This is a genomic window from Acinetobacter sp. YH16042, from assembly GCF_013417245.1.
Taxonomy (GTDB): domain Bacteria; phylum Pseudomonadota; class Gammaproteobacteria; order Pseudomonadales; family Moraxellaceae; genus Acinetobacter; species Acinetobacter amyesii.
This window is the reverse complement of record NZ_VPEJ01000001.1, coordinates 57672-173014: the sequence shown is the minus strand read 5'-3', so window position 1 is coordinate 173014 and position 115343 is coordinate 57672. Positions and strand designations below refer to the sequence as shown.

The 115343-nt window shown below is 41.9% G+C and carries 107 protein-coding genes, 6 tRNA genes and 1 riboswitch (2 of these 114 cut by a window edge); of the genes, 45 read left to right on the top strand and 68 right to left on the bottom strand.

The genetic code is table 11. From position 1 onward, the window contains the following. Positions 1–269 carry the end of a DMT family transporter gene (locus tag FTV37_RS00825; RefSeq protein ID WP_180062832.1) on the top strand. Its footprint begins 601 nt before the window's first position, so only the last 269 of its 870 coding nucleotides appear in the window; its start codon lies beyond the left edge, outside the window; it ends in the stop codon at positions 267–269. Positions 270–758: 489 nt separating this feature from the next. Here FTV37_RS00825 and FTV37_RS00820 read toward each other — a convergent pair whose 3' ends face one another. The 3 genes from FTV37_RS00820 to truB form a co-directional block, all read right to left on the bottom strand. Continuing rightward, complete coding sequence (locus FTV37_RS00820; RefSeq protein WP_168378156.1) at positions 759–1220, bottom strand: hemerythrin domain-containing protein; 462 nt, start codon at positions 1218–1220, stop codon at positions 759–761. Positions 1221–1345: 125 nt separating this feature from the next. Beyond that, positions 1346–2119: a TSUP family transporter gene (locus FTV37_RS00815; protein ID WP_180062831.1), complete on the bottom strand. Its 774-nt coding sequence runs from the start codon at positions 2117–2119 to the stop codon at positions 1346–1348. A 26-nt stretch (positions 2120–2145) separates the two neighbouring features. Further along, positions 2146–3054 carry a tRNA pseudouridine(55) synthase TruB gene (gene truB, locus FTV37_RS00810; RefSeq protein ID WP_180062885.1) on the bottom strand — a complete coding sequence of 303 codons (909 nt, stop codon included), beginning with the start codon at positions 3052–3054 and terminating at the stop codon, positions 2146–2148. A 153-nt stretch (positions 3055–3207) separates the two neighbouring features. Between truB and FTV37_RS00805 the strand changes: the two genes are divergently transcribed. The 4 genes from FTV37_RS00805 (at position 3208) to FTV37_RS00790 (ending at position 7805) form a co-directional block, all read left to right on the top strand. Further along, positions 3208–4236 carry a lipase secretion chaperone gene (locus tag FTV37_RS00805; RefSeq protein WP_180062830.1) on the top strand — a complete coding sequence of 343 codons (1029 nt, stop codon included), beginning with the start codon at positions 3208–3210 and terminating at the stop codon, positions 4234–4236. Between the two features lie 78 nt (positions 4237–4314). Next, complete coding sequence (locus FTV37_RS00800) at positions 4315–5259, top strand: triacylglycerol lipase (RefSeq protein WP_257224178.1); 945 nt, start codon at positions 4315–4317, stop codon at positions 5257–5259. Positions 5260–5626: 367 nt separating this feature from the next. Further along, entirely contained in the window at positions 5627–6637 is a 1011-nt protein-coding gene (locus tag FTV37_RS00795) for a triacylglycerol lipase (RefSeq protein ID WP_180039415.1), read from the top strand. 202 nt (positions 6638–6839) lie between these two features. Next, positions 6840–7805 (top strand): triacylglycerol lipase, encoded by a 966-nt coding sequence (locus tag FTV37_RS00790; RefSeq protein WP_180062828.1) that lies wholly within the window; start codon positions 6840–6842, stop codon positions 7803–7805. Between the two features lie 61 nt (positions 7806–7866). Here the strand turns inward: FTV37_RS00790 and rplS are convergent, their stop codons facing one another. From rplS to ispH, 12 genes are all read right to left on the bottom strand, one after another. Then, entirely contained in the window at positions 7867–8238 is a 372-nt protein-coding gene (rplS, locus tag FTV37_RS00785; RefSeq protein WP_078189351.1) for a 50S ribosomal protein L19, read from the bottom strand. Between the two features lie 138 nt (positions 8239–8376). After that, positions 8377–9117, bottom strand: coding sequence for a tRNA (guanosine(37)-N1)-methyltransferase TrmD (trmD, locus tag FTV37_RS00780; RefSeq protein WP_180062827.1), 741 nt, complete (start codon positions 9115–9117; stop codon positions 8377–8379). Between the two features lie 42 nt (positions 9118–9159). Next, positions 9160–9708, bottom strand: a complete 549-nt coding sequence (gene rimM / locus FTV37_RS00775) for a ribosome maturation factor RimM (RefSeq protein WP_078189353.1) — start codon at positions 9706–9708, stop codon at positions 9160–9162. A gap of 17 nt (positions 9709–9725) precedes the next feature. Continuing rightward, a complete protein-coding gene (gene rpsP / locus FTV37_RS00770) occupies positions 9726–9983 on the bottom strand; it encodes a 30S ribosomal protein S16 (RefSeq protein ID WP_078189354.1) in 258 nt (85 codons plus the stop codon). A 144-nt stretch (positions 9984–10127) separates the two neighbouring features. Continuing rightward, on the bottom strand, positions 10128–10583 hold the full coding sequence (locus FTV37_RS00765; RefSeq protein ID WP_180062884.1) for a type IV pilin protein: 456 nt from the start codon (positions 10581–10583) through the stop codon (positions 10128–10130). A 5-nt stretch (positions 10584–10588) separates the two neighbouring features. Then, complete coding sequence (locus FTV37_RS00760; RefSeq protein WP_180062826.1) at positions 10589–11044, bottom strand: type IV pilin protein; 456 nt, start codon at positions 11042–11044, stop codon at positions 10589–10591. Positions 11045–11054: 10 nt separating this feature from the next. Beyond that, the gene (locus FTV37_RS00755) at positions 11055–14555 is read right to left on the bottom strand and encodes a PilC/PilY family type IV pilus protein (protein ID WP_180062825.1); all 3501 of its coding nucleotides are present in this window, start codon (positions 14553–14555) and stop codon (positions 11055–11057) included. Between the two features lie 15 nt (positions 14556–14570). Continuing rightward, the gene (locus FTV37_RS00750) at positions 14571–15335 is read right to left on the bottom strand and encodes a pilus assembly protein PilX (RefSeq protein ID WP_180062824.1); all 765 of its coding nucleotides are present in this window, start codon (positions 15333–15335) and stop codon (positions 14571–14573) included. Continuing rightward, on the bottom strand, positions 15332–16357 hold the full coding sequence (locus tag FTV37_RS00745; RefSeq protein ID WP_180062823.1) for a PilW family protein: 1026 nt from the start codon (positions 16355–16357) through the stop codon (positions 15332–15334). The genes FTV37_RS00750 and FTV37_RS00745 overlap by 4 nt, the downstream gene beginning before the upstream one ends. After that, positions 16358–16867, bottom strand: coding sequence for a type IV pilus modification protein PilV (gene pilV, locus FTV37_RS00740; protein WP_180062822.1), 510 nt, complete (start codon positions 16865–16867; stop codon positions 16358–16360). Beyond that, entirely contained in the window at positions 16861–17307 is a 447-nt protein-coding gene (locus FTV37_RS00735) for a Tfp pilus assembly protein FimT/FimU (RefSeq protein WP_180062821.1), read from the bottom strand. The genes pilV and FTV37_RS00735 overlap by 7 nt, the downstream gene beginning before the upstream one ends. A gap of 164 nt (positions 17308–17471) precedes the next feature. Next, positions 17472–18422, bottom strand: coding sequence for a 4-hydroxy-3-methylbut-2-enyl diphosphate reductase (ispH, locus tag FTV37_RS00730; RefSeq protein ID WP_180062820.1), 951 nt, complete (start codon positions 18420–18422; stop codon positions 17472–17474). A gap of 133 nt (positions 18423–18555) precedes the next feature. On the opposite strand from ispH, the gene gmk reads away from it, so the two are divergent. The 6 genes from gmk to bfr all read left to right on the top strand — a co-directional run bounded on the left by gmk (position 18556) and on the right by bfr (position 23430). Next, the gene (gene gmk, locus FTV37_RS00725) at positions 18556–19179 is read left to right on the top strand and encodes a guanylate kinase (RefSeq protein ID WP_078192517.1); all 624 of its coding nucleotides are present in this window, start codon (positions 18556–18558) and stop codon (positions 19177–19179) included. 76 nt (positions 19180–19255) lie between these two features. Then, entirely contained in the window at positions 19256–19537 is a 282-nt protein-coding gene (gene rpoZ / locus FTV37_RS00720) for a DNA-directed RNA polymerase subunit omega (RefSeq protein WP_067762989.1), read from the top strand. Between the two features lie 218 nt (positions 19538–19755). Then, complete coding sequence (locus FTV37_RS00715) at positions 19756–21861, top strand: bifunctional (p)ppGpp synthetase/guanosine-3',5'-bis(diphosphate) 3'-pyrophosphohydrolase (RefSeq protein WP_180062819.1); 2106 nt, start codon at positions 19756–19758, stop codon at positions 21859–21861. Between the two features lie 52 nt (positions 21862–21913). Beyond that, positions 21914–22297, top strand: a complete 384-nt coding sequence (locus tag FTV37_RS00710; RefSeq protein ID WP_078189365.1) for a RidA family protein — start codon at positions 21914–21916, stop codon at positions 22295–22297. A gap of 217 nt (positions 22298–22514) precedes the next feature. Then, positions 22515–22709 (top strand): bacterioferritin-associated ferredoxin, encoded by a 195-nt coding sequence (locus FTV37_RS00705; protein ID WP_078192519.1) that lies wholly within the window; start codon positions 22515–22517, stop codon positions 22707–22709. A gap of 256 nt (positions 22710–22965) precedes the next feature. Then, a complete protein-coding gene (gene bfr / locus FTV37_RS00700; protein ID WP_180062818.1) occupies positions 22966–23430 on the top strand; it encodes a bacterioferritin in 465 nt (154 codons plus the stop codon). A 48-nt stretch (positions 23431–23478) separates the two neighbouring features. On the opposite strand, the gene tfpZ is transcribed toward bfr, so the two are convergent. The 18 genes from tfpZ to FTV37_RS00615 all read right to left on the bottom strand — a co-directional run bounded on the left by tfpZ (position 23479) and on the right by FTV37_RS00615 (position 43064). Next, entirely contained in the window at positions 23479–24216 is a 738-nt protein-coding gene (tfpZ, locus tag FTV37_RS00695) for a TfpX/TfpZ family type IV pilin accessory protein (RefSeq protein ID WP_373683545.1), read from the bottom strand. 44 nt (positions 24217–24260) lie between these two features. Next, positions 24261–24395 (bottom strand): hypothetical protein, encoded by a 135-nt coding sequence (locus tag FTV37_RS18125; RefSeq protein ID WP_373683551.1) that lies wholly within the window; start codon positions 24393–24395, stop codon positions 24261–24263. Between the two features lie 34 nt (positions 24396–24429). Next, complete coding sequence (locus FTV37_RS00690) at positions 24430–24681, bottom strand: prepilin-type N-terminal cleavage/methylation domain-containing protein (RefSeq protein WP_180062816.1); 252 nt, start codon at positions 24679–24681, stop codon at positions 24430–24432. Positions 24682–24749: 68 nt separating this feature from the next. Beyond that, positions 24750–25232 carry a pilin gene (locus tag FTV37_RS00685; RefSeq protein ID WP_180062815.1) on the bottom strand — a complete coding sequence of 161 codons (483 nt, stop codon included), beginning with the start codon at positions 25230–25232 and terminating at the stop codon, positions 24750–24752. Between the two features lie 204 nt (positions 25233–25436). Beyond that, on the bottom strand, positions 25437–25997 hold the full coding sequence (locus FTV37_RS00680; protein WP_180062814.1) for a TPM domain-containing protein: 561 nt from the start codon (positions 25995–25997) through the stop codon (positions 25437–25439). Beyond that, positions 25991–27058, bottom strand: a complete 1068-nt coding sequence (locus tag FTV37_RS00675) for a TPM domain-containing protein (protein WP_180062813.1) — start codon at positions 27056–27058, stop codon at positions 25991–25993. Before FTV37_RS00675 ends, FTV37_RS00680 begins: the two co-directional genes overlap by 7 nt. Positions 27059–27087: 29 nt before the next feature. After that, a complete protein-coding gene (locus tag FTV37_RS00670) occupies positions 27088–27678 on the bottom strand; it encodes a LemA family protein (protein ID WP_078189372.1) in 591 nt (196 codons plus the stop codon). Positions 27679–27839: 161 nt separating this feature from the next. Further along, positions 27840–28724, bottom strand: a complete 885-nt coding sequence (locus tag FTV37_RS00665) for a metal-dependent hydrolase (protein ID WP_180062812.1) — start codon at positions 28722–28724, stop codon at positions 27840–27842. A 240-nt stretch (positions 28725–28964) separates the two neighbouring features. Further along, a complete protein-coding gene (locus FTV37_RS00660; RefSeq protein WP_180024289.1) occupies positions 28965–30386 on the bottom strand; it encodes an FAD-dependent oxidoreductase in 1422 nt (473 codons plus the stop codon). 69 nt (positions 30387–30455) lie between these two features. Beyond that, on the bottom strand, positions 30456–34931 hold the full coding sequence (gltB, locus tag FTV37_RS00655) for a glutamate synthase large subunit (protein ID WP_180062883.1): 4476 nt from the start codon (positions 34929–34931) through the stop codon (positions 30456–30458). A gap of 446 nt (positions 34932–35377) precedes the next feature. After that, positions 35378–36217, bottom strand: coding sequence for a hypothetical protein (locus FTV37_RS00650; RefSeq protein WP_168378178.1), 840 nt, complete (start codon positions 36215–36217; stop codon positions 35378–35380). 7 nt (positions 36218–36224) lie between these two features. Further along, entirely contained in the window at positions 36225–37307 is a 1083-nt protein-coding gene (gene aroB / locus FTV37_RS00645) for a 3-dehydroquinate synthase (RefSeq protein ID WP_180062811.1), read from the bottom strand. Positions 37308–37321: 14 nt separating this feature from the next. Then, the gene (aroK, locus tag FTV37_RS00640; protein WP_078189378.1) at positions 37322–37867 is read right to left on the bottom strand and encodes a shikimate kinase AroK; all 546 of its coding nucleotides are present in this window, start codon (positions 37865–37867) and stop codon (positions 37322–37324) included. Positions 37868–37903: 36 nt separating this feature from the next. Continuing rightward, positions 37904–40015 carry a type IV pilus secretin PilQ gene (gene pilQ, locus FTV37_RS00635; RefSeq protein WP_180062882.1) on the bottom strand — a complete coding sequence of 704 codons (2112 nt, stop codon included), beginning with the start codon at positions 40013–40015 and terminating at the stop codon, positions 37904–37906. Positions 40016–40076: 61 nt separating this feature from the next. Then, on the bottom strand, positions 40077–40604 hold the full coding sequence (locus tag FTV37_RS00630; RefSeq protein ID WP_078192530.1) for a pilus assembly protein PilP: 528 nt from the start codon (positions 40602–40604) through the stop codon (positions 40077–40079). Continuing rightward, positions 40601–41323 (bottom strand): type 4a pilus biogenesis protein PilO, encoded by a 723-nt coding sequence (locus tag FTV37_RS00625; RefSeq protein WP_168378181.1) that lies wholly within the window; start codon positions 41321–41323, stop codon positions 40601–40603. The genes FTV37_RS00630 and FTV37_RS00625 overlap by 4 nt, the downstream gene beginning before the upstream one ends. Beyond that, positions 41320–42006, bottom strand: a complete 687-nt coding sequence (locus FTV37_RS00620; protein ID WP_168378182.1) for a PilN domain-containing protein — start codon at positions 42004–42006, stop codon at positions 41320–41322. Before FTV37_RS00620 ends, FTV37_RS00625 begins: the two co-directional genes overlap by 4 nt. Beyond that, complete coding sequence (locus FTV37_RS00615) at positions 42006–43064, bottom strand: pilus assembly protein PilM (protein WP_078189383.1); 1059 nt, start codon at positions 43062–43064, stop codon at positions 42006–42008. Before FTV37_RS00615 ends, FTV37_RS00620 begins: the two co-directional genes overlap by 1 nt. A 165-nt stretch (positions 43065–43229) precedes the next feature. On the opposite strand from FTV37_RS00615, the gene ponA reads away from it, so the two are divergent. Further along, the gene (gene ponA, locus FTV37_RS00610) at positions 43230–45770 is read left to right on the top strand and encodes a penicillin-binding protein PBP1a (protein ID WP_180062810.1); all 2541 of its coding nucleotides are present in this window, start codon (positions 43230–43232) and stop codon (positions 45768–45770) included. A gap of 53 nt (positions 45771–45823) precedes the next feature. Here the strand turns inward: ponA and FTV37_RS00605 are convergent, their stop codons facing one another. The 9 genes from FTV37_RS00605 to FTV37_RS00565 form a co-directional block, all read right to left on the bottom strand. Next, a complete protein-coding gene (locus FTV37_RS00605; protein WP_180062881.1) occupies positions 45824–46627 on the bottom strand; it encodes a putative RNA methyltransferase in 804 nt (267 codons plus the stop codon). 76 nt (positions 46628–46703) lie between these two features. After that, positions 46704–47822 (bottom strand): phospho-N-acetylmuramoyl-pentapeptide-transferase, encoded by a 1119-nt coding sequence (gene mraY / locus FTV37_RS00600; protein ID WP_078189386.1) that lies wholly within the window; start codon positions 47820–47822, stop codon positions 46704–46706. Next, positions 47822–49231, bottom strand: coding sequence for a UDP-N-acetylmuramoyl-tripeptide--D-alanyl-D-alanine ligase (gene murF / locus FTV37_RS00595; RefSeq protein ID WP_180062809.1), 1410 nt, complete (start codon positions 49229–49231; stop codon positions 47822–47824). The genes mraY and murF overlap by 1 nt, the downstream gene beginning before the upstream one ends. Before the next feature lie 9 nt (positions 49232–49240). Further along, the gene (locus tag FTV37_RS00590) at positions 49241–50737 is read right to left on the bottom strand and encodes a UDP-N-acetylmuramoyl-L-alanyl-D-glutamate--2,6-diaminopimelate ligase (RefSeq protein ID WP_180062808.1); all 1497 of its coding nucleotides are present in this window, start codon (positions 50735–50737) and stop codon (positions 49241–49243) included. Between the two features lie 10 nt (positions 50738–50747). Next, positions 50748–52574, bottom strand: coding sequence for a penicillin-binding protein PBP3 (ftsI, locus tag FTV37_RS00585; RefSeq protein WP_180026113.1), 1827 nt, complete (start codon positions 52572–52574; stop codon positions 50748–50750). Between the two features lie 12 nt (positions 52575–52586). Further along, positions 52587–52919 (bottom strand): cell division protein FtsL, encoded by a 333-nt coding sequence (ftsL, locus tag FTV37_RS00580; protein ID WP_078189390.1) that lies wholly within the window; start codon positions 52917–52919, stop codon positions 52587–52589. A 10-nt stretch (positions 52920–52929) separates the two neighbouring features. Then, positions 52930–53841, bottom strand: coding sequence for a 16S rRNA (cytosine(1402)-N(4))-methyltransferase RsmH (rsmH, locus tag FTV37_RS00575; RefSeq protein WP_180008673.1), 912 nt, complete (start codon positions 53839–53841; stop codon positions 52930–52932). A 185-nt stretch (positions 53842–54026) separates the two neighbouring features. Continuing rightward, positions 54027–55043 (bottom strand): sulfate ABC transporter substrate-binding protein, encoded by a 1017-nt coding sequence (locus tag FTV37_RS00570; protein WP_180062807.1) that lies wholly within the window; start codon positions 55041–55043, stop codon positions 54027–54029. A 250-nt stretch (positions 55044–55293) separates the two neighbouring features. Further along, the gene (locus tag FTV37_RS00565) at positions 55294–56301 is read right to left on the bottom strand and encodes a sulfate ABC transporter substrate-binding protein (RefSeq protein ID WP_180062806.1); all 1008 of its coding nucleotides are present in this window, start codon (positions 56299–56301) and stop codon (positions 55294–55296) included. 381 nt (positions 56302–56682) lie between these two features. On the opposite strand from FTV37_RS00565, the gene FTV37_RS00560 reads away from it, so the two are divergent. From FTV37_RS00560 to FTV37_RS00545, 4 genes are all read left to right on the top strand, one after another. Continuing rightward, on the top strand, positions 56683–56976 hold the full coding sequence (locus FTV37_RS00560; RefSeq protein ID WP_180062805.1) for a hypothetical protein: 294 nt from the start codon (positions 56683–56685) through the stop codon (positions 56974–56976). A 169-nt stretch (positions 56977–57145) separates the two neighbouring features. Further along, the gene (gene gltX, locus FTV37_RS00555; protein WP_180062804.1) at positions 57146–58654 is read left to right on the top strand and encodes a glutamate--tRNA ligase; all 1509 of its coding nucleotides are present in this window, start codon (positions 57146–57148) and stop codon (positions 58652–58654) included. A 91-nt stretch (positions 58655–58745) separates the two neighbouring features. Then, positions 58746–58821 (top strand) — tRNA-Glu (locus FTV37_RS00550). A gap of 154 nt (positions 58822–58975) precedes the next feature. Then, positions 58976–59317 carry a hypothetical protein gene (locus tag FTV37_RS00545; protein ID WP_078189395.1) on the top strand — a complete coding sequence of 114 codons (342 nt, stop codon included), beginning with the start codon at positions 58976–58978 and terminating at the stop codon, positions 59315–59317. A 25-nt stretch (positions 59318–59342) separates the two neighbouring features. On the opposite strand, the gene FTV37_RS00540 is transcribed toward FTV37_RS00545, so the two are convergent. After that, entirely contained in the window at positions 59343–60314 is a 972-nt protein-coding gene (locus FTV37_RS00540; protein ID WP_180062803.1) for a cation diffusion facilitator family transporter, read from the bottom strand. 354 nt (positions 60315–60668) lie between these two features. Here FTV37_RS00540 and FTV37_RS00535 point away from each other — a divergent pair, with 354 nt between their 5' ends. After that, a complete protein-coding gene (locus FTV37_RS00535) occupies positions 60669–61079 on the top strand; it encodes an SEL1-like repeat protein (protein ID WP_078189397.1) in 411 nt (136 codons plus the stop codon). Positions 61080–61142: 63 nt separating this feature from the next. Here FTV37_RS00535 and ettA read toward each other — a convergent pair whose 3' ends face one another. Next, positions 61143–62804, bottom strand: a complete 1662-nt coding sequence (ettA, locus tag FTV37_RS00530; RefSeq protein WP_078189398.1) for an energy-dependent translational throttle protein EttA — start codon at positions 62802–62804, stop codon at positions 61143–61145. A gap of 319 nt (positions 62805–63123) precedes the next feature. Here ettA and FTV37_RS00525 point away from each other — a divergent pair, with 319 nt between their 5' ends. The 12 genes from FTV37_RS00525 (at position 63124) to FTV37_RS00470 (ending at position 77503) form a co-directional block, all read left to right on the top strand. Beyond that, on the top strand, positions 63124–64401 hold the full coding sequence (locus FTV37_RS00525) for an O-acetylhomoserine aminocarboxypropyltransferase/cysteine synthase family protein (protein WP_180062802.1): 1278 nt from the start codon (positions 63124–63126) through the stop codon (positions 64399–64401). A gap of 401 nt (positions 64402–64802) precedes the next feature. Then, positions 64803–65690 (top strand): SDR family NAD(P)-dependent oxidoreductase, encoded by an 888-nt coding sequence (locus FTV37_RS00520; protein WP_180062801.1) that lies wholly within the window; start codon positions 64803–64805, stop codon positions 65688–65690. Between the two features lie 102 nt (positions 65691–65792). Continuing rightward, positions 65793–67094 carry an NAD(P)/FAD-dependent oxidoreductase gene (locus FTV37_RS00515; protein WP_180062800.1) on the top strand — a complete coding sequence of 434 codons (1302 nt, stop codon included), beginning with the start codon at positions 65793–65795 and terminating at the stop codon, positions 67092–67094. Between the two features lie 96 nt (positions 67095–67190). Beyond that, positions 67191–67973 carry a bifunctional phosphoribosyl-AMP cyclohydrolase/phosphoribosyl-ATP diphosphatase HisIE gene (gene hisIE / locus FTV37_RS00510; RefSeq protein ID WP_180026546.1) on the top strand — a complete coding sequence of 261 codons (783 nt, stop codon included), beginning with the start codon at positions 67191–67193 and terminating at the stop codon, positions 67971–67973. 9 nt (positions 67974–67982) lie between these two features. After that, positions 67983–69485, top strand: a complete 1503-nt coding sequence (locus FTV37_RS00505) for a UvrD-helicase domain-containing protein (RefSeq protein WP_111884125.1) — start codon at positions 67983–67985, stop codon at positions 69483–69485. 46 nt (positions 69486–69531) lie between these two features. After that, entirely contained in the window at positions 69532–70935 is a 1404-nt protein-coding gene (locus FTV37_RS00500; protein WP_180062799.1) for an AAA family ATPase, read from the top strand. A gap of 343 nt (positions 70936–71278) precedes the next feature. Then, positions 71279–74119 (top strand): monovalent cation/H+ antiporter subunit A, encoded by a 2841-nt coding sequence (locus tag FTV37_RS00495; protein WP_180062880.1) that lies wholly within the window; start codon positions 71279–71281, stop codon positions 74117–74119. A 1-nt stretch (position 74120) separates the two neighbouring features. Continuing rightward, complete coding sequence (locus tag FTV37_RS00490; RefSeq protein WP_078189407.1) at positions 74121–74486, top strand: Na+/H+ antiporter subunit C; 366 nt, start codon at positions 74121–74123, stop codon at positions 74484–74486. Continuing rightward, complete coding sequence (locus tag FTV37_RS00485) at positions 74486–76294, top strand: monovalent cation/H+ antiporter subunit D (RefSeq protein WP_180062798.1); 1809 nt, start codon at positions 74486–74488, stop codon at positions 76292–76294. The genes FTV37_RS00490 and FTV37_RS00485 overlap by 1 nt, the downstream gene beginning before the upstream one ends. A gap of 1 nt (position 76295) precedes the next feature. Then, on the top strand, positions 76296–76817 hold the full coding sequence (locus tag FTV37_RS00480; RefSeq protein WP_180012108.1) for a Na+/H+ antiporter subunit E: 522 nt from the start codon (positions 76296–76298) through the stop codon (positions 76815–76817). Further along, positions 76814–77089, top strand: a complete 276-nt coding sequence (locus tag FTV37_RS00475) for a monovalent cation/H+ antiporter subunit F (protein ID WP_078189410.1) — start codon at positions 76814–76816, stop codon at positions 77087–77089. The genes FTV37_RS00480 and FTV37_RS00475 overlap by 4 nt, the downstream gene beginning before the upstream one ends. 12 nt (positions 77090–77101) lie before the next feature. Continuing rightward, positions 77102–77503: a Na+/H+ antiporter subunit G gene (locus tag FTV37_RS00470; RefSeq protein ID WP_168378199.1), complete on the top strand. Its 402-nt coding sequence runs from the start codon at positions 77102–77104 to the stop codon at positions 77501–77503. 18 nt (positions 77504–77521) lie between these two features. On the opposite strand, the gene FTV37_RS00465 is transcribed toward FTV37_RS00470, so the two are convergent. From FTV37_RS00465 to tpiA, 12 genes are all read right to left on the bottom strand, one after another. Then, positions 77522–78358, bottom strand: a complete 837-nt coding sequence (locus FTV37_RS00465; RefSeq protein ID WP_180062797.1) for a M48 family metallopeptidase — start codon at positions 78356–78358, stop codon at positions 77522–77524. 167 nt (positions 78359–78525) lie between these two features. Continuing rightward, a complete protein-coding gene (locus FTV37_RS00460) occupies positions 78526–78933 on the bottom strand; it encodes a ribosome-binding factor A (protein ID WP_078189413.1) in 408 nt (135 codons plus the stop codon). Further along, a complete protein-coding gene (infB, locus tag FTV37_RS00455) occupies positions 78933–81626 on the bottom strand; it encodes a translation initiation factor IF-2 (protein WP_180004671.1) in 2694 nt (897 codons plus the stop codon). Before infB ends, FTV37_RS00460 begins: the two co-directional genes overlap by 1 nt. Positions 81627–81636: 10 nt before the next feature. Continuing rightward, complete coding sequence (nusA, locus tag FTV37_RS00450) at positions 81637–83121, bottom strand: transcription termination factor NusA (RefSeq protein WP_078192558.1); 1485 nt, start codon at positions 83119–83121, stop codon at positions 81637–81639. 35 nt (positions 83122–83156) lie between these two features. Further along, positions 83157–83681, bottom strand: coding sequence for a ribosome maturation factor RimP (gene rimP / locus FTV37_RS00445; protein WP_078189416.1), 525 nt, complete (start codon positions 83679–83681; stop codon positions 83157–83159). A gap of 216 nt (positions 83682–83897) precedes the next feature. Continuing rightward, a tRNA-Met gene (locus FTV37_RS00440) sits at positions 83898–83974 on the bottom strand. 90 nt (positions 83975–84064) lie between these two features. Continuing rightward, positions 84065–84141, bottom strand: a tRNA-Met gene (locus tag FTV37_RS00435). Positions 84142–84199: 58 nt separating this feature from the next. Continuing rightward, a tRNA-Met gene (locus FTV37_RS00430) sits at positions 84200–84276 on the bottom strand. A gap of 73 nt (positions 84277–84349) precedes the next feature. Next, positions 84350–84426, bottom strand: a tRNA-Met gene (locus tag FTV37_RS00425). A gap of 48 nt (positions 84427–84474) precedes the next feature. Further along, positions 84475–84559: transfer RNA gene (locus FTV37_RS00420), tRNA-Leu, on the bottom strand. A 52-nt stretch (positions 84560–84611) separates the two neighbouring features. Beyond that, complete coding sequence (secG, locus tag FTV37_RS00415) at positions 84612–84941, bottom strand: preprotein translocase subunit SecG (protein ID WP_180062796.1); 330 nt, start codon at positions 84939–84941, stop codon at positions 84612–84614. 13 nt (positions 84942–84954) lie between these two features. Then, entirely contained in the window at positions 84955–85746 is a 792-nt protein-coding gene (gene tpiA, locus FTV37_RS00410) for a triose-phosphate isomerase (RefSeq protein ID WP_180062795.1), read from the bottom strand. 275 nt (positions 85747–86021) lie between these two features. On the opposite strand from tpiA, the gene pilB reads away from it, so the two are divergent. From pilB to coaE, 4 genes are read left to right on the top strand one after another with little or no spacing between them, the layout of a single operon-like run. Then, on the top strand, positions 86022–87731 hold the full coding sequence (gene pilB / locus FTV37_RS00405) for a type IV-A pilus assembly ATPase PilB (protein WP_180004674.1): 1710 nt from the start codon (positions 86022–86024) through the stop codon (positions 87729–87731). Positions 87732–87763: 32 nt separating this feature from the next. Beyond that, entirely contained in the window at positions 87764–88990 is a 1227-nt protein-coding gene (locus FTV37_RS00400) for a type II secretion system F family protein (RefSeq protein ID WP_180062794.1), read from the top strand. Next, positions 88990–89850 carry an A24 family peptidase gene (locus FTV37_RS00395; RefSeq protein ID WP_180062793.1) on the top strand — a complete coding sequence of 287 codons (861 nt, stop codon included), beginning with the start codon at positions 88990–88992 and terminating at the stop codon, positions 89848–89850. The genes FTV37_RS00400 and FTV37_RS00395 overlap by 1 nt, the downstream gene beginning before the upstream one ends. 9 nt (positions 89851–89859) lie before the next feature. Next, positions 89860–90462 (top strand): dephospho-CoA kinase, encoded by a 603-nt coding sequence (gene coaE / locus FTV37_RS00390; RefSeq protein ID WP_180062792.1) that lies wholly within the window; start codon positions 89860–89862, stop codon positions 90460–90462. Between the two features lie 14 nt (positions 90463–90476). On the opposite strand, the gene FTV37_RS00385 is transcribed toward coaE, so the two are convergent. The 3 genes from FTV37_RS00385 to FTV37_RS00375 all read right to left on the bottom strand — a co-directional run bounded on the left by FTV37_RS00385 (position 90477) and on the right by FTV37_RS00375 (position 92664). Then, positions 90477–91397, bottom strand: a complete 921-nt coding sequence (locus FTV37_RS00385; protein ID WP_373683550.1) for a DMT family transporter — start codon at positions 91395–91397, stop codon at positions 90477–90479. A gap of 8 nt (positions 91398–91405) precedes the next feature. Continuing rightward, entirely contained in the window at positions 91406–92164 is a 759-nt protein-coding gene (gene rlmB / locus FTV37_RS00380) for a 23S rRNA (guanosine(2251)-2'-O)-methyltransferase RlmB (protein ID WP_180062790.1), read from the bottom strand. A 176-nt stretch (positions 92165–92340) separates the two neighbouring features. Further along, on the bottom strand, positions 92341–92664 hold the full coding sequence (locus FTV37_RS00375; RefSeq protein WP_067763086.1) for a pyrimidine/purine nucleoside phosphorylase: 324 nt from the start codon (positions 92662–92664) through the stop codon (positions 92341–92343). Between the two features lie 601 nt (positions 92665–93265). Between FTV37_RS00375 and recN the strand changes: the two genes are divergently transcribed. Then, positions 93266–94927, top strand: coding sequence for a DNA repair protein RecN (gene recN, locus FTV37_RS00370; RefSeq protein WP_180062789.1), 1662 nt, complete (start codon positions 93266–93268; stop codon positions 94925–94927). 62 nt (positions 94928–94989) lie between these two features. Here recN and FTV37_RS00365 read toward each other — a convergent pair whose 3' ends face one another. Continuing rightward, positions 94990–95715 carry a hypothetical protein gene (locus tag FTV37_RS00365; RefSeq protein WP_180062788.1) on the bottom strand — a complete coding sequence of 242 codons (726 nt, stop codon included), beginning with the start codon at positions 95713–95715 and terminating at the stop codon, positions 94990–94992. 308 nt (positions 95716–96023) lie between these two features. Here FTV37_RS00365 and FTV37_RS00360 point away from each other — a divergent pair, with 308 nt between their 5' ends. Together FTV37_RS00360 and ruvX are read left to right on the top strand one after the other, a co-directional pair. Next, positions 96024–96578: a YqgE/AlgH family protein gene (locus FTV37_RS00360; RefSeq protein ID WP_078189425.1), complete on the top strand. Its 555-nt coding sequence runs from the start codon at positions 96024–96026 to the stop codon at positions 96576–96578. Further along, positions 96571–97014, top strand: a complete 444-nt coding sequence (gene ruvX, locus FTV37_RS00355; RefSeq protein ID WP_078192570.1) for a Holliday junction resolvase RuvX — start codon at positions 96571–96573, stop codon at positions 97012–97014. The genes FTV37_RS00360 and ruvX overlap by 8 nt, the downstream gene beginning before the upstream one ends. A gap of 105 nt (positions 97015–97119) precedes the next feature. Here the strand turns inward: ruvX and FTV37_RS00350 are convergent, their stop codons facing one another. From FTV37_RS00350 to FTV37_RS00340, 3 genes are read right to left on the bottom strand one after another with little or no spacing between them, the layout of a single operon-like run. Continuing rightward, positions 97120–98124 (bottom strand): HlyD family secretion protein, encoded by a 1005-nt coding sequence (locus FTV37_RS00350; protein ID WP_180062787.1) that lies wholly within the window; start codon positions 98122–98124, stop codon positions 97120–97122. Positions 98125–98157: 33 nt separating this feature from the next. Further along, entirely contained in the window at positions 98158–98364 is a 207-nt protein-coding gene (locus FTV37_RS00345) for a DUF1656 domain-containing protein (protein WP_180036125.1), read from the bottom strand. Continuing rightward, positions 98357–100456 carry an FUSC family protein gene (locus tag FTV37_RS00340; protein ID WP_180062786.1) on the bottom strand — a complete coding sequence of 700 codons (2100 nt, stop codon included), beginning with the start codon at positions 100454–100456 and terminating at the stop codon, positions 98357–98359. Before FTV37_RS00340 ends, FTV37_RS00345 begins: the two co-directional genes overlap by 8 nt. A 463-nt stretch (positions 100457–100919) precedes the next feature. Between FTV37_RS00340 and FTV37_RS00335 the strand changes: the two genes are divergently transcribed. After that, on the top strand, positions 100920–101696 hold the full coding sequence (locus FTV37_RS00335) for an IclR family transcriptional regulator (protein WP_180062785.1): 777 nt from the start codon (positions 100920–100922) through the stop codon (positions 101694–101696). A 230-nt stretch (positions 101697–101926) separates the two neighbouring features. Here the strand turns inward: FTV37_RS00335 and FTV37_RS00330 are convergent, their stop codons facing one another. Next, complete coding sequence (locus FTV37_RS00330; RefSeq protein ID WP_180062784.1) at positions 101927–102553, bottom strand: alpha-ketoglutarate-dependent dioxygenase AlkB; 627 nt, start codon at positions 102551–102553, stop codon at positions 101927–101929. 171 nt (positions 102554–102724) lie between these two features. Here FTV37_RS00330 and FTV37_RS00325 point away from each other — a divergent pair, with 171 nt between their 5' ends. Beyond that, positions 102725–104521, top strand: a complete 1797-nt coding sequence (locus tag FTV37_RS00325; protein WP_180062783.1) for an ABC transporter ATP-binding protein — start codon at positions 102725–102727, stop codon at positions 104519–104521. Between the two features lie 58 nt (positions 104522–104579). Here FTV37_RS00325 and phoU read toward each other — a convergent pair whose 3' ends face one another. Then, positions 104580–105296: a phosphate signaling complex protein PhoU gene (gene phoU / locus FTV37_RS00320; protein WP_078189433.1), complete on the bottom strand. Its 717-nt coding sequence runs from the start codon at positions 105294–105296 to the stop codon at positions 104580–104582. A gap of 83 nt (positions 105297–105379) precedes the next feature. Next, positions 105380–106735 (bottom strand): TolC family outer membrane protein, encoded by a 1356-nt coding sequence (locus FTV37_RS00315; RefSeq protein ID WP_180062782.1) that lies wholly within the window; start codon positions 106733–106735, stop codon positions 105380–105382. A gap of 314 nt (positions 106736–107049) precedes the next feature. Between FTV37_RS00315 and FTV37_RS00310 the strand changes: the two genes are divergently transcribed. The 7 genes from FTV37_RS00310 (at position 107050) to FTV37_RS00280 (ending at position 113793) form a co-directional block, all read left to right on the top strand. After that, the gene (locus FTV37_RS00310; protein WP_180062879.1) at positions 107050–108036 is read left to right on the top strand and encodes a hypothetical protein; all 987 of its coding nucleotides are present in this window, start codon (positions 107050–107052) and stop codon (positions 108034–108036) included. Positions 108037–108138: 102 nt separating this feature from the next. Further along, a riboswitch (TPP riboswitch) is annotated at positions 108139–108265 on the top strand. Between the two features lie 116 nt (positions 108266–108381). Beyond that, positions 108382–110277, top strand: a complete 1896-nt coding sequence (thiC, locus tag FTV37_RS00305) for a phosphomethylpyrimidine synthase ThiC (RefSeq protein ID WP_180004687.1) — start codon at positions 108382–108384, stop codon at positions 110275–110277. Between the two features lie 76 nt (positions 110278–110353). Next, the gene (locus FTV37_RS00300; RefSeq protein ID WP_111884865.1) at positions 110354–110974 is read left to right on the top strand and encodes an NUDIX domain-containing protein; all 621 of its coding nucleotides are present in this window, start codon (positions 110354–110356) and stop codon (positions 110972–110974) included. Between the two features lie 10 nt (positions 110975–110984). After that, complete coding sequence (gene cpdA, locus FTV37_RS00295; protein ID WP_180062781.1) at positions 110985–111788, top strand: 3',5'-cyclic-AMP phosphodiesterase; 804 nt, start codon at positions 110985–110987, stop codon at positions 111786–111788. A gap of 209 nt (positions 111789–111997) precedes the next feature. Then, complete coding sequence (gene dksA / locus FTV37_RS00290; RefSeq protein ID WP_078189438.1) at positions 111998–112525, top strand: RNA polymerase-binding protein DksA; 528 nt, start codon at positions 111998–112000, stop codon at positions 112523–112525. 4 nt (positions 112526–112529) lie between these two features. Then, a complete protein-coding gene (gene gluQRS / locus FTV37_RS00285; protein WP_373683544.1) occupies positions 112530–113447 on the top strand; it encodes a tRNA glutamyl-Q(34) synthetase GluQRS in 918 nt (305 codons plus the stop codon). An 85-nt stretch (positions 113448–113532) separates the two neighbouring features. Next, positions 113533–113793 (top strand): zinc-ribbon domain-containing protein, encoded by a 261-nt coding sequence (locus FTV37_RS00280; RefSeq protein ID WP_078189439.1) that lies wholly within the window; start codon positions 113533–113535, stop codon positions 113791–113793. Here FTV37_RS00280 and ftsW read toward each other — a convergent pair. Beyond that, complete coding sequence (gene ftsW / locus FTV37_RS00275) at positions 113782–114978, bottom strand: putative lipid II flippase FtsW (RefSeq protein ID WP_180062779.1); 1197 nt, start codon at positions 114976–114978, stop codon at positions 113782–113784. The two genes, FTV37_RS00280 and ftsW, sit on opposite strands and share 12 nt — an antisense overlap. Before the next feature lie 21 nt (positions 114979–114999). Further along, positions 115000–115343 carry the end of a UDP-N-acetylmuramoyl-L-alanine--D-glutamate ligase gene (gene murD, locus FTV37_RS00270; protein WP_180062778.1) on the bottom strand. It continues 1003 nt past the right edge of the window, so 344 of the gene's 1347 nt are visible here — the last part of the coding sequence; its start codon lies beyond the right edge, outside the window; the stop codon is at positions 115000–115002.

Genomic DNA, 115343 nt, shown 5'->3' with positions numbered 1-115343 from the left:
TATTGGATACACAATATTGGCCTAAAGCCTTGTTGATTGCGATTTTAGCTACAGCCATACCTTATGCCCTTGACCTCAAAGCATTGAAGATTCTAAGCAAGCTGAGTTATGGCACACTGTCGAGTATCTCACCTGCTTTGGCAGCTATTACGGGTATGGTTTTATTGGGAGAACGTATCGGAATGTGGCAATGGATCGCACTGGTGTGCATCATGCTCGCCTCAGTCGGGGTGACGATGCGTTCTTCAAAAGTGGAAACTACCAACTAAATTTCTAAGTAAATGATGTTACGTACGTAAAAATAATTTCGCATTTTAAAATGCTTTTTTAAGTCTATTAGACGGAGTCATACATCTAGGGTTTAAATAAAAGGATTAGCCTTCGGCTGGATGTACTCTTACGAAACATTGTTTCTCATTCGGCAAAATGAGAAGCGTGCTTCGCAAGGAAACCATCTTGCGGTGCAATGCACCTCACCAACAAAACTCGTTCACTAGCGTCTACTTATTCAAAATATCGCAAAAACTTTTTTAATTAAAAGTAGTCCTGTCTCAAACACTTGCGGATGACGTTACCGCGTATCGTTCTTTTATTTGAATCAAATTACGCTTCTGATGTTACTGCGTAACATCAGTAAGTAAAAAATATTTAAATTAAAAAAATGGCGGGATTGCCGCCATTTTCAATACCTTGTCTAAGCGCTCCTACATCTCAGCTTTTAAATACAAGGCTCGAAAAGTCTAGCTTCTATACAGGACTTAACCAGTCAGGCTGTCTTTATCTGCTTTTTTATATTTTTTATACTCGGCTAAGTATTGTTTAGCCAAAGCTTCTTTTTGCTTATCATCCAATATTTTACCGGCTTGTTGAAAGAAACCGTGTTCCTCTTCCTGTAAATGATGATGCACTGTTTCTGAAAGTTTTTTGGCAATGGCCAGCCAGCCCGGATTGCTAAATTCAGTCTCAGTCAACTGCTCTAAAAGTTCGTCCATTTCATGATGTTCAGCCAAGGCATGACGGGTAATATTCAGCCCCGAATCGGTCATCATTAAAGGAATATAAAAATATCGGTCTTCTCCGACAGCATGTGCAAATAATTCATTTTTAAGTCGGTCAAACAAGTCTCGACGTTCTGGACTATCGCCAGAAGTTTGGACTAATTGTTCTGCAAGCGCTCTTTGTTGTTCATGACTTTGACGTAAAGCTTCAAAAATATTCATTCTGATGATGCCCTCTGATGCTTAGCGATAGCTGAGTATTTTTTTAATTCAGCAAAATAAAGTGCTTCATTTTTATACTAAACATATCCGCATCAGAATACAGCGCAGCTCTGTTAAGTTTTGTTTTAAGCTTGTCCCGTAAAGGTTTGATAACCCAACCGTACAATCAAAATACTCACCAAAATCAAAAATAGAATTCGAATAAAACCACTGCCGTATTTAATCGCCGCACGTACACCAACGATCGAGCCTAAAATATTTGCTATAGCCATCATCAAGCCTATAGCAAATAACACATGGCCAGTGGGCGCAAAAAAACTCAGTGCAGCCAAATTGGTGGTTAAGTTGGCCACTTTAGACAAGACAGAGGCATGCAAAAAGTCTGCTTGTAGATAACGAATAAAAAAGAAGATAAAGAAACTGCCCGTGCCAGGCCCAAAGATACCGTCATAAAAACCAATTACCAGACTACCAATAGCGGCAAGACCGAGAATTTTAGGGGTCAGTTCTTGGCGTACATGCATCTGACCAAATTGTTTTTTGGCAAAGGTATAGATCGCAATCACGATCAACATGACCAAAACAAAAGGACGTAAGACTTCTTTAGGAATCATTGATACACAGGCTGCTCCCACAAAGGAGGCAACAAATGCACAGCTTGCAATGACCGCAAGTAATTTCCAACGGAGTTTGACTTGGCGTAAAAAAGAATAGGACGCCGAAGCCGTACCAAAAATCGAAGACAACTTATTGGTGCCAAACACCGTCGCCGGAGATAAGTGCGGCATGGCATTCATAATGGCTGGAATTTGAATTAATCCTCCGCCCCCCACTGCTGCATCAATTGCACCGGCAAAAAATGCAAAAAATAGCAGGCTTAAGATGATTTCAATTTCCATAATTTGGCTTCAGTGGCTGTTGATGACTATTCAAGATTTAATACACGTTTTGGTACTAAGCGCTTACGATCGGTAATTTCCGCTAGACCTAAGCAACGTTCCCCATCAAATACCAAAACCTGCGCTTCCGCAGCATGCTCAATATTACTTTCCATTCCACGACTAAAATATTCAGCTCGACCTTCCGGCGCTTGCACTTTGCAGAAATGATCGACAGGTGAATACACCGGCAGCAATAATGCTTCACGCTCAGCTTCGGACAGACTCTCTAAATATTCAATGGTAAAGCTTGGGTTAAGATCAAAATGACCTGTTTGAATACGGTGTAGATAGGTTAAATGTCCAAAAGTACCCAATGCTTTGGCAATATCTTCGCCTAATACACGAATATACGTGCCTTTGGAACAGGTGATGTCGAGTGTAATACTATTCTCATTAAATGATAATAACTCGATGGCATAAATCGAAATTGGACGTGCTTCACGCTCAATTTCTATGCCTTTACGCGCCAACTCGTACAGCGGGCGACCTTCTTTTTTCAGCGCAGAATACATCGGTGGAATTTGTTGGATATCTCCCACGAACTGTGCCAGTACCTGCTGAATAGATGCCTCGGTCAAAACAGGTACAGCTTGTTCCATCAATACCTCACCTTCCACATCACCCGTCGTGGTGCTGTGTCCTAAAAAGACGGTGGTTTGATAACGCTTGGTCGAGTCGAGCAAGAAATGTGAAAACTTCGTCGCTTCACCCAAACAAATTGGCAATAAACCTGAAGCCAGCGGATCAAGCGCACCAGTATGCCCTGCTTTTTGTGCACGAAACAACCAACGCACCTTCTGTAAGGCTGCATTCGAGCTAATGCCCAAAGGCTTATTTAATAAAAATACACCATGTACTGGACGACGCTGAATCTTAGGAGAAGCTTTTTTCATGACTAAAATAGGGCAAAAAGAGAACTGCGCCATGGTATCAATCCATGCTAAGCGTTTACAACTTTTCTATGTTTTTATCATTCTTTTATGTCATATTGAGTTCGCATTTAGAACTCTAAAACAATTAAAAACGGAATAAAGGTGCATTGGGATATGCAAAAAAATAAACTTTGGCTCATCATTGCCTTGGTCGTTATCGCTGTTGCTGCATTTATATTTTGGCTGGCGCCAAAAGCATCACAAAATGATCCTTCAGATCAATCGATTCAACAACAAAATACACCTTTAGCTCAGGGCGAAAGCTCTACAGCACAAGCTACAAGCGGTTCTTCACTGCTCAGTCCAAGTCAACAAGACACGGAAGTTAACTGTCAAATCAGTATGGATGGTTCAAACCGTCTGATCGTGAACGAACAAACGCGGAATTGTTTTGAATATTTCATCACTCAATATGGTGAAAAGTCGATCGATCAAATCAAAAAGGATTTTAAAGCCTACATTGCACAAGGTCATAAAGAACCGGCGCTGTCCCAAATTTATGATTTGTGGGATCGCTATATGAAATATCGTGAACAATTAGGTCATTTACAGCCACCAAGTGACGACAAAGAATCTCCACAATATTATCGCTCGATCTACAGCAGCACACAGAATTTAAGAAAACAGTTCTTTTCTGATTATGAAATTGAAGGTTTATTTGGCAAGGAAAATACCTATCACGAATACACGCTGAAACGCATGGAAGTGGTGAATGACAAAAAACTGTCTGAGTCTGAAAAAGCCAAAAAACTAAAAGCCCTGTTTGATGAACTCCCAGAAGACTGGAAAGAAAATCTGGAACAAATCAATAAACTTGAAGATTTACGTAAGCTCACAGCAGACATTAAAGCCCGTGGTGGTTCAAGCGAAGAAATCCATCAAATGCGGTTAAATTTAGTGGGTCCAGAAGCCACTCAACGCCTTGAAAATCTAGACAGCCAGCGCAGCTCTTGGAAATCTAGCGTGAATCAATATCTCACAGAGCGTGACAGCATTGTGAAAAGCAATATGAGTGACAGCGCTAAACAACAAGCAGTGCAGCAACTCCGTAATCAACATTTTAAATCGAAGGAAGATCAGCTCCGCGTCAGTACCTTTGAATCTGTGCATGATCAAGGTGGAAAATTACCTTTCGCAGAATAACTGCAAACAACAATTTAAAAACAACCTCAATTTCAGGATGAAATGATGAAAAAACCACAAGCTCTTTTATGCGCAATTATGGCTGTATCAGCAGCGATCGCCAGCACACAATCCCAAGCTGCAGCAGGACTCCAACATATCACCGCCAACAGCTCGGCAAACTATGCCAAGACCAAATATCCGATTGTGTTTACCCATGGTATGTTCGGGTTTACTCGCATTGGTTTTGACAGCTTTGGCATGGATTATTTTTATCAAATTTTGCCAGATTTAGCTCGTAATGGGGCCAATACCTTTGCTGCCCAAGTTTCTCCGCTAGAGTCGACAGAAGTCCGTGGTGAGCAATTGCTCTCTCAAGTCGAGGAAGTTCTTGCTCTGACCGGCCAACCCAAAGTGAACCTCATTGGTCATTCACATGGTGGACCGACAACTCGCTATATTGCAGCGATCAAACCTGAGTATGTAGCTTCGGTAACTGGGATTGCAGGCACTTATCGCGGCTCTCTAGTCGCAGATAAAATTCAAGCCAACAAAACCATAGACTCAATCTTTGGCATACTTGGAGATCAACTTTTAGCACCTATTATTACTTGGGCTGAGGGCAACTCTAGTCTACCTAACAGTGTTGATGCATCACTTACCGCGATCAGTGAAAAAGGTTCGGCTGAATTTAATGCAAAATTTCCAACCGCAGCACTAGCAGCGAACTGTAATCAATCGGGTGCCAAAGTCGACAATGGCGTGTATTACTACTCATGGACTGGTACAGCGCAAACCACGAATGTATTAGATGTATTAGATACGGTCATTAGTCAGCTTGCCCCTTTGGCCTATGGAAATCGTGACAATGACGGTTTGGTTGGACGCTGTAGTACTCACATCGGACAAGTAATCCGTGACGACTACAATCACAACCACTTAGATGAAGTGAATATGGTCTTTGGTCTACGCAGCCTATTTTCACCTGACCCAGTTGCGCTCTACCGCCAACATGCCAATCGTTTAAAATTACAGGGTCTGTAACCTCAAAAGTTGGTTCCCTTTCAGCACTGAAAAGGATGCCTTTAAGCGTCCTTTTTTGTTTACAATGTTTTTATTTGTACGTATTAAACAAATTAATTCAATAAGTTATTCAATAATAACAACTAAAATAAATAGCAAAAATAAAAGACGAATGTATATAAATATACTTGTCACCTCAACGCCGCCCATGTCCTAAAATGACATGGAATTTCAAACCGAGCATGAAAAAATGGCAAGGCATCTTTGTCTATTCAAACTCTCTAAAATCAAAGATATGGCCTGGCCAGTCACAAAGATGTTGCTTAAAAACAGAGAGTATTTTCATGATTAAAAAGTAATAAAAACAACATCAGATCAAGGAACATTTATGCGATCTTTAGTAAACACGGCCAAGATGGCCTCTGTAGCTGCAGTTGCAGGCTTAGCGATGAGTATATCGGCAAGCACTCAAGCTGCGCCTAGCGTCCTCCAGGTGAAGGAAACGGCAAAATCGGACTACGCAAAAACCAAATATCCAATTTTAATGGTGCATGGTTGGCTCGGTTGGTCACGTATCGGCACCGACACCATCGGACTGGATTATTGGTACCAAATCTTGCCAGATATGGCACGAAATGGCTCAACCGTATTCGCAGCGCAATTATCTCCTGCAAATACCACAACACATCGTGGCGAGCAGTTAATTGCACAAGTTGAAGATGTTTTGGCTATTACAGGGAAACCAAAACTTAACTTAATTGGTCACTCTCATGGTGGTCCAACTGTATTGTATGTTGCTCAAACAAAACCACAGTACATTGCGTCTATTACAGGTGTTGCAGGTACCTATCACGGCTCTAAAGTAGCGGATGATATTCAAGGCAACTCACTTTCTCGTACTGCCTTCAATATTTTAGGTGATTATATTGTCGGCCCACTGATTGCTTTAGGTCAGGCAAAACCTGAGCTTGAAATTGATTTCGATGCTTCTATGAAATCATTATCACAAACAGGCTCTGCTGCATTTAACAGTACGGTTGCAAAATCTGCTGTAGCTGACGGTGTTTTGGCATCTTCAGAAAATTGCAGTAAGAACTTAAAGCAAGTCGACAGCAAAGGCATTCAATACTATTCATGGACCGGTGTTGCGCAAACCACAAATCTACTTGATATCGACACGATCCTAATGCAACTCGGGCCATTGTCTTATGGCAATAAAGACAATGACGGTATGGTTGCACGTTGTAGTGCTTATATCGGTAAAGTCATTAACGATAGCTACAAACTTAACCATACCGATTTAGCCAATATGATGTTTGGCTTAACAGGGCTATTTGCACAAGATCCTGTGGCGCTGTACCGTCAACATGCAAACCGTTTAAAACTGCAAGGACTTTAATTCTTATCGTTGAAATTTAAATGCAATAAGAGGGCTTCGGCCCTCTTATTTACTTTAATCGATCTGATAAATCATGCTCTTTTATTTTGTTACATTTAGCGGCGCAGTTAATCTTTTTCAATTTGCAACAGGTGATCTTTATTGCTTTATTAGAAGTGACAATAAATATTGTCATAAAACAATAATACATTGAGGATCGCTCATGAAATACGGACCATTTTTAGCAGGTTTAATTGCAGCTACGTTCATCGGTAATGTATCTGCCTCGCAAGCAACCCAAGTCACCGCCAAAACTAGTTCTAGCTATGCAAAGACCAAATATCCAATCGTATTTAACCATGGTATGGGTGGTTTTATTACCGTTGGTACGGACTCATTTGGACTCGACTATTGGTATCAAATCCTTCCTGATCTTGCCCGAAATGGTGCAAATGTTTGGGCAACTCGCGTATCGCCTTTTAACTCTACCGAAGTGCGTGGCGAACAGCTTCTACAACAAGTTCTTGAAATCCAAGCACTCACAGGTGCGGATAAGGTGAATTTGATTGGACACAGCCATGGTGGGCCAACAATTCGTTATGTTGCCGGTGTGCGCCCAGATGTGGTGGCTTCATTAACCAGTGTTGCAGGACCTCATCAAGGCTCCCCTGTAGCAGACTTAATTTTAAAAGCTGAAGGCACCGCTGTCGAAGCACCCTTAGTCGGAGCTGTGAATTTTGTCTCTAAAGCCATTGTTTGGGCGCAAGGTCTAGATCCAACGACTTATCCTCATGACGCATTGGCAGGTGGTTCAAGTTTAACGCTAGCGGGTTCTGCAAAGTATAACGCCGCATTCCCTCTGGGCTTGCCTAAATCCAATTGTGCTGATGGCAATAGCGTGGAAAAAGGCATTTACAACTATTCATTTACAGGCGTTGGCCAAATCACCAATATTTTAGATTTAGACTCAGCACTAAAAGTGACCGCATTACTGATCGATGGCGGAAAAGACAATGATGGCCTCGTATCACGCTGTAGTGCCAAATTTGGTAAAACCATTCGTGATAACTACAACTGGAACCATTTAGATGAAGTCAACCAAGTGCTTGGTCTCAAAGCGTTGTTCGCACCAGATCCTGTCGACGTTTATCGTCAACATGCCAATCGTTTAAAACTTCAAGGTTTATAATTTTCTTTCTCGCATAAAAAATGCGCCAAAAGGCGCATTTTTTACAGCGTTGTAAAACAAATTATTTTGCTTTACGAGCTGGTAATTTTTCACGAATACGTGCAGCTTTACCAGACAATTCACGTAGGTAGTAAAGTTTAGCACGACGAACGTCACCTCGACGTTTCACTTCGATACCAGCAACGATTGGTGAGTGAGTTTGGAATACACGCTCAACACCGAAACCGCTAGAAATTTTACGTACTGTGAACGCAGAGTTCAAACCACGATTTTTCTTAGCAATTACAACACCTTCAAATGCCTGAAGACGTTCACGCTCACCTTCTTTTACTTTAACTTGAACAACTACTGTGTCACCAGGAGCAAAAGCAGGGATGTCTTGTTTCAACTGTGCATTTTCAACAGCTTGTACTAAAGGATGTTTACCGCTCATGGGGTATCTCCGATTATGCGAGTTAGAAGAGGTCTAATCATCGCTGGGGCTAGAGGCTAAAGCGCATAGACCCGATTGACTTTCCCTTTATGCTTGACCGCTTCAATGCATAAAGAGCCTAATATAAGATTTAAAAAATTAAACCTTGGAATCTTTTAGCCATTTCTTTTGCTGCTTGGTCAATTCAACTTTTTCAACCAACTCAGGTCGGCGTTCTAAAGTGCGTTGATATCGCTGCAAAAACCGCCATTTCTCAATATTGGCATGATGTCCCGATTTTAATATTTCAGGAACATCTAAACCTTCAAAATGGTCTGGCTTGGTATATTGTGGGCAATCTAAAAGACCATCCACAAATGAGTCTTGCACATGTGATTGCTCATCAGACATTACACCCGGAAGTCTCCGAATCACACTATCTAATAGAACCATCGCAGGGAGTTCACCACCAGATAAAACGTAATCGCCTATTGACCATTCCTGATCAACATATTGTTGGATCAAACGCTCATCTACACCTTCATAACGACCACACAATACAATCAATCCATCATATTTGACGAAATCTTGTACCGCAGGTTCATTTAAAGTCTTTCCTTGCGGCGACATATACACCACAGGGACATGAACAGCACCCGCTTGCTTGGCAAGCTCTTTGGCACGATGAATTGCTTTCGCTAATGGCTCAGCCATCATCACCATACCTGGACCACCACCAAATGGACGTTCATCCACTCTTTTGTAGTTGCCCTCAGCAAATTCGCGTGGATTGATACAATGAACTTGCACAATGTCACGTTTTGCTGCGCGCCCGCTAATACCGTAGGCTGTAATCGCTTCAAACATTTCAGGAAAAAGCGTAATGACTGCAAAAAACATCGCAGACTCCTCTATTTTCCTGCTGCGTCAATCCTTAAAGGATTAATAATCTACGCCCCAATTTACGTAGATACGACCAGCTTCGAGATCAACACGCTGTACCACATCTTTATGCCATGGAATCATTCGCTCTTCGCTATCGACGCTGTCAGCAGTAGCGCGAACTACCATCACGTCGTTAGCACCTGTTTCAAACAATTCGTGGATTTGACCGAGGTTGACTTCTTGTTCATCTTCTCCAAGACCTAACACTGTTAAGCCCTTCAAATCTGACCAGTAGTACTCGTCCACGCCTGCTTGAGGCAGTTGCGATTTAGAGATCCAGATATTTGCGCCAACCAAGTTATCTGCCGCGGTACGATCACTCACACCTTTTAGCGAAACAACCAAGCCTTTGCCATGTGGTTTCCAACGTTTTACATCTACTGTTTGCCAACCTGCTTTGGTCTCAATGTACCAAGGGAGGTAGTCAAAAATATTGCTCATAGGTTCTGTATTGGAATAGACCCAGAGCCACCCATTTAATCCATATGCTGAACGTAGCTGTCCAATCTGAATACGATCTTCGGGAACATTCTGTGTTGGTGTCATGGGTAACCTACTACTAATTAAGCAGTAGCTGCAGCTTTCTTAGCTTCAGCAGCTAAAGAAGCAACACGTTCTGAAGGTTGAGCACCTTGTGAAACCCAGTGAGCAAAACGGTCAGCATCTAAACGAAGTTTTTCAGCTTTACCTTGAGCTGTAGGGTTGAAGAAACCGATACGTTCGATGAAACGACCGTCACGTGCATTACGGCTATCAGTCACAATGATTTGATAGAACGGACGTTTTTTAGCACCACCGCGTGCAAGACGAATAACAACCATGATAGAACCTTATAGTTTTTACGGATTATCCCTGTACCGACCATCGATACATTTCAAACCCCTTTCATAGAGGGCAATATTTTACGTGAAATTTGCCCTGAATGAAAGATCAAAAAGTGTTTATCCACAATTTTGAATTTGAGGTTATTGGTTATACCATGTTGAAGTATCAGAAAGATCAGCAATAGTACACGTTCGGCCTTTGGACCAAAATTTTTGACTTCGGTGATTTAAGCAAATAGAGCCATCATTTTGTTGAGATGCTGCTGCGACCGGCGTTGCAATCAATGTCCAAGTTGTAGGTGTAACATTGGTTAATTGAATGGTATACAAAGCCGAACCTTGACTTGGAATATTTCCAGAATGCTGTAAATCATTTAACGTCATCGGTACTTCAACATTATTTATCAATGGGGCGTAAGAAAAATTCGCAATTTTAAAGCGCTGAATTCGGTTTGCTAGATCAAGCATTTCAGACTGTGCTTCAGCTCTTTTTGTTTTTCTCACGTACTCTTGATAGGAAGGAAAAGCAATAGCAGCAAGTATACCTAAAATTGCAACCACAATCATAAGCTCAATAAGCGTGAAGCCTTTTATCATACGATTCACCATTCTTCACGCCCCGTATTTTCTGTGCCACATGAAATAGATGCTGAATCAATAAGATTAGCTGTTTTATTTTTACACCGTACACCAGTACTTGACATTAAAAAATTGTAATTCTTTGGATCTGTAGCCAACGCTGTAATTAACCACGTCTGACCACCAACACTTGGTACTACTGTAAAATTATATTTTATAGCAGCCCCCGTTGCACCTCTAGGCTGCACATTCATACCAGTTGGTATTACAAAACCTTGATAATTGAAATTTCTAGATTTATGCCGATCTAATGCCATTGCGATTTGTTGTATTTGATCTTGAGCTTGCGTTGCCTGAGACCGACGAATGTACTCTTGATAAGATGGAATTGCGATTGCGGCAAAAATTGCCACAATCACCACCACCACCATCAACTCGATTAACGTGAAGCCTGCTTGAAAAAAGTTTTTTCTTTTCATATCTCACCCACTATGATGCTTTACGCGCGAGCTTTTCATACCAACGCTGTGGGATAAGGCACACTTCTGTCGCTTCACCATTACCAAAACCACCAGTCACGGTTAAGGCAATTCGACCACTTGTATTAATACAATAATTAGTGGCACTTGTTTTACCAGTCGCGTTTGGTGGGCAGGATTCGCCTTGGCATTCTACAGGCGGACAATTTTCACCAACACATTCTTCACCACCAGTACCCCCACCATCTGTACCACCAACGGTTACTGTATGAATACCCACACCAATAACACTACGCGAAGGTTCTAATTGAGAAGCACACTGGCCAAAAGGCATACAGAATGCTGTCAACATACTTTCACCTTTTACACCAGCACCACAATCACCAGAAATACCAGGTTTACTCGCATCAAATGTTGATACATAAAGCTTATAGTTCATTGCTAATGGAGTACCAAAAACTTTTTCACTTTGTTTTTTATAGTTACTACAATTTGTCAGCTTACCATCCACACCAACCGTACAATTCTGGAATTTGTAGAACCACCCTCCAGTTCCTGTATAAGGGGCAACTAAGTTGATATTAGCAAAACGATTTGCATCTGTAATTTCACCTAGATTTGATTTTTGAAGATTTACTGTATTTAAACCCGTTGTTCTATTGAATAAGTCACGACGTGCCACATCTTTATCATAAATGTTATAAATTGCATCGTAATCATAACCTGCTTCAGTAGAAGAAAAATCCTTCATTGGTGTACTACGATTACCGCTTCCCTGTGAAATTACAGCAAAGGTCGTACCATTTTGATTATATAAAGAGAATCCTGGCATATCATAAAATCTAGGACTTTTAGCACCAGCATTTAAACTTAAAAGCTTAACAGGTGTTTTTGGAACAGCACCTTTTATCTTTTGCTTATTATCAAAATCCACTCTAAATAATTGACCACCCAAATCTCCAAAATATAAATGATCGATTAAATCATCACCATCACGATCTACAGTACGTATCTCACTTACCACACTATATTTCAAATCAGAATGCTTCGTTGCTATGACACCTGTGTTGGTATCTGCTGCGGATGTAGTAGCAACATTATCACTTGCCCACCAAAGTAGATCACCGTTATCTGCGTCAAACATATAAACGCCAGCACCTTTTGATTTCGTAGGATTATATGTGTCATTTTCATATCCAGCATATAAACCTTTCACCCCACCTGTACGCGCATCTCCATCATCACCACCAGCATCATACCCACCACCAACTAACATGACTCGTTTACGTTCACCGCCCCAGTTTATCCAACCAATCGATGGTTTAGACCAACTTTGCCCCATATATTGAAGCTGGCTAAACGTTGTAGATTTTGTTCCGCTATATACTTTTTGAGTTGCAGGATCAATATGAAATTTAAGTTCAGGACTATTAATATTACTTAAGTCTAATGCGTAATAACTGCGCCCCCCCATTCGCAAACCACCATATGCCATTTGCATACCTTTCTGGCTGGTAGTACGACCATTTCCTACAACCAAACTTCCAAAACTATCTACCACATATTGTGTATAAAGGCTCCATGCTCCATCAATACCATAGTAAAGTTTTTGCATTCCACCATTGGTAACACTGGATAAACGGAAAGCATCTTTTTGATTCTCAACCATTTCATTTGGCACAAAAGCAAACTTTTCTACACCTGTGTCTGCATCAACCACATGTAGTAAGCCTTGCGTGGTCCCAAATAATACGTAGTCCTCACGACCGGTTGACTCCATAACTTTTTTAGTCTTGTTATATTCCAACTTACCTTTATTCGTTACCAGAACTGGATAAGAATGCATCACTGCACCCATTTGGCGTAAAGGTTGCTGTGTAATTAAATTATCCACTGTCGTTGGTGGATTTGCTACATCTAAGTTATATCCTAGTAATGTAAGCAAGTAGCCACGATTTGGATCATTTTTATATGTTGCATCTGTAACATCAGTTAGCTTAACTTGACGCAATGAACTAGTACCACCAAAGGTACTACCAACAAATTTACGATTTGTTAATAGCTTTCTTTCTGTATTTTTTTGGACATCTGCTCCAAGCAACATTTGTGACCATGCACCACCACGTGCAGCAAACTTCTTACTGCCCACTGTATTTTCATCACTATTTTCTACAGCCGTATTAACGCTTTTTGCCCAATAATCATAAACTGCAGAGGTAATATTTCCGTTAGCATCATAAGTAGGTTCTTTAATACGGCCATCGGTTTCAAATACAGTTGCCGAATTCTTGCCTTTTAGAATGCCATTATCGCCAACTAAATATTTTTTCAAATTACCCAGCCATAATTGGTAATTTGTATTTGGTGTTGGCTGGAAAGTTTGATAATAAGCATTATTTTGTAATTCAGCTGGATTCAATGCATCTCGTGGGATGGTCGGAGAACCTGTTGTTACAGAAGGAATATCTTTAGATAAACTACTGATAAAGTCATTCACACTTTCTACAATATCAGCAGACTCATTACCTGAATACCACCCTCCTTCCCCCATAATCCCCCAATATGCTGCTTCTTGTACATTCGTTAAATTTGTCTTTTTAGTTCCATTAGTATTTACGAATGGGGCTAAATTTTCAGCTTGTGATTTATTAACATCATATTTTGGAATATTATTAAAACTATTACCAAAACCCACCACAGCTGTCTTAAATTTTAGCTGTTTTGCATTTTTAGTTGGATCCAATAAAGCTGAATTCAATTTACCTATACAATCCCAGCCTGGAGATGTTCCCGTACAAGAGGGAAAAGTTGTTTTCCCAATTGCAGCTCTAGACAAATCTGCAGTTGTACCCTTATTAGGTTCACCATCTGTTAAGACATAGATACCCTGTCCACTACATTTTTTTACTTCATCTGTTTGAGTCAATGAATACGGTGATAGATACTTATTACCATCCTTTGTCAAACTATCCGATTCACTCCAACCTCCATTATTAATATCTTTAGTGGATGTCCCCATTAAATATGAAATGGTCGTCGCATATGATCGCCCTGTAGGTGTATTTGAATTAGCGGACAATCCATTTATCTTCTGCCACAAAATTTGTCGTTGCGTTTTCCCCCCTACAACAGCATCTAACCTTCTTGCAGGGACTAAAACCGCACCTGACTCTGTATTGCTAGGTGATCCTAAAGTTGATAAACCAATAATTTTATCATCACCCAATTTATCAATTGTTGCAGTACCATTTAAAAGGTTATCCATGGCCGTTTTTAATCGAGCTATTCGGGTTATTCCTGTACCATCATAAGAACCACTCCCAGTCATACTCCCTGATACATCTAGCATAAACATCAATGTAATATCACCAGACTTTGCATCTTGATAAATATCAATGTCACTTGCCTGCACCACACTAGATGTAATTAATAATGTAGACATTGCCGCTATACTTGCTGTTAATACTTTATAACGACATGAACTAAGAAAATTTTTGTTGGGATTTTTCATTTCATTACTCCAAATCTATACAAAGTCTTGAACAATCACATATTCAGTCACATGTGATGTATATGGAACATTTAAATCAGCAAGACACTCTGTCACTGTTTTACGTGAAATTGCATTTAGTGCCACTGAAGTATCTTCAGGTACAGTTGCTTCACTCATATGATTTCTAAAACAATTATTAATATCTGCTGTTGATGCATTAGTCAGTGTTGGCATAACCGAGATCGCAAACACTTTGACAGGTTTAGTACTATCAAATTTAACTGTTTTATCATCCGTACCAAATTGCGCACCGAAAAATGGATCATTTTCAGAAATACTTGTAAATTTTACAGCTACTTGCGTCATAACCACTTTACGACCACTGGTAAAAAAGTTAGTCGTACTTTCATCAGCATTACAGTATCCATCTACACCAAATTCATTATTTGTTGGGGCTGCTTCACCAGGCTTCCAATAAATTAAACTGGCACGATTAATATCAAAAAAACTTGGCTCTGCTCCGCGATAGCAAAAGACCATTTCCTTTTCCTTATCTGTAGCACCACTGATATATCCAAACATACCACTCGAGCTTAATGCTTGAATGATATTGTCTTCACGCTCAACATTAAAAAAAGCTGAGTCCGAGTTTTGAAGCAAAAGCTGTTGAGCTTGACTGTTTGTTGCAATATTTAAGCTCACTAAACTTTGGCGAACAGCCAAAGTTCCCAGGACAATAATTGCAAGTAAAAGAAATAAGACAACAATTAAAGTTGCACCACGCTGTTTATTTATCATTGTCCTCTCTCCCCGAAAGTGTTACGCAACGATACTGTCTGCGTGACAACTTGTCTTGCATATTTAGGAGCACCAGCTGCAGGTGTCGTTACGGTTACATCTTGATCTAAAACACGAAAGACTTGATCATCTTTAAAATCAGCACCACCACCCACTGTCTGATTTGAGCGCACCAATACCCCTAGTTGTACAGCTAAAATTCTAGGACGTGGATTCATAGCCATGTATGTTGCTGCATCGACATAACGATGATTGTTACCTGACTGAATCGAATATAAAACTCTAAATTGATCTGCTCTTTTTATAATAATTTCACCTGCTCCACCCAAACCTTCAATTTCAGTTGGTGAGCCCTCTAAGGGATAGTGGCCCGCATCACATGCCAATGCCAAAGGTGAATTAGGTTCACTTGTACTATTATTCGTATCTGCTCTTAAAAAATAACGCTGCACTACAACATGTCGACCTTCCGTACGAGTAAATTCAAGTTCATTCCCCTCACAATCGGATCCACCATACCAAACATCATCTGTTTCAGTTGCCGTATCTTTGTGATCTAAAACATATTGAGGCACAAATTGAATTGTAAGCTGATCACTAGCTCCCCCTTGTACGTTAGAAACCCCTGTCCACTGTGGAGCCGTTCCAACTGAAAGACCACGGCTTCTGCTTAAAAGCGTTTGATTTACAGAATTGCCGTCTAAACTTATCGGTAAATTTGCTTGTTTTACACCACTTACCTCAACAGAATTTGAAGATGAACGAAAAACCACTCCACCATAAGTTGTCAAATCGTTGATGCTAGATTGAACCGTATTTAAGTTCCCTAACCGAATATCTTTCACAATATAATTCAGCCCAAAATTAGCATCATCCTGTAAACTAGCCTGTCCTTGCTGTAATGCTTGGCTACGCGAACTTGTTAGAAATAGCATTGTGGCTGCTGCCACGATTACTAAACCTAGAGCTAATGCAATCATCAATTCAATTAAGGTAAAGCCTGCTTGTTTAATTGGGTTCATTTAGTAAACCTCCATAATCAAACATGTTGATTCCTGTTCATAGCTAGCCCCTGTTGTACAGTTCCCCGCTTCAGCACCATCAGTAGCAGAAGTATCTCCCCACGCAACATAAATACATCTACGGCTATCCGTATTTCCTTGGCATGGTAAGTAATTTACAGACATTCCAATAACTCTTGCTTTTGTTGCAATCTGAGCAACATCAAAATCAGCCAAATCAGTACTAGAACAATTCGCATTAAAGCAATTTGTTGGGAAAACTCGCTGAGTATTTGCTGTATTCAGCTGAAAAGCATAAACCTCTTCAGCACCACGATTTACTCGCATTCTTTCAGCCAAATCACGTGCTAAATTGATTGCTTGTATTCGCGAACCACTTTCAGCCGTCGCCTCAATAGCACGGTATTGCAAAGCAATAAAACCCATCACCCCTATTGCAAGGATCAAAAGGGCTACCAAAACCTCAATCAAACCAACACCTTGTTGATTATTATTTTTAATCATTAGCATGTACCCTCAACAACTTGTTGAATCGTCCCCATTTTTGAAACACTAATTGTTTGAGACTTACCACCAGCTACAGAACACAAAATAAAGCTAGTATCTGTTGTTGCACCAACCACTCCACCACTTAGTCCATATGTAATACTTGTTTCACTTGCGGACGTTAAATGTGTTTTACCATGAGGCATCCAATTCACTACTGTGGCAGTATCTATAGGCAATGCATCTGTTTCTTCTAAATTTAAATTGACATCTATACTTCTACGTTCCAAGACTGCCTTTGCCCGCGTTTGATTTAACACTCCAATAAGTTCATTTGTGCTTTTCTTTAAATTTTGGCGAACAATCATATCTCCAAACGAAGGCGCAGCCAAAGTCGCGATAATCGCTATTACAGCAATCGTCACCATCAACTCAATTAACGTAAATCCTTTATTTTTCTGCATACTCCCCCCAAGGCGCGCCAAACTTTACCCTATTAAAAATAATATCTAATTAAATTACAAAACAAACACAAATCAGGATAAAAGGCATAAAAAAACAGATAATTGCCAAAAAGCAATTATCTGTCAATTCTTAAAAAAATTCAGAATGTTAAGTCATTAACACTTTATGCCTGTGTTACAGGAATACGTAACTCTTTTGGCAAACTAAATGTAATATTTTCTTCACGACCATCCAATTCTTGCGGAGATTTAGCCCCCCAATCTTGTAGTCGCTGAATTACCTGTTTAATTAAAATTTCAGGTGCAGATGCTCCTGCAGTTACACCAATTTTAGTCTGTTCATTAAACCAGTCTTGCTGCAACTGATCTGCATTGTCTACCAAATACGCATGCTTACCCATCCGTTCAGCCAATTCACGTAATCGATTCGAGTTCGAAGAGTTCGGCGAACCCACAACCAATACAACATCACATTGCTCAGCCAGATCACGTACGGCATCTTGGCGGTTTTGAGTGGCATAACAAATATCATCTTTACGCGGCCCCTGAATTTCAGGGAACTTCTGACGTAAGGCATCAATGACTTTTGCTGTGTCATCTATAGAAAGCGTTGTCTGAGTTACAAACGCTACTTTTTCAGGATGCACCACTTTTAGCTCTGCAACATCTTGTTCATCTTCAACCAAATAAATCAAACCACCATTTTTGGTGTCATATTGGCCCATCGTCCCTTCAACTTCTGGGTGACCTTCATGACCAATCAAAATCGCTTCCACACCTTCACGTGCATACTTGGTCACTTCTATATGCACCTTGGTCACCAAAGGGCACGTCGCATCAAAAACTTTTAGCCCACGGCGTTCAGCTTCTTGTTGTACCGCTTTAGATACACCATGCGCACTGAAAATCACGATATTGTCATCTGGCACTTCATCCAGTTCATCCACAAATATCGCACCGCGTTGACGCAAGTCGTCCACCACAAATTTATTGTGTACCACTTCGTGACGTACATAAATGGGTGGGTTAAAGCATTCCAGTGCACGGTTCACAATCGCGATGGCGCGATCAACACCTGCACAGAAACCGCGTGGATTAGCTAAAACAATTTCCATAGAATCCTCAATGCCCACTCAATTTTACGGGTATCACTTGAAATAAATGTAAACAATAGACGTCTAACTATTTTGTTTGGCGCGCGTCTGCTCTAAAATAGAGAAGATATTTTATCATATCAGGAAAAATATCATGTCGGGTCTCTTGTTTGTCGTTTCTGCTGCTTCGGGAACGGGCAAAACATCCCTCGTTAAAGCCCTGCTTGAACGTGTAAACAATTTACATGTCTCTGTTTCTCATACCACTCGTGGTCAGCGTCCTGGCGAATTAGACGGCGTACATTACCATTTTGCTAAAAAAGAAGATTTTCTATCTTTGGTAAATGAAGGCGGCTTCATTGAGTATGCAGAAGTATTTGGTAATTATTACGGTACTGCACAGCGCACAGTAAAAGAACAATTGGCCAAAGGTCATGACGTTTTACTTGAAATTGACTGGCAAGGTGCTGAACAGGTTCGTAAACTTTTTCCTGAATCTAGACAAATTTTTATTCTTCCTCCGAGTCAGTTCGATTTACGTCAACGTTTATCCAATCGTGGTACAGACTCTGTTGAAGTGATTGAACATCGTCTCAGCTGTGCCGTAGAAGATATGCAGCAATACGTTAATTTTGACTATATCATTATTAATGATGACTTTAATAAAGCACTGCATGACTTAGAGTCCGTTATTATTGCCAATCGTCTTGTTTTAAAACAACAAGCTATGCGCCATGAAAAACTGATTGAGAAATTAATCACCCCTACGGAACAGTGATTAAAACTTGAGTCTATAGACAAAGCACCTTATACTGCACAGTCTGTTAAAAATTTATATTCAAACGAGAATTCTTATGGCACGCGTAACCGTTGAAGATTGTTTAGACCATGTAGACAACCGCTTTGAGCTTGTACTAGTGGCAAGCAAACGCGCGCGTCAATTGGCACGTCAAGGTATCGAACCTACTGTTGAGTGGGACAATGACAAACCAACCGTTGTTGCTCTTCGTGAAATCGCAGCGGGTCACGTTTCTAAAGACATTTTGAAACAACGTGAACAAGACTACCAAACTTCAAGTTTAGACCTTGCACTTTCTGCAAATAACCTAAACTTAGACGGTTTTTCTTTCCAATAAGATAAACCTGACCTTAAAAGCCTAGTTTTTAACTAGGCTTTTTTTATGGATTCTCTTTAATATTTTACTCAGAACAGTTATAACATAAGCTTAAGACGTGCAAAGCAAGCAAAAAAGATTTTCATTTTTTTAAACTAAAAAATTGACAAGTCATGCGATATGCATTTCATTAAAGTATTAACCGTTTCATTTGTAAATCAGTAGTAAAAGGGTGTTCTATGCCAGGCCCAATGGTCAGCCAAGCCAAGCAACAGTTAAATGTGATTATCGACGCTTACCTTTCAGTAAGTGATGTCGAACGCGTGCTTGAAGCTTGCGACTATGCGGATATTGCCCATGATGGCATTACCCGTAAAAGTGGCGAACCCTACATCCTTCACCCAATTGCGGTGAGCTGTATTTTGGCGCATATGCGTCTTGATGCGGAAACTTTAATGGCCGCTTTACTGCATGATGTCATCGAAGATACCGAATTTACCAAACAAGATATTACTGAAAAATTTGGTCTGACGGTTGCTGAACTCGTCGACGGTGTCACCAAACTCAGCCATTCTAGTGATAAAGAATATAATAAAGCCGCATCCTTCCGTAAAATTCTGCAAGCCACCCTACAAGACCCACGTGTCATTATTATTAAACTGGCGGATCGTTATCACAATATGACCACACTAGGTGCTTTACGCCCCGATAAGCGTGCTCGTATTGCCCAAGAAACCTTTGAAATTTTTGTGCCTATGGCACGTCTTGTCGGTATGAATGAAATGGCCGACAACCTTGAACATTTGTGTTATCAAAATCTCGACTTAGATATGTATAACAATGTTCAAGAAGCTTTATTACAAACCAAACCGAAACGCTGCGAATACCAAACTAAGTGGGAAAACAACCTCACTACCCTACTTGAACAGCACCATATTTCAGGTCGAATTAAAAAGAAAAATAATAATATTGAATTACTTCGCCACTTTGTAAAAAACGATATCGATCTGCAAGAGCTCACCCATAGTCATGCCTTTGAAATTATTTTACAAAGTATCGCAGACTGTGACCGACTTGCAGACATCCTCAAAGAAAGCTTTAAAGTTCTTAATTACGCCGATCATATCCGTCGTCCACTCCCTGGTGGCAACCAATCACTGATGATGCGCTTAAAAGGTGAAAAGACCATTTTATCGCTAACCATCCAAACGGAGCTGATGCGTAAAGCGGCACGCTTTGGTGTGGTTCTCGGTGAAAATGCACCGCAAGCTTGTCGCTCAGCGATCCAAGCCTCCATGCAAAATTTAAATGTATTAGTTGATGGTGCATGTGCCAAGACCACATTTAGTGAATTACTCGATTATCTACATCAAGAGAAAATTTGGGTTTATACCCCACATGGTCATTTGCATGAACTCCCTCAGGGTGCCACAGCGGTTGATTTCGCTTATTCAGCAAGCTTATTTTTGGGCAACCATGCCGTTGGTGCGAAAATTGATGGGGAAACCAAGCCCCTTTCAACACCATTACTGAGTGGTCAAGTGATTGAAATTATCACTGATGTTCTTGCAACACCAAACCCTGACTGGCTCAGCTTTATTAATACCCAAAAAGCCCGCCGCGCATTACAAAATATCCTACGTGACCAAGACCAAGATGAACAACGTTTAGTTGGTCAGCAAGCTTTAAATCGCGCATTAAAACTCTTTAACCGTTCTGTAAGTGATTTGACATTAGGGGATTGGGAAAATGTGCTGAATTGGCGTCATTTAAATGATAAAGAACAATTATTTGAACAGATTGCCGTGGGTGATTTACTGCCTCAATTGGTTGCCAATCATTTATATGCTCAAGATACTATTCAGACTTCAAATTCTGCACGCTTGATCTTGGGCACAGATGGTGTCGACGTTAAATATGCGCACTGCTGTAACCCGGTTTTAGGTGATCCAATACAAGGGCATTTATCACGTCGTGGTTTGATTGTGCACCGTTCACGTTGTCATAATTTATTGCATGAACAGCATTTACATCCTGAAAATATCATGCCTTTACACTGGACAACAGAAGACAGTGAAGACATTAGTTTTACAGCCTATTTATGCTTAAACATGCTGTTAAATGATGAGCAAATTTCAGAACTGATCTATCTATGCCGTAAAGAGAAAGTGGGTGTAGAAACTGTCCGCTCACATGAAGAAAAAACCTATGTGAATATCGTTGTACATAACCGTAAACAAATTGCCGAAATTATCCGTAATTTAAGAATGCATTTTGGCTTCCCACGCATCAGTCGTTTGGCACAACCTGTTGCCATTGCTGAGCCTGCGAAAGTTGCCAGCTAACCTGACACCATATGTATATGTGACGTGTCTGTGATGATAATAGGAGAAATAGATGTCCCGCCAGGTAATCCATACTGAAAATGCACCCGCTGCAATTGGTACTTACTCACAAGCCATTTTAGTGGGCGACACTTTGTATTTATCAGGTCAAATTGGCTTAGATCCATATAGCATGGAGCTGGTAGAAGGCATTGAAGCTCAAATTCGCCGTGTATTCGACAACTTAAAAGCGGTATGTGAAGCTGCAGGTGGTACGCTAGCCGATATCGCCAAGCTGAATATTTTCCTCACTGACCTTTCTAACTTCCAATTGGTCAACCAAATTATGGGCGAATACTTTGCTCAACCCTACCCTGCACGTGCAGCACTCGGCGTAGCAAGTCTACCAAAAGGTGCTTTGGTTGAAATGGATGGCGTGGTGATTATTAATCAATAAGTTAGTAAACACCGCTTAAGCCCATCACTGAATATCAAATTCTAAAAGAATAGAAGTCTCATACGGAAATCTGAGCATTACTCAGATTTCCGCTTAAATGACATTTTTTATTCAAAAACTCAATCAGCATAAAAGTATTTTTAGATGATTTTTATTGACAAACGATAATAATTATCAATAATATTACTTATCCCATTTATTCACTTGGTTTGATTTCATGTACGTTTGTTTGTGCCGTGGTATTACTGATCAAGACATTAAAGATGCAATTGCCAATGGTGCAGAAAGCTATCGTGAAGTTCGCGATATGCTTGATTTAGGCACCTGTTGTGGTCGCTGTGCTCCTGAAGCACGTATGATCATCAGTGATGAAGTTGCGCAAATTGCAGCCCGTATCGCAATTGCTGCTTAAACCAAGTTTTTAAGTTTCATCAACAATCATAATTATAAAACCAATGGTCTTCGACCATTACTCCTCCCCCGCTTCTGACTCTAAGCGGGTTTTTATTTATTAAAACCTGAAAATTAGTGCCTTGTTTTGATTGTGATTTTCATTTGCTGTTCTATAAAACACTCGCTAAATTACACTTTGTTGTTTAAGATATTTCTATTCTAATATCGAATTTATATTGCTTAATTCGAGCTTTATTGCAGTTAAGGAGTCAGACATGAAAGGCAATCGTGATGTAATTAATCAGTTAAATCAGGTGCTTTATCATCATTTAACTGCAATTAACCAATATTTTCTTCATTCACGCATGTTTAACGATTGGGGCATTGAGCAACTCGGTTCTGCAGAATATAAAGAATCAATTCGTCAAATGAAGCATGCTGATAAAATTATTGAGCGAATTTTGTTTTTAGAAGGTTTACCAAATTTACAGCACCTCGGTAAACTCTATATCGGTCAGCATACCGTTGAAGTCTTAAATTGTGATGTACGTAAAGTCAAAGAGAACATTGAAGCCATTCAAACTGCAGTTAAACTAGCAGAAGAACAGTTAGATTATGTCACTCGAGATCTGGCTCAAGAAATCTTAGAAAAAGAAGAAGAATGGCTGGACTGGACCACAACCCAGTTGGACCTTGTTGAGACTGTGGGTATAGAAAATTATATTCAAAGTCAGATTTAAAATTATAAAAAAACCCGCAGATGCGGGTTTTTTATTATTCACAAATCACTACCAAGGGCGAAGGTCAACGATTTTTATCACTTCACCTGTTTGTTTATTGACTAGCACAGTCATATCTACAGCATTGGCTTTTAAAGGGACATATCCGGTCGCTTGAGGATATTTCACCAATATCTTTCGCACCTGTTCATGATCATTAAATTGTTCTAAATTATTAAGGCTTTTTGCACGTTTTTTTATTTGTGGTAAGGCTTTTGTAAAATCCACATAACGTTCTGGCTTTTGAGCAATTGATATTCCACCTAAGGCTTCAGCAAACATATCGTTTTCACGTTGTAATTTGTCTTGAGCGAATTCAACAGCTACATATTGAGGTCTTAAAAATGAAGTTTTTTGAAATTGAATTTTCGCTTGATCTAGATGCTCGGTAATAAGTTCATTTTTACGCACTAATTCAAAACGATCAACATTATAGGCGATCCATACGGGTCTACCTTGTTCAATACTATATACCCCATAACATAAAGCCGCGATTTGAATCAAAATAATGACACTTAGGTCAAATTTAAGTGTTTTTTTGCCTTCCTTGTAGACCAATAAGCCTAAAACTGGTCCTAAAATCACGTCGATGACCAACAGCATTAAAAAGATATGGGTCACACCAACTGCTGTGGCAAGTGGCGATGGATACCAAATAAAAAAGACCAATCCAATCACTAGCAAAGCCAAACTAATGGAAATGATTAGATGAGATAAAAAAAACTTTGTTCGTTTTGTTTTTGCCACTTTTGATACCTCAATTTCACTACACATCTAAAATCTGCATTATATTAATGGCAATTTAAAGGTAAGTAACGAATATTTATTATTGAGCTACTACATGACCATTCTATTTGTTTGGTTGTACTATTCAGACTTGGTGTAAAAACTAGCGTACCCGTAGCACTCGGTAAATTTGTCGTGATTGTAATGACGCCTGTGTGATCTTCTATGATTAAATTACTTAATATATTTATGTGAGTTGTTTGAAAATTGATAGCCTATATTTGAGGCAGTTACTACAGTTAAATCTTTTTCACTTATCGTTGCTTCTGTAACAGCAAGCTGGGCAATTCTTGCCGCACCAATCACTTCTAGCATTTTTTTAGTCATATGTCTATTATATTGAACCAATGCAAATAGAATAAGAATGCCAATAATTGCAACAACAATCAGAATTTCAATTAAAGCAAACTCTTTGATTTTATGCATATTATAATCTCTTATATTAATAATTAAATAAAAAAAGCAGCCGAAGCTGCTTTTTCTAATATTAAAGATTAACGGCAGTTAGAAGGAGCAAGTTTTGCTTCTAAAGTACCTGCAACAGCTGGAGCTGCTGCACCAACAGCACCACAAGCCCAGTTGATTTGAGTTGCTGGCGGAGTGTAAGCTGCTGTTGAAGCTGGTAATGCTACTGGTGCTGCTGCAGTACCAGTATATGGACGTAAAATAATTGTACCATCATCCTGAACTGGAGCAGCATAAGTGATGGTAATCTGCCCATTAGCATTATCAATCTCTACTGACTTTACATCTTTAGTAGCTGTTGGCGTTGAATAGCCTAAATCATATTGAGCTGCACTTGCAGCATTCTCAACAACTGTGGTCTTTGCACCAGCAGCCAAAGCAATACCTTCTGTTACCTTTGCACGCTTGGTATAGTCTTGATACGCAGGAATTGCCACTGCAGCCAAAATACCAATGATCGCTACAACGATCATCAATTCGATTAAGGTAAAACCTTTTTGAACTGATTTCATAACATTCTCCACAAATGTTTTTTAATTTAATTATTTAATAAAGCTATGTAGCTTGTTTTATAAATAGCACAGAGCGTGCCAAGATTTATTATAGTTAAAATAACAGAAAAAACAGCACTTTAAAAAAATATTTTTATTTTTTGTAATCATTACGTCTCTTTTTGTGTTTAAAAGTGACGATTTGTGTCACTTTATCACCGTTTTTTAGCGCAGAATTATTGGTGCATTTGCGATTTCATTAGCTCTATCTACAGACTTACCTGCATAAAAGTGATCCATCACTTCGCCAATCTCTTTTACACCTACTGTCAAAGCTATTCGGTATTTTTTATTTTGCATGCTTTGGATAATTCGCGCGCAAATAGCCTGCCACACTTGGGCATTGGTTGCCTGTCTCATCCCACGATCAATGACAATTTCAACTTGACGTTCACACAAGTTTAAATAAAGCAAAACACCACTATTAAATTCCGTATCCCACACACCCAGTTCAGCAAAAAGCTGTTCAGCACGTGCGCGGGTATTTTGGTAATAGGCTTGGTTCGAAGGGATATGCCCTTCGATCACCACCTGTATTTCACCTACATGTCCATGTTCAGCTTCTGTCACCGCTTGCGCAATGGCCTGCTGATCTTGCTTATTAAAAAAGCGGTTTGCTGCAGGCATATAAAAGAAGTGCTTCAACCAACGTTTAAAACTTGGTTGTTGTATTTCCTGTGTTTTAGGACAGGTGACAATTTCTGTTGTTTCTGTTTTCGTTACCATGAACCTGATGCTCCCCCACCGCCAAAACCACCACCGCCTCCGCTATAGCCTCCACCACCAAAGCCCCCACCTCCACTACGGCCTCCACCGCCCCCACCACCGGCAAGGAACATTTGAAAAATGGTTTGAGCAATGGCAGTGATGAGTAGAAAGAAAATTGCCCCACCCATCAACAGACTAGTGAGGAGACCTGCTCCGTTGACCAAACCAGCAACGGTACCTGCAACAGCAGCAGTTGACGCACTTAAGCGCTTACCCACAATAAAGGATGCAAAAATACCAATCACCAAAATGATGAGAACCGTTGTAAACGTTTTCTCTTTGGCTTGTTGCTCGTGTAAGGCTTGTTCCTGACGTTCTTTCAGCTCTTGGGCTGCTTGAGCTGCAACTTCAGGGTCTTGATTTAAAATTTGGGTTATTTCCGTTAAGCCAGCATCAATGCCTTGAGCATATTGGGCTTCCTTAAAATGAGGTGTAATTTGATTTCGAATTATGCGACTAACGATGATATCGGGCATGATTCCTTCTAACCCATAACCCGTTAATATTTGTATGCGACGATCATTCACAGCAATCGCCATGAATATCCCATTGTCACGTTTTGCTGAACCGAGTTGCCATTTTTCTGCAACACGCATGGCGTAATCAAAAATATCTTCTTGACCTGTGGTTGGCACAATCACGACGCCAATTTGTGCCTTGCCTTGTTCGTGTAACTGTAAAATTTTCTGGCTAATGGCTTGCTTTTCAGCAGCAGAAAGTAAGTTTGCCTCATCAACTACAGGTTCATTGAGCGTCGGCAAGCCACGAATCGACTCGCCATCTGCCATATCATTGGCGATATTCGGCTGCTGAATTTTGATTTCAGGCTGCGCTGTTGTATCTTTTTGCGTAGCTGACTGTTGATCTTTTAATATTTTACCGACAACAACTGTTTCAGCATCTACATCTGTAGCGGTGGCAGTTTCTGCATGTGTGAAACCCACCACACACAATAAGCATGCTAAAACCATGCGCTGCAACCACAACAAACCTGTATGTTTTAGCTCAAAATCCACCATCAGCCCACCTCACAATGCAGTGATGCCAATTAATTAAAATCAACTTTCGGTGCAGTTTGTGCACTTTGCTCTGCGCTAAAGTTAGGCTTTGTATCCATACCAATGACTTTAGCCGTCATCACTTGCGGGAACTGGCGTGCATAGCCATTAAAGTCTTGTACCGTAGTAATGTAGCGATTACGTGCGACAGCGATCCTGTTTTCAGTGCCTTCAAGCTGTACCTGTAAATCACGGAATTGCTCATTGGCTTTTAAGTCTGGATAATTTTCCGAGACTGCAATTAAACGAGAAAGTGCGCTGGTCATCTGCGCTTGAGCTTCTTGATATTTTTGGAACAGTGCTGGATCTTCCAAAACTTCCTTATCTACTTTTAAGCCCGCAACATTGGCACGTGCTTGAGTCACTTCGGTCAGTACTTGTTCCTCATGTTTCGCGTAACCTTTAACCACATTGACAAGGTTAGGTACCAAATCTGCACGGCGTTGATATTGGTTTTGCACCTCAGACCATGCTGCTGTAACGGCCTCGTCTTTGACTTGTAATGTGTTATAGCCACAACCACTCAGGGTCAACGTACTGACTAATGCGATTGCGAGCATGCTTTTTTTCATTGAATTCATAACCCTTAACCTCAAGTATTTATTTGTAATTGTTTAAATAAATTCATTCTAACCTTATTTTTCGAATGAATTATGTATTTTCTTTGTGATTAAACTGATCTACTCGAAAAATATTTAGCATAAAAAAAAGCCCACAACTCGGGCTTTTTTAACATTTTGAATTAACTATACAATTGCGGTGTAGTTTCAGTCTGAAAACTTTCCATTTGATATTCATCAGCAAGGCGTTCTTTCCAATATTTCACGATCTGACTGTAATCAATTTCGCTCGGATGGAATTCTGCTTTGTAATATGACAAATATTCTGGCGTCAATTGAATAAACATTTTTGCCAATAAATACGCCCCGAATATATTTCCACCAACCTTCGGCAAACTTTTTTTCTTATCCTGCATAAATAGTTTCGTTGTAGAATAAAACGTAAGACTTGCAAAACCCGTGGTCACACTGCGCATAATCATGCGGCGTATTTTGTCATCTCCATAGACATGTTGATATACATCAAATGCCACTGCGCGATGCTCAATTTCTTCAATCGCATGCCAAACCCAAAGTTTCACTGCATCATCATCTAAAGTACTGAGCACTTCAGGATGTCTTAAAATATAGCCGCCAAGTAAAGCGGTAAAATGTTCAAATGCACAGGTGATTGCTAACTGTATTTTTGGATGTAAGTTTTTTACATAGCTGTCTTTACGCGCCAGCCATGCTTGGAAACGATCTAAATTATAGGTTTCACTGCGCCAAGCATCGTTAAATTCAGCATGGGCTTTGGAATGCATCGCTTCTTGCCCAATGAATGCTGCGATCTCAGCTTGTAATTTTTCATCACTGACTTTATCGCGTACATTGCGCACGCTATGCACAAAGAATTGCTCACCAATGGGAAAGGTCGATGACAATGCCGTCAACAAATGCGACATCACCGGTGAATTTGCAAAATAATGCCGGCGAATCGCTTTAGGATTGAATTGTGCTCGACGTACCGTAATGCCAATGGCTTTAGGACGATTTAGATATGTTTTTTGTGTCGTCACTTGCGTCATGGTCGCTTCCTAAGATTTGGATCATGATCGCAGTATGTAATTCCTAAGCTCTTTCACACATGGCAAAATGTGCTAGCACATTTGCATAATTCACCATTCTAAAGCGCTGTCTGACAACTTTTCAGCGTATTTATCTGCAAAATCCATTCACGTGTCATTTGAGGTAAATTCCAAATAATAAAAAACCCGCCGAAGCGGGTTTTTTGAATGAATCCAGTGCAATCACTGGCGTGTCATGACTTAAACATCTAAGTAGTCAAGAATACCTTCTGCAGCTTGGCGACCTTCCCATATTGCTGTTACCACAAGATCAGATCCACGTACCATATCACCACCGGCGAAAATTTTCGGATTCGATGTTTGGAACTTAAATTCTTGCTGTTCAGCAGCAATGACGCGACCTGAACCATCCATACTGATGTTTGATGTTGTAAACCAATCTGCAGGGCTGGTACGGAAACCAAAGGCTAGCAATACTGCATCTGCTGGTAAAATTTCTTCTGAACCTGGAACTGGCTCAGGGCTACGACGACCGCGACTATCAGGTGCACCTAGCTGTGTAGTCACAACTTTAACGCCCGTCACTTTGCCATTTTCACCTACAATTTCAATCGGCTGACGATTAAATTGGAAATCCACACCTTCTTCACGCGCATTTTTCACTTCACGACGTGAACCCGGCATGTTTTCTTCATCACGACGGTAGGCACAGACAACGGATTCGGCACCTTGACGGATCGAGGTACGGTTACAGTCCATCGCGGTATCACCACCACCGAGAACAATCACTTTTTTGCCTTCCATGCTGATGTATTCAGATGGATCTTTTTCCCAACCTTGCGTACGGTTGACATTGGCAATCAAGAAATCCAGTGCATCATGCACACCAACAAGGTCTTCACCCGCAAAACCACCCTTCATGTAAGTATAGGTTCCCATACCCATGAATACAGCGTCGTAATCAGCCAAAAGCTGATCAATCGTCACATCTTTACCAATTTCAGTATTTAGACGGAATTCAACGCCCATGCCAGAGAAAATCTCACGGCGACGTTTCATCACATCTTTTTCCATTTTGAATTCTGGAATACCAAATGTCAGCAAACCACCAATTTCAGGGCGTTTGTCGAATACAACTGGCTTCACACCATTACGTACAAGAATATCTGCACAGCCAAGGCCAGCAGGGCCTGCACCAATAATCGCAACTTTCTTGTCTGTCCACTTAACGTGTGACATATCTGGACGCCAGCCCAATGCAAATGCCGTATCGTTAATGTATTTTTCAGCATTACCAATGGTGACTGCACCAAAGCCGTCATTTAGCGTACACGCGCCTTCACATAAACGGTCTTGCGGGCACACACGACCACAAACTTCAGGCAAGGTGTTGGTTTGATGACACAATTCTGCCGCTTGGAAAATGCGACCTTCTGCAATCAGTTTTAACCAGTTTGGAATGTAGTTATGTACTGGACATTTCCATTCACAATACGGGTTACCGCAACCTAAGCAGCGGTGTGTTTGGTTTTTTGCAACTTCAGCTGTAAACGGTTTATAGATTTCCACAAATTCTGCTTTGCGGACAACCAGATCTTTTTTCTCTGGATCTTGGCGTGCTACATCCAGGAACTGAAAGTCATTATTTAGGCGCTCTGCCATGTCTCTCTCCGTGGGTAGGTGTAAGCATGTTTGGACTTACACCTGCCTATCAAATCTGCAGTAGTGGAATTATTGTGGATCAGCTTGAGTTGTTTTCAACAAAGTCTGCAAATTAGCAGCTTTTGGTTTCACAAGCCAGAATTTGCGGCTATAGAAGTCAAACTCGTTGCGGATCTTATACGCCCAAGCACTACCTGTTTCTTTAATATGTTCATCTAAGATACGGCACAAGAACTCTTTGTGTTCTTCCATTGATTCTGTAGAGATACGGTTCAATTCAATCAGTTCGTGGTTGTAATGGTCAACAAAGTCATTGTCGAGGTCGAGCACATAAGCGAAACCGCCTGTCATACCCGCACCAAAGTTATGACCCACTTTACCCAATACCGTCACGATACCACCCGTCATGTATTCACAGCAGTGGTCGCCTGCACCTTCAATCACAGCAAACGCACCTGAGTTACGTACAGCAAAACGCTCGCCTGCTGTACCTGCAGCAAACAATTTACCGCCTGTTGCACCATACAAACAGGTGTTACCAATAATCGCAGTATTTTGAGTTTGGAACGGTGAACCTTTCGGTGGGAAGATCGAGATACGACCGCCAGCCATACCTTTACCCACGTAGTCGTTCGCATCGCCTTCTAGGCTGATGTGTAAACCACCGGCGTTCCAAACACCCAATGACTGACCTGCAGTCCCTGTTAATTTAACTTTAACAGGATGCGCTTCCATGCTGAGGTTGCCATAACGTTTTGCAATCTCACCCGAAATACGCGCGCCAATTGAACGGTCACAGTTACCAATTGTGAAGCTATATTCACCGCCTGTGCCTGCTTCAATCGCTGGCAGCATTTCAGCTACCATTTTCTCAGCCAATAAGCCTTTATCGAATGGTGCATTACCTTGTACTTCACAGTACTGTGCTTTGCCTTCAGCCGCAGGATGTGATTGGAGCAATGCACTCAAATCAAGGTGTGCATGTTTTTCAGTTTCACCCGGAAGCATTTCAAGTAAATCTGTACGACCAATCAAATCTTTGAGGCTAGACACACCGAGTGCCGCCAACCATTCACGGGTTTCTTCCGCAATAAAGTGGAAGAAGTTGATCAGCATTTCAGGCTCACCGATATAGTGTTCCTGACGTAAATGATCTTGTTGTGTTGCAACACCGGTCGCACAGTTGTTTAAGTGGCAAATACGTAGGTATTTACAACCCAATGCGATCATCGGTGTAGAACCGAAACCGAAACTTTCTGCCCCAAGAATCGCTGCTTTCACAACGTCTAGACCCGTTTTCAAGCCGCCATCAGTTTGTACACGGACCTTGCCACGCAGGTCATTCACACGAAGCGCCTGATGCGCCTCAGATAGACCAAGTTCCCATGGTGAACCTGCATGGTGAATTGAAGAAAGTGGAGAAGCCGCTGTACCACCGTCATAACCAGAAATGGTAATGAAGTCTGCGTATGCTTTTGCTACACCTGCCGCAATCGTACCGACACCCGGCTCAGAAACCAGCTTAACGGACACCATCGCCTGTGGGTTAACCTGTTTTAAATCGAAAATTAACTGTGATAAATCTTCGATTGAGTAGATGTCGTGATGCGGCGGCGGAGAAATTAATGTCACACCCGGTACTGAGTAACGTAAACGTGCAATTAAGCCATTCACTTTACCGCCCGGCAACTGACCACCTTCACCTGGTTTTGCACCTTGTGCCACTTTAATTTGAAGGACTTCTGCAGAAGTTAGATATGCAGGGGTCACACCAAAACGGCCAGATGCAATTTGTTTGATTTTCGAGTTACGGATAGTGCCGTAACGCGCTGGGTCTTCACCGCCCTCACCTGAGTTCGAGCGACCACCAATGGTATTCATAGCGATTGCAATAGCTTCGTGCGCTTCAGGCGATAATGCGCCTAAAGACATCCCAGCCGAGTCAAAACGTGGCAGAATCTCTTCTACGGATTCAACTTGATCGAGTGCAATCGATTGATCTGTTTTCAGTTTGAATAAGTCACGAATCGTCGCGATTGGACGGTTATTCACTAGCTCTGCGTATTCTTTAAAGTCCGCATAATTACCAGAACGCACAGATTTATGCAGCGCATTGATCACGTCTGGGTTAAATGCGTGATATTCCTTACCGAATACAAATTTAAGCATACCGCCTTGATCGATTGGCTTACGTGATTTCCACGCCAAATCTGCCAATTTTTTCAAGTCATTTTCTAGATCAGAGAATGTTGCGCCTTTAATACGGCTCGGTACACCCGTAAAGCATTTTGCAACCACTTCATCAGAGAGGCCGACTGCTTCAAACAGCTGACCGCCACGGTAAGAGGCAACAGTAGAAATACCCATCTTAGAAAGTACTTTCAATAAGCCTTTCTCAATACCTTTACGGAAGTTCGCTTGCGCATGAATTGGGTCACCCAGCAACTCGCCTTTCGCGATTAAGTCATTGATCACGTCATAAGCTAGGTACGGATAAATCGCAGTCGCACCGAAACCAAGAATCACCGCAAACTGATGTGCATCACGCGCCAAACCAGTTTCCACAATGATGTTGGCATCTGTACGTAGACCTACATTGATTAAATAGTGGTGAACCGCGCCAGTTGCCATTAATGCATTGGCAGGTAAGAAACCTTGACGGATTTTCTTATCAGACAATACAAGCAATGTTTTTCCGTCGCGAATCGCTTGTGCAGATTCTTCACAAATACGCGCGATAGCAGCTTCTAAGCCTTCATCTTCTGCATAGTTCAGATCGATGTCTGCAATTTCATAACCTTTACGACCAAGGGTACGAATTTGATGCATTTTCGAATTGGACAATACAGGGCTTGAAATGATCAGACGATCTGCATGCTCTGGACCTTGTTCAAATACATTTTGTTCACGGCCGAGACATGTCTCTAACGACATTACGATCGATTCACGTAATGGATCGATTGGCGGATTCGTAACCTGAGCGAACTGCTGACGGAAGTAGTCAGACACATGGCGCACTTGACGAGACAATACTGCCATTGGCGTATCATCACCCATTGAGCCCACGGCTTCCTGACCGCTTTCAGCAATTGGACGAAGCAATTGGTCACGCTCTTCAAAGGTCACCATGAACATTTTTTGTGAAGCTTTCAGGTCATCGCCTTTTAAGCCTTGTTCACATAAATATTCTTCTAGCTCTGGACTGCCTTGCACACGTACTGAGTTTTCACGTAACCACTGACGATACGGGCGCATACGTTTGAGGTGATTACTCACATCTTGAGTATCGAGCATTTTGCCAGTAAAGGTATCGATCACCAAGATTTGACCTGGACCGACACGACCTTTAGATACAACGTCTTCAGGTTCATAACCCCAAACACCAATTTCTGACGCCAAGGTGATGTAACCATTTTTAGTAATTACCCAACGTGCTGGACGTAAACCATTACGGTCAAGCATACAAATCGCATGACGGCCATCTTGAATTACCAGACCTGCTGGACCATCCCAAGCTTCCATATGTTTTGAGTTGAATTCGTAGAATGCACGTAAGTCAGCATCTAAAGTTTCAACGTTTTGCCACGCTGGTGGAACCAACATACGTAGCGCACGGAACAAGTCCATACCGCCACCAACAAGGATTTCCAGCATATTGTCTAAGCTTGAAGAATCCGAACCTGTACGGTTTACGATTGGATTCAGCTCAGTTAAACCTGGCAATAATGGGTTTTCAAATTTTGGTGTACGCGCCATCGCCCAGTTACGGTTTGCGGTAATGGTGTTAATTTCACCATTGTGCGCCAAGTAACGGAACGGCTGTGCCAAAGGCCAACGCGGCAAGGTATTGGTTGAGAAACGCTGATGGAATACTACGATGTGTGACTTTAAACGCTCATCAGCAAGATCGGTATAGAAGTCAGCAATCGCTGCTGGCATCATCAAACCTTTATAGCTGATCACAGTTGAGCATAAAGTGGTTACATAGAAGTATGGGTCAGCAGTCAGTTGTTGTTCTGCACGACGACGTGCCATCACCAACTTACGGTTGAATTCAACCTCTGAAACACCCATTGGGCAATTCACGATAATTTGTTCAAATGCAGGTAATGACTGCATCGCGATTGAACCCAACGCATCGTTATTGGTTGGCACAACACGCCAAGCGATGACTTTACAGCCTTCGTCTTCGATTTCTTTGGTTAAAATTTGTTTTGCATGTGCGGCTAATGCAGGGTCTAGATTTAGAAATACCGTACCCACAGCAAAGATTTCACTCAATGTAATGTCACTGAGTTTTTTCGCTTCTTCACGGAAAAATTCTTTTGGCATAGCAAGGAGTAGACCACAGCCGTCACCGGTTTTGCCATCTGCGGCAATACCACCACGGTGGGTCATACAACTTAAACTATGCATGGCGGTTTTGACGAGATCATGGCTTGCATCACCCTGCATATGGGCGATTAAACCGAAACCACAGTTATCTTTAAACTCATCCGGTTGGTATAAACCTTGAGCGGGAGCTACAGTATTAGGCGATGGCATGTGCATAGCGTACCCTTCTTTTCTTTACAGCTCTTTCGAGCACTTAACAAACTAATTTCTTGTTGCGATTCGTCTTAACTTACTCACATGAATTGTTCTGTCGAGCAAAATTATTTCTTATTCACACCCTTAAGATAAACCGAATTCATCTTTGATGCATGAATAAAAAGTCAAATTTTCTGCTTTTGCAGTTCAGATCAGGGATAACGACTGGATTAATGACTTCGCACTTTTATCGAATCATTTTCGCGCCAAAACAGGGAGAAAAGTTCAATTTACGCACCAATTAAGCAATTTGTATGCCAACTTGATGCATTTTCTCCTAAGATGGCTGATTACAAGCATTTTTTAGTTATAACAAATAATTCAAATTGTTCTTTTTTAATTTTATGCACTTTTTCTGTGCAGTTTAGACTTTTCCTAAGAGGTCTTGCGCTATTTTAGAACTAATTAAATGGATCGGTTACTTCTTGTTCTACCGGTGCAGGTTTTGGACGTGGTGCATCTACACTACTTTGTGATTTTTGCACATCAATCACATTCCCTTCCGCATCACGACGAGTCACCGTAGTACTTGTCGTTGCATTAGTTGGTGTTGTTACCGTCGCTGCAGCCGCTGCTTTTCGTGCGGCGATTTGAGCTTCATCAATTTTCGGTAAAGGCACAGATTTTAATTTAACAGCATATAACTTTTGACTCGACGACATTTCTTCCGTGCCCAAGTCATTCACATATGCTTGATATTGTTTAAATTCCACCACTTCAGGTTTAATTGAAGCAGGCAAAGCAATGTTGAGGCTCGACATTGCAGCTTTGGCATCATTTTGCGACGAATATGGTCCAGTTAAAATGACGTATTGCTCAGGATGGTCTTCACCTGAAAGACGAAGATAAATAAATTTGTGACGCTCAGGCTGCTTGCGTAAGAAGCTTTTTAAAATATCTTCTTCAGAAACCCGAAATAATTCAACACCATAAAGCTTGGCAGAGTCATTAATAAATTTAGTGCCGCGAAATTCTGGCTCATGTTGAGCTGTAGCAACCACACGGGTCGTCATATCAAGTGGACGTACTTCTTCATTTAATGCACCAAGATGGGACATTGCTGCCACTTTCTCTGGCTGAATTTGCAAATCCACTTCGGTTTCAGCTTGCTTTTCAACTTCAACCAATTCTTTGGTATCTGTAATCGCCCAGAAAACCAATGCAGCGAACAGACACACAGCTCCACCCACCAACCATGCGTAGTGATGAACTTTTTGCCATTGAGACTGCCGCGCTGCCATGATGTACCTACTCTGCCTGATTTGCCAAAATTGCCTGTTTCATTAACTCAACATCAAACTCTTTGGTGATGATGGCCTGACCTAATGATTTCAGTAAAATAAGTCGTAATTGCCCATTCAATACTTTTTTATCATGAGACATATACGCCAAAAAATCCTCTAGCGGAATTTTAGGGCAAACTATCGGTAATTGTGCACGTAAAATGATTTTTTTTGTACGTTCTAAATCTTCAGCTGTGATCCAGCCCATACGATGGGACAAATCTGCAGCCATTACCATACCAGTTGCAACGGCTTCACCATGCAACCATTCACCATATCCTAAGTATGATTCAATCGCATGACCAAAGGTATGACCCAGGTTTAATAACGCACGTTCGCCTTGTTCTTTTTCGTCATTGGCCACAATACGCGCTTTATGGGCACATGAACGATATACTGCTTCAGCCAACAAAGTTGCATCACCTGCAACTAAAGCATCCATATGTTGCTCAAGCCAAGCCAAGAATTCAACATCACCCAACAATGCATATTTGATCACTTCAGCCAAACCTGCAGAAAGTTCACGTGCCGGCAAAGTTTTTAATTGCGCCATATCCGCAAGAACCACTTGGGGTTGCTGGAAGGCGCCAATCATGTTTTTACCTAGTGGATGGTTAATCCCGGTTTTTCCACCGACACTTGAATCCACTTGAGAAAGTAACGTCGTCGGCACTTGAATAAAATATACACCACGTTGATAGCATGCAGAGGCAAAACCGGTCATATCCCCAATGACACCCCCACCTAATGCCAAAACCGTACAATCGCGGTTAAAGCCTGCTTCGAGTAAGGCATCAAAAATTAAATTCAAATGGTCTAAATTTTTATACTTTTCACCATCAGGCAAAATACATGTTGCAACGGTTTTCCCTAATGCTTCAATTGCATCCACATAATGTTTTAAATAGAGCGGAGCAACTGTGGTATTAGAGACAATCATCACTTGTTTACCCTGAATATAAGGCTCAAGTAAAGTTTGTGGATCGAGGTCACTACCAATAAAAATAGGGTAGCGACGATCACCAAGTTCAACATGTAAGGTTTGCATGAATTTAACCTTTTCTAACGAGATATATTTTGTGAAACAATTAAATTAAAAATTTTTTGCGCAAGATCTCGCGCGGCACCTTGATTGGTTTCAATAATATAGTGCGCGACTTCACGATAAAGAGGATCACGGGCAGCCAATAAATCTCGTAGCTTTTGCTCTGGATTTTCCACTTGAAGCAGTGGACGATTTTTGTCGCGGTAGGTTCGTTGTAACTGAATTTCCACCGGAGTATATAGATAAACAACAATACCACGTTGTTTTAAGAATTCGCGATTTGGGGGCTGAGTCACTGCACCACCGCCAGTCGCCAAGACCAGTTGTTTTTTTGCAGTTAACTCATCAATGACATTCGTTTCACGACTTCTAAACCCTTTTTCCCCTTCTTTTTCAAAAATCCAAGGAATCGTCGCACCTGTTTTACGTTCAATTTCATGATCACTGTCTAGAAATTCACGTCCTAACAATTCTGCTAAATGTCGCCCTACGGTTGTTTTTCCTGCCCCCATTGGCCCTACCAAATAGATATTTGGTAGGGTTTCAAACTCTTTGCTTGGCAAGGAGTCACCTATTTCTTTTGTTAAATTGAAAATATATTAATGATTTCTCGTAACACTGTCATTAACAATTCGCGGAGTAACAAAAATCAGCAACTCATTTTTTGCATCGCTTTTTAGATCTTTACGGAATAAACGTCCCACATAAGGAATATCCCCCAAGAATGGCACTTTAGTTTGCTTACTTTGCGTTTCCTGATTAAAAATACCGCCGAGCACAACAGTTTCACCGTTGTTGACTAAGACATCGGTATTAATTTCATTTTTATTCAGGATAATTTCACCATTATTGGCATACCCTGCTGGTGAATCACTTTTGATATTCAGCTTCATTTGCACTTTACCATCTGGAGTGATGCTCGGTGTGACATCCAGACTCAATAGAGCTTCTTTAAACTCGGTAGAAGAAGTCGCATTTGAACCGGTACCCGTTGTGGTTTGATACGGAATTTCTTGACCTGATGCAACTTTGGCTTGTTGTTTATCCGCTGTCAGTACTTTTGGTGTGGAAATCACTTCACCATAACCATCCGCTTGTAAAGCAGAAAGCTCTAAATCCAACATAAAATCAGAAAGACTAATCAAACCAAACGCAATTCGACTCGCACCTGTAGTAGTCACACCTAAATCCACGTTTAAATTTTGAGGACGTTGAATGGTATATTTCCCATCATCATCCGGGGTTTTTAAGTCCCAAAGCGTAGTATCACTCCCACCCACCAATAAATGGTCATTTTGGTTAATCCCTTGAGACAAGAGACCCCATTTCACACCCATTTCTTTGGTAAAGTCTGTAGACGCTTTCACAATACGCGCTTCGACCATCACCTGTTTGACTGAAACATCAAGCAAATCCACCATTTTACGAATTTGATCAATGTTTTGTGCGGTATCATTGATAATCAGTGTATTTGTTCGCGTATCTGCAGAAATCGTTCCACGTGGACTTAACAAATTACCCCGATCATCATCAGCATTATTACTATTAGACGATCCAGTGTTGCCTGCTGTTTTAGACTGGGTAATCAGTTTCTCAATATCAGCTGCCTTAGCATAACTTAAAGTAAGATATTCTGTTTGAATGGGTGCCAACTTCATACTTTGACGTAAGGCTTTCGCTTCTTCTTCTTCCGCTTTAATCAACTCAGAAACAGGCGCAATCCAAATCACATTACCATTACGGCGTTTATCTAAATTCTTGGTTTTCAATACGATATCTAGTGCTTGATCCCAAGGCACATCTTTCAAACGAAGTGTAATATTCCCTTGTACTGTATCAGCAGCAACCATATTGATTTCAGTGAAATCAGCCAAAAGTTGCAGCACACGACGTACTTCAATGTCTTGGAAGTCTAAAGAAATCTTCTTACCGGTATAATGATTTGCGGCTTTAGGACGTAATGGATTCTTATCTTCCGGACGTTTCAAACTCACCGTTAATTTATTATCGGTTTGATACGCCATATATTCATAGCTACCCGTCGACTGAATGGTAATTACCCCATTACCTCCATCATTATGTGCGTCCACCGTTGCAACTGGCGTTGCAAAATCATTGACATTTAAACGGCGAGTCAAATGTGCAGGTACTTTATTACCTAAAGTACGGATCACCACTTTACTGCCTTGTTGCTGAACATCAACAGGGGTGTTTCCACCCAGTAAATCTACAACAACTTGACCTTCACCATTAGAACCACGATGGAAACCAATATTTGAGATGCCCTGTTGCTGACGTTGTGCTGTAGGCTGTACATAACTTGCAGCTTGTGCAGAATTAATTTTTAGAATGAAGGTATTACCTTCAACACGCGTGGTAAATGCACCCGCATTGGCTAAATTCACAGTTAAGCGCGCACGTTGTGCATCCGAACTCACATCCACAGTGCTTGCTTCAGCCGTTGCAACAGGAATTGAACTTTGTTTTAAATTTTGCTGTGCTTTATCAAAATCTAAGACCAGTCGTGATGGTTGATCGAGTTGATAAGCTTGTGGTTGCGGCGGTAAGCCATTAAACATCACGCGAATTTCAGTCCCTTGACCTGGAATTTGCATTGGTACCACATTGGTTACACTCACCTGAGCATTGGCAACTTGCATCATCGCCATTGCAACAGCCCCCATCGAAAACTGACGAAACACATGATTCATTGTATTGCCATCCCCAAAAATAAAATCTTGTACACTATTCTTCATTTTTATTCCTTTAAGCTTAAGGTGCTGGTCCAATTAATATGAGACTTCTAGGACGCTCTACATATCCTTCTCGCCCATCCGGAATAATCTCAATCAAATCAATTTGCGTCGGGGTAATATTTACCACTCGACCATGATTGAGCCCCATATAACTTCCACGTTGAATACGCTCAACTTCACCATCCGGCGTCTGAATCAAGGCTAAAATTTGCCCAGATTGGTTACGCATACTCCCCTTCATATTCAGGGTTTCGAGTGCATAACTTTCCAAAGGTTGAGGCTGACGACTCAAGTTTGGATAAACACGCTTACCTGCCATGATTTTAAGTTCTGCTGCCAATGAACTTGGCAAGAACGGACTTTTTAAAGAGTGCGCCGCATAATTAAAAGTTTCGACAGGTACAAAATCTGGCGCAGGCTCAATCGCTAATGGCGCTTGATTGCGTATATTTGCCATCTCTTGATTGACCACATCAATACGTGATTCACAACCTGCTAATACAAATCCAACCATCACAGAAAGTGCCAATTTATTCATTTTCATTTTGGAGCCTCCTGTGTGCTTGCTGAATCTGCAGCTTTCGCAGCACTTTCAGTATTTCCTTCGTAACGATATGTTTTCGCAGAAATGACATAATCAATTTTTGGAATATCTGAGTTCTTTTCTTTATTTTCAGTTGCTGTAATCGTTAAATTATGCAAAGTCACAATCCGTGAAAGCCCGGCAATGCCACTAACAAATGAACCAAAGGCATGGTAATCACCCGTTGCTTCAATACGAATTGGCTGTTCCGTAAAGAACTCTTGCTTCACTTCAGGCTCAAGACGAATAATTTTAAATTTCAGTCCAGAATTCACACCAGTTAAGTTGATATCTTCAACCAAACCTGGAATTTCAGTTTCTTTCGGCAATTGTTCTAATTGTTGATTAAAACGTGCTTCCATATCCTGCAACTGCAACTGATATTGTTGCAAATTACGCAGTTTCGAATCTTTCTCACGAAACTCATTCAACAAATTTTGTTCTTGCGCATTAGCACTTGAAATAGCTTCAATCTTGCCTTTAATCGCCAAGAAATAGCCCAAAATTGCCACAAGAATAATGATAAAAATCCAACAGGTAATTTTGACTGAAATTGGCCAACTACCATAGTTATTCGGATCTAGCGTATTGAACTGCTGTACAAACTTATCAAAAGTCATTTTCTTTTTCGGAATGACAACAGCATCTTGATTCAATTGCTCAAATTCATCACGACTCATTTTGCAACCTCCGGAGTTGGTGTTGCTGCAGTTTGTGCGTCAGATTTTTGCGCCGATGAAGCTGACTGTCCTGCATTTGCTGCTGGATCATTAATGGTCGGCTGCGCAATTTGCTCCAAATCAGCAGTCACAGTAAATGCACCATAAGATTCTTCTACGCGAGGAACCACAGATGTCGGCGCTTTGTCTTTTTTCTCTTCAGCCACAAGGAATGAGCTCATGAAGGCATTACGATACCAAGGTGACGCTTCCAAATTACGCAGTAAATCTGCAACAGTATTTGGACTTTCCGCACGCCCTTCGATCATAAATTTGTCGCCATTACGCTCAAATTTTGTGATGTACATATTGGCAGGTGTCACACGAACCAATTCATCTACAAGATGTACAGCGATTGGACGTTGACCTTGTAAGCCTTGAATCAACTTCATGCGTTCAATAATGGCATTACGCTGTTCTTGTAAACCATCCAAAGACTTTAATTGAACATCTAAATTTTGGTTATGACTGATAATCAATTGGTTCGCTTGTTCTTGATCTTTTAATTTGTGATCAAAATACAACCATGTCAAACCAACCCCAATTACCCCAATTAAGAAAGCCCCAATACAAAGTGCAATAAATTCTTTTTTTCGTTTCTCTCTTAGCTCATCACGCCAAGGGAGCAAGTTAATTTTTGCCATTAATCAAAACTCCTCAATGCTAGACCGCATGCCACCATGAGTGATGAGGCATCATTTTCAATTTTTTTAATATCAATTTGAGGTGAAAAACCCATTTGTAAGAATGGATTGGCAATCGTGACGCGGTAACCCAATTTTTGTTGAAGTAGTTTTGCAAGCCCCGGAATATTGGCATTCCCCCCTGCCAATAAAATATGGTCAATTTCGTTGAACTGTGAAGATGAGAAGAAGAACTGTAAAGAACGCGCTGCTTGTTGCACGACAGCTTCTAAGAAAGGTTCTAAGACTTCAACATCATAATCATCTGGCAAAGCACGTGTTTTTTTCGCACGACCCGCTTCTTCGAAAGACAATGCATAGCGATTTTGAATTTCCTGTGTCAATTGTTTGCCACCAAACACTTGCTCACGGGTATAAATCACTTTGTTATTCTGCATGACAGATAAGGTCGTCATACTATGACCAATATCTAAAATGCCCACGGTATTTACACCCATTGGCAAAGTATCTGAGAAAACTTTAAATGCATTTTCAATTGCAAAGCTTTCTACATCGCCAATTTTTGGTGTCAGACCCGCAAGCTGAATAACTTCCGCACGCGCTTCAACATTTTCAATACGCGTAGCGACAAGTAAAACATTGACACGATTTGGATTAGATAGACGATCCGGCAAGACCTCAAAATCAAGGCTCGCTTCATCAAGTGGGAAAGGAATATATTGCTCAGCATCATCACGAATCTGAATTTCACGTTCATCATCGTTCATATCTGCGTCCATTTCGATGATTTTTGTAATCACCATCGATGTTGGAACCGCTAAAGCTGCATTAGTGGTCTGCGTATTGGCCAAATTAATTGCGCGCTCTAAACAGTCACCTACAGCTTCCGGATTCAATATGTTCTTTTCAACAACACTTCCTTCTGGTAACGGGACCAAAGCATAGCTTTCTACCCAATACCGTCCACTTTTTACAGAAAGTTCCAAAACCTTAACAGAAGTCGAACTAATATCTACTCCTATTAACCCCTTATTTGGCTTACGATATAACCTGAGCACAATATAATTCCTATTATTTTTTTATCCCCAAAAAAATTAACCCACTAATTAGCATTGGTCTATAATTTTATACAGATACAATAACTCATCTAACAATCCGTATATCGAAAGGATATACTGACCACCAATTAGTTTGCCATTAGCTCTTATTAAAACTTACTTGTTATGAAAAAGCTATCTTGTTCAGGCCTTGTTCATCCATTTTTTTTGGCCATTATTATTATTTTGGTCGCAATTCCAATGGGTTTCTATGGCATGTATCTCTATATTGCCCCGTCTTTGCCTGAAATGTCCATCTTAAAAAAGGCTCCATTATTAAAACCATTACAGGTTTATAGTGCTGATAATGAGCTGATTGCAGAATATGGTGGCAAACTTTCGGTCCCTGTAGAGTACGACCAAATCCCGTCTCATTTCATTCATGGCTTTTTAGCTGCGGAAGATTCTTCGTTTTTTGAACACAGCGGCATTAGTTTCAAAGGATTGGGGCGTGCCGTCAGTGAAAGTATTACCGGTTCCGATGTGCAAACCGGTGGTTCAACCATTACCATGCAGGTTGCAAAAAACTATTATCTGACTCCAGAGCGTACTTTAAAACGTAAACTGACCGAAGTTTTCCTTGCTCGAAAAATTGAACAAAATCTAAGTAAAGAAGAAATTTTAACGCTGTATGTCAACAAAATCTTTTTAGGAAAAAATGCCTACGGGATCGCAGCAGCAGCAAAAATTTATTATAACAAGAGCCTGCAAGATTTAAGTTTGGCTCAAATGGCAATGATTTCAGGCTTACCCAAAGCACCATCAAAATATAATCCTGTAGCCAATCCCAAACGTGCTTTAGAGCGTCGTAATTGGATTTTAGGACGTATGTTGCAATTGGGTTATATCAATCAATCTGAATATCAAAAAGCGATTGCTGAACCGATTAATCTCGATATGCCTGACCGCGGAGTCAGCAACAAATTCCCTTACGTCGGGGAAATGGTTCGCTCAGAACTGGTAGAAAAGTTTGGCGAACAAGCGACTGATTCTGGCTATAAAGTCTACACCACCATCAACAGCCAACGCCAAGCCTATGCCGAACAGGCCGTTCAAGAAGGTCTCGAAGCTTACGATAGACGACATGGTTGGCGTGGTGCAGAAGCACATGATGAACCCTTAAAAAACTTTATTCCATATGCCAACACCTATCCTGCCGAAGTCACTAAAGTTAACAACACCAGTATCGAAGTGTTGATGCAAGACGGCAGTAGTGTGACAGTTCCATGGTCAGGTCTGTCTTGGGCACGCCCCTATCGCAATGCCAATAGTGTAGGCAATGCGCCTAGCAAAGCCTCACAAATTGTAAAAGTTAAAGATATTATTCGCCTACGTCCGAATGCGGATAAAAGCTCATGGGCTTTGGTACAAATTCCAAAAGCGCAAGGTCAATTGATTGCCCTTAATCCCAACAATGGTGGTATTGAAGCCATTGTGGGTGGTTATAATTTTTATCAATCTAAATTTAACCGTGCCTTACAAGGCTGGCGTCAACCAGGTTCAACCATTAAACCTTTTGTTTATGCTTTAGCACTTGAACGCGGTATGACACCGTACTCCATGGTCAATGACAATCCAATTACCATTGGCAAGTGGACACCTAAAAACTCTGACGGTCGTTATTTGGGGATGATTCCTCTACGTCGTGCCCTCTATTTATCACGTAACACAGTTTCAGTTCGCTTATTACAAGTCGTCGGGATTGAACGTACTCGCCAATTATTTATGGATTTTGGTTTGCAAGAAAACCAAATTCCACATAACTACACCATTGCTTTAGGTACCCCACAGGTGCTACCGATTCAAATGGCGACAGGTTATGCGACATTTGCTAACGGCGGATATCGTATTCAACCGCACTTTATTAGCCGTATTGAAGATGCTTATGGCAAAGTCATTTATCAAGCCAATCCTGAATATGCATGTATTCAATGTATCAATCAAAAGGATGAAGTTGAATCTGCAGATCCGACCACGCCTGATGATGAAGTGATTGAAGTCACCAATCAGGATAACAAGCCCGCTGAATCGAAAATTTCCGATACTGAAGCAGCAAACTATAAGCAAGCTCAGCGAATTTTGAAGTCGAGTTCGGCCTTTGATATGGCGAACATCTTGCGTGACGTGATCCAACACGGTACAGGTCGAGCGGCTTTAAAAATTGGTCGCGGTGATTTAGGCGGTAAAACCGGTACAACCAATGATGCAAAAGACGCGTGGTTTGCTGGATTTAATGGAAAATTGGTCACTGTGGCTTGGGTCGGTTTTGACCAACCCTCTACTTTAGGTCGCCGTGAATATGGTGGTGTTGCAGCATTGCCTATTTGGTCAGATTTTATGGCGAAATCACTTAAAGGCACACCTGAAGCTTGGGTGCGTTTAGACACCCATGCCAAGAATCCAATCAACCGTAATTCGGCTAAAGCGACTCAAGGTCAACCTGAACAAGATCGTGCAGCAACGCCACCAATGGCTCAACCGCTGTATCGTCCTGCTCCTGTTGCACCGAAGCCTCAGGCTTCGCAAAATGATTTTGACGACCTTCCTGGGTCTACTGAAACCAATCTTGCACCGACTCGAACTGCGCCTCCGCCAATGCAGCCTAAACCACAAGGTGCAGAGCATAAAACGGACGCACTTGATCATCTCATCGATCAAGTTCAGTAAATACTGCATAAAAAAAGCCCTCAAACGAGGGCTTTTTTATCACTTCCAATGCATTATTTCTTTTTAAAGAGATAAATTTGATACTGCGCTTGCAACTCAAATTGTTCATTTTTTTCTAGAGCTTCTCGACGCTCAGCTTTCACTTTATATGCATAAGGCGTCATTGCAATTAAGTTTTTGAGATCCTGCTGAGAAAGTGACATTTTCGCTTGAACCACTTGTTCACTTTCCAATTCAAAATCATTCGCCAGTTGTTCCACAAATTTATGCGGTTCATGTGGTTTTACTTCTTCAAACAGGGCTTCACGCATTGCATAAAGATGCTCTGGCGCAGGTGTAACCACCATCAAGTGCCCTTCAGGCTTTAACACACGAAGGATTTCTTCTTGAGGAATAGGACTAAATAAACTCGTACACAAGTCAATCGAATGATCTAATACAGGTAAGGTTGCCCCTGTCCCAACCACCCAAGTCACCTCTTTATTCAGTTTAGCGGCCACTTGTACTGCATTTTTAGCAATATCGACACCCACACACTGTAATACTTCAGCTTGCATTGCATTGGTGTAATAGCCTTCACCACAGCCAATATCCAACAAGTTTTCAACCCTTAATTTTTGAATCAAAGCCACTACTGCCTGTTGCAGAGGTGCATAGTGACCGGCACTCAAAAACGCACGACGCGCCTGTACAGATTCTGGCGTATCGCCTGGGTTTTTACTGTGTTTATGCTGAACCACATGTAAATTGACATAGCCTTGTTTTGCAACATCATAGCTATGATTATTTTCACAGCGCCATGTCCGCTCTGTGAGTTTTAATGCTTCACGGCATACAGGACACATCAACAGGTTCATCATTTACTCCACTAGATTTTGAAATAAAAAAACCGGCATCTGTGGGAGCAAATGCCGGTTTTGTTTATTTATTTGCTTAGCGTAATTTTAAAGTCATTAGACCCAAAACTACCAGCATAATTGTAATAATCCAAAAACGAATCACCACCTGAGTTTCACGCCATCCCTTTTTCTCATAGTGATGGTGCAGCGGTGCCATTAAGAATACACGCTTGTTCCGCATACGCAGCGAGCCAATTTGCAAGAAGACAGAAATAGCTTCAACCACGAAGACACCGCCCATAATGGCAAAAACGATTTCTTGACGAACCATGACTGCAATCGTACCGAGCATCGCACCTAGAGATAAAGCACCGACATCACCCATAAAGACTTGAGCAGGATGCGCGTTAAACCATAAGAATGCTAAGCCAGCACCGATCATTGCCGCACAGATCACGACAAGTTCAGATGCGTATTTCACATAAGGAATATGTAAATAATCGGCAAAACGAACATCACCAGCCAGATAAGCAAATACGCCTAAACCTGCGGCAACCAGAACGATTGGCATAATCGCCAGACCATCCAAACCATCGGTTAAATTCACAGCATTAGATGCGCCGTTAATCACCAAATAAGTAAAGACAATAAAGCCAATACCGAGTGGAATAATGGATAACGGAATGCTAATTTCTTTAAAGAATGGAATCAGCAAATCCAACATATTTGAGGTATGTACAGGGTTTGCTTGCTGTGTCGCAATCACATAGAGCGCAATACCGGCGCCTAACGATGCCACCGAAGTCCAAAAGAATTTCTTCTTCGCAGGCAGACCCGCATTATCTTTATAACGGATTTTAATCCAGTCATCTGCCCAGCCAACAGCACCAAAGATCACCATCACCCCAAGTACAATCCATACATAAGGGTTTGAAAGATCGGCCCAAAGTAAGGTTGAAATCCCAATAGACAGTAAAATCAACACACCACCCATAGTTGGTGTGCCCATTTTTTTGGCATGATTTTCAGGTGCAAATGAACTGACTGCCTGACCATATTTGAGAGCTTGCAATTTGCGGATCATCACAGGTCCAAGCAACAGACCAATGGCCAATGCCGTTAAGACACTGAGTAGCGAACGAAGCGTTAAATAACGAACAACCTGAAACGAGCTGTGATAACCCGCAAGCTGCTCAAATAACCATAACAGCATTAAAGTTTCTCCATCAATTCAGCCATCAAAGTTTCCATGTGGGTATAACGAGAACCTTTAAACAGGAAACTCATGGACTGAGGCTGATGTGTTTTGACTAGACTAATTAATAACGGTAAAGCCTGTTCTTGAGTAAGAAAGGCCTGTAATTTTTTACCATATTGTGTACTGCGCGCGCCTTCTTGCACAGCAGGTGAAAACTCACCGACAGCAACGACAAATTGAAGACCAGAGTGTGAGACAAGATCACGTCCCAACATGTAGTGCTGCTGTGCAGCAGAAGAACCTAACTCACCAATATCCCCAATGACCATGACTTTGATGCCATCTTGCTGCGCAAGTACATCAGCAGCAGCACGCATTGAGGTTGGATTTGCATTGTAAGTATCATCAATAAACAAATAATCTTTATGTTGAATAAAGTTTAGACGGCCTTTGGCACCTGTCGCATGTTCAAGCCCCACAACGATATCATCTAAACTCACACCAATCGACAACGCGAAAGCTGCGGCTGCAGTGGCATTTTGCACATTATGTTCACCAGCAAATGGCAGCTGAACAGGACGTGCACCGTGTGGCGTATTTAAGATAAAACGTGAAGATTGAGCCTGAAGCTCCGTCTCAGTCGCAAAGACATCCCCACCCTGACCAAAACTCATTAATTGTTCAGTTTGCACAGCTTGACGAATGGCATCTGTAAAATCATCTGCCGCAGGGACAATCGAAGTTCCTGTTTTCGCTATATGTGCATAAATTTCAGACTTGGCACGACAAATGCCATCACGCCCACCAAATTCACCCATATGAGCAGTACCAATATTTAAAATACCGGCAACCTGAGGCTGTACCAAATTTGAGGTGTAATCAATTTCACCCTTATGACTGGCACCAAGCTCCATCACGGCATACTGATGTTCTGGACGCAACTCAAGTAACATCATCGGTACGCCAAGGTCATTATTTAAATTACCGCGCGTAATTAATGTTGGTGCAAGACGAGAAAGGATACTCCCGAGCATCTCTTTGGTCGTAGTTTTACCACTGCTTCCTGTCAAGGCAATGACTTTTAAAGCTGGGTTTTGGGCACGACGAAATGCACCCAAATGTCCAAGCGCCAAACGTGTATCTGCAACCACCAACTGACAAATATCCACATCGACCGGATGACTAACGATGGCAATTTCACAACCCTTTTCAGCCACTTGAGCAAGGAAGTCATGCGCATCAAAGCGTTCACCTTTCAGGGCAAGAAAAGCGTCACCTTGCTCTGCATGACGTGAGTCGGTCAAAATTCGTTTTACAGAACCTGTCGGCGCTTGATTGTTATGCCAGTGGCCTTGTGTCGCTTGAACCAACTGTTCGGCAGTCCATGGTTCTAACGGAACCGTACTGGTCGTTGAAGTATGCATATCTGTTTCCTATTGCGCTGGATAAGCCGAGTCAGTGTTGTGATGCTGTGAATCAATCGCTGATTTCACTTCCACCACATCATCAAACCAATGTCGAACACCATCAATTTCTTGATAGTTTTCATGGCCTTTACCAGCAATCACCACAATATCACCCGCTTGCGCATGGTTGACTGCGAATTTAATCGCTTCACGGCGGTCATGGATTTCATGGACAGTTTTTCCAGTGAAATCAATACCAGCCTTCATATCTGCAAAAATTTGTTCTGGGTTTTCAGTACGTGGATTATCTGAGGTAATCAACGCAACATCTGCATGGTTTAATGCCGCTTGTGTCATCAATGGACGCTTACCACGGTCACGATCACCACCACAGCCGAACACCGCCCATAACTGTTGCGATACATGACGTTTTAAAGTCTGTAACACTTGAACTAAAGCATCTGGTGTATGTGCATAATCCACCACAAACAGGCGTTCATCATCACGAATCACTTGCATACGACCCGGTGCACCTTTTAACTCGGGCGCAGTTGCGATCAAGGCAGATAAGTCAAAACCCGCTTGCTCCGCTGAAATTAAGCTCGCCACAACATTTTCAATATTGAAGTGTCCCAATAATGGACTTTGCACCACAAATTCAGCTTGAGCAGTACGCAATTTAAATTGTGCGCCCGTTAAGCTGTATTGAATATCCGTCACTTGATAATCCGCAGCCTGACGCGTTGAATAAGTCAAAATTTTAGGCTGAGCCGGATTTTGACGTGCAGCATTCATCATCACTTCGGCATGTTCATCATCGAGATTGATGACTGCAACTTTGAGCGATGGAAACTGAAATAAACGTGATTTCGCTTCAGCATAGGCTTGAAGGGTTTTATGATAATCCAAATGGTCACGACTTAAATTGCTATAAGCGGCAATTTCAATAGCACAACCATTTAATCGACCTTGTTCTAATCCATGCGAACTTGCCTCAATGGCAGCAAACTCTGCTTCTTCAAGTGCATAGGTATGCAACGCATTTTGCATATGTAACGCATCTAAAGTGGTGTGAGAAGAAGCTTCTAAATTCGGTAAAATTCCGTTACCAGTGGTTCCCATCACTGCACACTTTTTGCCTTGCAACATGAGTAATTCAGCGATTAAGCGTGAGATTGTGGTTTTACCATTGGTACCCGTCACTGCCAAAATTCGTGCAGCTTGAACCGGTTGAGTCGCCTGTAAATATTGCTTTTGCCACAGCCCCATCAATTGACGCACATCCGCGAACACGACACTTTGATCCAAGCCCAAATCAGTTTCGGAAATAACTGCCAACGCACCATTTTCTAACGCTGTACATGCAAATTGTGCTGTTTTTTCAGGTTGCGAAAACGAAGTCAGGGCAATAAATATTTGCCCTGCTGTAACTTTGCGACTATCCAGATTGAAGCCTTGAAAGGATTGCGACATCCATTCAGCGGGCTGTTCAACGGTGTATAGATCTTGAAACGTAATTTTCATTCATCACCTATTACTGGATCTTAGGAGTGTCTAAAGGTTTATCTAAAGGTACGTTCATTAAACGTAAAGATTCTTGCATTACACGAGCAAAAACGGGTGCAGCCACCAGACCACCGTAATACTGACCTGTTGGGTTTTCCACCACAACAATCATGGCCAAACGTGGATCACTCACTGGTGCGACACCAGCAAAGAGTGCACGATATTCTGAAGTCGAATAGCCTTTACGGTCTGCACGTAATTTATGTGCTGTACCAGTTTTACCCGCCACGCGATAACCCGGAATATTGGCTTGACGTGCCGTACCACCCGGCAAGGTCACTGCTTCCATCATTAAAAGTACTTGATCAGCAATTTTAGGGTCAACCATCTGCTCACCTTTCGGCTTTTCCTCAAGCTTATACAAGCTCAGTGGCATTTTGACGCCCTTATTGGCAATCATGGCATAAGCATCAGCCAGTTGGAGTACTGTAGCGTTCAAACCATAACCATAAGCCATGGTCGCTACTTCAGACACATTCCATTTACTCTTCGGCAAAATCAGACCAGCACTTTCACCGGGGAATTTCACCGCTGAACGTTGACCAAAGCCAAGACGTTGATAGAACGTTGGTAATGTTTCATAAGGGAGAGATAAAGCGATTTTTGCCACACCGACGTTAGACGATTTTTGAATAATGCCGCCCAAAGTCAGAGGGCCATAGTTATGCGTATCTCGGATAGTATGATTCCCTACACGCATAGAACCCGGTGTAGTATTTACCACCGTATTTGCCGTGTATTTACCGCTTTCCAATGCCATTGCCACGGTCATTGGCTTCATGGTTGAACCTGGCTCAAAGGAGTCAATCGCACCACGGTTACGCATGGCATCTTTATTTAAGACACCTTTTTTATCATTCGGGTTGTACGACGGCCAAGAGGTCATCGCTAAAATTTCACCCGTTTTGACATCGACAGCAATCGCTGTGGCAGAACGTGCGTTATTGGCTACGCCGGCTGCAGTCAACTCACGATACATAATGTATTGCAAACGTGAATCAATACTCAGCGTGATATTTTCACCCGACTCAACCTCTTTCACGATCTCAGGGTCTTTAACGCGGTTGCCTTTTTTATCTCGGACAATTTGCTGCGCACCATCTACGCCTGCAAGACGTTCATTCAATTGCATCTCTAAACCTTCGATGCCCATACCCTCACTATTGGTTAAACCAATAATTTGTGAGTTTGGCTGAGGCTGTGGATAGTAGCGCTTATAGTTTTTCTCGGTATATACCCCCTGAAAGTCACGTTTCATGATCAATTCAGCTTGTTGTGGTGGCACTTCTTTCTTTAAAACTAAATAACGTGAACGTGGACGCTCATTCATTTTGCGTCTCAGTTCAGCACGATCCATCCCTACAGCATCAGCGAGTTCATCTAAATTCAGATTTTTATCTGGTAATTGACGTTTTAACTTACGGTTGTTTGGATCTTTAGCCAATTCCACCGTAATTTCTTCAAAGAGTTTTTTATTGTCAAAATAATCACGTGGATCGATCACGATTTTCATGATCGGAGTACTAATGGCTAAAGGAACGCCGTGACGGTCATAGATTACACCGCGCATGGCTTTTAAGGTTTCAGTTCTTAAAATTTTGGCATTGGCTTTATTTTGTAAAAAGTCTTTATTGATGATTTGTACATAAAAAGCCCGCCCGACCAATGCAATAAAGCACAGTAAAACCACCGCCCACATCAAGTGATAGCGCCACATCTCCACCGAAATGGCTGTACGACCAGTAACAGACTGCTGTTTTTTACGCGGAGTTTGTTTGTTTCTCTTTTCAACCATGTGACCGGCAGCCTATTTTTTCTGTTCTGGAGTTTGTGGCAATGAAATAACAACGGTTTGTGCAATAGGAGGCGAATACATGCGTAATTGGGTAACTGCACGTGTCCCAATTTGGGCTGTTGCACCGAAAGTTTGTTGTTCGATCAGCAAACGTCCCCATTCTGCGTTGAGGTCATCCCTTTCACGCATATAGGTACTCAATTGACGATAATCTTGGCGATATTCAAAGACTTGAAAGACCACCATAATCGCACTCACAAAAACCAAGAGCAATAAAATGCCATATGTAATGATTTTCTTCGACTGCGATTGATCAGAGTTTTTTTCGATTGCTTCGGTTTTCATTCTTTGCCTTTTAAGCTAAACGCTCTGCCACACGAAGCCAAGCACTACGAGATCGCGGATTGGCTTTAACTTCTTCTTCACTTGCTTTAATTCGTGACACTTTTTTTAAGCGGCGGGTATCTTCGCGTTTTTGTGGTAAACCCCAGCCTGTGTCTTCTGCAAGTGTAGATTCTTTTTGAATAAATTGTTTAATTAAACGATCCTCTAAAGAGTGGAAACTGATTACTGCAAGAGTGCCTTCAGGTTTCAGCATATCCACCGCTTGAGGTAAGAAGATATCAATATCGTCGAGTTCTTTGTTAATAGCAATACGAATTGCTTGGAAAGTTCGTGTCGCTGCATGTTTATTTTTTTCCCATTTCGGGTGGGCAACTTTCACGATTTCGGCCAATTGAGCTGTGGTTTCAATATACCCTGCCGCTTTAATCGCTTTGGCAATACGGCGGCTATAACGCTCTTCACCATATTTAAAAATAATATTAGCTAAATCTTCTTCTTCAATATCAACCAACCACTCTGCGGCTGTTGGACCTTGTGAATTGTCCATACGCATATCAAGTGGGCCATCTTTCATAAAACTAAAGCCACGCTCTGCTTGGTCTAGCTGCGGAGATGATACCCCTAAATCCGCCATAATACCGTCGACCAAATCGATACCTCGACTACGCAGTTCCTCTTTTAAATCGGCAAAACTAGCGTGAATGATTTTAAAACGCGCATCTTCTTGTTCTAATTCTGCTGCAACAGCCAATGCTTGCGGATCTTTATCAAAGGCATAAACACGTGCGTTTTCATCTAATTTAGACAGTAATAAACGCGTATGACCACCACGCCCAAATGTACCATCTACGAAAATTCCTGTATTGCGATCTGCCAGTAAAGCATCAACAGTTTCATGAAGTAATACAGAAATATGCGACATAAGGGTTCGTTCAACACAGCTAAAAATGTAACTGCACATTATTACCTTGTTTTAGCAAAGCTCCAAACGTCTTTTTGTACAGAAATATTACTTTCCATAGAGAAAACCGTTTTTATTTTTTGCCATCCATTAAAAAACCTCCCGAAGGAGGTCTTTAAACATCTCAAATCATAGATTTCGATGCATTAACGCTTGTTATTGTAGATCTGATCGAAGATCGCACCATTCACAAAATGTGTCTTTTGCGCTTTTGCCCAACCACCAAACACTTCATCGATGGTAAAGGTTCTTAATGGCGGGAACTGTGATTTATATTTTACTAAAACTGCTGCATTACGTGGGCGGTAAAAATGACGAGCTGCCATCTCTTGACCTAATGGAGAATAAAGATAATTGATATAGCCTTGAGCTAACCATTTATTACCATTTTTATCGACAGTTTTGTCTACGATTGCCACTGAAGGCTCAGTCAAAATCGACATCGATGGATATACGATATCAAATTTGTTTTTACCCAAAGTTTTTTGCGTAACTAAAGCTTCGTTTTCCCAAGTCAATAACACATCACCAATACCACGTTCTGCAAATGTAGTCATCGATGCACGTGCCGCAGAGTCCATTACTTTTACGTTATGGTACATCTTACCCACGAAATCTTTGGCTTTCGCTTCATTACCACCCGGCTGTTTCAAAGCATAACCCCAAGCTGACAAGTAAACCCAACGTGGGAGACCGCCAGTTTTCGGGTTTGGGGTAATAATTTGTACGCCCGGTTTGGTTAAATCAGACCAATCTTTAATATGTTTCGGGTTGCCCTTACGCACCATGAAGACAATCGTTGACGTATATGGCGCTGAGTTATGTGGAAACTCTTTTTGCCAACCCGGCTGAATCTGACCAGACTTTACAATTTCTTCGATGTCATTGGCCAAGGCCAAAGTCACGACATCACCTTTTAAGCCATCAACCACGGAACGGGCTTGTTTACCTGAACCACCATGTGATTGTTTAAATGCAACCGTTTTACCGGTACGCTCTTTCCAATATGCACCAAATGACTTATTAAATTCGTCATAAAATTCACGCGTTGCATCATAAGAAACATTTAAAAATTCACGATCAGCGGCCTGAGCAGACGCTGAAAATGCAACACCAGTGGCAAGCAACGCGGCACTGAGCCACGCCTTAAATTGAGTTTTCATAACAGCCAGCATAAAGTTATATTCAATACTGCTAAATATATGAAATAAAGTCATAAATCGCAATTGCAGCGTGTTTAGACGCTTTGTTGAATACAGCTAACGCTACGAATTTAATTGTTTGTTTTTCATATTAAAATACACAAAAACAATCTACTTATTCCCTATATATAGATTTTTATGCATTACATATGCAAAAAAACGGATAACCCCCAATTATCCGTTTTTACACCAATCAACTTTATTTGCAGACTTACTCTTTATTCTTTTCACTATAGATTTGATCGAAAATCGCACCATTCACAAAATGTGTCTTTTGCGCTTTTGCCCAACCTCCAAACACTTTATCAATGGTAAAGGTTTGAACTTTCGGGAATTGAGCAGCGTATTTTGCTGTGGCTTTTGCATCGCGAGGGCGGAAGAAATATTTACCTGCCAGCTCTTGGCCCTTAGGTGAATATAGATAGTTTAAATAACCCTTCGCCAAATTTCGATTACCATTTTTGTCGACGGTTTTATCCACTACTGCCACTGAAGGTTCAGCTAAAATCGAAATAGACGGATAAACAATGTTATATTTATCTTTGCCTAGGCCCTGAGTCGCTAATAGTGCCTCATTTTCCCAAGATAGTAAGACATCTCCAATGCCACGCTCAGCAAAGGTCGTGAGCGAACCACGTGCACCAGAATCCAATACTTTGACATTGCTATAGAGTTTTTTCACCAATTCTTTGGCTTTGGCCTCATTTCCACCCGGTTGTTTTAAAGCATATCCCCAAGCTGATAAATAGATCCAACGCGGTGCCCCACCTGTTTTTGGATTTGGCGTAATAATTTCAACACCCGGTTTGGTCAGGTCATTCCAATCTTTAATTTTTTTCGGGTTGCCCTTACGCACCAAAAATACGATAGTTGAGGTATACGGTGCAGAATTATGTGGAAATTGTTTTTGCCAATTTTTATTGATTTGTCCGGTCGCCACAATTTCATCAATATCGTTGGCCAATGCCAAAGTGACAACGTCTGCTTGTAAACCCGTTGCTACTGCACGAGCTTGTTTGCCAGAACCACCATGTGATTGTTTAAAGTTAATCTCTTGTCCTGTACGTTTTTTCCAATATTGTCCAAATTCTTGGTTATATTCCTGATAAAACTCACGTGTTGGGTCATATGAGACATTTAAGAAATCTTTTGCGGCATACACCTGTACCGCCACTCCACCCAACAAAGCGAAAATGCCCGATGCTATTATTTTTTTCATCTGCTCAAACTCAAATTGATCTTGAGAGCACTATACAAATCAAAAATAACTTTAACAATCAGCTATCTATAATATAAATTCAAATCTATTTCTGTTTTAAAGATATCTAAAAATAACGTATTTAAAGCTTTAATTCTGCTAATATAGCAACAATCAGAAGCAATCTCCATGCTATCTTCATAGTTGTTTGCTAAAACATCCGAAAATCTGGAGAAAACAGTCTATTTAGGTAATCCCAGTACAGACTTTTTTAGTTTTTTTGTAAAAATTGTGACGTAGTTCTACTTTTTAATTACGAAAGATGGTTAAATCGTAGCCTAAATATTAAAACTATTTTGCAAATAAAAAGTTCCATCACCAAAACTAGGGGGAGATTTGGACATGAAATTTTCATACGCACTATGCCTAGGCTTAAGTTTAAGCGTTACTGCACAGACTGCTTTGTGTGCTGCAACCAGCACCGCATCGAATAATAAACTTACGATGCCTGCTGAACGTACCTCATTGATCGAAAAAGCGATTAATCAGCAAAAATCTGAAGGTAAAGGCCGTACAGACGATAATTTAAAAGTACTTACGTCTATTAAAGCTGCACCGACTCAAAGTTTCTTTGCATCACAAAACCAAAGTTTTTCTCGTTTTGTTCAAGCTATTTTTTCTGGTAGCAGCTCATAACGACATCAGCATACTCATGTCATCCAAGCTATTGTTTTAGACGAGTTCCCCTACTGTCGTCTAAAAAATACTAAAAAACGCCTGATCACTCAATGTTGAATTAAGCATTAAGTGATCAGGCTTTTTCGTTATAATAGATCCCAATTTACATTCTGATTAAAAGCTGATTATGACTGTTCGTACTCGTATCGCACCTTCTCCTACTGGTTTCCCGCATGTTGGGACTGCTTATATTGCATTGTTTAACTTATGTTTTGCGAAGCAACATGGCGGTGAATTTATTCTTCGTATTGAAGATACAGACCAACTGCGCTCTACCCCAGAATCTGAAAAAATGATTTTAGATTCATTGCGTTGGTTAGGTTTGAACTGGTCAGAAGGTCCAGATGTGGGTGGCCCTCATGCGCCATACCGTCAATCTGAACGTATGGATATTTATAAACAATATGCTTTGGAACTGGTTGAAAAAGGCCATGCATTCTACTGCTTCGCAACAGCAGAAGAACTCGATCAAATGCGTGCGGAACAACAAGCTCGTGGTGAATCACCGCGTTACGACGGACGTGGCTTAAAACACACTACGGAAGAAGTGGCGCAGCGTTTGGCTGCTGGTGAACCGCATGTCATTCGTATGAAAGTGCCTGAAGAAGGGATTTGTAAATTTAACGATTTACTGCGTGGCGAAGTCGAAATTCCTTGGGCGCAAGTCGACATGCAAATTCTACTGAAAACCGATGGTTTACCGACGTATCACTTGGCAAACGTAGTTGATGACCATTTAATGGAAATCACTCACGTGATTCGTGGTGAAGAATGGATTCCCTCTGCGCCTAAACACCAATTATTGTACAAATATTTTGGTTGGGACATGCCGGTGCTTTGCCACATGCCGCTGTTACGTAACCCAGATAAATCAAAACTGTCTAAACGTAAAAACCCAACATCAATTAACTACTACAAAGACATCGGCGTTTTACCAGAAGCCTTGTTGAACTACTTAGGCCGCATGGGCTGGTCAATGCCGGATGAAAGTGAAAAATTCACTTTGGCTGAAATGATTGAACACTTTGACATTCAACGTGTATCACTAGGCGGTCCAATCTTTGATGTTGAAAAGCTAAACTGGTTAAATGGTCAATGGATTAAAGGTTTAACACCGGGTCAATTGCTCGATACCCTACTGGCTTGGAAATCAGATCGTAATACCTTGGAAGAAATTGCTGCTGCGATTCAACCACGTATTAATTTATTGTCTGAAGCAGTGAATTGGGCAGGTTTTTATTTCAACCAATTCCCAACACTCAGCAAAGAACAGTTTGAAAGCAAAAAATTGACTGAAGAACAAGTTCGTCAAAGCCTTCAATTTGCCATTTGGCGTCTAGAAAGCATGTTCACTTGGAACAATGACACTGTCAGCCAAACTCTGATGGATTTGGCGAACCAAATGGACATTAAACTTCGTGACTTCATGCCAACCTTCTTTATTGCTATTGCTGGTTCGACATCTTCGACACCGGTTATGCAATCGATGGTAACCATTGGTCCTGATTTAACCTTTGCTCGCTTACGTCATGCGCTTGAAATTGTGGGCGGTCCGAGTAAAAAAGAAACAAAAGCATGGGAAAAACTCAATGAAAGCCTAAAACTGCCGAAAAATGATGCAGTTGATGAAGCTTAATTGATTTTTTAGTTGACGGATGGGCGTTATCCCCCTAATATAGCGCCCATACCGAGAGATGGTGTCAACCCACTCTAAGTTGCCTCAAATTGTCCCTATCGTCTAGAGGCCTAGGACATCGCCCTTTCACGGCGGTAACCGGGGTTCGAATCCCCGTAGGGACGCCATATTCAAGGTGATGCAAATCATCTTATAAAAAACCCAAGCATTATGACTTGGGTTTTTTATTGCCTAAATTTTATCTGATTTAAATTTACGGTATTTTTGCTTTCTGCGTCATTCTGATTAAAATAAACCATAGATTAAAATTATGGAGTTGCAATGCAATACCGTTGCCCTAAATGTCAAAGCCCTAAAATTATGCCTCTTGCGCAAGCAGGCCAGCCTGTTGCTCGTCCTGTCGTGCCTAAAAGCCTGATTATCCTCATCCCTGCGGTATTTATTCTTTTACTGTTGGTGATTATCAGCATCGCAATGTGGATTTTTGGTGACGGTGCAGGTACTACATTACAAACTGCGACTGTTGTTGTATTTATTGCCTGCTTGATTGCTGGCTTCATGTTCTATCGCGACCTGCCAGATTTTAAAATCTCAATGCAAGGTTTTATGCAATCACAGAAAAAATGGAAATGCCGCGAATGTAATCATGAGTGGGAAATCTAAACAGGCCATTTAAATCACATCAGCATTAGTGCTGATGTGGTTCATCATGAGAATGCGCGTGATCATCTTGAAGGTGCTCATGTGCATGATCAGACTTTTGGGTGTGTTGGTGTACCACACATTCATCCTCTTCGATCTGCAAAGTCATCTCCGTGATTCCATGTTCATGTTGCAACATTTCAATCGCCTCAAAATATAAGGCATTACGATCGGCTTCAGGTGCAAAGAGATGAACTGTCAAATGCACATTCTTTGACGTTATTGCCCAGACCTTTAACTGGTGAATGCTCTCCACCCCTTTGAGTGCCAATAAATCATTGCGTAACTTTTCTATGTCGATTTCTTCAGGCACGCCTTCCAATAAAATATTGATACTTTGTTTTAATAAAATCCAAGTCCTTGGTAAGACCCAAAAACCAATGAGCACCGCTATAAGGGTATCGACCCACATCCAGCCCGTAAAATAAATAATCGCCGCGCCAATAATCACACCCACCGAACCTAAGGCATCACTCAACACCTCTAGATACGCTCCTTTCACATTCAAGCTTTCTTGCGAACTGGAAAATAAAATACGCATCGAGATTAAATTAATGATCAAACCAATAACCGCCACAATCATCATGCCCATGCTTTGAATTTCCGGCGGCGTTGAAAAGCGCTGATAGGCCTCATACAAAATATAAATCGCAACCACAAATAGCATCAAGGCATTAAACAAGGCAGCCAAAATCTCAAAACGCTGATAGCCAAAGGTGCGTTTATTGTCAGCAGGAAGCTTGCCAATTTTGATCGCGACCAATGCTATGGCAAGGGCTGCAGCATCGGTGAACATATGTGCCGCATCTGACAATAGCGCCAAACTTTGCGTCATAAAGCCAGCAATAACTTCAATAATCAAAAAAGTACTGGTCAGTGCTAAAGCAAAACTTAATTTTTTGACATTCCCTTCTGTGACAACGGCATGGCTGTGGTCATGCCCATAATGCTCACTCATTATTTTCTGACCTTTATAAATTATATGTTCTTCAGCCTTGAGCTTAACAGGTGCAGTAAACGTAATAAAATTACATCATTCAACCTTCAGTATTACGTTTTACTTTCAAGCTTAAAAACTGCTTTTTCAGCATCCTCTTTCAGTTTATTCAAATTAATTTTCTCGATCTAGATAACTGAAATTACTTATAAATATTTTTTTAATACCTATTCACATATCATGACAAGCATGCTAATTTTCATCTTAAGTGTGATCTGTTTAAAACAATTAAATCATTCATCGCAGCGCACGAATGACTACTGTTAATATTTTTTATTAATCAAGTGGTTATACTTAGCAACAAGGAGTTTAACAATGATGATACAAGCTCTGAAAAAAATTTATGCACTGTTGTCACAACAGATGAATCCAAAGTTGCAAGGAATGCATCTTTCGGTTCCAGAAGCCGAGGGTGATTACGCCCAAGGGACTTATTTTGAAATTCTTGCGGCTCAACACCATCAAGACTTTCTCAGTCACCATACTATGGATTCAGCAGACCAATCCCCTACCGACTATCGTAATGCAATGTGGAATTTTTTAAGTGCCGCATTAAAAGGTCATAAAGATGCCCAATATCGCTTAGGTCTCGGTTATTTACGTGGAGAACTCGGCTTAGACCGTAATTATGAACTTGCAGAGCTTTGGCTCAGTAAAGCTGCTGCACAAGGCCATGAACATGCAGACTACGTCTTACATCATGCCTATGAAGACATAGTTGTATAGTCATTGCATCTCAAGCAATAAAAAACCAGCCCGCAGGCTGGTTTTTTATTTTAAAACTGGAACTTAGTTACCAATTTTGCGGTATTTCTGACGCTTTGCAACAAGGTCATCACCATCACGTTTACGGCGGTATTCTTCAAATTCATGGTAGTTACCCGTGAAGAATTCAGGGGTTTCACCTTCAAATGACAAGATGTGCGTAGCAATACGGTCGAGGAACCAACGGTCATGCGAGATCACCATGACAGTACCTGGGAATACCAGAATGGCATCTTCAAGCGCACGTAAAGTTTCGATATCCAAGTCGTTTGATGGTTCATCGAGTAAGATGACGTTTGCGCCCATTTGCAGGATTTTCGCAAGTTGTAAACGGTTACGCTCACCACCTGACAATTGACCTACACGTTTTTGCTGATCTTGACCTTTGAAGTTAAAGCGACCGATATACGCACGAGATGCGATTTCGTATTCACCAATTTTCAAGATGTCTAAACCGCCAGAAACTTCTTCCCAAACAGTTTTGTTGTCATCTAAGGTGTCACGAATCTGACCAACATAAGCCACTTTAACCGATTCACCCAGTACCACAGTACCTGTATCTGGTTGTTGCTCGCCTGTCATCATACGGAACAATGTGGTTTTACCCGCACCGTTCTCACCCACGATACCCACAATGGCACAAGGTGGTACAACGAATGATAAGTCTTTATAAAGCGTACGATCACCAAACGACTTGCTGATGCCTTCAACTTCTACAACCTTGTTGCCTAGACGTGGACCAGGTGGAATGTAGATTTCAGACGTTTCGTTACGCTGTTGGAATTCGCGTGAGTTAAGCTCTTCAAAACGCTCCATACGCGCTTTGTTTTTCTTTTGCTGACCTTTGGCATTTGAACGAACCCATTCAAGTTCTTTTTTCAATGCTTTAGCAAAAGATTCTTCTTGCTTCTGTTCTTGCTCTAAACGAGCATTTTTCTGCTCTAACCAAGAAGAATAGTTGCCTTGGTATGGAATACCCATGCCGCGGTCAAGCTCAAGAATCCACTCTGCCACGTTATCCAAGAAGTAACGGTCATGGGTAATCGCAACAATTGTACCTGGGAAGTCTTTCAAGAAACGTTCTAACCAAGATACTGATGAAGCATCCAAATGGTTCGTCGGTTCGTCTAGAAGCAGCATGTCTGGTTTAGACAATAACAAACGGCAAAGTGCAACACGACGGCGCTCACCACCAGACAACTTAGATACATCTGCATCCCAAGCTGGAAGATTCAACGCTGCAGCAGCCTGATCCATTTGGTTCACAATATTATGTGCATCCCATGAATGGATAATGGCTTCTAACTTCTCTTGTTCTTTTGCAAGTGCATCAAAGTCAGCATCTTCTGCTGCATATTCTGCAAACACTTCATCAAGACGCGCCAAAGCATCTAACGGCTCACGTAAACCGTCTTCAACGTTACCACGAACGTCTTTGCTTTCATCCAAGGGCGGCTCTTGTTCAAGGTAACCAATTTTGATACCCGGTTGAGCACGTGCTTCACCTGAGAAATCTTTATCTACGCCCGCCATAATACGAAGCAAGGTAGATTTACCTGCACCGTTTAGACCAAGCACACCAATTTTTGCGCCTGGGAAAAATGATAAAGAGATGTCTTTCAGGATTTCGCGCTTAGGCGGAACCATCTTCGACACACGGTTCATCGTGTAAATATATTGGGCCACTTAGGACTCCTCAATAGTCAAAACATATACGGAACAACACAAAGTTGCCCCTGCTCAATTGAGCGAAAAAATAATCGGCTATTATACGCATAAAGTCGTGAAAAAATAAGGTTTCGCACACGCCTTCAATGCATTGTTACAAGTTTAATGGCGAACAAAATTTAAACATGCGTTTTTAAGCATAATTTCGCTCATCTTTAGCTGAAAATTTTTCAATAATATGAATAATTATGATATTAATTTTATAAATAAAGCACTTTTATTCATATATATAAGTGATAGACTGTTTAAAAAATTAGCTCACTTAGATGAAGTAATCATGACCTATAAAGACGAAACTTTAGCAATTCACGCGGGGTATACCCCGGAGCCAACCACCAAAGCGGTTGCGGTGCCGATTTATCAAACCACCTCATATTCCTTTGATAACACACAGCATGGTGCTGATTTATTTGACTTAAAAGTTCAGGGTAATATTTATACCCGCATTATGAATCCAACCACGGCGGTACTTGAACAGCGTGTTGCAGCGCTCGAAGGCGGTATTGGCGCTTTGGCCTTAGCCTCTGGTATGGCGGCCATTACATATGCGATTCAAACCATTGCTGAAGCAGGCGACAATATCGCTTCAGTTTCGACCCTATATGGCGGCACATATAATCTGTTTGCCCACACCCTGCCGAAACAAGGCATAGAAGTTCGCTTCTTTGATTATCAAAACCCCGAAGCGCTGCGCAGCCTCATCGATGACAAAACCAAGTTGGTCTTTGTCGAATCTATTGGTAACCCATTGGGCAATATTATTGACCTCGAAGCAATTTCGAAAATTGCGCATGAATTTGGCATACCTGTAGTAGTAGACAATACCGTTGCTACTCCTGTCCTGCAAAAATCATTTGAATTTGGTGCCGACATTGTGGTGCATTCATTGACCAAATATATTGGCGGTCATGGTAATTCGATCGGCGGCATCATCGTCGATAGCGGCAAGTTTCCTTGGGGCAAATACCCTGAACGTTTTAAATCACTCAACACCCCTGATCCAAGCTACCACGGGGTGAATTATGTCGAAGCTTTAGGTGAGGCAGCCTACATTGCCCGTGCGCGTGTAGTACCACTGCGTAATACGGGCGCTGCGATCAGCCCGCACAATGTGTTTTTGATTTTACAAGGTTTGGAAACCTTAAGCCTGCGCATGGAACGCCATACTGAAAATGCGCAAAAAGTGGCTGAATATTTACAGGCGCATCCAAAAGTAAAATGGGTCAACTACGCTGGCCTAAAAGACCACCCGCAGCATGCTTTGGCGCAAAAATATGTCAAAGGCAAACCGTCTGCGATTCTTTCCTTTGGGGTGCAAGACGGCCTTGCAGGCGGCACGCGTTTCATTGATGCCTTGCAGCTGTTTACCCGCCTTGTGAATATTGGTGATGCCAAAAGTTTAGCCTGCCATCCCGCGACCACGACACATCGTCAGCTCAATGAAGATGAACTAAAAGCAGCAGGTGTCAGCATTGATATGGTTCGTTTATCGATTGGGATCGAGCATGCAGATGACTTGATTGCCGACTTAGAGCAAGCCTTAGCTGCTGTTTAAACCACAAGTGCACAATCCACAGGCCTTATTTTTAAGGCCTGTTTTTATTTCCATTTCATTTAAATAACCTTCCCCACATAATCTGCCTTCCAATTTTGCGCATCTATGGCCCTGCTTCTATATTTATTTACAATTTTATTTATCTTGAAAATCGACTTTTTTACATTGCAACGATGTTGCTAAAAGCACTTCTCTTTCACATATTTATGTGTTAAAAATTGAGTAAATAGGGATTTTAATTTAGAGTAAAAACTCTAAATATTATTTTATTATCAATTACTTATCATATGGCTTTTTTTGAATAAAACGCTATCATACCGCTGACTTAAAACAGCCCTGCACATAGCGTTGTCGGGCCGATAAATGAATACAATAAAACTGATTTAACAGGGAACCTCATCGTGAATTCAAGACTTGAGAAACGTTTCGTTGACCGTGTCAACGGTAAGATCATTTTAATCACTGGTGCATCAAGTGGTATCGGTTTAACCACAGCGCATCGCCTTGCCAACGCAGGCGCACATGTTCTACTGGTTGCACGTACCAAAGAAACCCTCGATGCCGTAAAAGCTGAAATTGAAGCCACTGGCGGTAAAGCTGATGTTTTCCCATGTGACCTCAATGACATGGACTCCATTGATGCTGTGGCACAACAAATCCTCGCTTCCGTCGATCATATCGATATCTTAATTAATAACGCTGGCCGTTCTATTCGTCGTGCCGTACATGAATCTACCGACCGTTTCCATGATTTTGAACGTACTATGCAGCTGAACTATTTTGGCGCTGTACGTTTGGTGATGAACCTGTTGCCGAAAATGATGATTCGTCGTGAAGGTCATATCATCAACATCAGTTCGATTGGTGTATTGGCCAATGCAACACGCTTCTCTGCCTATGTTGCATCTAAAGCCGCATTAGATGCTTTTAGCCGTTGCCTGAGTGCAGAAGTTCACTCGCATAATATTGCCATCACGTCGGTCTACATGCCATTGGTGCGCACGCCAATGATCGCCCCAACCAAAATATATAAATACGTTCCAACGCTTTCTCCAGAACAAGCAACTGACCTGATTGCGTATGCCATAGTGAAACGTCCGAAGAAAGTCGCAACCAATTTGGGCCGTCTGGCTTCAATCACCTACTCCATTGCTCCAGACATTAACAACAAACTCATGTCGATTGGTTATAACCTATTCCCAAGTTCTTCAGCGTCTATTGGTAAGCAAGAAAAACTCAATTGGGTACAAAAAGCATATGCTCGCCTATTCCCTGGTGAACACTGGTAAGACCGGATTCACCCCTAAAAAAGCCCTTTTGAGGGCTTTTTTATTGGGTTTTATGCAGCATCTTTGCTACATTGGGCTGAGATAAAATCAACTTTTATAACAATGAAAACTCAAAACATTGCCATCATCGGTGCAGGTACGGCAGGATTAGCTGCTGCTGCAATGCTTGCTGCTCAAGGCCATCAAATCTGCTTATATGAAAAAGTCTCACAACTTGAACCTGTGGGTGCAGGATTATTATTACAACCTGCCGGACTGGCAGTTTTCGAACATTTAGGCATTTTGGAACATGCCTTAAGCCTAGGTGCTGTGGTAACCGGTCTTGAAGGTCAACTGGCTGGCGGCGACTTGCTGATTAACAGTCATTATCGACAAGCCGATGAACGTTCATATGGACTCGGCATTCACCGTGCCACGCTCTGTCATGTCCTCGCATCCAAAGTCGGTGAATATCCTCAACACGTTGAGTGGTGCATGGCGCATGAAGTGCATGAACTTCAAGAATCCACTGAGGGTATAAACGTAATTGGGCAGTCCGCAGATCAATCTTTTCAACGTCAGTTTGATCTCGTGCTGATCGCCAATGGTGCACGCAGCCATTTACGTCCTAAAGCGTGGGAAAAGCTCAACCAAGCCTATCCTTGGGGGGCGAAGTGGATCATCGTGCCTGAATGCGAAGTACTCAATCCGCAGATCTTGCATCAGTTCTATGACCGTTCCAATATCATGATGGGTGTGATGCCAACGGGAGCAATTCCAACGCAGCCTGAACAGCGCCTTTCGAGCATTTTCTGGAGTCTGCCTACAGAAGATTTAGAGGGATTCTTAAAAACCAAGAACGCACAGCAGCAATGGTTGCTTGAAGTTTCAAAACGCTGGCCGAGTGTTGCAGAATGGTTAGCGCATGTGATTCCACATCCAGATGATCCGCAGCAATGGCTATCTGCCAATTATCGTGATGTGGTGCTAAGCAAACTTGGTGAAGGTCGTATCGGCATATTAGGCGATGCTGCTCATGCCATGAGTCCACAGCTTGGACAAGGCGCCAATATGGCTTTGCTCGATGCATGGGCCATCAGTCAAGCTCTGCTTCAATATCAACAGGACTCCTCACTGCAAAACCTCTGGCAGGAGTATCATCAGCTACGGTTGTCCTCCGTGCGATTTTACCAATTTTTTAGTCGCTTGCTGACTCCTTTTTATCAATCACATCATCGCTGGACAGCACCGCTCCGTGATTTTTCATTTCGTGCTATGTATCAGCTGCCGTTTTTCCGCAAAGAAATGGCGATTACGATTTCCGGCTTAAAAACGGGTGCATTTGGGCAAATGAATTATGCTGACATTGCCCGAAAGCCTGCAGATGATTCTGCGGCTGAACTGCGCAATTTAAAATTTGATTAAGAATTAACTCCCCATCATTCTCTTGATGGCTTACACTATAGTGCTGCTCAAATGCTGCGGCATTTATTTTTTGATTTTTGAATTGGTGAAATCCTCATGAACAACCTGCAATGGCTCGATGAAGTAAAATTTAACGAACAAGGCTTAGTGCCTGCTATTGCACAGCATCATCAAAGCGGGCGCGTATTGATGGTGGCATGGATGAACCGTGAAGCGTTGGCGCAAACTGCAGAAAAAAATCAGGCGGTGTACTTTTCACGTTCACGCAATAAGCTATGGCACAAAGGTGAAGAATCTGGCCATTTCCAAACCGTACATGAAATCCGTTTGGACTGTGATGCTGACGTGATTGTGCTACAAATTGAACAGCATGGCGGCATTGCCTGCCATACCGGCCGTGAGTCATGCTTCTACCGCAAGCTTACTGCCAATGGCTGGGAAATTGTCGATGCGCAATTGAAAGATCCTGCTGCAATTTATGGTGTAAAATCAGCAAATCCGCATACCCTTGCGATGAACGCATCCAATGCGCAATCTGAGCAAGTCGAAGTACTCGACTACTTAGGTAAAATGATGGCTGAACGCAAACAAGCTGATCCTGAGTCCTCTTATGTGGCAAAGCTTTACCATAAAGGCCTCAACAAAATTTTAGAAAAAATCGGTGAAGAAAGTGTTGAAACCATCATTGCCGCTAAAGATTTTAAAATCGAAGCCAATGAAGACAACAAAAACGATTTGATTTACGAAGTAGCAGACCTTTGGTTCCATACCATTGTGATGTTGGGTTATTTCGATATTGATCCTCAATTGGTACTTAACGAACTCGCTCGTCGTCAAGGCCTTTCCGGTTTGGTTGAAAAAGCCAACCGTCAGCACTAAGACGCAACCGTGCCAGATCTTAAAAAACCGACCGCGACCTATGAGCAGGCCACCGCCATAGATAACGCACGTCTTGGTAAATCATTTAAAGTGATTGCCTATGCTGGCACAGGTAAAACAACCACACTGCAAATGATCAGTGATGCCATGCCTCAGCGGCGTGGCATGTACTTGGCCTTTAACAAAGCCATTGCCACCGAAGCACAGAATCGTTTTCATCAAAATGTCGACTGTCGAACCTTCCACTCATTGGCTTATCGTAGTGTTCCACGTGGAGTGACTGACAAACTGCGTCTACCACGTTTAAGTCCGAGCTTTATTGCCAAAGAATATCGACTAGAACCGATCACCTTACGTCGTATGATGGGCGGTCGTTATGAAAAATATGTACTCATGCCTTCGCGTTTGGCAAGTCTGGTGGCAAACGCTGTCAGTTATTTCTGTTCGACCAGTTCGCAATACCCTGCCCCACGACATCTACAAGCACCGAGTTGGTTGCATCCTGACGATATCGAAAGCTTACAAAAGCACTTATATCCTGCCATTGAACGTCGTTGGTTAGAGTCGATTGATCCGAACCATGCAGCAGGGATTGGACACGATATTTATTTAAAACTTTGGGCTTTGTCTGAACCGAATATTCCTGCGGATTATGTGCTGTTCGATGAAGCTCAAGATGCTGACCCGCTAATGCTAGGGATTTTACTGAAACAGCGGAATACTCAAGTCATCTATGTTGGCGATGCGCATCAACAAATTTATGCATGGCGTGGTGCAGTCAATGCCATGCAGCAACTCCCATTACCTGAATCACGTTTAACCACGTCTTTCCGTTTTGGTGAAGAAATTGCCTTGAACGCCAATGCTCTACTGGGCGCATTGAACGAAACCGTGCCGTTATTGGGTAATCCGCAGCTCAACTCTAAAGTGGTCAATAAGCCGCATACCAAGATGCGCGATGCCATTTTATGTCGTACCAATGCACGCGCGATGGAACTGTTATTGGCAGGTTTGGTCAAAGGTGAAAAAGTTAGCCTGCAAGCAGATCATGCACGACTCAATCGTTTTGTCGATGCTGCAGCCATGCTCAAGCAAGGTAAACGCGTGGTCGATGTCCCAGAGCTTGCATGGTTTAACTCATGGCATGATGTACATGAATATTGCGAGACCAATGACGGCAGCGATATTAAACCGTTAGTGAAGTTGGTCGATGACCACGGTACTGACCCACTGAAAAAGGCACTGGCGAAAATCACCCCGATTGATCAAGCCGACTACATCATCTCGACCGCCCATAAAGCCAAAGGTTTAGAATGGGATCGGGTACATATTGAAGATGACTACCAATTTAAGCTCAACGATAAAGATTATAAAATTAGTGACGAAGAGTTACGGTTACTTTACGTGGCCTGCACACGTGCTAAAGTAAGTTTAAATATCCATCATATTTATGACTTGATGCAGCACTTAAAACGTCAAATGCCCAAATCTTTGGCGCAAGCGGTCAGCTAGTATGATGAAAAAGGTGAATAAACAATAAATCAGTAAAAGGTGCACCATGAAAATACAATCGATTCAACTCAAGCACACCCTTCATTTTACTGATATCACCCTCAATTTTAATTATCACGATCTGCCGATTACCTTAATTTTGGGTGATCAAAGTTCTGGAAAAACCTCCCTACTGCGCTTTAGTTACCAGGCCCTCACTTGGTTCGCTGCACGCTATAAAGATTTACGCACCGCAGGTGTGGTGATGCTTGATCAAGACATCATGTTAAATCGCTTACAATCGAAACTTGATATTCAGGTCAGTTTTCCCGAAGACATTGGCGCATTTCAACTTTCAAGTGATCAGCAAGACCAAGACCCGCAGCACTGTTCATGGCAACTGTATAAAACCTTAAACAGTCAAGGCGTCGGCCTCAGTAAGGCCGAAACACAGCAATTAGAATCGATGGTTGCCCTGTATCAAAAAGCCCTCAAAGCTGATCCGTTACAAGGGTTGCCACTCATTGCTTATTACCCTGCTGAACGTTTCGTCAACGACGTAAATATTCTCAATAAAAACAATCCTGCTATTTTTCAGCCTTCACATGCCTATGAAATCTCGGCCATTCCCTTTACCACGTTTATTCGTTTTTTTGAGTGGTTCCGAGAAATATCAGACATCGAAAATGCACAAAGTGCCGAATTAATTGAAAATTTATTACATCCAAAAAAACCAACTGACTCATCCAACACATCTGACACGCCACTTTTTGGACAAAAACTGGCGCAAGCTCAGGCCGATCTACATGCGCCATCTCTCAGATCCTTAAAACAAGCCTTAGAGACCGTGTTACCCGATGTGAGCAATATTTATCTACAATATCACCCCAAATTACAGTTAATGGTCTGCTATCAAGGCAAAGATATGTTGTTCCAACAGCTATCAAATAGTGTGCGCAACCTTGTGGCCTTAATTGGTGATATTGTGCGTCGCCTATGCCTACTCAATCCTCATAGCTTATATCCGTGCCAAGAAGGGGACGGCATTTTATTGATCGACGCCATAGACCACCAACTCGATCAAAACATGACCCAAGTGATTTTGACCCGTTTAAATCAAGCGTTTCCACGACTCCAAATTATTGCCAGCGGAAACCGTCCTGAACTATTGGAACATGCTTCTCGTTTTCAGTGCTTACAACTACAGAATAAAAAGCTCAGTGAGATTCAGCCTGAAAAATTACAAGAAACCTATGATCAGATTTATCAGCAGTTGCAACTCGGATCAAAGCCATCGCTTCCAGCCAAAACTGAAGAGACTGAATTAAATGAGCCACTGAACAGCCCAGACACCATCCAGCACATGTTGCAATTAATCCAGACGCAACTGACCGAGCAACAGCAACACGAATTGGTTAGGGCTTTATCACAGCGGGGTGATCAGGACGTTACGATCCAACCGCTGAGTTAAAAATACCGAGGCTGATTGGCTGGGCGTAATCCATAGCCTCGATGTTTAAATATTCAGCAACAAGGCCGCAATAGATGTCGAGTCAGTTTCGTCAGGCGTATAATGTGTAAGTGGGTCATAAAAAAGATTGATGTTGTTTTACGCATGTAATATGATCGGTTTTATTTGCAATTTTCATAGTAACATCGGAAATTGCTATCGCTTCACGAGTTGCGCAACACAGCTTGTTTTTAATTTTTTTTGACACACATGGCTTTCAAGATTGAATTTTTGGACTGCTCTTTGCTGTCCTGTAATCCTTGAAAGATGAAATACACCTAGGTTTCACCGCCTAATCATGACAATGGATACGAGTGTGCTACCGATTATTATATTGTTACCGTTAATACTAGGCACAACACTTGTCTCGTGGTTGAAGCAATTCTCTCGCGGGGTAACAGCTTTAGGGGCGATTGGCGTCAGCCTCAGCAGTTTAGTTTTATTATTGAGTCAGGCCCCAGATGTCTTTAATGGCAAAACCATCATTCAAACTTGGCCGTGGCTCACTCAAGTTGGCATTGATTTCAGTTTCCGTCTCGATGCACTGGGCTTGTTGTTTTCCCTGCTCATTACCGGGATCGGCACCTTAATTTATATCTATGCCTACTATTATTTAAGTCCAAAGAATTCGCTCAGTAAACTGTATGTTTTATTGATGCTGTTCATGGCTGCCATGCTCGGCATTTCATTGTCTAATAATTTAATTTTATTGCTTATTTTCTGGGAACTTACCAGCATTTCATCTTTCCTTTTGGTTGGTTATTGGAGTAATTACGACGCAGCTCAGCGTGGCTCTCGAATGGCTTTGACCATTACAGGTATGGGTGGTTTATGTATGCTGGGTGGTTTTGTTCTGTTGGCGCAAATCACGGGCACCTATCAGATTGATCAAATCCTAACGATGAGTAGCCAAATTCAGCAGCACTCGCTTTTTGTACCCACACTGCTATTAATATTAATGGGAGCATTTACTAAAAGTGCGCAGTTCCCTTTCCATTTTTGGTTGCCAAATGCTATGGCGGCACCGACCCCCGTCTCGGCTTATCTACACTCTGCCACGATGGTGAAAGCCGGAATTTTCCTGCTTGCACGCTTATTACCGATTTTTGCAGGCGCTACGTTGTATCACAACTTGGTCACCTTTATTGGCTTATTTACCTTATGTATGGCGGCCTTTTTTGCCATTTTCAAAGAAGATTTAAAAGGGCTGTTGGCCTATTCCACCATCAGCCATTTAGGTCTGATTGTTTGCTTACTGGGGATCGGTTCTCCCCTTGCAGTTGCGGCTGCCATTTTCCATATCATTAACCATGCAACCTTCAAAGCAGCCTTGTTTATGATCGCAGGGATTATTGACCACGAATCAGGTACACGCGATTTACGAAAACTCTCTGGTTTATGGCAATTACTTCCGTTTACAGCGACGCTGACCATGATCACTGCGGCCTCTATGGCAGGTGTCCCATTAACTAATGGTTTCCTCTCTAAAGAGATGTTCTTTACTGAACTTTTGGCCAACCTGACTGGGCCAGTGATGATCGTGTCGGCTATCATCGCTACTTTTGCCGGTATCTTTGCTGTCGCGTATTCGGTACGTTTGGTTCATGGGGTATTTTTTGATGGTCCACTAGGGAAAGATGTTCCCAATAAAGAAGCGCATGAACCACCGTTTGGCATGCGCGCACCAGCAACCTTACTGGCTGCTTTATGTATTTTAGTTGGACTCTTCCCTGCGTTATTGGTTGAGCATATAGTCAACAGCACAGCACGTGCGAGTATTCAAAATACTGCGTTTGAAGGTACACATTTAGCGATTTGGCATGGTTTAAATGCACCCCTTTTGATGAGTGTGATTGCACTTTTAGGTGGTTTAGTTTTCTATTTCGCATTGGCAAAGGGCGGCAAATTACGCCGGATCGATTTGGATCCTCTTTTGGGCCGTTTGCAAGGCAAAATCCTGTTCGACTTATTTTTAAAGCATCTTTTACTCAGCTCAAGAAAGTTCCGTCGCTTTACTGAAAATGGCAAATTACAAAGCTATTTATTGTGGATTTTAATCTTTAGTGTAGCCATCGTCATTGTTCCATTTTGGCTGCAAGGTATCGGCACAGGCAGCCGTGAACTGATACATGCACCAATCATCGCAATCGTTCTGTGGCTATTATTATTCTCTGCATGTTGGATGATGCTTTGGTTCCACCATGAACGGATTAAAGCCGTCCTCATCAGTGGTGCAGTCGGTCTGGTTGTGACTATGGTGTTTATCTGTTTCTCCGCTCCAGATTTGGCGCTCACGCAGATTACTGTTGACGTGGTGACCACCGTGCTCTTACTCATGAGCTTATCATTATTACCACAGCTCACACCTTATGAGTCGAGTGTGTCTCGTCGTTGGCGAGATGCAATAATTGCGATTATTGCAGGTTTAGGGATCGCATGGATTTCATGGCTGATCATGACCCGCGATCATAATTCCATCTCATGGTTCTTTATGCAGCAATCCATCCCACTTGGTGGTGGTACCAATGTGGTCAACGTGATCTTGGTCGACTTCCGTGGCTTCGATACCTTTGGTGAAATTACCGTACTGGGAATTGCCGCAATTGGTACGCTGTGCATGATGGATGGTATGCGTGCTCATGGTACCACCATTACGCAAGGTCTGACCTATCGTTTTAATCCGTCACCACTGATGTTCCGTATTACATCATCATGGATTTTGCCTTTAGCACTCGTCATCAGCTTATATATTTTCCTACGGGGTCATAATTTACCAGGCGGTGGCTTTATTGCAGGCTTAATTACCTCTTTAGCCTTAGTGATTCAATATATTGCGCTCGGCCAAGACCGTGCTGAACAACTGATTGGTGCAAAATCAGGTCGCTTATATGAAGTTTGGATTGGTATTGGTTTAACCATTGCAGGTCTGACAGGGATTGCTGCTTGGCTATGGGGCCGCCCATTCCTGACCAGTGCTCATATCTATGTATCGCCACCCATTTTAGGTGAAATGCACCTTGCCTCCGCTGCCCTCTTCGACACAGGTGTCTACATCACCGTGGTGGGCGCGACGATGTTAATGATTTCCGTCTTAGGCGACTCGCGTCACTCGAGTATGTCTGGTCCAGTTCCAAGAGGCGAATAAGATGATTAGTTTAGAATTTTTACTCGCTTCAGCCATAGGCTTACTGACCGCAACAGGAGTCTACCTGATTTTGCGGGCACGTACCTTTCCTGTCGTGCTGGGTTTAGCCATGATTGGCTATGCTGTGAACTTATTTTTATTTGTCATGGGACGTATTCATGTCAACGCACCTGCCGTGTTAACTGAAACCACCAAAGCGACCGATCCTTTACCACAAGCCTTGGTCCTGACAGCCATTGTGATTGGCTTTGCGACCACTGCCTTTATCGTACAATTGGCTCTGCGTAGCCGCTATGAAACTGGAACAGATCATGTGGACTCCAAAGAAGAAATACCGCAAATTGACCCGCGGGAGGATGAGCCATAATGCATGACTTCATCCAATTTTGGACTACGCATAGCCCGATTTTCAGTATTTTAATTCCTGCAATTACTGCATTTATTTTAGTCCTGCTGGGCAACCCCGGCTCTGGCTCGCTGGCGCATGACTGGCGACAACCTTGGCGTCGTGGAATCAGTTATGTTTCAGGCATTCTCGGGCTGATCACATCTATCAGTTATTTGATGATCGCCAGCTCTGGTCAAGTTTTGGTTTATAACCTAAGTGAATGGGCCGCACCATTCGGAATCGTCTTAGTTCTAGATCGACTCTCAGCTTTCATGTTGGTGCTGACCTATGGACTTGCTGTGCCAGTGATGTGGTTTGCCAGCAAAGAATGGGACGAGCGTGGTCGTTATTTCCATGCCATGTGCCATTTCTTACTGATGGGTTTGTGTGGTGCGTTCCTGACAGGCGATTTATTTAACCTGTTTGTGTTCTTTGAAATCCTGTTGATGGCATCATATGTTTTGCTCTTACATGGTCAAGGCAAAGCACGTTTTCAGCTTGGTATTCATTACGTCACCATTAACCTATTTGCCTCTGCCCTCTTCCTGATTGGACTCGGGATGATTTACGGCAGTGTAGGTAGCTTAAATATGGCTGATGTTGCACGACTTATGCCTTTGCTTGAAGCGGATCAACATCGTATTGCTGTGGCTGGTGCATTGTTACTGTTCACTGTCTTTGGCATCAAAGCTGCAATGCTGCCTGTAGGGTTCTGGTTACCAAAGACCTATGCTGTGGCAACCACGCCTGTGGCAGCCTTATTCACTATAATGACCAAGGTCGGCATCTATGCCATTCTCCGTGTCAATGGTACTGTGTTTGACGATGGGATTAGCCGTGAAATCTTACAACAGTGGTTGTTACCGATTGGCTTAGTAACCTCGCTCTATGGTGCCTATAGTGCTATCGGAACGGATCGCTTACGTCGTTTTGTCGGTTTTATGATTTTGTCTTCTATCGGGACAATATTGGTTGCGATTTCACTCTTTAATACTGATGCATGGGCTGCGGGGCTTTATTACCTGATTCACAGTACCATCATTGGTGCAGCTTTTTATATTCTCTCGGGTTGGATTACCTCACAACGTGGCGAATTTAAAGATCATTTTAAAATTGCGCCCCGTATGAAACAGCATAATACCGTTGCTGTTTGCTATTTCATCATTGCGTTGATGATGGCTGGTCTACCGCCATTTAGTGGATTTTTGGGTAAAGTATTTCTCTTGCAAGCAACGGCCAATTCACCTTACCGAATTATGATTATTTTGATCGTATTATTGGTGAGTTTACTCAGTATTATCGCATTCACTCGAGTTGGTTTTGTGCTTTTCTGGCGTTCATCTCGCCCAGAAGATGATATTGATACTGAAGAATATCAGCGTTATCAGGCTTTGCCGAATAAGGCACCGCTTCGTAATGACAAAACCATTTATCTGCTGTTAACAGCGCTTGTGGGATATATGGTTTTTGCTGCGCCGATCTATGACTATACCTACAAAACTGCACAGCAAATTCAAGACAATCCATTATATGAATCATTGCTGCTAAAAAAGGATGAAAAAGGTCAAATCATCAGTGTTCAACCTTATGATCCTGAAAATTTACCTGAAACTAAATATGGTGGTGAATCAGCCGATCCAAATGCACACCTCATTCCTGCATTGATTGCACCTGAAACGCTACATGGCGAGCATATTTCTGAGTATAAGCAACGCCAAATTCAAGGACAGCAACAAGAAGAAAAACTACCTGAAGAGACCCAACTAAAACCGATGGAGGCACCTTAACATGGCGAAAACATCTGTATTAAATCGCTGGTTTCCGCATCCATTGGTATCAGTCATGGTTGGTCTGAGCTGGGTGATGTTAGCGCACAGTCTAGATGCGGCCACACTCTGCATGGCCTTGGTTTTAGCCATTGTTATTCCACGATTGGTTCGCCCTTTTATTGACCGAACGCCGAATATCAACTGGCTGGCAGCATGTAAATTATTCTTTGTGGTGCTGTGGGATATTATTGTCAGTAATATCCATGTTGCAAAATTAGTCCTTGGGCCAACACATAAACTGCACCCGAAATGGTTCCGTGTTCCTCTCGATACACAGCATGAGGAAGTCAATTCTTTACTTGCGATGATCATCACCACCACACCCGGTACAGTGTCTGCTGGGATTGACCAAGACCGTGGTGATATTTTGGTCCATGCGCTGAGCACGGATGACCCTGAAGCGGAAATTCAAACCATTAAAGAGCGCTATGAACGCCCTCTCATCCTCATTTTTGGTGCTGATACAGGAGAATCCACATGACAATTTTACCGTATGCGCTTGGCATCTGTTTAGTTGCTGTGACGATCTCGATGTTACTGTGTCTCATTCGCTTGGTGATGGGACCCTCAATCGTAGACCGGCTACTTGCTTTAGATACCTTATTTTTAAATGCTACCTGTTTAATTGTCATTTTAGGTATTTATTGGGCAAGTACATCGATGTTTGAAGGGGCTTTATTGGTTGCCATGCTGGGGTTTGTGTCTACAGCCGCTTTAGCACGATATTTCACCACTGGCCACGTCATCGACTAGGAGTACATTAATATGCAATTAGTCATGGAAATTTTGGTCTCGATTTTTTTGGTTATTGGCGCTTTTTTCATGTTGGTCGGCGGTATTGGCATGGTTCGCCTACCCGACTTATTTATGCGTCTGCACGCACCGACCAAATCGAGCACCTTAGGCTTAGGAAGTTTTCTAATTGCTGCAATTATTTATGCAGCATTTCAAGGCCGTTTTGGTTTTGCAGAGATCTTGATCACGCTCTTTGCCTTTATTACAGCACCGGTTTCTGCAAACCTTATGGCGCAAGCGGCATTACATTTACGACTTCGCTCGATGAGTGGTGATGCACCAGAAGCTCTCAATCGCCCTCTTCCTTGGCAACGAACTCGCCGCCGTGCCTTTCACTCTAAAGTCCATTCAAAACCGGAAGATCTGGATTAATTCCAGATCCAGTTTTGTTTATGTCTTCGAGCTAAAAAAATCTTTGATTCGCATCCACATTTTTTCAAATACGCTACTTTGAGCCATATATTGCAAACGCTTTTGATTATATGGCGTCGTTTTCAAACCATATTTTTCAGCTAAATCAATCAGCATATTTGTTTCATAACTACTTTGAAAATGATCAGACCATTTAGGCTGATATTGACTCATCTCAAGATTCGCCAATTCATAAAACAGCTGTACCATCACGGCATTCTGTCTTGAAACAAAATTTTTCCGCTCATTAATCTGTAAACTGGCCTGCTCTCGTATAGCATCATATTCTGCTGTTGTGAGTTTTCGCTGATTCTTCCAGTGTGCATCGGGTACAGAACCTGTTCCATAATATACATTCAACAATGGAAATTCATGAAAATATTTTGCCGTCGCACGTTTTTCTTTGGCTGTTAAAATATTCAGATGAATCCATTCACTGCCAAGATGAATCGATGGATCACGCTTCATACCTTCAGCAATCCATTTTTTGGCTAGTGAAATATTGCCGATCAACTCATAAGCTGTGCCTAAATTCACTGCCGTCTTCGGTAAACCTGGATGCTCATTTTCAATTGCACGTAAAACCTTAATGGCTAAATCGTAACGGCCTGCGTAGATCTGATGTACGGCATAATCATTTTCTGCCTGATAGTCTATTGGGCTAGGATGCCTTGAGACAAAGTTCTTCAATTTTTCGTCATGATGTTCTTCGTGTTGATTTTCTTTTTCTGAATCAGATGTATAAAAATCTTCTACATAGGTATTTAAACATGCCCAACTTGGCATAGTGATGAGTAATATGCTGCTCAATAGCATGATTTTTTTATTATATTGTGTGTATAGACTGGACTATCCAATGTCATTTTCAAGCTTAGTTTTATCATCTAGTTATAATTCTGTGTGTTATTGGGTATTTTTAAATAATGACCATTCAAACATAAAAAAGCCACCCGAAGGTGGCTTTTTTCATTCAGCGAACTGAATTATTCATCATCTTTTTTTGCTTCGTCAGTAGGAGGTAAGTCCTTGACCGCTTCCGCAATTAGACCAAACATATAGTTGCCATAAGCATTTGTTTTGTCGTAATGGAAACGCAAACGTGGCGTAATACGTGTTTTGATACGACGGCTCAGTTCATGACGCAAGAAACCAGATGCTTTATTCAAGACATCTAAAGTTTCTTTATTTGCGGCTTCACTTTGCTCATCGCCTAGCTCACGACCCATTACAGTCACATAAACTTCGGCATATCCTAAGTCTGGGCTCACCTTCACGGCAGAGATGGTCACAAGACCACCTAAGCGTGGATCTTTCAGCTCCTGACGGATCAGTTCTGACAACTCACGTTGTACTGTATCCGCCATACGCTTCAGACGTTGACTACCCGCCATTAAAGACTCCGTTTAATCAATTGAACATCGTACACTTCAATCTTATCTTGTGCTTTGATGTCTTTATAGCCTTTCACCGCAAGACCACATTCCATACCGGCACGAACTTCTTCAACCACATCTTTGTAGCGACGAAGAGATTCAAGCTCACCTTGGAATACCACCACGTCATCACGTAATACGCGAATCGGTTTATTACGGTGTAATGTACCTTCAAGTACCATACAACCTGCAGCAGCACCGAATTTACTTGAGTGGAACACTTCACGTACTTCAGCAACACCAAGAATTGTTTCACGGTGTTCAGGCGCTAATTTACCGCTCATCGCATCTTTCACATCATCAATTAATTGATAGATGATCGAGTAGTAACGAATGTCGATACCATCAGCATCAGCTTTTTGACGTGCAGTATTATCAGCACGTACGTTAAAGCCGAGAAGAACCGCTTCTGATGATTCAGCAAGTGTTACGTCAGACTCAGTGATCGCACCAACACCTGAACCAATAATACGTACTTTCACTTCATCAGTTGCAAGTTCAGCAAGTGCAACGTGTAATGCTTCTAAAGTACCACGTACGTCTGTTTTCAATACCACGTTGACAATAGGCACATCTTTCTTGCCCATAGACGCCATGATATTTTCAAGACGCATCGCAGATTGACGCTCAAGACGTTTTTGACGTTCACGATCCATACGCGCATCAGCAACTTCACGTGCTTTTTTCTCGTCATTTACAACAAGAACTTCATCACCTGCCATTGGCGCTTCTGGTAGACCCAAGATTTCCACAGGAATCGAAGGACCAGCAGATTTAATACGTTGACCATTTTCATCTGTCATCGCACGTACACGACCGTATGACGAACCTGCAAGAACAAGGTCACCCACTTTCAATGTACCGTTTTGAACAAGAATCGATGTTACCGCACCACGCCCTTTGTCTACACGTGCTTCAATTACAACACCTTGTGCTGCACCCTCTTCAGATGCTTTAAGCTCAAGAAGTTCGGCTTGAATTGAGATCAAGTCAAGAAGTTCGTCGATACCTGCACCGCTGTGCGCAGAAACCATTGCCACTGGAACGTCACCGCCCCATTGCTCAGGTACGATTTCTTTCGTCGTCAACTCATTCAATACGCGATCTGGATCAGCAGACTCTTTATCCATTTTGTTGATAGCAACAATAATTGGCGTACCTGCTGCACGTGCATGGTCAATCGCTTCCGCAGTTTGTGGCATAACACCATCATCTGCTGCAACAACCAACACTACGATATCTGTAGATTTCGCACCACGTGAACGCATTGCAGTAAATGCTGCGTGTCCCGGTGTATCTAAGAAAGTAATAATACCTTTTTCAGTTTTCACATGGTAAGCACCAATATGCTGTGTGATACCACCTGCTTCACCTGCAGCCACTTTAGAGCGACGAATACGGTCAAGAAGTGATGTTTTACCATGGTCAACGTGACCCATAATTGTCACAACTGGCGGACGAGTGGTTTGGACACCACGCGCTTCTTCAGCTGCTTCAAGTAAGTTGTCTTCTGCTTGAGTATCAGAAACCAATACTGGGTTATGACCCATTTCTTCAACAACAAGTGCTGCAATTTCTTGATCAATCGCTTGGTTTTGAGTAACCAATTCGCCCATTTTCATGAGTGATTTGATAACTTCGCGAACTTTAACCGCCATTTTTGCTGCTAAATCGGCAACAACAATTGTTTCACCAATTTCAACATCATAAACTTGTTTTTTAACTGGTTTTTCAAAGCCATGCTTGTTCGCTTGACTTGTTTTTAAACCACGTTTATGTGAGTTATCACGGAAAGATTGCTCTTCGCCACGACGACCACCTTTTTTAGGTGAACGTGAATTGTTGGTATTGGTACCACGTTTAATTTCACGGTCTTCTTTCGCAAATGAATCTTCATATGCCTGACCTACAAGGCCGGCAGCAAGCGGAGAATCATCTACAACACGAATGGTCGCAGTAGTGTCTTCGTTAGAATACTTAGACGCCATTTGACGCATTTGCTCAAGCGTACGTTGTTGCGCTTCTTCAGCGGCTTTACGACGCGCCGCTTCTTCTACAGCTTTCAATTGTGCTGCTTGAGCTTCACGTGCTTTTTTCTGTTCTAGAGTTTCAACAGGTTTTGTAATTGGCTTGTTGTTTGACTTACGTTTTACAACAACCGCAGCTTTCGGTGTTTCTTGCTTCGCATGTTCTTGCTTCGCAGCAGCGCGCATTGCTTCTAAAGCTTGTTTCGCTTTAGATACTGGTTGTTGCTTCGGTTCTTCAGCTTTCGCTTCAACCTTAGGTTCCTGTTTACGTGCTTGTTGGTCAGCTTGTGCTTTCGCTAAGGCTTCAGCTTTAATTTGCTCAGGATCCGGTTTAACAAATGTATGTTTCTTACGAACTTCTACATTAATCGTTTTTGCCTTGCCCGATGTACTCGCCACTTTAGCAGTACTGGTAGTTTTACGTTTCAACGTGATTTGTCCTGCATTGCCCGCATCCTGACCATGAACTTTTTTCAAATGGTTAACGAGGGCATTTTGTTGTTCAGTGGAGATAATATCGTCAGGTTTAGTTTGTGGTAAACCCGCATCACGAACCTGTTCCAGTAGCTTCTCAACTGGACGACCCACGTTGAGAGCTAACTCCTTAATCGACTTGTCCGTCATATATTACCTCCTAGTTAAACCATGATTCGCGCGCTTTCATAATAAGTTGACCTGCTTTTTCAGCACCTAAACCTTCGATATCAGAGATATCGTCAGTGGCTTGATCTGCAAGATCATCTACAGTTACCACACCGCGAGCGGCAAGCGCATATGCGATTTCTTTAGTCACGCCTTCCATTGCAGCAAGCTCTTCGCTTGGCTCTTGGATGTTTTCTTGTTGCTTCAATGCATCAGCCAATGCAATTTCTTTTGCACGACCTTGCAGCATTTCAACAGTTTCAGCATCAAGTTCGATCTCATCGAATGTTTCCGCAGGAACATACGCGATTTCTTCTAATGATGTGAAACCCATTTCAACTAACGCCATCGCTAAGTCTTCATCAATATCTAGACGTGTAACAAACATATCTAAATATTGTTGCGCTTCGTTTTGTTGGCGTGCGTGATATTCTTCTTCAAGCATCATATTGAGCTTGTAACCAGTCAATTCAGATGCTAAGCGTACGTTTTGACCTTGAGAGCCAATTGCACGTGCTAACTGATCACTCGTTGCAAAAATAATATCTGCAGTACGTTCTTCTTCATCAATCACGATACCTGATACATCAGCAGGCTCTAGAGCACTTGCAATGTACTGTGCCGCGTCATCAGACCAAACGACTACATCAATACGCTCACCATTTAACTCTGATTGAACTGCTTGGATACGTGTACCACGCATACCAATACATGCACCTACAGGATCAATACGGTGATCGTTTGTTTTCACAGCGATTTTAGCACGAACGCCAGGTTGGCGTGCAGCAGCCTTAATCTCAATGATTTCTTCAGCAATTTCAGGAATTTCTTTCTTCATCAATGCAATGAGCATTTCTGGTTTAGAACGAGAAAGTAATAACTGAGCACCACGGCCTTCACGGTTTACGTTAAACAAAATCGCGTTTACACGTTGTTTAGGACGTAGAATTTCTTTAGCGATCATTTCTTCACGCGCAAGATATGCTTCTGCATTGTCACCTAAGTCAATGATAAAGCCATCTTTGGTTTGTTTTTTCACTTCACCGTAGATGAGTTCACCAACTTTAGACTCGTAAGCATCTGCAATTAATGCACGTTCTGCTTCACGAATTTTTTGAACAATCACTTGTTTCGCAATTTGTGCCGCAATACGACCGAAATCAATCGATTCAACTTCAAGTTCACGAATATCACCAATTGCCCATTTTGCAGGATCTACATCAGAGATCGCATCTTGGCATGCTGGCATTTCGTGATCTTCGTCGGCAACCACTTCCCATTGACGGAAAGTACGGTAATCACCAGTACGACGGTCGATTTCTACACGTAGACGAGCTTCTTCCGAGTGAGTTCCCTCGTAGAATTTCTTCTTAGTCGCTGCAACTAAAGCTTGTTCAAGCGCTTCAAAAATTGCATCACGACTTACACCTTTTTCGTTACTAACCGTTTCTACTACGGTAAGAATTTCACGAGCCATAAGTCACCTATTCGTTCAGATTCTTATTTATTAAATTAATCTTGGAAAACCAGATTTGCTTTATCAATATTGTGGCTGTCAATATCCAACACTTGTTGCTTTTCAACTTCAACCTGAATCATTTCGCTTTCAAGGTCTACGCTTACAAGTTTGGCTTGGAATTTACGACGATTATCCACAGCACTGATCAAACGCAAAGCGACTTGCTGACCAATGTATGCCGTCATTTGTTCCAATTTAAAGAACTGACGATCCCAACCTGGAGATGACACTTCCAATGCATATTCGCCTGAAATTGGATCATGTACATCCAACATCGCACCCACTTGCTGAGTGACACGAACACAGTCCTGCACGCCGATACCACGGCCTTGCTCAACTTCGCCATCTTCATTGATGACAGGTTCTGCATTTTCATCAACTTCACGGTCGATATAAATACGTAACAGTGAACGCTTACCTTGAGGTTGGAAATCAATCCCCCAAAGTTCTACATCACATGCTTGCACCGCTGGGGCAATTAAGTCCTGAAGTGCTTGAGTTTTATTTGATAGCTTCATTTACTCTCGTCAAATTTGTGCGATTCGATGGTCGAAATGACCACTACAGACCAATGCGAAACTATAGTAGTAGTGAAACATGACGGTTTGACCAAAATACTGTCGACACTACACGATAGCCAATAAAAAAGGGCGTAAATCGCCCCATTATTACACAGAAAACCATAGTCCACTGTGCAAAAAGGCCCACCTAGTTGTGAGCCTCTTTTAGAAACTTGGTAGCGGGAGCTGGATTTGAACCAACGACCTTCGGGTTATGAGCCCGACGAGCTACCAGACTGCTCCATCCCGCATCAACATGCAAAAATTATATACAATTTCTTGGTCATTTTCAATCTAAAACAACCTGAAGAATTGCCCTACTGAGTTGCATCTCAGAGGATTGGTAGCGGGAGCTGGATTTGAACCAACGACCTTCGGGTTATGAGCCCGACGAGCTACCAGACTGCTCCATCCCGCATCAACATCACAATGACTTTCAGATAAACTGCTTATATAGATTGTGTGCCATATAAGATTGGTAGCGGGGGCTGGATTTGAACCAACGACCTTCGGGTTATGAGCCCGACGAGCTACCAGACTGCTCCACCCCGCATCAATATGCAAATAGTTTTCTCAGCTTTAAAAGCTGTCCATTTAAAAGTTTGCATCTTAAAAATAGAATTGATTGGTAGCGGGAGCTGGATTTGAACCAACGACCTTCGGGTTATGAGCCCGACGAGCTACCAGACTGCTCCATCCCGCATCAACAGAGTTTTGCTGCATACACCAACTTATGTTCTGGATTATAAGTTGGTGCGGAAGGGGGGACTTGAACCCCCACGCCCGAAAGCACTACCACCTCAAGGTAGCGTGTCTACCAATTCCACCACCACCGCAGCTGTGACGCATTCTAGTCGCAACACGTCAAAAAAGAAAGCGCTAAATAAATTATTCAGCGCTTTTTGGTGCAGTTGGCGAAGTTTCAGCCGATTTTACTGGCGCAGTCGGTACTGAAGAAATCGCATTCAGACTATAAGCATCTGTCGTTTGTTTCTTTGCAAACACAGCAAGTGTCAAGCTCGTAACGAAGAACAAAGCCGTTAAAATCGCAGTCAAACGGGTCATAAAGTTACCCGAACCCGATGCACCAAATACAGTTGCAGCACCGCCGCCACCAAAAGATGCACCCGCATCTGCGCCTTTACCATGCTGAACTAAAATCAGCACGATCATTAAAATCGCTAAGATAATATGTAACACCAGCACAAACGTATGCATGCTGAACTCCTAATTATTTTGTATTTGCAAATGCTTGAGCAATTTTATAAAACGACTCTGCATTTAATGATGCACCACCGACGAGCGCACCATTGATATCTGGACAGGCTGCCAACTCTACTGCATTTTCAGGTTTTACACTACCACCATAAAGAATTGCAGTATGAAGTCCCATTGGGGTGATTTGGCTTAAACCTTCACGAATTTTAGCATGCATCGCTTGCGCATCTTCAGGTGACGCTGTTTTACCTGTGCCAATGGCCCAAATTGGCTCATAAGCTACCACAATTTGTTTCCACTGCTCTGCTTGTACAACAGCAGCAATATCACATATTTGTTGTAACACAATCTGTTCTGCTTGGCCGCTTTCACGTTGTTCTAAGCTTTCACCCACACAATAAATCACAGTCAAACCTGCGTTTAATGCATTTTTTACTTTTTCATTAATGATATGCGGTTGATCAGCGAATATTTCACGGCGTTCCGAATGACCAATCAGTACAAATTCAACACCATAATCTTTTAATAGCTCAGCACTGAGCTCACCCGTATATGCACCTGTACCTGCAACGCGAGAAACGTCTTGTGCAACGGTCATGATGTTACGGCTTGCTTGTGTTAATTCATTTTGCACCGTGGTCAGAGCAATAGCTGTTGGTGCAACCCCAATATGACATGCCGCTTCAGCAATATTTTGTTCATCTAATAATTGCTTAAAATTCTTAAGAAGTGCGCCAGCATCGGCTTGCAATGGGTTCATTTTCCAGTTACCCACTACCCAAGGCGTAATCGTCGAACCCGACATATTTATCCCACATGACAAAGATGAAATCGGGCACATTCTACACGTAATTCATAATTTTGAAGATAAATTTCAACACATTTGCATCTTCGAAGCACACCAGTCATTCCAAGATCTTCACTTTTCTGTAAAAAAATTAAGCAGATTTAAGGACTGGTTCATGCTTTTTACCAATTCTTAGCTAGTGACAACACTTTAAGATATGGTATTTTTGTGCAACAAAAGTATAATTTTGCTATACCAATTATAAACAGACTGAAGCATAGGCAAGTAAAAGCATGACAGCAGTTCAAGGTTCTTCAAGATTTACGGGGTTTATTCGTCGCTTAGTTGACGAAGGGCATCTGTCTGCCGAAAAAATGCAAACAGCGCTGCAAAATTCAAAAAAGGCTCATCAAGATATCGTGCCGCATTTGATTCAGGAATATCAACTTTCAGCACGCCTGATCGCTGAAACCATCTCGATAGAGTTCGGTGAACCGGTTTTTGATATTTCAACTTATGACACGTCTTTAATTATTCGTGATGAATTTGAAGATAAGTTAATTACCAAGCATCGTATTTTGCCCATTTTTAAACATGGCAATTTGTTATTCGTTGCGATCAGCAATCCAACCAATATTGAAGCCGTAGATGCCATCCGATTTGGTAGTAAGCTCAATACCGAAACCATTATTGTTGAACATGACAAACTTGAAAAGTTAATTGAACAAAACTTCGCTGAAGAAAGTACTTTCGACTTTGATGATGACTTTGATCTTGATTTAGAACAGGAAACGATAGACCCAGCTGAACAAGCAGATGAAAAAGACAATGGTGATGAAGCGCCGATTGTTAAATACATCAATAAGCTGCTAGTCGATGCGATTCGTATGGGTGCATCTGACTTACATTTCGAACCCTACGAAAAGACCTATCGCGTCCGCTACCGTGTCGATGGCGTGTTAAGAACAATTACCAATCCGCCCTTGCAACTTGCGACTCGACTTGCTTCGCGTTTAAAAGTCATGTCACAAATGGACATCTCGGAAAAACGTATTCCACAAGACGGTCGTATCAAGTTAAAGCTGTCAAAGAACAAAGCCATCGACTTCCGTGTGAACTCCTTACCGACCTTGTTTGGTGAAAAACTTGTTCTACGTATCCTTGACCCTTCTAGTGCGATGTTAGGGATTGATGCGTTGGGTTATGAACCGGATCAAAAAGAACTGTTCATGCAGGCTTTAGAAAAACCGCAAGGCATGTTGCTCATTACCGGTCCAACGGGTTCCGGTAAAACCGTATCTTTATATACAGGTCTAAACATTCTTAACCGTGAAGATACCAACATTTCAACGGCCGAAGACCCTGTGGAAATTAACTTAGAAGGGATCAATCAGGTCAACGTAAATAATAAAGTCGGCCTCACCTTCTCTGCAGCATTGAAGTCATTCTTACGTCAAGACCCTGATATTGTGATGGTCGGTGAGATTCGAGATTTAGAAACGGCTGAAATTGCCATTAAAGCAGCTCAAACGGGTCACATGGTGATGTCTACACTACATACCAATAGTGCACCTGAAACATTGACACGCTTACGCAATATGGGCGTGCCCTCATTTAACATTGCGACATCCGTGAACCTTGTCATTGCGCAGCGACTTGCGCGTCGCCTATGTTCACAATGTAAAGAAACAGTAGAGGTACCAAAACAAAGTCTACTGGAACTTGGTTTTACTGAAGACGATTTAAATACACCAGAATTTCAAATATACCAACCTGTCGGTTGTTCCGAATGCCGCGAAGGCTATAAAGGTCGTGTCGGTATATATGAAGTCATGAAAGTGACACCTGAAATTTCAAGAATTATTATGGAAGATGGCAATGCCTTACAAATTGCCGAAGCTTCAAATCAAGCAGGTTTTAACAATTTACGCCGTTCAGGCTTAATTAAGGTCATGCAGGGGGTGACTTCACTTCAAGAAGTCAATCGTGTGACCAGTGAGTAAGTGAATTAGTATTTAAAAATAAGGATAAATTCATGGCTGTAAAAAAAGCGCAGATGATGCCAACCTTCAGTTATGAAGGCGTGGATCGCAAAGGGGCGAAAATCAAAGGGGAAATGCCTTCGCGTAATATGGCTTTAGCCAAAGTCACTTTACGTAAGCAAGGCATCACCATTAAAACCATTCGAGAAAAACGCAAAAATATTCTCGAAGGCTTGATGAAAAAGAAAGTATCCACTTTGGATATCACGGTATTCACGCGCCAACTTGCAACCATGATGAAAGCCGGTGTACCGCTCGTTCAGGGTTTTGAAATCGTGGCGGAAGGCCTAGAAAACCCAGCCATGCGTGAAGTGGTCTTGGGGATCAAAGGTGAAGTTGAAGGCGGTAATACCTTTGCCGGTGCGCTGCGTAAATATCCGCAGTATTTCGATAACCTATTTTGCTCATTAGTTGAATCAGGTGAACAGTCGGGTGCTCTTGAAACCATGCTAGACCGTGTGGCAATTTACAAAGAAAAAAGTGAATTGCTTAAGCAAAAAATCAAAAAAGCCATGAAATACCCAGCAGCGGTAATCGTTGTGGCAATTGTTGTAACGATTATTTTGATGGTAAAAGTGGTTCCCGTATTCCAAGACTTGTTTTCATCATTTGGTGCAGACCTACCCGCCTTTACCAAAATGGTGGTCAATATGTCGGAATGGATGCAAAAATATTGGTTCTTCCTCATCATTGGAATTGGCGCTGTGATTGCAGGTTTCATGGAAGCGAAAAAACGTAGCAAGGGTTTCCGCGACTTTTTAGATAAAGCAGCATTGAAAGCACCAATTTTTGGTGATTTGGTTTATAAAGCAATTATTGCCCGCTATAGCCGTACCTTAGCAACAACCTTTGCCGCAGGTGTACCCTTAATTGATGCGCTTGAATCAACTGCAGGTGCAACCAACAACGTGGTCTATGAAACAGCGGTCATGAAAATTCGTGAAGATGTCGCGACTGGTCAACAACTGCAATTTGCTATGCGTGTCACCGATAAATTCCCATCTATGGCGATTCAAATGGTGGCTATTGGTGAAGAATCCGGCGCCTTGGATGCTATGCTAGACAAAGTGGCAACCCATTATGAAAATGAAGTGGATAATGCCGTAGATGGCTTAACTTCGATGATGGAACCCTTGATTATGGCGGTACTAGGTGTCCTCGTTGGTGGTCTTGTGATTGCAATGTATCTTCCAATCTTCCAAATGGGTTCTGTGGTTTAATGCAAGAATTAATAACATATTTAATTAATACCCCAATTGCGTTATATATCGCAGTTGGGATTTTTAGTATTTGCATCGGTAGTTTTTTGAATGTGGTAATTTACCGCACACCAAAGATGATGGAACAAGAATGGCGTACGGATTGCCAACTGTTTCTACATCCAGATCAACCGATTATTGATGAAACAAAGATTACCCTAAGTACTCCTGCTTCAACCTGTCCAAAATGTAAAACGCCAATTCGTTGGTATCAAAACATTCCAGTCATCAGTTGGATCGTGTTACGCGGAAAATGTGGAAGTTGCCAAAACCCGATCAGTAGCCGTTATCCACTGATTGAATTACTCACCATGATCTGTGCGCTGATTGTTGTTGCAGTTTTTGGTCCAACTATCCAAATGCTGTTTGGTCTAGTGCTGACTTATGTATTGATTGCCTTAACATTTATTGACTTTGACACCCAACTTTTACCTGACCGCTATACCCTTACTTTGGCTGCACTCGGGCTTGGCGTGAATAGCTATGCCATTTATACCTCTGCAACCTCAGCCATTTGGGGGTATATCATCGGGTTCTTATGCCTATGGATTGTTTACTTTTTATTTAAAATCATCACTGGCAAAGAAGGCATGGGCTATGGTGACTTTAAACTTTTAGCTGCCTTGGGTGCATGGATGGGCCCTTTCCTGCTCCCACTGATTGTATTACTCTCTTCACTAGTAGGTGCAATTATTGGCATTATTTTGCTCAAAGTTCGTAAAGAAAACCAACCTTTTGCATTTGGTCCCTATATTGCCATCGCTGGATGGATCGCCTTTTTATGGGGTGATCAAATTATGAAAATTTATTTGGGTCAGTAAGGTCGTTGTATGACATTTGTCTTGGGTTTAACAGGTGGTATCGGTAGCGGAAAATCTGCTGCAAGCAATTGGTTTGAACTCCAAGGCATTCAAGTCGTCGATGCTGATATCATTGCTCGCGAGGTTGTCGAACCGGGGCAACCCGCACTGATTCAGATTCAACAACAATTTGGTGATTGGGTTTTACTTGCGAATGGTGAGTTAAATCGGCGCGCTTTACGTGAATATATCTTTAAAGATCCTACAGCACGTCAAACACTTGAAGCCATTACCCATCCTGCAATACGTCAGTCCATTATCCAACAGTTAAATGAAGCCACCAGCCCCTATGTCATCTTGGTTTCGCCGCTGTTATTTGAAACCAATCAACATGAATTAACCAATCACACCTTGCTTATTGATGCCACGGAACAATTGCAAATTCAGCGTGCATCACAGCGCGATGGTCAAAATATCGAGCAAATCCAAAAAATCATTCAAGTGCAAATGTCGCGTCAGGAAAAGCAAAAAATTGCAGATGATATCGTGCTGAATGATGGTCATTTAGATCATCTTTATGCACAGCTTCGGCCGTTGCATCTCAAGTACTTAGCGCACGCTGAAAAAAGCTAAATAAAAAAGCAGTCTTACTCAGACAGCTTTTTTTGTTGTTCGAGTTGCTGCTCTAGACTGTCCTTTCGTCCCAACCATTTCCACGGTTGAATCGCTCCAATCCCCATCCCGACCAATCCACACACAATTGCAAAACTTAAAGATTCATTTAGCAGCGGCACCGCTAAAATTGCAGCAATAAAAGGTGCCAAAGTCACGATACTTCCGGCTTTAAATGCACCCAGACGCTTGATCGCCTCTACATACGTTAAAGTCGCAATAATCACCACAAAAATACCGTGAAAGATAACTTGTCCAATGAGTTGCAATGGCTCTGGGTCAGACCAATGTTTAGGGAAAAATAGTAGATAAATAGGCACGAATACCACGGCAGACCAAACCGCAACCCCCGCCATGGCATGCCAAGCAGAGAGCCTCCATTGCTTAAGCAATACCGTAAATATCCCCCACCAAATGGCACTGATAAAAAACAGCAAATCACCCAAACCAAACGCTACACCGGTTTCCACATACATCAGATAGCTCATTAAGCTAATGGCAGAGACCATAATCACCACACTGATCCAGGTATGCTTATCGAGTGGCTGTTTGAAGATCAGGAATGCGGCTATGGCCGTACATAAGGGAATACAACCATTGAGGAAAATTGCAGCATGGGCCGCAGGAGCATAATGAAATGCGCTATAGGCTGTTAAACAATAGGTCACCCCGCCGAGCATGGCGAGGATAAAAGGCTCTTTCTTCCATAAAAAAGCCGTATCTTTTTTATAAATCAAAATTGGCATTAAGATGCAAAATGCCAAAGCAAACCGAAGTGCCGTGATGTCCCAAGCACTGATTCCCCAATTAGCGCTTAAACGCGCCGTTAAGGTGAATCCCCCCCAAATACACATGGTAATGAACACATATAAATAACCTTGCTTTTGAGGAGACATCATCACTGCTATTTCAATTCATTATTACGTTGACGACATGCTTCATACAATGCCATACCGGTTGCGACACTGACATTTAAGCTTTGCAAGTTACCAGCCATTGGAATATAAACAGTTTGATCACATTGCGCCTGCGTAATAGGACGCAAACCTGTATCTTCAGCGCCCATCACCACACATACACCCGTACCAGTGAAGTCAAATTTTTGAATCGGCAACGCTTTTTCATCTAGCATGGTGCCGATCACACGCACGTTAAAATCTTCTTTGATTTGAGCCAAGGTACGTGCCAAGTTCGTCACCTGAATAAACTTCACTTTTTCAGCACCACCAGCAGCAACTTTACGGGCTGTTGGGGTAAGTGTCGCTGAACGATCACGCGGTGCAATCACGGCTTCAACGCCCATAGCTGCCGCTGTACGGATACATGCACCAAGGTTATGTGGGTCTGTAATATGATCTAAAGCCAATAGCAACGCATTGGGATTGGCTTGTAATAAAGCCTCTAAATCTTTTTCGTTTAAGACTGGATGGGGGCGTACAGCCGCGACCACACCTTGATGGAACGGTTGTCCCGCAAGTTTTTCCAAACTATCACGGCTAGCTTTTTGAATGCTGACACCAAACGGTTCTGCCAACTCAAAAATACGTTTTAAACGCTGATCATCACGTCCTTTTAACGCAAATAAAGTTAAAACGCGTTCTGGCTCAAGTTCCAGTAATGACTCCACTGAATGAACGCCATAATAATATTCCGGTTTCGCCATGAACGACCTCTAATTTGCAAACTTCGATAAACTTTTAAACAGGGTATGATCACCCAGCGCACAGCTTAGGTTATCAAAAAGAAAAATCCTGCAAAGCAAGCTTTACAGGATTTATGCTATGACACATAGTTTAACCGATTTGAAGTTAAAAAACTGTGCCTAAATGGATTGAATTATTAGCCTTCTAAGTGGCACACATAATCCAAGACTTCATCTGTTTCAATTTTAAATCGGCTATTACCTGGCACGTAGAACGATTGACCCGCACGGAATAGTTCGCTTTCTTCGCTATCAGCAATTTGAACACGACATTCACCTGAAATAATTTCCATACGTTCAGGTACATGGGTTTCAAAAGTCAGCGCTTGTTCAGTTGGAAGCAACACACCCAGTGTTTTCTTGGTTCCATCTTCAAATTGCACAGTGTGGCTGATACATAGACCGCCAAAATAAACATTTGATTTTTTGATGACTGATACATGATCAAACTGTGCTGACATGCGTTTTCTCCAGATAAAGCATATTTATAATATTTTGATAGATGTAGTTTAATTGTGCTGCAAAAACTAATCAATCTGTGTTGAAAACTGTGCGATAGATAATTACAAAAATCTGAGTACTGGATGTGCCCCTATTTCATCCCACCACCTCAACATTGAGAGTCTAAAACAAGCTGTACTTTTGTACAAAATACTTTTTTTATTTCATCCACTAAAGTCCTAGTTAGGATCTATTGAAACGCTGCAAAATCATTTCACAGATATATACATGGATAATGAATTATATGGACGGATTTAAGAGACCAAATCATGACGTTTTAAGGCAATAACACGTTAAATTAAATACAAGAATACATACACAAACGTGTTTTGTGAGAACTTAGCAAAATGTTGGATGGTTTAAGCTCACGTTATGCAAGATCATTTACTCTTTGCATCACTACACTGCGTGCTTACGGCAGATACGAAACTAATTTCTTATTAAACTGAAATTTAGGATAGAATTATGAGGTTTTTCGTCATCTTAAAATAAAACTTATCTTGTGACCAAAACAAAACTTAATTATCTTTAACTAGAACTTTTCGCAGCTCGGATGCGTTTATGCTGACACATTTAACTCTGATCAATTTTGCATTAGCCGACCATTTAGCCATCGACATTGAACAAGGCTTTAACGTCCTGACGGGTGAAACAGGTGCAGGTAAATCTTTGCTGCTAGACGCACTATCAGCATGTTTAGGTGAACGAACAGACACCAACTATGTGCGCTATGGATCAGACAAAGCCGATGTGACAGCGACCTTTAGCTACCAAGAGCACAGTCCTGAAGCGCTTTGGCTCAAAGAACACGAACTGGATGATGAGTCTGGAGAAATCCATTTACGTCGCGTGATTTTTGCAACAGGTCGTAGCAAAGCATGGATTAATGGACGTCCGAGCAGCTTATCTGAGTTAAAAGAAATTGGCCGCTTATTGGTACAACTCTATAGCCAACACAGCCAACAACAACTCTTAGAACCGCCCTATCCAAAACATTGGCTAGATCGCTATTACAATTTTTATCAGCCGGCTCAAGCCGTTCGTGATGCCTATAGCAAGTGGCAAAAGGATATTCGACAGCACCAAGCAGCACTCGATGCCCAAGCCACACGTAAGCAACGGATAGAAACGCTTGAACTTCAATTAGAAGAACTTGAAGACCTTGTGCAAACGGACTACAAGGAAATCGAGCAAGAATTTGACCGTCTCAGTCATCATGAACATATCATGCAAGACTGTAGCTATGGTCTAAATGCCCTCGATGACGCCGAGCAAAATATCAATCAAGAAATGGGCGCGATCATTCGTCGAATTGAATCGCATGCAGGACGTAGTGAACAACTTTCTGAAATTTATACGTCGCTACTGAACGCTCAAAGTGAAATTGAAGATGCCACCGCAAATTTACGTCAGTTTATTGATCGTCAAAGTTTTGATCCTGAACGTATGGACGAATTAAATACCAAACTGGAAGTTTTTCATCGCTTAGCGCGTAAATATCGTACTCAGCCTGAAGATTTAAAACAAGAATACGAAGCGTGGCAACTTGAGTTAGAGCAACTGCATCAGCTGGAAGATCCTGAAACGTTGGCAGAACAAGTTGAGGTTTCTCATCAAGACTTCATTTCCAAAGCCGAGCACTTGGATCAAATACGCCGAGATGCTGCTACGCCATTGGCGAAGCAGTTGACTGAACAAGTCAAACAACTGGCTCTGCCTGAAGCGCATTTTGAATTTAAATTTGAACCGCTTGAACAAGCTTCAAGTGAAGGTTTGAGCTTTATTCAACTGCTGTTCACCGCAAATAAAGGGATTCCTGCTCAGCCTCTAGCACGCGTGGCATCGGGTGGTGAATTGTCACGTATCGCCTTAGTCATGCAAGTGATGAATGCTGAAAAAACCGAATCCGAAGTGTTAGTCTTTGATGAAATTGATGTCGGGATCAGTGGCGGAACGGCAGAAATTGTCGGGCGTTTGTTGGCTGATTTGGCGCAGCATGTTCAAATTTTATGTATTACTCACCAAGCCCAAGTCGCTGCCCAATCTGACCAACATCTCTTGGTGAAAAAACGTCAAACGGATCCTGCTAGCAGTACCATTATCGAATTAGAAGAAGATGATCGGATTCAAGAGCTGGCTCGAATGACCGGAGGTGTGGAGATTAGTCAAACGACCTTACAACACGCAAAACAGTTGCGTCAGTTGAAATTTCAACATAGTTAATTTTTGATGCTTTCAAAAAAGCCTGTGGATTAAAAACTACACAGGCTTTTTTCTTAAACATACTATTTGACAATTCCCTGATACACAAAGGCTTTCGAGCCTAAGGTATAGCGTAAATATTTATATTGCGGCTGATGTTGTTGATTGAGCAACATTACATCCACGTGTTTCGGACTGATTTTGAGATATTCATTACCGCTACGACGATCGGTTTCATAATGGCAGTCATAATCTACCGAGATTTGATCTAGTTTCTTTTGCTTAGTTTGAAATACATAAGATTTAAGTAACTGTTTTGGCCCAACTTCAACAGCTCTTAGATGATGTAATCCACTGCAATTATCACCTTTATAATAACTCTTCACCAAATATACGGTTTTATTTTGGATGTTGATCGGCAAAATTTGATTGATATAGCCTGAGTCAAATTGATCTAAATGTTGCGTTTTTCCCGTTGCATATTGCACATAGCTGCTCCACTCCCCCATGGTGCCTCCGCCAGACACATCAAAACTATAAAATTTTAGTTTTTTATCCGGAGAATATTGCACATGAACAAAACCTTGCTTTTCGAGTTGCGTAAATCCGTAGTGAAAACTGCTCGGATCTGCCGCAATGACATCCACAATTTCACGTTCTAGCGCTTCATTGACCTCATAAAAATTTAAGTTTTTATATTTTTTAATCACCTGAGATTCATGTTTTTGTAAGTCAGCACTTCCTGCAAAGCCTGAAATAGGTAGGCTTGCACAGAGTGCCATCCCTATTATTTTTGAAAAATGTGTCATTGTTTTACCCTCAGTTTATCCTGCTATTTTAAGCAATCTCAGTCATCCATCACGTATATCTTCTCCTCGCTTTTGTACTGCTGTTGTTCAAATTACCAATCATCGCTTCACGATTCACCGCATTGTAGACCTGCCTTTACGATGAAGATTTTTAGCATGTCCCTCACTGGTCGAGCATGACAAATATTGAATTTGCAGAAAAACTCATTGTTGAAAACTTGTGAGTCTAGTATGTTGATAAATACAACGTTATTCGAATGCAATTCATCCCAAGAATCAAACTTACCCCAATAAGGAGAAGCCATTAGGTGACTAAACAATACCTCACACACCGCTGCCTGATTGCTCCACCCGAAATGAACGATGAATTCTTTGCCAATACGGTGATTTATTTGGCGCGACATGATGAAGATGGCGCTCAAGGCATCATTATTAATCGTCCTTCAGGTTTACAGATCAAAGAACTCTTGAATGATTTGGAAATTGAGGCAGATAATGTGCATCCTCATGAAGTGTTGCAAGGTGGACCTTTGCGCCCAGAGGCAGGTTTTGTTCTTCATACCGGTCAACCGACATGGCATTCATCTATTGCTGTGGGTGAAAATGTCTGTATTACCACGTCTAAAGATATTTTAGATGCGATTGCACACAATGAAGGTGTGGGTCGTTATCAGGTGGCTCTAGGCTATGCCAGTTGGGGTAAAAGCCAATTAGAAGAAGAAATTGCTCGGGGTGATTGGCTCATTTGTGACTCAGACATGGATTTAATATTTAACTTACCTTATGACGACCGCTGGGACGCTGCCTATAAAAAAATGGGGGTAGACCGCATGTGGTTATCATCTGAGATTGGACATGCCTGATTTACCACAATATCAAATGATTATGGCCTTTGACTTTGGCACACAAAAAACAGGAATGGCTGTGGGACAAGCCCTGATTGAAAGTGCAAATCCCCTGCCACTCTTTCCCATGAAAGATGGCATTCCCAATTGGGATAATCTACTCAAGATTGTGAAACAGTATCAGCCGGATTTGTTCATCGTGGGTCTACCGCTCAATATGGATGATAGCGAATCTGAACTCTCCACACGTGCGCGTAAATTTGCACGACGCCTTCGCCACCAAACCAATATTGAAACCTTGATGGTCGATGAACGCTTAACGACACGTGAAGCGCGCGATGAATTAGATCATTATCAAGCCCAAGGCCGTGCGAAGAATCTTTCTGCCGACAGCCTTGCTGCAGCATTGTTTATTGAAAGTTGGTATCGAAATCCAGTTGGACTAAAACCTTAAGCGCTTTCAACAAATAGACAAATAAAAAAGCATCCAAAAGAGGATGCTTTTTTATGCGCAAGATTGATCACTCAATGCTGCGCAAATGAAATGATTGGGGATAACTTAGTTTTTATCCACAATATGAATCGTGGTGGTTCGACCCGCGACAAAAGCCAACTGATCATGCGGCACTTCATCCAGTACAATTTTCACTGGTACACGCTGTGCCAAACGAACCCAACTAAAGGTTGGATTGACATTGGCCAGTAAACTATCAGTCGATGTACGTTCACGGTCTTCAATCCCTGTTGCAACGCCTTGTACATGGCCTTTATAAACTTCAGAACTTCCCATCAGTTGGACTGTTGCAGGTGCGCCAACATAGATTTTATCCAGTTTGGTTTCTTCAAAATATCCCACAACATACAATTGTTGACGGTCAATTAAGGCCGCTACGGCTTGTCCTACTTTGACGTAATTCCCTGCTTTGAGTTCAAAGTTAGACAATGTTCCATCAGTCGGTGCAACTACTTCCGAACGGTTTAAATTCAATTCAGCCAAATGCAAACTGCTATTCGCCGCTTCAATTAGGGCTTTTTGCTGCACCACACTGGCTTTGGCTTGCTCAATCGCTGCCTGAGTTTGCTCATGCTCTGCATGGGATTGATCACGTACTGCAAACATTTGATCTTGTTCTTGCTTTGAAATCGCACCGTCCATCAAACTTGCATAACGATTTGCATTTTTATCTGCAAGATTAATATTGGCTTGTGACTTCACTAGATTGGCTTTGGCTTCAGCAAGCTGCGCTTCAGCCCCTGCCAGTCCTGCGTTGGCTTTCGCCAGGTCAGATTTGGCTTGCTCAACATCCAAAGCTTGACGTGCCACATCTATACGAAACAGCACTTGGCCTTTTTTCACTTGTTGGTTGTCTTGAACTAAAACGTCTGTGACCAAACCTGAAACATCCGATGACACTTGAATCACATCACCACGTACCCGTCCATCACGCGTCCATGGTTCCGAATTGTAATATTCCCAAATATGTTTCAGCGCAAGTAATGCGCCACATAGCACGATTATCAACAATACAGGCCGAACATATTTTCGGACATTCAAATTGGTCATACGATTACCTCAATCATTTCATTTTTTAGGGGCTTAGAACTGGCAGAAAATAAAGATTTCATGCACCAGCCAAAGCAACATCACAAATACACCCAAATAAAAAATATTGGGCATCGGCACCCAATCTGGCGTCATCCATCGGTCAAGCAAACGCATGATGACCCGTAATAACAGATAGGCCAATACCGCTTGAATCAATAGAATGGGCACATAGACGCCATATACATTTAGCTCACCCATGTTGTGCCTCGACCTGTAAATGATTTGGAGTCTGCTGTGTTAGAACATGACAAAAACTGCTTTGAATATTGTTCAGTAAATACTGAATTCGATGCATAACATCGTCGTTTTCAATACCCTGAACGGCCTGATTCAATCGTTGAATTCGCTCTACAATTTGCTGTTTCAAGCTCATATACACATTCTTTTGCCCTTGTTCCATGGCCCGAAAATAGTCATCTAAATCCTGTTGTAACTCTTCGAGTTCGCTGACCAATGCATCATTCGGATCGAGTTTATTCATCAGTTCTTGTAAGCGGGTCAAATCAATCACCGCACTGGCTTCCACCAAAGCCCACTCGATCTGTTGTTTCAAATTTCCTGATTGCACCATTTTGCTGTTTAGGATGCCAATTCGGTCCAACATACTGCGTAAATGCACCCGAAACGGTAAGCCGTACGGCAGATATAAAGCCTGACGCAGTGCCTTATAATGCTGAGAAAGGATGCGTTGGGCCGTCATATCTGGTGACATTGCACGCACTAAATGAATAATAAACACCGAAATAATGGGTCCCAAAACCGTCCCAATCGATGCATCAAAGAAAAACACCTGATCGAGGCTAAAGCGGTTTTGAATATTCAGTCCCATAATCGCCCCCATCAGTAATGGCAAGCTAATTCCAATTAAAGGTGGATGTAAAAACAGCATCAGACAGAACATCACAAACGGTGCTAACACCACGATCAACTGCCAAAAGGCGGTCACATGCGGGAAAATGCCATAGGCGTAGATAAACACCATGAAAGCCGCATACATATTGGCTCGAATAAACATTTTCAATGCAGGAACAGGGTTATCCATTGCCGTTAAAATACAGGCACTGATCGCAGCCATTTCGGCCATCATAAATCCAGCTTTCCAACCACTAACGATCCAAAAACCCGTAGAAATTAAAATAATCAAACATGCAGACACCCCGCCACGAATGGCAACCCCCGCATCTCGGTGCAAAGTCGGATAATGACTATTGCCCAAGGCGGTCAGTGTAGCTGGTAAAGTGGAGTCGCCTTGCTGTACCCGCTGCCAAAGCAAGCGAATCGCACGAATATTCTGAATAAAATGGCGAATATCCATTTTTAGACTGCCCAAAATCACCTGTTGTGATGGCAATGCCTGTGCATGAATGTGTTGAAAATCTTGCTCAAACTGTTCAGGCAATTGATTAAGTTCACTTTCCTCAATCTGATGTTGATCTAATAAAAACGCGGCAATATGTTCATGGGCTTGCTTGAGTGCCGTCCGATAATGTGTGTCCAGACCATCTAATTGTTTCATCCGTTCAGACATGGCCACCAAGTTACTGACCAACAAACTCAACTGATGCAAGATTTCCTGCAATGGACGTGTCATGCCTTTTAAGGTGGATTTTTCATAAGACAAATGCACCGCCATGACATGTATATCCGCGATATCTCGTGCAATATTGCCAAGATTTTTAGAATAATTTTCTAGCTCAGCAGGCTCTAATAAAATCTGATCAAAAATTTCTTTGGTATCGGCAAAGGTTTTGCTCACCCGTGTTTCGACGGCAGGGCCAATATGCATTGGAAATAATGTCGTGGTCACGATGGCACTACAGACCACACCCACCGTAATTTCGAGAAAACGCCCCAAAGCCATATCGAAAATCGAAGCGGTATCAATAAAATGCACCACGTTAAAACAGATAATGACCGTGGTATAACCCGCCAACATGGAAACATAACTACGAGGCGTACGGTCTAGCAGTGACAAATACAGGCAAAACCCAACCCAAACCGCCAAAAACACTGTAAACAGTACTGGCATATGGATGAGATGTGGCAGTGCCACCACCGACACGGCCGCCCCTAAGAACGTCCCTAATACACGATACAAACTTTTTGAAGACGTCATGCCTGAATATGGATTCGCGATCACGAAAACGGTGCCAATCGCCCAAATCGGATATGCCAAATTCAGTACAAAGGCTACATACAACGCCAACATGCCCGCGATGAACGTTTTGGTCGCAAAAATCCAGTCCATTTTATTGGGCCGAAAAGCGAGTATTTGTTTCGTCAGCAGCATGATTGATCTCGTCGGTTTGCTTCTTTTTAGTGAAAACGGCCTCGTATCGAATGCTTAGACATTCGACAGCACAACCTGTATCACGGCACAGGAATGACTAGAAATTTCAATAAGTAAAGAAGCGATTCAAATCGTGTTTCAAACCATTTGAATACAAAAAGTAATGTGCAACATTGCCCGCGCTTCGAAAGAATGGGCAATATTTATTCAATATAGGATATTTTCACAACAATTTTGCTAAAAAAACAAATTAAAGTCAATATTAATATCTTATTTTGATAATTTACCTATATTTTAAATGCGTATTTCAATTTTTTATTATGCTTTTATCAGAATAACCCAAGAAACCCTGTGATATTTCAGATTTGTTTCATTTTCAATGTAGAAAAGCGCAACATCAGGCCGAGCAATTTGTTATAAAGTAACTTAACGATTCATTTTTATTGTGACCAAGCAGGTTCTTATGGCGCTTTCCAGTTTTGGTAAAATTCTCACCGTACTCGACTTATTTTCAGTTGCTCGTCCCATCATCAATGTCGACATTATTAGTGAAGAATTAGGCTTATCTAAACCAACGAGCTATCGCTATTTAAAAGAACTGGTTTCTGCTGAATTATTGCAGCGCCTCAGTGGGACTTCTGGCGATTACACACTGGGTTCAAAAATTGCTGTGCTTGATTTTATTTCTCGCACCACCGATCCATTGGTGCAAATTAGCATTCCCTTCATGAAAGAAATTGTGGAACGCACAGAGTCTTGTTGCTTATTGACGCATCTGAATATCGACTCATGTATTGATGTACATCATGAACTGTATAAGGACTATACTGCCTTGGCATATGGCCGAGGTAGCCCACGTCCAATGTACAAAGGCTCATCGTCTAAAGTGATTTTGTCGCAGTTACCTAAGCAACGGATTTTAGATTATTACCACCGTTTTGCGGACGAGTTATCTCAAGTTGGTTTTGCGCATAATGAAGAAGAATTTATGCTGCAAATGAAAAAGATTAAAAAGCAGGGTTATTATTTTTCCAATGGTGAAGTTGACCCAAATATGTCGAGCTTATCGATTCCGATTAAATTTTCCAGTAAAGAACCCCCGCTTGCTTTGACCCTATTGGCGTCTAAAAATCGTTTTGAATTTATGAATTTTCAAAAAGTCGTAGAAATGATGCAAGACTGTACAGCGCGTATTGAGAAAAAATACAGCAGTATGATGGAAGAATCGGACGCCATTTAAATCTGATCAGATTGCGCACAACTGATGCGATGTTGTAAAGATGATATTTAATTAATCTGATAAACCCATATTATTAATTGAATTTATTAATTATAAATATTGGATAAATTATCATAATATGATTATTGTTCTTTAGCAGTCATCTCAGCCATGTGTTCCATGATTTCAGTTGATTGTCGCTATACTCTTCCTCAGAGAAAGAAAAAAGCTCATCTAGATATGGGCTTTTTTTACGGCTGTTGATCATAGAAATAACGAAAGGTTAAATTCACCCTCGGCTCGGTCACTTTCATCGACTTCATTAGGGCATGTTTCCAATACCGTTGGGTTTTCCCACGCATCACAATCAACTGTCCACTTTGCAGTAAAAGCTGTACTTTCTCTTGAGTGCTTTTATGTTTAAAGCAAAACTTTCGGCTTGCGCCAAAACTCAAAGATGCGATCACCACCTGCTGTGTGGGTGAAAGCAAAGATGGCTCATCATCACTATGCCACCCCACCGCTTGCGTACCATTTTCGTATAAATTGGCCAAACAGGAATTAAACGTCTGACCCAACCGTTGCTCAATATGTTGCTTTAAGCGCAGTAAAGCTGGATTCCAAATCAATGCCTGCTTTTGCATGCCTGAATAGTGATACTCATAATGGGCATCTCCATACCAAACCACTTTTCGCTCCGTTTGATAATACTGTCCATGCAAAATGACTTCATCATGCTGCCAAGCCAACTGCGTGAGGAAATAGCGTAAATATTTTTCACTGTCTTCAGCATTGAAGATCAGTCCATAATCTTCAACTTCACCATCATAGGGCAGCAGGTTTGCATGCGGTTCAGGCGCAAATAATTCAAAATTCATCGGTTCAACTCAACACTGTTAGGCGCAGCACCGTGATGCTGAGGTCGTGAGCACATTTAAAAATATCTTAGCTGAAAAACGCTCGTCACAAATCAAAACATTGTCATCGCTTGTCGCATTGAATTTTCAGTCTTAGACTAAAGCTCATATTCACAATAAAAATAATTGCTTATGAATCTGTGGCAACTTTTCCAAAAATTACGCCCATTCGTACAGCCATACCGCTGGCTGGTGGTCGTGACGCTGATCTTGACCTTAATTGGCTCACTTACGGCACAGGTGAATGCCCTGACACTCAAATATGCCGTAGACAGCATCAATCAGCTTTTACAACAAGGCCTCGGTCTGGCGAATGGTTGGCATATATTAATCACCATCACCGTGATCTTATTGGGAAAAGAAGTCATCAATGCCATCGTGCAATTTGGACAAAAATCGTTTGGTGAAAAATTACGTATTTTAATTTCTCAGGATTTGTCCCAAGGCATTATTGAAAAATTTATCACCTATCGATTGGCATTCTTCGATCAACAAGACAACCAAGCAGGTAAGCTCCAAACTCGAATTGATCGGGGTGTCAGCTCGCTCACACGACTGGTTCAAATCTTTTTTATTGATATTTTACCATTATTTACCAGTGCCATTATTGCACTGGGCTTAATGTATTATGCCAATGTTTGGGTTGGTGTGGTGGCCACAATTATCGTGCCGATTTATTTTTGGCTGACCTTCAAACAATCACAAAAACTGGCAGGCAAACGCCGTGCCCTACGCGATAATTTTGAAAAGAAAAATCAGGGTATTCTGAGTATTATCAATTCGATAACGGTCATTAAATCTTTTAACAAAGAAGCCGTCGAATCGAAAAAACAATTAAATCTGCAAAAGTCGCTGACTGAAAACCAAATGCAGACACGGCAAACCAGTTATATCTTTGACGGACTCAAAACCTTTATCGAACAGGTCGGTGTGGTACTGATCATCATTCTGACAGCCTATTTTGTTTTGGATGGGCAAATGAGTATCGGGATGATTATGTATCACGTGTTGTTATTTAATAACGTCTCTGCCCCGATTCGCTCGCTACATCGTATCTATGATGAAATTAACTCTGCGATGATTTATTCGGAAAGCTTCTTTAACATCTTAGAAGCGGATCATGAAATTGAAACCAGTGGCACTGCTCAACCTCCGATTCAAGGTCAGTTTGAATTAAGCAATGTCGACTTTAGCTATCCCAATGGTTTTCAGGCATTACACCGTATCAATATGACCATCCAACCGAACAAAATCACCGCCTTGGTTGGTTTATCTGGCGCTGGTAAATCGACATTAATTAGCTTACTGGATAAGTTTTATCATCCTCAAGCGGGCAATATCAAACTCGATGGCATCGATTTAGAACAGATTGATACGCAGTATTTACGTGAAAATATTGGTTTGGTTTTACAAAAAAATCATATTTTCCCAGGTTCAATTTTTGAAAATATTCGCTATGGAAAAAGTACAGCTACAGAGCAAGAAGTCTTCGATGCAGCACGGAAAGCCTCGATCCATGATCAGATCTTAAAACTGCCGCATGCCTATGAAGCCGATGCCTTGCTGCTCTCAGGTGGACAGCAACAGCGTATTGCCTTGGCACGTATGTTCCTGAAAAATCCGCCGATTATTTTCTTGGACGAACCGACTGCAAGTTTAGATGCGATCGCTGCTGAACAAATTAAAAATAGTCTGGATCAAATTAAACAAGGGCGTACCGTCATCATGATTTCACATAGTTTGTCGCAAATTATCGATGCCGATTACACCTATGTGATGAAAGACGGACAAATCGTAGAACACGGGGAGCATCATGATTTGTACCATCAAGAAGGTGCTTATAAGCAAATCTTCGATGCGATGGCGAAAAGTTTAAATATTGACAAAATTGCCCGGACTTTTGAGGAAGACGAAGAAACACATAGTTAATTTTAGACCGAAAAAAGCCCATCGTTTGATGGGCTTCGTTCATATTTGTTTTATTCAATTAACGCTGAACTTTTTGCTCAATTTCTTCAACACTGGTGTGACGGACATCTAGACCTTTCACCATATAAATCACTTGTTCAGAGATATTTCGAGCATGGTCACCAATACGTTCAAGTGAACGCAGCACCCAAAGTACATTCATGACCCGAGTAATGTGGCGTGGATCTTCTATCATATACGTCATGAGGGTACGGGTTGCCGATTGGTACTCGCGGTCAATATCAGCATCGGCCAAAAGGACACGTAAAGCCTGATCTACATCCAAACGTGCAAAGGCATCGAGCGCATCATGAATCATCACGCGGACTTGGTTGCCAATATGACGTGTTTCCATATAACCCCGCGGTGAACCACCCTCTTCACACAAGCTTTGTGCAATACGGGCAATTTTTGCCGCTTCATCACCAATCCGTTCTAAATCGGTGTTGGCTTTCGACATCGCAATCACCATGCGTAGATCAATCGCAGCAGGATGACGACGCGCCAAAATCAGGGTAAGCGCTTCATCAATTTCAGTTTCCATACGGTTCACCGTATTGTCTTGAAATTGAACATCAATCGCCATCGTTGCATCCGTATCCAATAAGGCATGAATGGCATTTGCAACCTGCTGCTCCACCAAACCACCCATGGTCATAAATTTGGTATGCACATCCTGCAACTCTTCATTGAATTGCGAAGAAATGTGATGGTTTAAAACAGGATTATTAGGCAAAGCGAGTCTCCACTACAACGTGAATCGGCAGATTTTAGTGCCATATTAAAGCATATTGATTGTGAAACTTTTATGACCATGGATTATTTCTTTAGTAGGATCGATGGCTGATTTTTCTGATCGACCAACCATGCATTCATTTCCACTAAATCAGCTTCCGTTAATTTCCCAACGGAGGCTTTGAGTTGTAATACATGTATTAAATAATCGTACTTGGAATTTAAATAATCTTGACGGGCTGAAAAGGCATTACGCTGTGCCAGTAGCACATCAACCATAGTTTTCAGACCTTCCTGATACTGGGCTTGTGATGCTAAAGACACTTGCGCGGAAGAATCCATCGCGGCTTTACGTGCCTGTAATTTACTTTGATCCGTTTCGACTTGCATATAAGATTTTTTTACATCGGTTTGTGCTTTTCGAATTGCTGCATCCACCTGTGCTTGGCTTTTTTCAACATTGATCGCTGCTTGCTTAATGGATTTCTGTGTCCGTCCGCCATTAAACACATTCCAGTTCATTTCAATCCCCACCTGATCAAATTGACCATCTTGCGACATGATGGATTGTGGACTTTGCTTGTTATAACCATAGGTCCCTACCGCTTCAATCTGAGGATATAAGGCAGCTTTTTCGACGCGTTTGCCATCTTCCGCATAACGTTGTTGCATACGCGCTTGTAAAATGCCTAGGTTCTGCTCCTGAGCCAGTTCTTCCCACGCTTGTACATTGTTTGGAATCGGTTTTTCAAACTGAAAATCATCACGTAACACCGCCAAATTTTCTCGATATGGCCCAATCAACTGTTGTAATTGTTCCTGCGCCAAAACCAATTGAACATTAGTCGCCATACGGTTGGCCCGAGCATTTTGATATTGAGCATTGGCTTCGCTGACATCACTTTTTGCCACCAAACCTTCTTTTAATTTAGCATTCATCATGCGCAGCTGTTCAGATAGCGCCTGTTCTTCTTGTAAGTTGGCAACCGTCAATGCTTGCTGACGTAGGACATTAAAATAAGCTTCAGAGACATTTAAAATATGATCTTGTTTTTGAATCTGCAGATTAATTTCACTTAAATTAATCGAGGTTTTGACTTGCTTCAGCCCTTCCCATGCATCCCAACGAAAAATGGGCTGACGGGCAGTGAGCGCAATTTGTCTTGTTGTGGTGCTGTCTGGCATGATCAGCCCGGCTTGAGCGCCGCTTTGGTTGGAATTTTGATTTTTTCGGGTCACATTTCCGGAGATTGTTACCGTCGGGAGTAAGTTCCCATTGGCAATCCCCAAATTCAATTTATCCGCTTCATATTGTAGTTTATTGGCTTGCCAATTGGGGTCTTCTTGTTTTGCACGTTCATAAGCTTGCACAAGATCTAGCGCACACGCCCATTGACTCGTGAAAAGCAAACAAAGACCCACCACAACTTTTTTGTTCATTTTTTTTGTAAATTCCTAATATTCAAATACCCGAGATTGAATATTCAAGCCTAAAACTAAGCAGATACTAATCATATCCTTGCAAATTTCCGTATGATTTTTATTAATTTTTTATATCAAATGCGACAAAACCGGATAATTTCAGTCGTTTTCAGACACTACTCACAACGCTATAACAAAGAACTGTACAATAGTACACATATTGCACGTGTTTCATCTATAAAATAGTCGACATTCCATCGGACAATACCACTTCTATAGCGCATCGAGTTCCTGTGTCAAAATTTTTTCAGCTGCCTGCAAAGTTTAGTGCAATGTTTTTATGTTTCAGTATGTTGAATGGATGCCAACAACAGCCTGAACCTCAACCTGCACCAGAGTTTCCCAACAATAAGACTGTTCAAAAAGAAGCAGTCGATTTGTCTTTGCTGTGCAGAAAACTTGAAAAAAACATGCTGGAAATAGACGATCAACGAACAACTTTCGCTTTAGAACAAATCAACCAAGATCTCAAAGTCTGCTTACCGCTATTAAAAGCGGACGAACAAAAAAAATTACTGCGTTTGTCCAATCAAATGTATCGCAACTTTTTACATGTTGAACGTACAGCTCAACAGCAAATGGCGTTCGAACAATTTGCCTTTGATATGGCTCAGCATCCCACAATTCAACAAAATCATTATGAGCAGCTCACTGCCCGAGATCAATACTTACTGAAACATAAAGGCCAAGCCTATGTAGAATTGTTCGATGCAGGTGAAGGACAATTACGCTATCGCCGCAGTCCTGAATATTTAGCCAAAATTTTTGCGCCTTATATGGAAGAACCTGAGCAGGTCTTCATTGAAAAACTGGCTGAACAAAATGCACAACCCGCCTTGCTACAAAAAAGTTTAGCCATTGAGCCGCAAGAGATTGCAACACGTGCTATTTTTTGGGAAGACTATCTGAAACAATATCCAGATAGCCCCTACAAAAAAGATGCACAACAATTGCTATATCAATATAGCCAGTTGTTATTTATTGGTTCGGCACACAGTCCAGTTTCCAATGATTTTTCAGACCGCCTCAGTATTCAAGCCAGTTCTTTAGAAGAAATTGAACGCTTGGCTCAATTAAAAAACTCCAAATTGGCAGATCAGGCGCGTTTATTTTTAAAATTATTAGATCAAAATACTACTGCATCTAATCAGCGATCAGAAGCACAGCTGTTGAATTTAATTGGTGTCCGTAATCCTGATCCGCATTATAAGAAAGACTGTTTTAGTGACGCCATCTGTGTAAATCAGTCCTCTACTTAGCCAATGCAAGTTCAATTGCACACGGGCCTAGCCAAAATTCTGCACTTGAAAATCGATGAAAAATAACACTGTTTTAAAACAGCCTTCATGCTAATATCCGCACAAAGCTTGACGGAGCGCAGGTAATTTCCTGCTGAGATCATCTAAATTTAGTTCGCTAAATTTAAGGATGAGTACCGTTGAACCTGATCAGGTTAATACCTGCGTAGGAATCAAGCCATCTAAAAACTTAAGCCCTTCTTATCTCTTGGTTTTACGCCTTTATTTTTCAGGTGACCCATCAGATAAACCGCCACGTTTTTGGTCGTGCTTGATTCGTTGATGTCATTCATAAGGATCATTGCAATGAACCAATTAACGAATCTCACCGCTTCAGATCGCGCTGCTCAACATGAACAAGATGCTAAAGATCTCACTCGTATTCTCCCTGCGTCAAAGAAAGTCTATATCCAAGGCTCACGTCCAGATATTCGCGTACCAATGCGTGAGATCAGTCTTACAGATACGCCTACAGGTCTGGGTGGAGAAAAAAATCTGCCGATCATGGTTTATGACACCTCTGGTGCTTATACAGACCCCAATATTCAAATTGACCTGAATCAAGGTCTACCTAATGTCCGTGAATCTTGGATCGAGTCTCGAAATGATACGGAAATACTCGATACCTTGACTTCAAAATTTGGACAAGAGCGTCTTCGAGATATTCGTACTGCAGAGATTCGTTTTGCGCATATTTCAAAACCCCGTCGCGCTCGTCGTGGACACAATGTCTCTCAAATGCACTATGCCAAACAAGGCATCATCACCCCTGAAATGGAATACATTGCAATTCGTGAAAATCAGCGTCAGCGTGAAGGTGTCGATATGCGCCAACATGCCGGTCAAAATTTTGGCGCACGCAATTTAACTGAAATCACCCCTGAATTTGTACGTCAAGAAGTGGCTGAAGGTCGTGCCATTATCCCTGCCAACATTAATCACCCTGAATGTGAACCGATGATTATTGGTCGTAACTTCTTGGTGAAAATCAATGCCAACATTGGTAACTCAGCACTTGGTTCAAGCATCGATGAAGAAGTGGCAAAAATGACGTGGGCAACTCGTTGGGGCGCTGACACCATTATGGATTTATCGACAGGTAAAAATATCCATGAAACCCGAGAATGGATTATTCGCAACTCACCTGTACCCATTGGCACCGTACCGATTTACCAAGCTTTAGAAAAAGTTGATGGTGTCGCAGAGGACTTAACCTGGGAAATTTTCAAAGACACACTGATTGAACAAGCCGAGCAAGGTGTCGATTACTTTACGATTCACGCAGGCGTGCTGCTTCGTTATGTTCCACTCACCGCCAACCGTTTAACTGGTATTGTGTCACGTGGCGGATCCATCATGGCGCAGTGGTGCTTAGCGCATCATGAAGAAAACTTCCTGTATACGCATTTTGATGAAATCTGCGAAATCATGAAAGCCTATGATGTGTCATTCAGTTTAGGTGATGGTTTACGTCCGGGGTGTATTCAAGATGCTAACGATGAAGCTCAATTTAGTGAATTACGCACCTTAGGTGAATTGACTCACCGGGCATGGGAACATGATGTACAAGTCATGATTGAAGGCCCAGGCCATGTCCCAATGCACATGATCAAAGAAAATATGGATCTACAACTCGAGGTTTGCAAAGAAGCGCCTTTCTATACGCTTGGGCCGCTCACCACCGATATTGCCCCGGGCTATGACCACATTACCTCTGCGATTGGTGCGGCAATGATTGGTTGGTACGGCACCGCGATGCTGTGTTATGTGACCCCGAAAGAGCACCTTGGTCTACCAGATAAAAAAGACGTCAAAGATGGCATTATCACCTACAAAATTGCAGCCCATGCCGCAGACCTTGCCAAAGGTCATCCTGGTGCGCAGGCTCGTGATAATGCATTGTCGAAAGCACGCTTTGAATTCCGCTGGGAAGACCAATTTAATCTGAGCTTAGACCCTGATACAGCACGCAGCATGCATGATGAAACTATGCCGAAAGAAGCACATAAATCGGCCCATTTTTGTTCCATGTGTGGACCTAAATTTTGCTCGATGAAAATCACACAAAATGTGAGAGATTATGCAAAAAATCAGCAAGATATGCAGCTTTCTTCAGAATTTAATCCTGAAATTGAAACAGGTTTACAAAGCATGAAAGCGGCCTATCATGAACATGGTCAAAAGTTGTACCACAAAGTGTAAAGCTTAAAAAAAATCTTTTGTATTCAACAAAATCTCGGTTAGGATGAAATGGAAGATTTCATCCTAATTAGCGCTTATGAATATTATTAAACAGGCCACATATAACAAAAAAGATTACAGCATTGAAGGGCGTGAACATCTTTATAAAGGCTTTATTCAAGTTGAAAAAGTTCAGCTTCGACACCGCTTATTCCATCAAGACAGCATGATTCCAACCATTCAGCGTGAATTGATTCATCGTCCTGAAGCAGCAGGTGTGCTGATCTATAGTCATCAACAACAAAAATTTGCCCTAATTGAACAATTCCGCATTGGGGCGATTGATGATGAAACTTCGCCATGGCAACTAGAGATTATTGCCGGCGTGCTCGATGGTGATGAATCTGCTGAAAGCTGCATCCGCCGTGAAAGTTTGGAAGAGTCAGGCTGTGAATTAGATGCACTACAGCATTTATTTAGTTTTTATCCCTCTGCGGGTGCCTGCGCGGAATTATTCCACCTTTATAGTGCTGAAGCTGAACTGCCTGAACATGGTGGAGTCTTTGGCATGCCTGATGAAGGAGAAAATATTCAATTGCATATCTTAAACTATGCTGATATTCCTGAATTATTAACCAATGGTCGGCTAAAAAACGCACCTGTCATTATGGCCTTGCAATGGTTACAACAACAAATACATACTACAAGGAATGTCTAAGGGGAAGGACATGACTTTAAGGGACACACCACAATACGACTGGACACTGATCCAGATCTCGGACACACATTTAATGGATCAGGAAGATCTTGAGTTTGTCCGCATGAATCCAGAGCAGAGTTTTCACGATGTGATTCAACAAATTCAGTTGAACCATCATCACATCGATACGCTTGTCCATACTGGCGATCTTGCACAAGTGCCGGTAGAGCGCACCTATGCGCGTTATCGCGAATATATGCAACAGCAGCCGTTTCCGTTTTATCAGATTCCGGGGAACCATGACGAAGCATCTTGCTTCCCTTTTCATCAACAGGAAGATCGGGCACACTGCATCGCATTAGGCAATTGGTGTCTGATTTTACTGAACAGTGCGGTTAAAGGAAAAGTGGATGGTTGGGTATCACAACAGCAGCTCGAACAATTAGATCAGTTACTCACAGCACACCCACAGCAACACATCATTGTGGCATGCCACCACCACCCTTTTGCCATGCAATCGCATTGGATAGATCAGCATAAACTAAAGAACGCTGAACATCTCATAGATGTGCTTTCACGCCATGACAATGTCAAAATTGTACTATGCGGACACGTACATCAAGACTCGTCTAATCAATGGCGCAATATTCAGTTTTTATCGACGCCTTCGACCAGTGTTCAGTTCAAACCGCATAGTGAAAATTTTGCCTTAGATGAGGCTTTACCAGGGTATCGTGCACTCTATCTGAATGATAATGGTGAATTTAAAACTGAAGTTGTTCGGGTCAAATTGAAACAACCTCAAATTAATGTTGAAATTTCAGGTTATTAACTTTTCAATTTGATTTTTTTGCTTTACTTTATGCCTTCTAAAGGAAAAGTGATAGTTAGAATCCAAACATCAAAGACTATCAATAAGCAGAAAAAGTCTATATGATGACGACCCCCACAGAAGGAAACTCTGTGTTGGGTGGATAAAAAACTTGCATATCACCATATTTTTTGCGTATAGATATATGCATATGATGAGGAATGCCCTATATGGCGAATGACAACCAAAATCAAGTCTTAGACGAACAAACTGATGTAGTAGACGAAAAGTCTACCAAACGCGTGCGCAAATCAAAGCCAAAGGCGACTGAAGGTGGTTCTACTGCAAGCTTATTTGGTATTGAACCTTATCAGCCTAAAAAGAATGAAGAATACATGTCTGAAGGGCAACTTGAGCATTTCCGCCACATTTTATTGGCGTGGAAAGCTGAGTTAATGTCAGAAGTAGACCGTACTTTGAATACCATGCAAGACGAAAATACTGCGCTTCCAGATGTGAACGACCGTGCAACGCAAGAAGAAGAATTTGCGATTGAACTTCGTACACGTGACCGTGAACGTAAACTGATCCGTAAAATTGAACAATCAATTGAAGCGATTAAAAATGATGACTACGGTTTCTGTGAAACGTGTGGTATCGAAATTGGCTTACGTCGCCTAGAAGCACGTCCAACAGCAACTTTATGTATCGACTGCAAAACACTTGCAGAGATCAAAGAGAAGCAAAATAACGGTTAATTCTGTGTTGAGTAATTCCTCTCTAGCCCTCCCTTTAAAAAAGGGGGGAAAAGTTACAGAGCATTACGTGGGTCGGTTTGCGCCATCGCCAACCGGCCCTTTGCATTTTGGCTCTTTAATTACAGCAGTCGCAAGCTATTGCGATGCCCGTGCCCATCAGGGGCAATGGATCGTTCGTATCGAAGATACCGACATTCCACGTATATTTCCCGGCAGCGAAGAACATATCTTACGTTGTATTGATGCATTTCAATTCGAACCAGATACCGAGATCATTTTCCAAAAAGACCGCCTCGAAATCTATGAGCAAGTCATTGCGCATTTGCATGCCCAAGACTTGGTCTATGCTTGTCAATGCACCCGAAAAATGCTTGGTTCGAATCATATCTATCAAGGCACATGTCGTAATCTTGGCCTTCCCCTTCAGGATCAGGCTATTCGAATCAAAGTCGATGCACAGAACATTTGTTTTACCGACCGCTTACAAGGGATGCATTGCTCCAATCTGCAACAGGATTTGGGTGACTTTGTCTTAAAACGCCGTGATGGCATTATCAATTATCAACTTGCTGTCGTGGTGGATGACTACCTACAAGGGATGACCCATGTTGTACGTGGGGCTGATCTTTTGGACAATACCGAACGTCAAATTTGGCTCGGACAGGTTTTGGGTTATCCGCGCCTTGAATACATGCACTTGCCATTGGCAATGAATGATCAGGGACAAAAGCTGTCAAAACAGAATATGGCTCAAGCTCTTGATTTAAGCCAAGCGGCACCTTTATTACAACAAGCATTGCAAGCCCTACACCAACCGCCAGTCGACTTAGATACGCCACGTATTATGCTACAACAGGCGATTGCGCAGTGGGATATTCAACAAATTCCCCATGGCACAGCATTGCCTCAAATCTATCAATAAACCCACATCCCTATCTGAGCCAATCACTCGATATTCAATTGAATTATGCTTTAATAAAGTGATCAATCGACCATTGGAGAGCCTAATATTTTTTATTTTTGGAGTTGGTCCGAAAACCAAAGTCATTGAAAAGAGCCAATTTACTTGCCCTGTCTGCCGCAGCAGAACTCAGTATGAGTTGAAACAGCAACGTAATTATTTTTCTTTATTTTTTATTCCATTGATTCCACTATCTAAAGCCAAGGCGAGCTTGGTCAAATGTCTCCATTGTGGAACGGAGATGCCGGCGAGTGTACTGCACCATGCATCTCCCGATCCGCAACGAGATACGAATTTAGAAGCTTGATTCTTCTTTACTTGGGTTTACTTCTTTGGTCGTCGCATCGATCTTTAAGATCAGACTCACCATAACCGCACAGATAATCAGAGAAGACCCCCCATAACTAATAAACGGTAAGGTCAAACCCTTGGTAGGAAGCATGCCCATGTTCATGCCGGCATTCACCAAAATTTGCAGCAAGAAGATAATACTAATGCCATAAGCCAAGTAGCCTGCACGTAAGTATTGATGACGTAAAGCACGATGACCAATGCGAATACAGCAGACCAACATCACAAATGACAGCGTCAATACGGTCAAAATCCCAAAGAAGCCAAATTCTTCGCCCAAAACCGCCAACATGAAGTCGGTATGTGCCTCAGGTAAATACGACATTTTTTGAATACTATGACCCAAGCCGACACCAAACCATTCACCGCGACCAAAAGCCATTAATGCATTCGACAACTGGTAGCCTGCGCCTAATGGATCATTCCATGGATTTGAGAAGGACATCAAACGTTCTAAACGATAAGGTTCAAATAAAATCAAGAACACAAAGGCCATGATGATCGCACCAAAGGCAATTGCGAACTGAATCAACGGTGCTCCTGCGAGGAAGAATACCCCTAGCATGGTTAAGGCAATCACCACCGTCGCCCCTAAATCGGGCTCTGCCATGACCAAACCGACAGTTGCAGCCATAATCACTGCCAAACGCACCAAGCCCTTAATATTATTACGGACTTCTTCGGCACGCCGTACCACATAGTCCGCGGTAAATATCGCCATCATGACTTTGGCAACTTCCGAAGCCTGTAAGGTGAAACCAGCAATACGAATCCAACGTTTAGAACCATTGACCTCTGTCCCGACAGCCAATACAGCAGCCAGTAAGATAATCGTGATAATCCATAAAAAGAAGGTGTTGTTAAACCAAACATTCAACGGCACTTTATAGGCGATATAGGCGGCGGCGGCGGCAGCGGCAATCGAAATACCGTGTCGTGAAATGTAATGAAAGGCATTTTCATGCATGCGTTCTGCATAAGGCATCGATGCAGATGCCACCATGATCGAACCAATACACAACAATGCCAAAACACAGAACATTAAAACATTGCGCACGTTGACCTCGGCAGGTAACCGAGGAATCCAACGCTCTACAACTTCATTTATTCTATTTATGGTCGCCTGAGCTAACCCAGCCATACAACTTTCCTTATCATTCTTTTAAACGAGTGCATTCACACAATCAACAAATTGGTGTCCACGCTCACTGTAGCCTTTAAACATATCAAAACTTGCGCACGCTGGAGACAATAACACCACATCATTGGCTACCGCATTTTGTTGGCACAGCTCAACCGCTTGTTTCAAACTTTCAGCATGAATCAGCGTGGTTGTCCCTTCAATCGCTTTTTCAATAATTGGACGATCTTCACCAATCAATACCGCAACTTTGGCATATTTTGAAAGTGAATCACGCAGCGCAGTAAAGTCCTGCCCTTTGCCTTGACCACCTAAAATAATCGCCACTTTACCGCCTTTGGCTTCAATCGCAGCACCAAGACCAT

Excerpts from the sequence above, each read along its gene's own strand:
- FTV37_RS00820 (WP_168378156.1), bottom strand. The coding sequence starts at position 1,220 with ATGAATATTTTTGAAGCTTTACGTCAAAGTCATGAACAACAAAGAGCG.
- FTV37_RS00815 (WP_180062831.1), bottom strand. The coding sequence starts at position 2,119 with ATGGAAATTGAAATCATCTTAAGCCTGCTATTTTTTGCATTTTTTGCC.
- truB (WP_180062885.1), bottom strand. The coding sequence starts at position 3,054 with ATGAAAAAAGCTTCTCCTAAGATTCAGCGTCGTCCAGTACATGGTGTA.
- FTV37_RS00805 (WP_180062830.1), top strand. The coding sequence starts at position 3,208 with ATGCAAAAAAATAAACTTTGGCTCATCATTGCCTTGGTCGTTATCGCT.
- FTV37_RS00800 (WP_257224178.1), top strand. The coding sequence starts at position 4,315 with ATGGCTGTATCAGCAGCGATCGCCAGCACACAATCCCAAGCTGCAGCA.
- FTV37_RS00795 (WP_180039415.1), top strand. The coding sequence starts at position 5,627 with ATGCGATCTTTAGTAAACACGGCCAAGATGGCCTCTGTAGCTGCAGTT.
- FTV37_RS00790 (WP_180062828.1), top strand. The coding sequence starts at position 6,840 with ATGAAATACGGACCATTTTTAGCAGGTTTAATTGCAGCTACGTTCATC.
- rplS (WP_078189351.1), bottom strand. The coding sequence starts at position 8,238 with ATGAGCGGTAAACATCCTTTAGTACAAGCTGTTGAAAATGCACAGTTG.
- trmD (WP_180062827.1), bottom strand. The coding sequence starts at position 9,117 with ATGTTTTTTGCAGTCATTACGCTTTTTCCTGAAATGTTTGAAGCGATT.
- rimM (WP_078189353.1), bottom strand. The coding sequence starts at position 9,708 with ATGACACCAACACAGAATGTTCCCGAAGATCGTATTCAGATTGGACAG.
- rpsP (WP_078189354.1), bottom strand. The coding sequence starts at position 9,983 with ATGGTTGTTATTCGTCTTGCACGCGGTGGTGCTAAAAAACGTCCGTTC.
- FTV37_RS00765 (WP_180062884.1), bottom strand. The coding sequence starts at position 10,583 with ATGATAAAAGGCTTCACGCTTATTGAGCTTATGATTGTGGTTGCAATT.
- FTV37_RS00760 (WP_180062826.1), bottom strand. The coding sequence starts at position 11,044 with ATGAAAAGAAAAAACTTTTTTCAAGCAGGCTTCACGTTAATCGAGTTG.
- FTV37_RS00755 (WP_180062825.1), bottom strand. The coding sequence starts at position 14,555 with ATGAAAAATCCCAACAAAAATTTTCTTAGTTCATGTCGTTATAAAGTA.
- FTV37_RS00750 (WP_180062824.1), bottom strand. The coding sequence starts at position 15,335 with ATGATAAATAAACAGCGTGGTGCAACTTTAATTGTTGTCTTATTTCTT.
- FTV37_RS00745 (WP_180062823.1), bottom strand. The coding sequence starts at position 16,357 with ATGAACCCAATTAAACAAGCAGGCTTTACCTTAATTGAATTGATGATT.
- pilV (WP_180062822.1), bottom strand. The coding sequence starts at position 16,867 with ATGCTAATGATTAAAAATAATAATCAACAAGGTGTTGGTTTGATTGAG.
- FTV37_RS00735 (WP_180062821.1), bottom strand. The coding sequence starts at position 17,307 with ATGCAGAAAAATAAAGGATTTACGTTAATTGAGTTGATGGTGACGATT.
- ispH (WP_180062820.1), bottom strand. The coding sequence starts at position 18,422 with ATGGAAATTGTTTTAGCTAATCCACGCGGTTTCTGTGCAGGTGTTGAT.
- gmk (WP_078192517.1), top strand. The coding sequence starts at position 18,556 with ATGTCGGGTCTCTTGTTTGTCGTTTCTGCTGCTTCGGGAACGGGCAAA.
- rpoZ (WP_067762989.1), top strand. The coding sequence starts at position 19,256 with ATGGCACGCGTAACCGTTGAAGATTGTTTAGACCATGTAGACAACCGC.
- FTV37_RS00715 (WP_180062819.1), top strand. The coding sequence starts at position 19,756 with ATGCCAGGCCCAATGGTCAGCCAAGCCAAGCAACAGTTAAATGTGATT.
- FTV37_RS00710 (WP_078189365.1), top strand. The coding sequence starts at position 21,914 with ATGTCCCGCCAGGTAATCCATACTGAAAATGCACCCGCTGCAATTGGT.
- FTV37_RS00705 (WP_078192519.1), top strand. The coding sequence starts at position 22,515 with ATGTACGTTTGTTTGTGCCGTGGTATTACTGATCAAGACATTAAAGAT.
- bfr (WP_180062818.1), top strand. The coding sequence starts at position 22,966 with ATGAAAGGCAATCGTGATGTAATTAATCAGTTAAATCAGGTGCTTTAT.
- FTV37_RS00690 (WP_180062816.1), bottom strand. The coding sequence starts at position 24,681 with ATGCATAAAATCAAAGAGTTTGCTTTAATTGAAATTCTGATTGTTGTT.
- FTV37_RS00685 (WP_180062815.1), bottom strand. The coding sequence starts at position 25,232 with ATGAAATCAGTTCAAAAAGGTTTTACCTTAATCGAATTGATGATCGTT.
- FTV37_RS00680 (WP_180062814.1), bottom strand. The coding sequence starts at position 25,997 with ATGGTAACGAAAACAGAAACAACAGAAATTGTCACCTGTCCTAAAACA.
- FTV37_RS00675 (WP_180062813.1), bottom strand. The coding sequence starts at position 27,058 with ATGGTGGATTTTGAGCTAAAACATACAGGTTTGTTGTGGTTGCAGCGC.
- FTV37_RS00670 (WP_078189372.1), bottom strand. The coding sequence starts at position 27,678 with ATGAATTCAATGAAAAAAAGCATGCTCGCAATCGCATTAGTCAGTACG.
- FTV37_RS00665 (WP_180062812.1), bottom strand. The coding sequence starts at position 28,724 with ATGACGCAAGTGACGACACAAAAAACATATCTAAATCGTCCTAAAGCC.
- FTV37_RS00660 (WP_180024289.1), bottom strand. The coding sequence starts at position 30,386 with ATGGCAGAGCGCCTAAATAATGACTTTCAGTTCCTGGATGTAGCACGC.
- gltB (WP_180062883.1), bottom strand. The coding sequence starts at position 34,931 with ATGCCATCGCCTAATACTGTAGCTCCCGCTCAAGGTTTATACCAACCG.
- FTV37_RS00650 (WP_168378178.1), bottom strand. The coding sequence starts at position 36,217 with ATGGCAGCGCGGCAGTCTCAATGGCAAAAAGTTCATCACTACGCATGG.
- aroB (WP_180062811.1), bottom strand. The coding sequence starts at position 37,307 with ATGCAAACCTTACATGTTGAACTTGGTGATCGTCGCTACCCTATTTTT.
- pilQ (WP_180062882.1), bottom strand. The coding sequence starts at position 40,015 with ATGAATCATGTGTTTCGTCAGTTTTCGATGGGGGCTGTTGCAATGGCG.
- FTV37_RS00630 (WP_078192530.1), bottom strand. The coding sequence starts at position 40,604 with ATGAAAATGAATAAATTGGCACTTTCTGTGATGGTTGGATTTGTATTA.
- FTV37_RS00625 (WP_168378181.1), bottom strand. The coding sequence starts at position 41,323 with ATGAGTCGTGATGAATTTGAGCAATTGAATCAAGATGCTGTTGTCATT.
- FTV37_RS00620 (WP_168378182.1), bottom strand. The coding sequence starts at position 42,006 with ATGGCAAAAATTAACTTGCTCCCTTGGCGTGATGAGCTAAGAGAGAAA.
- ponA (WP_180062810.1), top strand. The coding sequence starts at position 43,230 with ATGAAAAAGCTATCTTGTTCAGGCCTTGTTCATCCATTTTTTTTGGCC.
- FTV37_RS00605 (WP_180062881.1), bottom strand. The coding sequence starts at position 46,627 with ATGAACCTGTTGATGTGTCCTGTATGCCGTGAAGCATTAAAACTCACA.
- mraY (WP_078189386.1), bottom strand. The coding sequence starts at position 47,822 with ATGCTGTTATGGTTATTTGAGCAGCTTGCGGGTTATCACAGCTCGTTT.
- murF (WP_180062809.1), bottom strand. The coding sequence starts at position 49,231 with ATGCATACTTCAACGACCAGTACGGTTCCGTTAGAACCATGGACTGCC.
- FTV37_RS00590 (WP_180062808.1), bottom strand. The coding sequence starts at position 50,737 with ATGAAAATTACGTTTCAAGATCTATACACCGTTGAACAGCCCGCTGAA.
- ftsI (WP_180026113.1), bottom strand. The coding sequence starts at position 52,574 with ATGGTTGAAAAGAGAAACAAACAAACTCCGCGTAAAAAACAGCAGTCT.
- ftsL (WP_078189390.1), bottom strand. The coding sequence starts at position 52,919 with ATGAAAACCGAAGCAATCGAAAAAAACTCTGATCAATCGCAGTCGAAG.
- rsmH (WP_180008673.1), bottom strand. The coding sequence starts at position 53,841 with ATGTCGCATATTTCTGTATTACTTCATGAAACTGTTGATGCTTTACTG.
- FTV37_RS00570 (WP_180062807.1), bottom strand. The coding sequence starts at position 55,043 with ATGAAAACTCAATTTAAGGCGTGGCTCAGTGCCGCGTTGCTTGCCACT.
- FTV37_RS00565 (WP_180062806.1), bottom strand. The coding sequence starts at position 56,301 with ATGAAAAAAATAATAGCATCGGGCATTTTCGCTTTGTTGGGTGGAGTG.
- FTV37_RS00560 (WP_180062805.1), top strand. The coding sequence starts at position 56,683 with ATGAAATTTTCATACGCACTATGCCTAGGCTTAAGTTTAAGCGTTACT.
- gltX (WP_180062804.1), top strand. The coding sequence starts at position 57,146 with ATGACTGTTCGTACTCGTATCGCACCTTCTCCTACTGGTTTCCCGCAT.
- FTV37_RS00545 (WP_078189395.1), top strand. The coding sequence starts at position 58,976 with ATGCAATACCGTTGCCCTAAATGTCAAAGCCCTAAAATTATGCCTCTT.
- FTV37_RS00540 (WP_180062803.1), bottom strand. The coding sequence starts at position 60,314 with ATGAGTGAGCATTATGGGCATGACCACAGCCATGCCGTTGTCACAGAA.
- FTV37_RS00535 (WP_078189397.1), top strand. The coding sequence starts at position 60,669 with ATGATGATACAAGCTCTGAAAAAAATTTATGCACTGTTGTCACAACAG.
- FTV37_RS00525 (WP_180062802.1), top strand. The coding sequence starts at position 63,124 with ATGACCTATAAAGACGAAACTTTAGCAATTCACGCGGGGTATACCCCG.
- FTV37_RS00515 (WP_180062800.1), top strand. The coding sequence starts at position 65,793 with ATGAAAACTCAAAACATTGCCATCATCGGTGCAGGTACGGCAGGATTA.
- hisIE (WP_180026546.1), top strand. The coding sequence starts at position 67,191 with ATGAACAACCTGCAATGGCTCGATGAAGTAAAATTTAACGAACAAGGC.
- FTV37_RS00500 (WP_180062799.1), top strand. The coding sequence starts at position 69,532 with ATGAAAATACAATCGATTCAACTCAAGCACACCCTTCATTTTACTGAT.
- FTV37_RS00495 (WP_180062880.1), top strand. The coding sequence starts at position 71,279 with ATGGATACGAGTGTGCTACCGATTATTATATTGTTACCGTTAATACTA.
- FTV37_RS00490 (WP_078189407.1), top strand. The coding sequence starts at position 74,121 with ATGATTAGTTTAGAATTTTTACTCGCTTCAGCCATAGGCTTACTGACC.
- FTV37_RS00485 (WP_180062798.1), top strand. The coding sequence starts at position 74,486 with ATGCATGACTTCATCCAATTTTGGACTACGCATAGCCCGATTTTCAGT.
- FTV37_RS00480 (WP_180012108.1), top strand. The coding sequence starts at position 76,296 with ATGGCGAAAACATCTGTATTAAATCGCTGGTTTCCGCATCCATTGGTA.
- FTV37_RS00475 (WP_078189410.1), top strand. The coding sequence starts at position 76,814 with ATGACAATTTTACCGTATGCGCTTGGCATCTGTTTAGTTGCTGTGACG.
- FTV37_RS00470 (WP_168378199.1), top strand. The coding sequence starts at position 77,102 with ATGCAATTAGTCATGGAAATTTTGGTCTCGATTTTTTTGGTTATTGGC.
- FTV37_RS00465 (WP_180062797.1), bottom strand. The coding sequence starts at position 78,358 with ATGCTATTGAGCAGCATATTACTCATCACTATGCCAAGTTGGGCATGT.
- FTV37_RS00460 (WP_078189413.1), bottom strand. The coding sequence starts at position 78,933 with ATGGCGGGTAGTCAACGTCTGAAGCGTATGGCGGATACAGTACAACGT.
- infB (WP_180004671.1), bottom strand. The coding sequence starts at position 81,626 with ATGACGGACAAGTCGATTAAGGAGTTAGCTCTCAACGTGGGTCGTCCA.
- nusA (WP_078192558.1), bottom strand. The coding sequence starts at position 83,121 with ATGGCTCGTGAAATTCTTACCGTAGTAGAAACGGTTAGTAACGAAAAA.
- rimP (WP_078189416.1), bottom strand. The coding sequence starts at position 83,681 with ATGAAGCTATCAAATAAAACTCAAGCACTTCAGGACTTAATTGCCCCA.
- secG (WP_180062796.1), bottom strand. The coding sequence starts at position 84,941 with ATGCATACGTTTGTGCTGGTGTTACATATTATCTTAGCGATTTTAATG.
- tpiA (WP_180062795.1), bottom strand. The coding sequence starts at position 85,746 with ATGTCGGGTTCGACGATTACGCCTTGGGTAGTGGGTAACTGGAAAATG.
- pilB (WP_180004674.1), top strand. The coding sequence starts at position 86,022 with ATGACAGCAGTTCAAGGTTCTTCAAGATTTACGGGGTTTATTCGTCGC.
- FTV37_RS00400 (WP_180062794.1), top strand. The coding sequence starts at position 87,764 with ATGGCTGTAAAAAAAGCGCAGATGATGCCAACCTTCAGTTATGAAGGC.
- FTV37_RS00395 (WP_180062793.1), top strand. The coding sequence starts at position 88,990 with ATGCAAGAATTAATAACATATTTAATTAATACCCCAATTGCGTTATAT.
- coaE (WP_180062792.1), top strand. The coding sequence starts at position 89,860 with ATGACATTTGTCTTGGGTTTAACAGGTGGTATCGGTAGCGGAAAATCT.
- FTV37_RS00385 (WP_373683550.1), bottom strand. The coding sequence starts at position 91,397 with ATGTCTCCTCAAAAGCAAGGTTATTTATATGTGTTCATTACCATGTGT.
- rlmB (WP_180062790.1), bottom strand. The coding sequence starts at position 92,164 with ATGGCGAAACCGGAATATTATTATGGCGTTCATTCAGTGGAGTCATTA.
- FTV37_RS00375 (WP_067763086.1), bottom strand. The coding sequence starts at position 92,664 with ATGTCAGCACAGTTTGATCATGTATCAGTCATCAAAAAATCAAATGTT.
- recN (WP_180062789.1), top strand. The coding sequence starts at position 93,266 with ATGCTGACACATTTAACTCTGATCAATTTTGCATTAGCCGACCATTTA.
- FTV37_RS00365 (WP_180062788.1), bottom strand. The coding sequence starts at position 95,715 with ATGACACATTTTTCAAAAATAATAGGGATGGCACTCTGTGCAAGCCTA.
- ruvX (WP_078192570.1), top strand. The coding sequence starts at position 96,571 with ATGCCTGATTTACCACAATATCAAATGATTATGGCCTTTGACTTTGGC.
- FTV37_RS00350 (WP_180062787.1), bottom strand. The coding sequence starts at position 98,124 with ATGACCAATTTGAATGTCCGAAAATATGTTCGGCCTGTATTGTTGATA.
- FTV37_RS00345 (WP_180036125.1), bottom strand. The coding sequence starts at position 98,364 with ATGGGTGAGCTAAATGTATATGGCGTCTATGTGCCCATTCTATTGATT.
- FTV37_RS00340 (WP_180062786.1), bottom strand. The coding sequence starts at position 100,456 with ATGCTGCTGACGAAACAAATACTCGCTTTTCGGCCCAATAAAATGGAC.
- FTV37_RS00335 (WP_180062785.1), top strand. The coding sequence starts at position 100,920 with ATGGCGCTTTCCAGTTTTGGTAAAATTCTCACCGTACTCGACTTATTT.
- FTV37_RS00330 (WP_180062784.1), bottom strand. The coding sequence starts at position 102,553 with ATGAATTTTGAATTATTTGCGCCTGAACCGCATGCAAACCTGCTGCCC.
- FTV37_RS00325 (WP_180062783.1), top strand. The coding sequence starts at position 102,725 with ATGAATCTGTGGCAACTTTTCCAAAAATTACGCCCATTCGTACAGCCA.
- FTV37_RS00315 (WP_180062782.1), bottom strand. The coding sequence starts at position 106,735 with ATGAACAAAAAAGTTGTGGTGGGTCTTTGTTTGCTTTTCACGAGTCAA.
- FTV37_RS00310 (WP_180062879.1), top strand. The coding sequence starts at position 107,050 with ATGTTTTTATGTTTCAGTATGTTGAATGGATGCCAACAACAGCCTGAA.
- thiC (WP_180004687.1), top strand. The coding sequence starts at position 108,382 with ATGAACCAATTAACGAATCTCACCGCTTCAGATCGCGCTGCTCAACAT.
- FTV37_RS00300 (WP_111884865.1), top strand. The coding sequence starts at position 110,354 with ATGAATATTATTAAACAGGCCACATATAACAAAAAAGATTACAGCATT.
- cpdA (WP_180062781.1), top strand. The coding sequence starts at position 110,985 with ATGACTTTAAGGGACACACCACAATACGACTGGACACTGATCCAGATC.
- dksA (WP_078189438.1), top strand. The coding sequence starts at position 111,998 with ATGGCGAATGACAACCAAAATCAAGTCTTAGACGAACAAACTGATGTA.
- ftsW (WP_180062779.1), bottom strand. The coding sequence starts at position 114,978 with ATGGCTGGGTTAGCTCAGGCGACCATAAATAGAATAAATGAAGTTGTA.